Source organism: Alteromonas abrolhosensis (genome assembly GCF_001953635.1).
GTDB lineage: Bacteria > Pseudomonadota > Gammaproteobacteria > Enterobacterales > Alteromonadaceae > Alteromonas > Alteromonas abrolhosensis.
In genome coordinates, this window is sequence record NZ_MEJH01000011.1 from 1 (window position 1) to 115,343 (window position 115,343).

Genomic DNA, 115,343 nt, shown 5'->3' on the forward strand with positions numbered 1-115,343 from the left:
GCCAGCGTTCAATCTGAGCCATGATCAAACTCTTCAATTAAATATATCGAAATATGAATCGTCGTTGTGACACTCTTAACGAGTGCCCACACAGATTGTCTTGTCTAAATTTTTAAAGAACATTCACCAAAAGCCGTTGCTTCTTAGTGACTCACCCTGTTCGAGTGAGGTGCGCATTATACGCTGGAAGTTTTCGTTGTCAACACTTTTTGAAAATTTATTTTCTGAAGCGTTTCTTCTAAACTCCCGTCTTTACTGGCCTATAAAGGTAGTAGAGACTTACTTCAGGAGGCTTGCTGTTTTGCTTTTCCCCCGAAGCGGATGCGCATTTTAGGGAAATGAGCGCTCACGTCAACACTTATTTTGAAAAAGTTGAAAAAACTGAACTAACCGTCCATTTTTCGTTCAAATGTGATAATTAGTAGACAATATGGACTAATTACTAATAGGATAGGAATTCAGATCCTATAAAGTAGTAGTTCTTAAAGTAGTATTTGATCCTGCCGTTATTATATTAATGCTTAATATCAGATATAGATATTCAAGCTTGCGTAAGGGAATGCGTATAAGAATGTATATAAGCGTAATCAATTCACGCTTTGCGTTCTTTGTAAGTGCATTAATACTGGTAGTGTCAGAAATTGACTACGCAATAATTATAAAGGTGGGTTTATGTTTAAAACTCTTACACTGTTGTCAGTGGCATTACTAACTACCCAGGTTAGTTATTCAGCATTGGCACAAGACGCTTCTTCAGATGAAGCCATTCAGCCCCCTGTTTCAACGAGTGTTGAAGTCGTTGACGATTCAAACCATTTCCAAACTGCTTTTTTACGACGCCAGGTCGATCAGACAATGTCTGTTGGCAGAGCAATCAGTTCAATTGCTGGTCATTATCCGCAAGAGATAGTGTCTATTGTAGATATTGCGTTAGATACTTACCCTGACAAATACAGGGAAATTATTTTTGCTGCTATTTCTGCGCAACCCGCTTCTACTGAAGAGATTGTACAGCTAGCTATTAAGAAAGAAGTAAGTAGCTGCCCTAACATTGTTCAGTTAGCGATAAAAGCAGAGCCTACTTATGTCGACTTTGTTGTACACGCTGCTGCGGTATCAACACCAGAAGAGCTAGACGAGATTGTACGCGTTGCTGTCCTTACTCAACCGGACGCGGCAGACAGTATCGTTCAGACATTGTCGCAAGAACATCCAAACAAGATTGTCGATATCATGACAAGTGCATTGAACGCTGTACCTTTTGTTGGTGAGTATGTGGTGGATGCGCTTTTGGCCGTGTTTCCTAACGAAGCGGAAACGGTAGTTGAAACAGCAGTAAGAGAGTCGGCGCAGCAGCGTGAACAAGTCATGCGTATTTTAAATACTGCGCAACACGCGGGTGTGTCTCAGGACAAGTTAAAAGAATACGCGATGTCAGCTGGACTAAGCGAAGAAGACTTTAATAGCGCATTGGGCAATTAATTACTTTTAGACTGATTTATAAAACGGCGTATTGATTTGTTCAATACGCCGTTTTTTTATTGCTTTATGATTTTCTACAAAGGTTATCAGCTTTCTAACGACTGACTCCAAGCAAGTGATCAGACGCACACCACACCTAGACTGATATGTTCAATGAAAGTTAATTGTTGAATGAGTACAACATGGCGGCTTCTTTATAAAGGGTTAGCTCTGCCTTCAATAAATCTACTCTCGCCTTTATTTCTTTTATCTGTGCCTTAATTTCATTTTGAGCACGTGCGTTCAATACAAACATGTCACTGTCACCCGCATCGAAGCGTGTTTTCTCGACCTTAGAAAGAGTTTTCGCTAACGCCGCATTTTCACTTTGCAGTTCAACAATGTCTTTCGCCTGCTCCCAGTAAACTAGAGCTTGTTCAAAGCGCTGAGCTATGGCCTGCTCAGTTGAGCTTAACTTGTGTTCCAGCTCTCTTTGTTTTGATTGCAGTTGGGCTTGTTCAGCTTTTGCCTTTCTGTTTCCTAACGGGTAAGAAAATGACAAACCCACTTTTGTTTCTGTTCCCTCTAAATTCGACGGACCAGAACCTATATCTCTTGCAACCGAGGCATTTAAATCTAATTTGGGCAATAACGCGTTACTTGCTAATGCAGCCTTATTCTTTACCACCTGCTGCTCTAATTTCATAACATCAAGCTCAGGGTGACTGCGAAGAGCATTTCGAAGGGTCATTAATTGACCGTTTCCAACCCAGAAAGGCCAATTAATATCGTTAGGTGGGTTTACCTGATCTAAAGCCAGCATATCGCCTTGGGGTGAGCGCCAGTAAAAAGAAAGCATCTGGGCATGGGCGTCTCGTTTTTGTTTGAGTTCTGCGAGTAAAAGGCGCTGCTGCAAAATGTTGGCTTTAAATTCGGTTAATACCACATTCGCAAGGTCGCCTTTCTCTACACGCGTTACCAACGCTTTTTCACGTTCCGCGGCTGTATTTAGCAGTTCTGTGACAGCTTTAACCTGTAATGCACTTTCGTACCACGCGATATATTCGCTAACGCCTTTATAAACAAAGTCATTGATTAAGCTGGTTGCTAACGCCTGCCATTGTGAAGTGGCTAACCCAGCATTAGCCAATTCTGTTCTGCGCTTATCCAACTCTCTGTTTTTAAGCAGCGAAATAGCGATGCCGACACTCGCCTCGCCACCAGACAATGTTTCGTAGTCGGCTTCGTACACAGGAAAATCACCGTCTGATATACGATACTCGGTGTAAACCGAGCCGTTAAAGTCTTCGAACGGATTGGAAAAGCGCTGCGTTAAATTAGTACCATCGTAATATCCACTGACGCGGCTACTAGTTTTCTGCTCTATGAACGGATCAAAGCTACTTCTTGCTATTTCAAGTTCGGCTGCAGCTTGATAATTTCCCTCATTGATTGCCAATACGTAAGGGTGATAATTCACCATACTTTGTATTAGAGCATCGATTGATGGTGCTTGCCTGGATGCTTCACCTTGCGTAGCCGCGACTGACACGTTAACGCTAGCAAACACAGCCGTTGCTATTAGCGATTTTATCATCGTTCGCACTACCATATTGACGCTCCAGAACCTTTGGCTCCGCCAGTAGTAGGCTCTTGCGTGGGTAGCGGCGGGAAGTTATTTAACTGTCGCCACATTTCATAACCTAAACGTACCTCTTCCAATAACACCCATGCTTTTACTCGGCTTCCTAATCGCGCAGAGCTCTCCGCCGGCCACGGAATATCTGACTCGTCTGGTTTTATCCAAACGTTAAAGTCGCCTGTAGCATTCGCCACAGGTTCTACGTAAACCACTTCACCACCGAAGGTACCTATTGCACTGCCAGGCCACCCGCTAAATTGGAAAACCGGCCAACCATCAAACTGCAAGCGCGCTTTTGCGCCTGGCTTAACCAGCGGAGCATCTAACCCTCTTACGGTAACACGTACACTACGCTTCGCATCTGCTGGAATAAACTGCCCAAGAATATCTCCCGATTTTACGAAGGTAGAAACACCTCCAGAGAGCAATCGAACAACGGTTCCATCAACGGGAGCGTACTTAGTTTGCGTAGACTGACGAGATAAGATCATGCTTACTTCATTAATTTCTGATACTGAGGCTGCAGCTTTTGCTCTTAGCTCCTGTACTTTAATTTCAGCTTGCTCAACTTCCTTTCGGGAAACCAACCCCTGTTCTTGTAGCGACTTTTGGCGCGCCAAATTGTTTTCGGCATTTCTTACTGCTGTTTCGTTCGCTTGATTTTTCAAGTTGGCTGCTGAGAGTTGAGAACGCAACTTCTCAAGGCGCTGCGCATCAATATCAATTAGGGTAACAATAGGCTCTCCCGCTTTTACTTGCTGCCCTTCCCTTACATGCCATTGCTTAACCTGTCCATCAACCAATGCGTTAATTGGCTGAGTTCTATCTTTAGGGTCAAGAGAGTCAACCATGCCTGTTCCGTAGGCAGTTTGGATCCAAGGGGTAAAATACAAAATTAGCCCAGCAGCTAACACTAAGAAAATAATAATGCCAGTAATAACACGATGAAGTTTGGGCACGTTCAAAGAAGGCAATGAAGTTATGTTGTCTAAAAAGCGACGTTCTGCGTTATTCACTTACTCACCCTCCTTATTATTTGTTGAAGCCGTACTGCTAGCACCTTCTTTGCAAGAAGATATTGGTGACTCACCGTTTGAATATTCATTTAGCATAGCCGTTGCGTTGTCATGGAGATGTAAGACACCTTCAAAACAATCTGGTAAGGGCATATTGGTAAAATACATTACGGTAAAATCATGCTTGCTTAAGCGCCTTAATAGCCGAGCTCGTAGCTCTACTGGGATAGCGTCGAAATGCTGATTTAATATTAATAGTTTAGGTTTACCGATGATTGCAGCGGCAAGTTTAAGCAATAAGAACTCTAACGGCTGCAACGGCGCGCCCAACACCGACACTTTTGTCTGTAACCCTTCTGGTAAGCTATCAATGACTTTCGTCATTTCAACTTCCTCAAGGGCCGCGCGGATATCAGCAATGGTCGCCTGTGGGTGCGCTAACTTTAAATAGCGCTCTACAGATACTTCAATAATGAGTGAGCGGTCGAGAATGGTAACGGCTTGTCTTAGTTCGTGTGTGTCATAATCGTTAAGACTGAGCTCGCCCAACAAAATGTCGCCAGTTTTTACGCGATCGTATTGCTTTAACAACCCTAAAAGTTGCTTCTGTACCCAACTTTTATCCGTTGTAACAAAGTACTTGGTACCTGGCTCGAAGATCACGTTGAGGTTGCATGTATCATTACCATGTTTCAGCTCTACGTCGTTAAACACCAACTTTGACGACGCAGGAATTTGCTCTGAGCTATTAAGCTCTTCTTGCGGCATAGCTAGCGCACCGCCCAGCTTTTCAGCAGCACCATAAAGTTCATAGTAAAGTTTAAGGTATTGGGTAAAACGGGAAAGCCCAAAGAAAACGGCAGACATAACAAGCTCAGCAGCCACCAGTTGACCAATCGAAAGCTCGCCTTGTACAACCAGAACACCACCAATGCCAAGGAGCGACGCGCTCGCTACGGCATACATCAATAAGAACATTACCACCTGCGAAAACGTGTAATGGAAATGGCTTTTGTGCTTTTGCACATAGTTGCTGATATACCCTTCGGTGCTACGACCCGCGTATTCAACGTGGTCGGCCGACTTAAAGAACTCGTGGGCAATTGCAATATCGTGTAACCATTTTGCCGACTCATATTTCGCGTTAGACAGTTCTATGGCCGTGCGCTTGGCACCACGCCCCCAAATTTTCCATACTGCATACATGGTAAGTAAAAGCACCATGTTAAAAGCGAAAAGCGCTGGGTGATAAAATGACACCAAAGTGAAACCCACCAGCATCTGTAATACCAATGCGAAGCCATCTATCATCAAGGAAGGCATGTTCTTTTGAAAAGTCATAATGTCGAAATAACGCTGAGTAATACTAACGTTTTGGCGACCTTCAAAGAAACTATGGGGCGCAAGAATGGTTTTTAGCCCTAAGTCAGCAGTAAGCCTGGCATACACTTTACGCTCGTAGAACTCCATTACTCGCATACGCAGTGCGCTGAATACACCCGATATAAATAATGTAAGAAACAGAATAACGGCAAGAATGATAACCGCGCGGGTAGAGCCGATATTAGCGATACTATTAATTAACGTTTGTACCGCAATAGGCACCGCAAGTGTCATTAAACTAATTGCTACGCCATAGGCGATAGCAACCCAAAAAAAGCCAGCCTCGGGTTTTAGTAACGAAAATAAGGTTTTTCGCGTTTTACGTAAATCAATTGGTTTAGCCATAGTTATGTCTTCAATATACCGCTAGCTTATAAATCAGTGACGCGCTGCTTTATAACAATAAAAGCAACGCCAAATAGTGTATTGCAATAGTTAGTCAGAATAAATCTGTTATATTCTTAATAGTTCATCGAAAAAAATGGGGTCAGAGTACATTTTCTGTCTTCTCATATCTTGACCAATCAAAATCTAGTAACAGTATGCATCATCTAAACTACCATCATTTATACTATTTTTATCTTGTTGCTCGTGAAGGTAGCATCGCTAAAGCTGCTAAGTTACTTCACGTTACCCCTCAAACCGTGAGCGGGCAACTAAGCACCTTTGAAACTCAACTGGGCTACTCCCTCTTCGACAGAATAAACAAACGCTTATACTTAAACGCGAGGGGTAAAGTAAGTTACCAGTATGCCAGCGAAATATTTCACAAAGGTAATCAACTAGCTGAAATACTTAACAATAGCGATGAAGTGAATACGAAAGAATTCGTGATAGGTATTACAAATGGCATTCCAAAGGTCTTATTTTATGACTTTGTTCACTCCACAATGCGCAAATTTTCACAGGTAAGATACGTTATTAAAGAAGACAGCTTTGACGGCTTATTAAAAGAACTCGCCATTAACGCAATCGACTTTATCGTGGCAGACAGGGGGATAGCTCCTGGTACACAAATTAGTGCCAATAGCTTTTTCTTGGGTGAAAGTTCACTCAGCTTCTTTGCCAAAGCACCGCTTAATGAAAGTCAAACCTTCCCTGAGTGTTTAAATCAAATGCCCTTACTTATTCAGGGTAATACTTCAGGAATACGGCAAGCACTTACAAGCTGGCTTGAAACCGAACAGCTTTATCCAAAAATCGTGGCCGAATTCGATGATACAGCTTTACTGAAACTATTTGGCAGCGAAGACTTCGGCGTTTTCTGCGCACCATCCGCAATTTCAAAGCACGTGGAAGAGCAATACGGTGTGTACTGTATTGGTAACGCAAGTACTTTAAATGAGAGATACTATGCCATTACTGGCAAGAGTAGAGCTGACTACACCATCAGTGAAGCAATTGTAGAAGCCGCTCGTGAAATTTTAGCGTAGTGCACTAAATGGCGGGGTCAGAGTACATTTTCTGCCCCCACTTAGTTTAAGCAGCAACACCATCATCTACATCTTGTGCATAAAAACTTAGCGTAAGAATTTTCTCTAACACAAAGCGCAAGGCGTCGTTAATCGGCATAAGCTTTTCGCCCAGTTCATAGTCTAACTGAGCAAGTTTTTGTCTGCCTTCTGCAATCATAGGCGGCTTTGTCGAGGTAATTTCAATCTCACTGTTTGCAGCAATATCATCAATCACTGGCTGTTCAGAGACATCAAAGCGCTGTGGCTGTATAGCAATTAGCGCTGCCGCGTACTTTTCTGGTGCAGCTTGCTTAATTGGTTTGCACACCGAAAGTGTGGCTTCGCCAGATTTTGTTTTATAACCTGCGGCGCCAAACATGCGGCAAATACCAGGCCGGTACTCGTAAATTCCGCAGTAGCCCTCTGTACCGTCCAAACTTATGCGTTCGTATTGCTTGCAAGCGAAGCCGCTGTAGTTGTCTAGTTCATCGAACGCCTGTTCAGCTTGCCCGGTATCAAAAAGGTGCAGCGCAAAAGGCAGCATTTCTAATGGCGACACTTCGATGTCAGGTTTATTGCAACATGCACCACATTTCTCAACACAGTTTAATGATTGACTGGATTGGTATGCGCTGAATTCTTGGGAAAGAGATTGGTAAACATCCATCACTTGGCTGGACAGCTCACGCAGCCTATTCATAACGACTCCGCTAATAAAAGCAAACTAAAACAAATACATGTTCATGCTGGCGTAATGTAATAGGTAGCATGAACTCAACATTCTGCTTACTGGGTTTAAGAACCAGTTGGACAGATCGCATTGGGAGCGGAAATGTACTCTGACCCCAATATTTTAAAGCATGCTTCTTCCCCGCCGGGTGTGAATAAGCGTGAGGCTTAATGGCAGGGGTTGAATTGTTGCGGATTTTATTTTGAAATTAGGGGATTGGGAAGTTTTTTGTACTGAAATTCACTAACTTATTTGATATTAAAATCAGGATGAATATAGAAATATAAGAGCGTAGCGAGCCATTTCAATCTGGCTCGCTACCTTTACACATTAAAGAGTAAGTGATTGAGAAGAGTAACTAATCGACACTGGTGTACTTTCGTTATTTCCCATACCACCTGATGCTGAAAATCTACCCCACTGCTCAGGATACAGTGTTTCTAAATCAAGCTTCTTGTAGAAATTTAATCGTGGCAATATGAAGTCGGCATATGGGTTTTGCTCATCCCAATACAAAATGAAATTTTCGATAACCATCATACGCCCGTCTTCGGTTTCCCCCAATACGTGCCACTGACGTTTTCTTCTAAGCATCCAGTCATCACCACCAATCTGCCCTTCGATGATTACAACATTATCTACAACCGCCCATTGCCAATTGTATGTGTCATAGTCAGTCGTGAACGATGCTTCTTCTTCGTCACTGTTAGGATAGATTCTTCCTGCTGTACCATCTTGTAAGAAATAATAGCCGAAAACATCGTTGTAAAGTGGTAACCCGTCTGGTCCGTCATGATCGAAAATGTGAGACAGCCACGCAACAGGGAGCTCACTAACTAGCTGTGTTGTATCTACAGTGCCTCGAACCTTATGCATATCTACTGAGTACTTTACAGTATTACCTTCATCAGCAAATTCCAGTAACGCCAAAAGATAATCATTGTGCTCTTTGAAAGGACTAAGTTTGAAAGTGGTGTCTCCATATTGAAACTGCAGTGCACCTTCGTCAACGGTCCACATTCCAGTCTCACCTGTTACCAACGTTTCGTAGGTACCGTTTGCATTGAAGGTAAAACTATCAGCAATCATGCCATGACCAGTAATCGTACCGCTCTCATCAAACGGATGGTCTACAGTCAAAACATCTTGAATATTTAGAACCCAAGGACTATTTGTTACGTCCTCGTTGGTCAGTTGAATGTAGCTGCCGTTGTGATAAGACATCTCACCTGTTTCGGTTAAAGACGCTTCAAAAGTCTGCGTGTAGCCTCCTGAAGCAGCAGTCAGAGATAGATTATAAGTATTCACCTCTGATGCAAAAGCGTTACTGTCGTTGACTGCAACAAGACTAACTTCTGAACTAACTATTCGTCGGGTTAGCTGCCACTGATCAACAAAACCTATACTCTCGAGTTCAAGTAACTCTGCTTGTGTGTCCTCGTCAAAATGTGCGAGAAGCTCATCTGAAAGGAAAGGATATGTCACAGTTCCAGTAGCATCAGGAAAAGTCAGTTTAATTTTGCCGTTTTCAATTTCCCAACTGAAGGCATCTACAATATTGTTTGCAGATCTATTTGATGACGTTAAAACGCCATTGCCTTCAGGGTTGAACGTTAATACTTTTTCCCCTTTGACCGCCTGAAAATTTCCTCCGTCATAAATAACAAACTCGCTGCCTGCGACGTCCGCGTTGGTATAGGAAATTTTTAATGTCTCATCTTCTAGGGTTTCTGCTCGAGCGGTATTAACTGCCTCTATGTAAGACTCAGAGAAGGAACCGTCCTCTTCTATTAAGCCCAAACCATCTAAATATTCCCTGATACTACCAAGTACATCGTCTTCACTTTGCGTAAAGAAAGTTAGAGTATTAACACCATCATCAAGTGGGAAATCTTCATTATCAGCCAAAAGTTTTATGAAACTTGCCAAACCAATCACTTCGTCAAAATCGACTTGAGTCGCGAATACGTTGAAGTTCTCGTCTCCTCCTTCTGCGAGGTATTGATCATAAAGCACAGCTTTGGCGGTACTGATGTGGGTAATTTTACTGTCAGGTAAAAGTTCATCGGTCAACTCTGAAGTTTGATTCTCAGACGCAACAGACAATAAATCAGTGAAATCTCCTACGCGAGACATCAAACTAACATGGCTTTGAGCCTCTACCCCCATGGCGTTCAGTACAAGATTACCCGGATCAGCACTAACTTTTATTGGTAGAGAGTACTCTCCCGACGCGTCTGCAGTTACAGTTGCTAAAACTTCACCATCGTTATTCGTAGCTGTTACTGTACTATTAGACAAAGGCGCATCTGTTGCTATTCCCGCAATAGTAATTTGCTGTTCATTTGTAATAGTTACGGACGAACTAACCGTTCTTTCTCCGTCTGTTACGTCGTAAGAAAAGGTAATTTCTCCCATAGCTTGAGCTGTCGGCGAATAAACTAATGCATTATCAACAATTGTGACGTCACCAGTGCTTGGCGTACCTACAGCTGAAATAGTTAACGTGTCACCGTCTGGATCAGAATCATTCGCTAAAACATCAATTGTGATGCTTTCACCATTAAGGGTTGAAGCTGTGTCAGCTGTGAGAACGGGAGATTCATTAAGATCGGGAGTTTCATTTTTGTTGTCAGAACCGCCACACGCGGCAAGGAAGGTTGCACTTACTATAAGCGCAATTAGGCTTTTTTTCATTTTTAATGTCCCTATTTTTTATTGAATTTTTTGCGACTTTATTAAAGATTTTTTTCTACCTTAAATCAATGCTCCGCTCATTTGTAGTTAGACTTTTGGATAAACCGCCCAACTAAAGGTTTAATGTCTTAGACTTGTTCATCTAGCGATACCGACCTCTAGCACCAATACTAGAACTATGAGAATCAACTTTTTCTTCTGCATTTTCGAAAGAGAAGACAACGTTGATAAGTACTTCAGTTGCCCAGCTAAAATAGCGCCACTAAAGCATTCGCACGTTTAAATATCTAAATAACTTAGTATACTGAGCCGAGAAAAAGCATACCAAAATCAAGGAACGCTAATGAAGCCAGTTATTCTTGCAGGCGGTACTGGAAGCCGCTTATGGCCAAAGTCTCGCGCCGCTTTACCAAAACAGTTTCTATCTCTTACTTCTAATAAGACGATGATTCAAGATACTGTGCTAAGACTTAATGGCATAGAGTCTCTGCCCCCATCTATTATCTGCAATGAGGAACACCGCTTTCTAGTTGCAGAGCAAATGCGCCAAATAAATGTGGTCAATAGCGATATTCTTTTAGAGCCTGTTGGGCGTAATACTGCTCCGGCCATTGCGCTTGCGGCATTCCAAGCGTGCGAAGATGGAGATGACCCAGTTCTTCTAGTGTTAGCTGCAGACCATTTGATAAAAGATAGCAATACATTCCGTACAAAAATAAAAGAAGCACAGGCTTTAGCTGAGCAGGGCAAGCTTGTCACATTCGGCATTGTTCCCACGCAGCCTCATACTGGCTATGGCTATATAAAAGCTGGAAGTAAGCTAAATATTGGCTTTGATGTAAGTGAGTTTGTTGAGAAACCAGACATGCCAACCGCAGCCAAATACGTTAGTTCTGGCGAGTATTTTTGGAACAGCGGCATGTTTATGTTTAAAGCCAGTGTATTTCTTAGAGCGCTAGAGACACACGCGCCAGATATATATTCAGTATGTGAAAAGGCGATTGAAAAGACGGAAAAGGATCTCGACTTTGTTCGAATAGACAAGGACATCTTTTCTTCCTGCCCCAGTGATTCCATCGACTATGCAGTAATGGAGAAAACTTCCGAAGCCGCAATGGTAACGCTAGACGCTGGTTGGTCAGATGTAGGAAGCTGGTCATCTCTTTGGGAAACGGGAGAGAAAGACGCAAATGGCAATGTGTCTGTCGGAGATACATTATTAGAGGGTACTACTAACAGCTATGTGAACGCCGAACACAGCCTAGTCGCCGTTATTGGTTTAGAAGATGTTGTTGTAGTTGAAACCAAAGATGCCGTTATGGTGGCGAATAAAAAGGATGCTGAACACATTAAGACGGTGGTGAACCGACTAAAAGCAGAAAAGCGCCCTGAATTTGAGTTCCACCGCGAAGTTTTCAGGCCTTGGGGCAGTTACGACTCAATAGACAACGGTGAACGTTTCAAAGTTAAGCGTATTACCGTAAAGCCCGGTGAAAAATTATCGGTTCAAATGCACCATCACAGAGCTGAGCATTGGGTAGTAGTATCTGGAACCGCTAACGTCACAATAGGTGAAGAAACGCAGATGCTCACAGAAAACGAGTCAGTTTATATTCCTATTGGTGCGGTACATGCCTTAGAGAACCCTGGGAAAATTCCACTAGAGCTAATTGAAGTGCAATCAGGCGCCTACCTAGGAGAGGATGACATTGTTCGCTTTTCTGACAGGTATGGACGGTCTGATAAATAATATCAATCACTAAAAACGAACAAAGGCCAGATTATAAATCTGGCCTTTTGTATTTTATGGGGGAGAAAAGTACTCTGACCCCATAGTTGAATTTAGTCTGCGTTGAAAAGATCGCGGCTATAGACCTTATCTAACACATCTTCGATATCATTTGTTACGCGGTTAGCTACGATGACATCGGAAATTTTCTTGAACTCTTCTAAATCATTTACGACGCGAGAACGGAAAAACTCTTCTTCTTTAAGTACCGGCTCGTAAACTACCACTTCGATACCTTTTGCTTTGATACGCTTCATAATGCCCTGAATAGCACTTGCGCGGAAGTTGTCTGAACCTGACTTCATTATGAGGCGATAGATACCCACAATTTTAGGCTGGCGGCTAACAATTGAATCAGCAATGAAGTCTTTACGCGTACGGTTCGCATCAACAATTGCCTGAATCATGTTATTAGGCACTTCACTGTAGTTAGCAAGTAATTGCTTAGTATCTTTAGGTAAGCAATAACCACCATAACCAAAGCTTGGGTTGTTGTAATGATTACCAATACGTGGGTCTAGACCGACACCTTCGATGATTTGTTTAGTATCTAAGCCATTACGTTCTGCATAACTATCAAGCTCGTTAAAGTAAGCAACGCGCATTGCTAAGTATGTGTTAGCAAATAGCTTAATGGCTTCTGCTTCAGTACTGTCGGTAAATAAGATATCAATATTTTCCTTTATTGCACCTTGCTGTAAAAGCTTCGCGAAAACTTCTGCGCGCTCACTACGCTCCCCGACAATGATACGGCTTGGATGTAGGTTGTCATACAGTGCTTTACCTTCTCGCAAGAACTCCGGAGAAAAGATAATATTGTCAGAACCGAAGCGTGCTTTTGCGTCCTTTGTGAAACCTACAGGCACAGTAGACTTAATAATCATCACTGCATCAGGGTTTATTTCCATGACTGTTTTGATAACCGATTCTACACTACCCGTATTGAAGTAATTTGTTTGCGGGTCGTAGTCAGTTGGTGTAGCAATTACTACGTAGTCAGCATCTTTGTATGCTAGTTGCGCATCCAATGTAGCTTCAAGGTTCAATTCTTTTGTCGAAAGATATTCCGATATCTCTTTGTCTTCAATTGGAGACTTTTTGTTATTCAGCATCTCGACTTTTTCGGGAACCAAGTCGACAGCTTTCACTTCATTGTGCTGCGCAAGTAGCACCGCATTAGAAAGCCCTACATAGCCTGTTCCGGCAACCGCTATTTTAAGCTTCTGCATCGTACTATCCATTTAACTTTTCTCCAATTTTATACGATTTAATTTCTGCAACTAACTAATTAATTTTTGCATAACAATTTTAAACAAAAATGAAATACATTATTTTACGTAATTTTCGATTATCAACTAACTAGTATCGCTTCAAATCCACTATGCATAATATGCGCCGCTTATGAGTTACTAAGCTCATCGTTACTTTTTATTGAGAAGTTCTCTTTTTTAAGGGTCAAGTGTGGGCTATAAAAGGGGTCATTATTTATTACTCGAGACCATTTGGTTTGTAAATAGGTTAACTCTTTATTAAATCTAGCCGCCTTCTCTGGAGAAATATCTAACCCTCTGCTCACCGACTCGTGATGATATAGCTCTGCTTCTGCACAATAGATATTGTTAACACCTAGCTCCTTCACTCTTAAACAAAAGTCCACATCATTAAACGCAACAGACAAATCATTCTCGTTTAGCCCTGCCACAGCCTCAAAGTGCTCACGTTTTACCAACAAACAAGCTGCTGTAACAGCACTGAAATTATTGGTAGCCGCTATTCTCTTTAGATAGCCTGAATAGTGCCTAGGAAAATTTTTATGCGCGTGCCCAGCACCACCACCATACCCTAAAACTACTCCAGCATGTTGAATACGCGTATCAGAATAAAGCAGCTTTGCACCAACGCAGCCAACACTTTCACGCTGAACGTGCCCAACCATATAGGTTAACCATTCTGGTGTTATTACTTCAATGTCATTATTGATAAGGCCAATAACACTTCCTTTAGCGTGCTTTACGCCAAAATTATTTATTGCTGAATAGTTGAAAGGTTGTGGATATTTGAGCACAGAAACTTTCTCTAAACTATTCAGATACTCGAAGTAGGTTACACTCTCCTCTTCATCAGAGCCGTTATCTATAAGTAAGATTTCAAAGTTTTGGTAAGTTGTTTTCTCTAGAATAGATTCCACACAAGCTTGAACCAGGGCTCGTCCGTTCTTGGTAGGAATAATTAAACTAATAAACGGGTTTGTATTTTTCCAAAGCAAACGGTTTAACATATGCTGTTCGTCGAAAAAAACAGAAACATCGTAGTGCTTCTCTAGTTCTCTCCTAACAGTTTTCACGGCTCTTTCGTTATTTCCACATGGATGATTAACGTGCAGCAGGATGTTCGGAATGTGGCCTATGCTCAGGTTTGGGATTAAAAGAGTCGCTCGGGTGATAACTTCTGCTATGCTTGACTCAGCTGTTACTTCTACGGATTTAAGCAATGCTGTTTCGATCATCACACCACTATCAATGTAGGCTGTAGAAAAATGCAGCTCTGGGCTCCATTCAGGTAAAAACCGTGGATTTGACCTTTCCCCAAGCTCATTAACCAGATCGGTATCACAATACACCATATTGTGACCCTTTAATGCTTCTAACAACTCAATAATGGCAGTGGGCGATAAGGTATCACCATTGTTAAGTAGTAAGGTAGGCAGTGTATTGTCTAACTCGCCAAGAATCTCTGTACTAGTTGAGCCAACTTCTGAACCTAGCATCAATACTTTGTGTGCTCCAAGTGAAGTTAAGTTTGCTAACGTTTTATCACTGCACTCCCCACCAAAAATAACTGCTTGCCAGTCCAACTTTTTTGTAGATTTTTGTTTTGATGCCTTCACATCCCGCTTTAACCACTGGTTATATAATTGTTGAGTTTGCTTTGGCGTGGGGGCGTCGAAAAACAACCCTGACCGACGAACTGAGCTAATGTAGAAGCTAGTTAAGCGTTCATTTTGTTTAAGCTTATCTTTCAGAGTTTTAGGAATTAATTGAAGAGCGGCGCGAACAGACCGCATTGCTATTTTTTTCATGTAGACGATTTAGGCCTTAAAAATAAAGAAAGCCGCTTTATATAAAGCGGCTTTTTAGTTTAACACTTGTAAACTTGTAACGGTATTAGCTACCAGTCCCTAAGCGTTCACCTTGATAGCTTCCATCTAATACCGCTTTCCACCAGCCTTCGTTCGCCAAATACCATTCAACAGTTTTACGAATACCGCTTTCGAAAGTTTCTTGAGGTTTCCACCCTAATTCACGCTCAATTTTACTAGCATCAATGGCATAGCGCATATCGTGGCCAGGGCGGTCTTGCACATAAGTAATTTGATCTGCGTATTTAGTCTCTTTTGGCTTAACTTCATCCAAGATTGAGCAAATAGTTTGCACCACTTCAATGTTCTGCTTTTCGTTGTGGCCACCAATATTATAGGTTTCACCAATCTCACCATTAAGCGCGACCACCACCAATGCACGTGCGTGGTCTTCAACATACAACCAATCGCGAATTTGATTACCTTTACCATATACAGGAAGTGGCTTTCCAGCTAGCGCATTTAGAATAACCAACGGAATAAGCTTCTCTGGGAAGTGATACGGCCCGTAGTTATTCGAGCAGTTAGTAACTAGTGTGGGTAACTTATATGTACGAAGCCACGAACGCACTAGCTGATCTGAGCTCGCTTTACTTGCTGAATACGGGGAGCTAGGTGCATAAGGGGTAGTTTCTGTAAAGAGTGGAAGCTCTGTTCCTGGTGCAACCTCATCTGGGTGAGGAAGGTCACCATATACTTCATCGGTAGAGATATGATGGAACTTAAAGCCTGCTTTCTTATCGCCTTCTAGTGCAGACCAATACGCTCTTGCTTGTTCAAGTAAGGTGTACGTGCCAACTACATTAGTCTGAATAAATTCGCCTGGGCCGTCGATAGAACGGTCTACATGTGACTCGGCCGCTAAGTGCATAATAATATCGGGCTTGTGCGTGTTGAACACGCGCTTTACTTCTTCAGCATCACAAATATCAACATGCTCAAAGCTATAGCGGTCGCTATTTGAAACTGATGTTAATGACTCTAAATTGCCCGCATAGGTCAATTTATCCAAATTGACTACAGTATGGTCTGTATCGTTTATAAGATGGCGTACTACTGCAGAGCCAATGAATCCTGCACCACCTGTTACTAAAATTGTTTTACTCATTTTTTATTAACCAAAATAATATAATTGTGTTCGTGCCATCTAGGCCTTCAATTCATCGAGCATAATGGACAACTGCTTTCGCCAGTGAGTGGGCTTGCACGAAGCAAATGCTTCGCGTGCAGTTTGTTTATCCAACACGCTATAGTGCGGGCGCTTCGCTGGGGTTGGGTACTGGCTAGAAGGAATTGGTAATACTGTAATAGCACTACTGAGTAACCCTTTTGCAATTCCAAGCTCTTGAATAGCCATAGCAAAATCGTACCAGCTTGCTACGCCCTCGTCGGTCCAATGATAGACACCCACTGCTTTATTTTCAGCAGCCGATACACACACTTCGGCCAACCCTTTAGCCCAGGTAGGTGTACCAATTTGATCGTCTATAACAGAAAGCTGTGGTTTATCTGCCATTAGGCGCAGCATGGTTTTCACAAAGTTATTGCCATGAGATGAATAAACCCAAGCGGTTCGAATTAAGCAGCTAGCCTCTGGTAAAATTTCAAGCAGGGCTTTTTCACCTTCTGCTTTTGATTTGCCATATGCACCTTGAGGTTCAATAGGGTCGTCTGTTAAATAAGGCGAACCTTTGTGACCGTTAAACACATAGTCGGTCGACACATGCACCATAAAAACGCCACGTGCTTTACAGAAAGTTGCCAAATTCTTAACGGCAATGGCATTAATGGCATTACACGCTTCAGTGTCTTCTTCAGCTTTATCAACAGCGGTGTACGCTGACGCGTTAATCAAAACATCTGGTGATAGAGGGGCTAAAGAAGCTTCAATGATATCGCTATTTGTAATATCAATATCATCGCGCCCCAGCAGTGTAACTTGATGATCGCTATTTTTTAGTTCACGAGAAAGCTCAAATGCTAGCTGACCAGACTTGCCTATAATTATAATATTCATTAATTGCTATTACCCAAAAAAAGCCCCAATAACAATTAGAATGTGGGAGCGTCTACAAATGCTAAACCCGCTTCGTCCTTACCAGACAGCGAAGGTTTCTCACCGTTTACCAACGGCCAAGCGATATTTAATGTAGGATCGTCATACTTAACCGACACCTCAGACTCTGGGTGGTAGTAATCAGTACACTTGTACACGAACTCTGCTGATTCACTGGTGACATAAAAGCCATGCGCAAATCCGGCAGGCACCCAAAGCTGGCGCTTGTTTTCGGCAGAAAGTATTACCCCAACCCATTTGCCATAAGTTGGTGAGTCTTTGCGCATATCTACGGCTACATCGTACACTTCGCCGCTAACCACTCGTACTAACTTACCTTGGGTTTGCTCCATTTGGTAATGAAGGCCACGAAGAATACCTTGGCGTGATTTAGAATGGTTATCTTGAACAAAATCTACATCTGCGCATTCTTTTTTAAACCAATCGGCACGAAAGGTTTCTAGAAAGAAGCCGCGCTCATCGCCAAACACTTTCGGCTCAATAATTTTAACGTCGGGGATATCTGTACTAATTGCTTGCATATAAAAACTTATCCATTTCTTACCAATTATTTTACGCGGTCGTGAATAACTTTAAGCAAGTAATCGCCATAACCACTCTTCTTAAGTGGTGCTGCTAGCTTTTCAAGTTGTTCAGCGTTGATATAGCCCATTCTGAAAGCGACTTCCTCAGGGCAACATACTTTTAAGCCTTGGCGTTTTTCGATAGCCGCCACAAAGTTCGCAGCATCGAGCAAAGAATCAAGCGTACCTGTATCCAACCATGCTGAACCACGCCCCATCAATTCGACTTTAAGAGAGCCGTCTTGAAGGTATAAGTTATTTAGGTCCGTAATTTCAAGCTCGCCACGGTGTGACGGCTTTACTTCTCTCGCGAAGTCCACTACTCGATTATCATAATAATACAAGCCAGTAACCGCATAGTTCGACTTAGGAGCAACTGGTTTTTCTTCAATGGAAAGTGCATTCCAGTTTTCATCGAAATCTACTACGCCGTAACGTTCTGGATCGTGAACATGATAACCGAACACTGTAGCTCCATGCTCTTGTTTAAACGCATTTTGCAATGACAGTTTTAAGTCGTGACCATAATATATGTTATCACCAAGCACTAATGAACAACTGTCGTTTCCAATGAAGTCTTCGCCAATTAAAAATGCTTGAGCCAAACCATCTGGTGATGGTTGCACTGCATATTGAATATTCATTCCCAACGAGGAACCATCACCAATGAGGTCGATAAATCGCTGCTGTTCTTCAGGAGTAGTTATGATAAGAACATCTCGAATACCCGACATCATTAATGTTGTTAGTGGATAATAAATCATTGGCTTGTCGTAGATTGGCATGAGCTGTTTGCTTACAACTTTAGTCAAGGGATGCAAACGTGTGCCTGAACCACCAGCCAGAATAATTCCTTTTCTCATTATAAATTACCTATTTTTGTATCTTAAAGATATGGGGCGCCTATCGCCCTAGATCGAATTATTTTACAAGGCGCCCCGAATGCAACTACTTCCTGGGGTATAGATTCGTTTACTAAGGAGGCACTTCCAATCACAGTGTGCTCACCTATGGAAATACTATGGCGCAAGACCGCACCAATTCCAATAGCAGAGTAGCTACCAATTTTTACGTGGCCCCCTGTGACCGCTGATGGTGCTAAAGAGCTAAAGTCTCCCATCAGACTGTCATGGTCCAGTGAACTTCCTGAGTTTAATATCACAAAGTCCCCTAAGTGAGAGTTAGCTCCTAAGTTTGCCCCCGCCAGGATTACTGTACCTTCACCGTACGTCGAACACAGTCCAGTATAAGCAGTTTTATGAACAACTGGCGGAAATCTAAAGCTTCCTGTTTTCTTAAGCCTATTAACCACTTTTTTTCGTTGAGCATTATCGCCGATTGCAATTGCTATATTAGAATTCTCTAAAGAAACTTTTTCAATGCTATTTACAACTGGAAAGTTCAAGAATGTTGTCTTACTATCAGTCTCATCTATAAAAGCTTTGATTTTCCAACCGTTAGAAATTATTGCATCAGCTATGCTAGCAGCATGCCCCCCCGCTCCAAAAATATAAAATTCGCTCATGATTTATAGTGCTGCTCTTACAATTTTTGCAATCATTGTAGCCTGTTCGATTTCTAACCCTGGATAAATCGGAAGGCATAATATACGACTTGCAAGACTCTCCGAAGCAGGACACTTCTGCTCGACCTGTGTATATCCACATGTATTAAGGCTAGGGTAAAAATATCGTCTAGGGATAACTCCACCTTCATGGAGTGACTTTTCAACGTGTAAGAGCTGTTCTTCCGACTCAAGGATAATGGGTGCGTATGAATGACGGTTCTCGCTGTAGCTAGCCCACGACTGAAATTCTACTGCTCCTGAAAGATAATTTTGATACACATTCCAAATGTCAGCTCGCGCTTTATAAATAACGTCAATATCGTCCAATACGCAAAGGCCCATTGCCGCTTCAAATTCGTTCATTTTAGCGTTGGTCCCTTGCCCTTCTATAGTCGTTGGACCAGTAATTCCGAAATTTATTAGTTTCCTACATTTTTCTGCCAGTTCATCGTTATCGGTTATTATCGCCCCCCCTTCAATTGTATGGAACAACTTAGTGGAGTGAAAGCTAACCGTACTTAAATCACCATACGAAAATAAACTCTTATCTTTAAAGTCGACGCCGAAAGCATGCGCTGCATCGTAGACAACTTTTAAATCAAAGTCCTTGGCTTTCTGCTCTATTAATTCGACATCGCACGGGTTACCAAAAACGTGAACAGGAACGACTGCTGAAGCTTCTTTAAGCTGCTGCTCACTAGCTTTTTTGATACACATGTTAAAGCTCTTAGGACATATATCAACGAAATCCGGAGTTAGCCCTTCCCAATTTAAAGTACTCGCTGTAGCAGCAAAGCTAAAAGGAGTTGTAAGGACTCGTCCCTTTAAGTTCAGAGCTTTATAACAAACTTGTAATGCAAGCGAGCCGTTAGCTACGGCGATAACATTTTTTACTCCCAAATGCTGCGCAAGACGCTTTTCCAATTCTTGCACTAATTCACCTTTGTTTGTTAGCCATCTGCTCTCAAACAATTTATCAATGTAAGCATCAAACTTTTCGCGTTGGGGGAGATACGAACGAGTAACGTTAATCATTTATATTTAAAACCTCAAAACAACAGCCGTTCGTTTTAAATTGCTTAAAGAATCCTGTTGGTTCCACTGATCTGTTAGGCAACGGGCTACCGGTATGTGATAACGTGTGCTGTGTAACTTCTATATCTAACAACCTTCCAAAATCAAAGAACAAGATATCTAGATTTACAAAAGCGTGCTCTATAAGGGAGGCTAACATCGGCCCGAGTACTACTCCTTGGAAAAGAATTGTCACGCTTTGGTGCTTTTCAACTAATTCGTCAAGTGCCAACTTCATATTATTTAATTGAAGTTCCCACTTTTGCATAGCCTGTGTTGGAGAAACAGCCAAGTAATATTGTTTTATATCACTGTGTGGAAGGTACTCAGGCCTTATGCCTATTCCGGACAAGTGAGGAGGGGCTACAAGTAAAATTGCTGATTGCTTCGGTAATTGCCGAAGTACATTATCAAGCTCTTTTTGTTGATAAGCATAATTAAGAGGGTAAGAGTCTATGAACGAGTCTCGCTCAGCATTCGATAAATCCGACTGAAGCAAATTTCCGGTAAATACTCCCCTGCGAATCGGATCCAGCCCATTTTTTAAACAACCTACAATAAGATCTTCTGATTTTCCAATGCCGGAGGTCAAGCTCTGCATAAATAGAGTATTTGGGCTATTCATACACCGTTTGATAGAAGCGATCAAAAAGGGTAGTAGATTGCTGGACTCCAACTGCTCCCTAAGTACGTTTATATTTCTGGGACGATAAAGAGAAGCATTATCTGATAATACGAAGGCAAACATCTCCCAAAAACCGTGATTAACCTTAACGAATGAATGTGCTTTACTTGAATCTCGCTCTCTTGAAAGCGGTGAGTTCGGTAGCTTGACATCAAATGCTCTTTGGAAACACCCCAGCAGTTCTTCGTCGCTTAACGCTTCGATTGCTGATAACTTTTTTTCTCTAGCTTTCTTAAAAGTCGCGAATTCGCCTTCTATTCCTTCCTTGTTTGCAATATCTCTAAAAAGGTTCAGTATATAATCCGACGCGATCTCAATAGAGTCTATATTATCTACTGGAGTACTGCGTAATATCTCTAATTTCATTTAATTCCCTAGTGAAACTGCATTCGAGTCAAAAATCTGATAATAAAGAATGCTCTCAAGGTTCAACATAATTTAACCAATACTCTCGATAGCCTTATCAAGTGAGCATGAGCCTTTTTAAAAAGACGTCTGTTCTGCTAAAAATGTTAGCATTTTTAGGTAAAGGAGTACACTTAAGACGCTAAGTCCTGAGGAAAGCTTTTTCAAAGCTTCAGCTCTTTGCTACCCTTATGAGCTTATTTAACACCACTTGAGTAACGAATCGATTTGTGGATAGCCTGATTACACATTTGAAGAAGTTTTTTCGTCTTTTATTATCTAAGAGATATAGACGTGAATGCCACTATTCAAACTTACTACAACACTCATTGTATTTTGACGCTAAATGGTACTTGAGCGAATACCCAGATATCGCGAGAGCGGGAGTAAAAGCTGAAGAACATTACATAAGAAGCGGTTACAGAGAAGGTCGACTTCCAGGACCTTTATTCGACGAAGAGTTTTACCTGAGTCAAATACCTACTCCCATTAAGCGCGATATACCACCGGTTATCCATTATGAATTACACGGTCGACACTACGGTATTGAGCCAGAGCGGAAGTTAAATGCCAACATCTGGTGGAAAAGCCTAAAAGAACCGAGTGTGCCCGAAAAAGAGGAGCAAATAATCGACAGGTTAAGCTCAAGGGGCGTAACCATCGTTATTCCTATTTTTAATGGTGCTCAATTTGTCAAAAAATGCCTTGATAGTGTGTGTCAACTCAAAGGCGCTTTTGAGGTAATCATAATTGATGACTGTAGCGATGAAATTGAGATATCTGACTTGCTGCGCGGGTATTCTAATTTTAATAATATTTCAGTTTTAAGAAACTCTGAAAACCTAGGTTTTACTAAGACCGTTAACAGAGGAGTTAAAGAGGCCTCTGGCAATGACATTATAATTCTCAACTCCGATACAATAGTACCTAAAGCTCTAATTATAAATTTGAAATATGCTGCGTACAGTGATGAACGAATTGGCACTGTTACCCCGCTATCGAATTCCGCTGGGCCATTCTCGATCCCAACAGAATATGTAAGCGCCAACCCGAACAAATTAACACGCCTTTTGTCACAAGGTATACACCTTGATCCTATAGATGTTCCTACTGGACACGGCTTTTGCATGTATATTAAGTCCAGCGTATTTGTGTCAGCTGGTTATTTTGATGAAGAAGCGTTCCCTAGAGGATATGGTGAAGAAAATGACTTATGCTTTAAAGCTAGATTGATAGGCTGGAGGAATGTAGTCGACCCGTGCACATTCGTTTATCATGAAGGTGCAAAATCATTTAAGAAGGAAAAACTGAGCCTAGTTGAAACTGGTATAACAAAATTAAATGAGCGCTACGAGGGTTACAACTCCCATATTCAAAACGGCTTCTCGTCAAAATCATATCTATTTATGAAGAAGCGCGTTTCGACTCTGATCGATAACTTTGAGAGCCTTGAATCTCAAAGCAGACCTAGAATATTGTATATTATTGCGACAGAAGATGGGGGAACTGCAAAGACCAATAACGACCTTATGAAATCTATCCAGGATAGGTACGAAACCTTCCTTCTTAAGAGTAACTCAAGGAGGATTAGTCTATACGTGGTCACGGGAAAGGAAGAGGTTCATCTACAAACTTTTTACCTTAAATCGCCAATAACACCGTTTCCTCATAATAGTTGTGAATACGATAACCTTCTTCTTCATATGCTTCATTTATGGTCAATAGAATTAATTCACATTAGACAAATTGCATGGCACAGCCTAAGTATTGTTAAGAAAGCGCTACAGCTAGGTATACCTACTATTTATTCAATTCACGACTTTTACCCCATTTGCCCTTCAGTTAAGTTGCTAGACAATCATGATAACTATTGCGGTGGTATGTGTACGGCGGGCTTAGGCATGTGCAATATTGAACTGTGGCCCAAAGAACATTTCACGAACTTAAAGCACTGCGAAATTAAGAAATGGCGTCAAATGTTTAATACGATGCTAACGCATGTACACTCAATAATTACTACATCCGAATTTGCTAAATACGTCACAATAAAAAATTTGCCAGTTGCATTAGATAAACCTTTCCATGTCATACCTCATGGTCGTGACTTTACTTACTTTGCATCTTCTTCACAGAGACCAAGAGAAGGAGAAAATATAAGGTTACTAATGTTAGGCACTATAGTTAGAAGTAAAGGTAGTAACTTTATTCTGCCAATCTTAGAGAAATTCCCTAACTTTGAAATTCACCTGCTAGGCAAACTAGAGGGATGTGACATCACGCACCCAAGATATTATGAATACGGCAATTATAAAAGAGACGAGCTTTCGCTTGAAATTGCGAAAATCAAACCTAGCTGGGGCTTACTTTTGTCTATCTGGCCCGAAACATGGTGTCACACATTAACGGAAATGTGGGCAAGTGGCATTCCAGTAGTAGCTTTCGACAATGGAGCGGTTAAAGAGAGGATTTGTGCTAACAAATGTGGTGTACTTGTTAAAAGTTCCGACTTAGATGACCTATTTAAAGTGTTGGGCGAGGTAACAAAAGTAACATTTTGGCAAGAATACGCTAACAATGTAATGCAATGGCAGAACCATGAAGGAGCCAAGCAAAATTTAAAAGAAATGTCCTACCAATACACTGAAGTTTATGACCAAATAATGCGTTAAGAGGTAGTAGAAGCTAGTCAATGGAAATCTTTATTCATGTAGGTCCTCCTAAGACCGGGACTTCGTTTATACAGCAATGGTGCTCACGCCACAGAGAATGGCTTTTAATAAAAGGGGTGTACTACCCAGAACATCATTTAGATAAAAATCTCATAAGCAGTGGCAATCTTTTAAGTCTATTCGAACTTAAAAATGATGATGATTTAACTTTTTCAATTAAGAAGCTAGAAGTCTTAAAAAAGGAAGCTACAGAATTAAAGGCTAAGAAACTTCTTTTTTCATCAGAGTACTTCTTTGAACATATAGACAAGCTAATAGAAAAAATACCCGAAGCCAAAATAGTTCTATACCTTCGGAATGAGCTAGAAGTAGTCGAATCGTCGCACAACCAAAGTGTGAAGCGTCATTTTAAAACTTCACTTTTTCAGGATATCAATCAACCAATTTCGACAAGTTTAAGAAAAATACTTAGGCACTTTCAATCGCATAGGTCTGATAAATTTTTGTTGCGCTTTTATGCAAAAGAAATGTTTGTAGGGGGTAATATACTATCAGACCTCCTCGACACAATCGGGTTAGATACATCGTGGTTAACTATTCGAAGTAAAACAGTTAATTCTTCATATAGTCACAAAGCCTTAGAGTTTAAACGAGCTGTGAATTTTTATAGGAAACGTGAGTTTCACAATGCTTTAGACGAATACTTACAATGGATTTCCGAAAATACTCCTAAGTACTCATTACTATCTAAGGCAGGCTATAATCACGCTAAAAATGGATACTTAGAGCAAATTAAAGAGTTTTTAAATGCGTTTCCACAAGAAGGCGGAGAAGATTTCATTGAAATCTGTAAAAATACCGTACAAGCGGACAGAGTTCCGCAGTTTATTCATTCACGCGATGTGAAGAATATAGTAAAAGGATGGTTAAGTTTTCATCCGAATAGCTATAACGAACTTAAAGAGCTTTGCAAATTTGCAAAGGAGACTAACCTCGAGCGCTACCAAGAAAATGTCATTCAGACAATTGAAAGTGCTATCCAAAATGAGCGGCATATGTCTTTCACGAACATTATTCATAAAGCTTTTAGCTTGGGACGCCTGAATCGTTCTACCGAAATTGACCAAATAAATTTAGAGCTTCCAACAAAGCATCAACAGTTAACAGTTGAGTCAATTTCATCTACACATGAGAATATTAAACTGATCTCTCACCATATACCTAAAACGGCTGGTAGCTCGTTTGGTAAAGCACTCACCCAAGCATATGGTAGAGAATGTATATTTGGTGTTTATAAAGATACTGGGGCAAGTTTATTAACGAACGGACAAGATATAAGTTTGCCAAAAGATGTTTGTGTTTTACACGGTCATTTTGCTAGCCATGTAAATCATAAGACAATGTTTCCTAATGCTAAAAGGATTTGCTGGATAAGAGACCCTGCAGAAAGACTATGGTCACTAACCAAACATATTTTAAGAAACAAACAGCCTATTACGCATTACCAAAGCCTATTAAATTATGCCAAAAATGAGGATGAGTTATCAGTTGAAAAAGCCTTTACTCTCGTTTTGCTGAAACCGGAGTTTGAAGTCATTCGGAATGACTATCAAAGATATTTTCACCATATTTCTCTACAAGAATTTGATTTTGTCGGTTCTATACATAGGTACGAAGACGGCTTATCCGAACTGGAAAACTTGATAAATCTACCGCTTGAAAGCCTCAGAGAAAATACAGCTCCTGACTCAGAAAGCTTAGTAATGAAATACCCAGAAACTTACTTAAAAGCTAAAAGCTTATTAAAAGCTGAATTTAATTTAGTACAAAAATTTTGTTAAATTAAGCCTATAAAACGCATAGTTCATTTTTGATATCGCAGCTTTCTAATAAATCTCTCCTTGCAGTAAATAGAGGTGGAGCTGGCGCTGAACCTGAGTTGTCAATCGACTCGATTACTAACTCAGAACTTTTTCAACAGCGTCAAATTCTTATCTAATAAGCGCAGCAAGGAGACCAGAGGCGAACTCTTTGAGTTATCTGAAGTTGCCCCTCAGTGTTAGAAATTACTTTTGGGTAAGTCTTTTTCAGGTTTCGTTGACCCTTTCTAAAAAGTGGTCAAGCAAATTGAATCGGCTTTCCCAACAGTTTTCGTCGATAAACTTTTGATAGATATCAATATCAAATTGATGTGCGATAGCATACCTCACATTTTTGACAAACTCTTCTGAATCATTCGAAACTAAGACAGCATCGCAAGTAGGCAGATTGTCAATGTTAGTTGTAACCACAGGACGTTGATTGCTTAAATAAACAAAGACCTTAAGAGGGTTCATATTGGTCGTTAATGCTGTTTTTTTGTGAGGAACAATACATACATCAAACTCCCTAATAACTGTATTAACATAGCGGTTTTCGACTACCCCAGGCATGAGAATGTTTGAAATTTCACTTAGTCGCTTAATATCAGGGTTCGCATGTGTTGAGCCGACAAGAACGATTAATGCCTCAGGCATTTCATTCGCTAACTTCTCTATCAATTTGTCATCTATTTTTGATTCAAGGTTACCAACAAAACCAATTACCGGCCCTGCATGAGCACGAATACTTTTAATGAATTCAGTTTGAAAATTGACTTGGTTTGGGCTCCTCTCGCAGCCGTTGGGTACTAACTTCAGAAAAGGGGTATAGCCTGCCATTGAGTCATATACTGATTTACAATTAGCAAAAGCCAAGTCAGCTTTGTTTAATATACCCTCATAATGCTTAGTGAGTCGGGTAATTTCATTACTGCTCACATTTGGCCATGTTCTGTGATCATCGACAACATCCACAACTACAGACTTCGGCTCGAATATTTCGATCAAGTCTTCCGCTAAATAGTTTTTAGGATAAAACCAGAAGACAGAGTCTTTCGGAACAATTCCCTCTCGTTCGAATACTTTAGTCAAGAATTCACTGTAGTCCTCTAACAGTGAAACTCGTCCCGGTATTGGAGTATCAGAGTAATAAATACCTGGCTGATGAATGAAAACATCATAAGAGAGCTTTTCAGTGTCATGCTGACCAAGCTTTTTTTCATATGTCTTAATGTAGACAGCGCGCTCTTGAGTTAGCGTTGCTTGCTCACTGATTTTCTTGTTTAAATCAAATGTTGATATGGGTGCATCGATGACTAGAACTTTTCTGACATCATCACGCTCTGATAGCAATTTAGCGACCATATCGTGCCGACGTCCATACAGCCCTGAATCATTCTGTTTCCAGAATAACACCACATCTATTCCACTTAGGCTATTAGAGCGAACTTTGGGAACAAACGCATTTCGTAAACTCTCCCAAAATATCTCCTGTTCAGTAATGTCGATATTACCCTTCTTATTTAAAACTGACCTAAATATTTCACGTAAGGTTGATTCTGCAGATTTGTAGCTATAGTTTGATAAAAATTTCTCTTTACGTTTCTTAAGTTTTTCGGCGCTCGGTTTCCGATTTGCAACTGAATAAATTTGGGAAGCCAAGTCATGCTCATCTATGAGTTCTGCAACACCATCATCAACTAGCTGTTTCAGTGGAACTGTATTGGATACAAGCAAGGGCTTGCACATAGCTATTGCATCCATCGCTTTAGCTGGTAATTGGTATTTCGATGTTTCGTGTGTAACATCTTGAGGCAAACAGACTAAGTCGGCCATCGATAGAATCTCTGGAATGGACGAAAAAGGCTGGTTTGGAATGTTGAGAAGCCTGCCGTTACTTAATCTCTCTAATTCACTAGTAACTCTTTTATCAGGTGAGGTTCCAACAACTATGAAAAGAAAGTTGTCATCATCAATTTGAGCAACAGCCTGTGCAACTTTACCTATTCCTTTATGAACTCGAGGAGTTCCAAAAAACATAACCACTCTGGCTTTCTCGGGAACTCCATATTGGCGTCGCACCTTAGCACTATCAAACCTAGATGGGTCAAACGTGGTTTCGTCCCTAACGTGTGGAATTTGGTGACCACCAAATTCTTTTTCCAATGCGACGTTTGAAACAATGACCTCGTCAGCAAAGTCGACTAAATTGTGGCTAAGTTGTGTCCATTCACTCTCGTAAGGCTCTGTGATGTTGCTGAATTTTTCGGGGAATTCATTCAACTCCGCTAAAGGTATATCTGACTTTCCTTTCGTAAAAGACAATTCGTGGTCGTCTACATCAATTACAAGCGGAATACCTTTGTGTGCTTTGAAAAGCATTCCTAAATTTACGGACGGTAACCTCGGTTTACACGCAATAACAACATCTGGGGTATAGCGTTTTACGATTTGTTCTGCCTCTTCCAATAACTCAGGGAGAAGTTTACCCTTCAAGGAAATTATCGGAATCTTCGACTCTCTAACTGGCTCCCATATATCTTTTCCGTACCGCTCGAACTGATAACCAGCAAGCAAAACATTACCTGCGACTCTTTGAACTGCCTCTGCAAGCATATAAGCCCTACCTAGAGGGTTGTGCCCAATATCCCAGCTAATGACAAGTACTGTAATAGGGAGTTTTTTCAAATCCTGAGATAAAGTTATGTCTCTTCTCTCAACTCTTTTACTTTTGTATTGTTCTATGGGTTGCTTAACTGGTTGCGCTATTTTATCAAGGATGTTTCCGCCTCTTGACTTTACATCTGTGTATTCAACAAGAAAGCTAAAAATAGGAGCCTGGTTGGGAAATTGATTCGACAATTCCTTAAGATATAAATTAGCTGATTCATAGTCATTGTGAATCAAGGCTTTACGAGCGAGTTCTAGCTTTTGTTGATATTTTTCAGTCATTGTTGCTTATCAGTAGGTGGGAGTTTGGTTGGTAGTTAAGATAAAAATACAAGGTTTGAGAATATCACACTGCGTCAGGCGCTTACAATCGAGCCTTCATATCAACTACTCTCAAGAAATTTTCTCATTTTCCCTTGAAGCAATGCCAGACTATGCTGATTTTTCAGGGGGCTATAAGCTTCTCGTTTACAATCTCTTATCTGATCCACTCTCCGCTCTCTAAAACGTTCAAGCTCATGGTTAAAACTATTTGCTTCCAACCAGCTGTTAAAGCTATTGTTTTTTTGAGAGAAGGCCCCATAGTTGACGAAACTTTCTTCAATGGGTAGCAAATACATAGAATGGCTCACGGACATTATGTTTGAAATTCGTTCTGTTGGTATCCGTACATGTTGCGGAGCAAACAAAATGGTCTTTCTGCTAGCAATCGTAAAAGCCTCACGTTGTTCATCTAAAAAGATTAAGCTCACATTTTCACCAATGCTTAACATTTTATGTGATTGCTTCATGTCTCCTAAAACTAACACATAAATACTTAGCTCTGCCCGGAAAAAACGCTGTACATAATTAACGAACCAAGCTAATTCAATAAAATTTTCTTCTTCATAGACAAAAATCATTGAATAAACGCTTTCGAAGTTGGAGCACAGACTGGTTCTGACATCAAGGTACTCACGTTCGAAGTCTTTTGTTACCACTAGTTCAGCTAGTTTAAGAGCCGTTAATTGATCGCTAGGGTTTCCGCACAAAGATGATAAAAGTCCTAGCGATGCTAATCGTTCAGCGTAAATCTTGCAGTTGTATAATGACTTATACACCGCAGCAAGAATTAAAGACTCGCGCGATAAATCAACAAGATGAATATTGTCTGCTCTGTGATTAAGTGCATATTGAATTAAAGAGCCAAGTCGCATTTCACCTGCATTTACGTATAAACAATCCGTTTGCCTCTGTTCTTGAGGCATGTTTTGGTAGGAACTTAACGCTATCCGCTCCCTTCTAGAAATTACTGTAATCCCAACGCTACTTTTTTGGCTTTTATAAAAATCGTAAAGACTGTCTGCTATGAAATGACTTTCTGTAAATGCGCCTTTGGCAATTATCATCGTACGTGTGACACGCTGCTCCATGCACAAACTTTCTCTTAATTTTTCGAATGTGAATTGGAAAGAGGAAGCTAGCGAAGGGTTTTCTTGTGTTAAAGACATTAACGATGACAATGCCTCATAAGCGCTGAATTGTTTTTGATATAACTGTCTTACTAAAGAATTCGTCTCAGTATTTACTTTCGCTTTAACTTCAAACGTAGAAGACTTTATCCAGAAAGGAATATTACTTTTATCGAGCTTTGCAGAACTAATTAAAACGCCATCGTCCTTATAGTGATTCGTGTCATCCGAGCTTATATACGATGCCCATCGTTTTACAAAAACGTGTCTGTTAGGTTTAACATTATCAAAACGACCTTCAGACTTTGATTCATGGTGAACCAGAACACTTGTAGTTACGACTTTAGCCATTAAAGAGGTATATCTTTTAAGCTTTAAACACAGATCGATGTCTTCTTGCCCATTAATGTAGATGGGAGAAAAGCCTTCAACCTCTGCAAAACTTGTTGCCTTCACACAAATGCAAGCAGCTGTAACGGCTGAAAAATCAGTATTTTTTATACGCTCTACAAAACTTTTCGGTTTGCCATTGTATATTCCATAGCCTATACAGCTGTTTTCGTTAAAAGTGATACCAACACTTTGTATCGTATTATCTGGGTACAGAAGCAAGGGTTGGGATGCAAAATATTTTTCACATTTCACTGGAGCGACTAAAGGGGAAAGCCAACCTTCAGATACTTCAATGTCGTTATTTAGGAAAACAATATAATCACCTTCACTCTTGCTAAATCCTACATTACATCCAAAAGAAAAATTCATATTTTTATTGAGTGATATAACCGAAAAGCTTTTAAAAAGGCTAGTAAGCTTCTTGAGAACTGTTTTAGTCTGGTTGTCAGAACCATTATCTACAGCGATAACCTCTAGGATTTGATCGTCATCATATTCAAAAATCGAGCGAACACACGCTTCTGTCAACTCAGCTTGGTTATAAACAGGAATGACAATAGAAACTTTTTCTTTTTTTCGTGTCTTTTCTTTTAGCGCCTTCCAATTAATTACAGCTCTTTGATGTTTCAGTATCCTAAATGACTCTATCTGCTTGGAATTTAATAAAAACTGCTCTAGGAAAAGATAATATGGTATGTAATCTACAGTGCCTACAAAGTCATGTTTGCCAAAGTCGCGTGGGGTGTGTTCGAGAAGCGCGGACAGATCCCTACTATCTTCAGCAATAAAATTAAGTGTATTACCAACCTCTCGTGTAGAAGCTTGGGATACGAATTCAGTAGGTCTACATATCTGTGAAAACACACTGCCTTCATAAGAAAAAATCAAAGCAATTTTATCTGTTCGATCACAAGCTAAAAGAAACACTCTTTCTAAAGCATTTGCCCAAGCCCCATCTTGGGAATAAGATTGAACAAATAAATGTTCATTTTTGATGGCCCATTCAGACAAAAAACTCAGAACAGCTGGCCTCAGACTAAAGTTAGTTCCAGCAAAAAAACCATATGAGTGCCAATCTTGGTCTAATTTCGGTGTACTTTCTAATAAGTTAGTGAAATTCGTTTCATTGCCTAACATTAGGTTCTTGCATGACAAATAAAAGGGTGCCATGCCAGCAAACGAGACCTCTTCTCTTTTTTCAAACACGTGTTCAATATGCTGTAAGACCCTTCTTGAAACTAATGCCTCACCAGCGTATTTATTCCAGGCAATGTCGACATCATCAATTTCTTTTTTAAGATGGAATTTTGTTACGATATCGTATGAAGCCTTAAGCTCAGGAAGAAGTTTAAGGAACGGTAAGATATCCATTCCCCTATTTTCGAAAACCCTCAATTGAACAGATAAGCCCTTTTTGTTTGCTGCTCTTATCACATTCCTTGAAAGCGTTTGATTACACGTTATAAAAATGTCGGCTAGGTCGGCGCTCTCTTCTAGGTATTCGAGCGCTTTTTCTACGTGGTTTTGATAATATATATGACAAACAACGGCATGTCTTAGCACTTTCCTTGGCTCCATGTCAGTCTAAAAAAAGCTACTCATTCGCAATAATAATACTGCACCAGAGCCGAAAACATCTTCTTCCACATTAGACAAATCTAAAGTGAACTTTGGATCTTTTCCGGTGCTCTTAATAGCTATCTGCTTCCCCCCTTGAAGACTTAAGAACTCCATTTCCCCAACCCCAGAATAGTTTGGTTCTTCAGTATTTAAGTCCCAAACAACGCTACCATCCTTTGCTTGAATTTTACATTCACCCAGAAGGAACATTCCTTCTTTATTTGAGATATCCAATCTTAGCGAATTAATTCGCTTGTTCGGAATTTGGATGTTAAATATTTGCTCAGAGGCAGAGGCTTGGAAGCTCTGTTTTACCGTCTTTTCTTCAGAGAAGGCATTTGGTTCTTCTGCCCAGTAAAGACACAATTCTGCTAACCTTGTCTGTTGCGCCTCTTTGGAACCTCTTACAGTAAAATGGGGCAGATTAATAAACTCTTCTAATGACGCATTCTCGTTAAGACTACCTGTATTAAATGAAGCGGAAAAATAGGAGTTAATTTCTCTGAACGCGCCCTGAAATTGATTGATATCGACAGATATGGAAAGCTCGCGTAGTAAATATTTGACTAGATTTATCCTAGAAACAAAAGATGCATCGTTGGGTTGGGCGACAGAGGTAATACCTCCTAAAGTTACAACTACACCCCTAAATGCTACTAAATCGAAATATACGTTACCTGGGTAATTCCACTCTAAATCAATAAACTCGATGTCATTGGTTGCACTCACTATCATATTTCGAGGTAGTGCATCTAAGTATTTCCCGGGAATTTGACATAGTTGGTTTCCTGTTGAGCCTTCGTCAATCTGAAACTTTCTAAGTTGACTCAACCATACTTTAAACCAAGGAACTAATTCCTCTACTTTCCAGTTATCTCTTTGAACAATTTTGTGCAAAGAAAATCGATAAATACTTCCTTCTACCCATTGCTCTTCGGTAACTATTGATGACCCACTTTCATCAAAATGAGTTCTACTAACCGTAGTCGTACCGTCACTATCTATAAACTCAATATATTGTCTTGTGGTTATATTTCTCTTTGGAGAAAAATAAGAAGCTATGACTTGAGGCTTGTATTCGAGAATAGGTGGCGCTTTATGGCATACATATAAGTGCGAGTTCGCCATATCAGGTAATAAACCATTTCTTTCTATTAACCTTAAAGTAGATTCTAGAGAAAAAGTAGGTTTGGCAATCGGTTGTCCGTCGTGGATAGCAGTGCCAGCTACAATATCTGATAAATCGAACTTATTAGGGGAGCGTGTGTATCGAGGGTGAACAATCAATGAGGGTAACTTATAATCGGGAAACGCTAGATAAGTATCTACCTTTTTAAAACCTTCGCTTATGAACTTATTTTCAAGCTCTTTTTTACCAAATGTTATAGGATCTTTATTCGTATAAATGTCATTAATACCAGCCATTATTCCAACACCATGGTCTTCTGGCGCGCCAGCAAAGTACTTCAATCCTAACTGGTTCTCAATAGCCACAATTAAGATACCGTTAGGCTTCAGATATTGTTTAGCTTTCTGAATAACATGGCCTATTGGATCGTCGCTATCAACGTAAATCTGTGAGTATTCCAAAACCCCGATTAAAGTTACAACATCAAATTGCTCTTCAAACTCAAGGTCTTGAATTAAGTCGATAACAATATTTACATTAGGTAAGTCTCTGCATCGCTCTGCTGCAACTTTTCCTCTATTGACGCTTCCTTCGACAGCCACTACTTGATTGGATATTTCCCCCAAATAACGAGTAATTGCACCACAACCGCACCCGAGTTCAAGTGTCTTTTTATTCTTGAGCAAGCCTTCTAGAGGTTTCAACAAGTTGTGTCTATCGGGTAAGAAGTGATAAACCTTTGCCCAACTATCTGCTGCTGATATTAGTTCAGCTGAATAGAGTGAAGTATCACTCGCAGCTTTAACGATAGCAAAAATTTCCTCTTCGATTAGACTACCATCAGAGTATGTATGCTGTTTAATTTCATGCTTTTGCCATATTCGTAAATATTCATTGAATACGTAAAGTTCTTCAAGACCGAGGGGCATTTTTACTATATTTTTTTCGCTAAGAACTCGCTTGACCAAGTTTAGATATTTAGACTGATTTGAAAATTGCGACGATACACTGTTCTGAGCACCTATAAGCATTCCAAGTTCTGCCGTGTCGGAATCTAGTATATACAATAGCAGTTGAAGTAAAGTATTTTCAGATAGAGAAAAGTCAGAGTTTCCGTGGATATCTTCAAGTGCCTGCGCCAACATTTGGTCATTTTTGGAAGCCCAGTCTTGAACTTTTTGAGTGGCTTTATTTATCCAATACTCTTTTTTCAGTTGACGCTCTACACTCATTTAAGATCTCTTTTTTCATACTCAATTTAATAAACGCAACGATATATTGGGCTTTTGGCATCACCTATCTATGAACTGAATTGACTCATAAAATCACTAAATTTAAAAGTCTGCTACTACAGTCCCAAGTTTCTATCAAGCTAAGAAAGGTTTTTAATGAGATCATAAAGATTCTGGCAAGTATTTTTAATCTCACTGATTTTCTCTTTCTCTAGATTTGACAAAACTGTTTTAAGATCCGTTGTAGAAATATTATCAGTACGTGATAAATAAATAACATCTACAATTTCTGATAAATAATCAAAATGACCGGACCAGTCATCTCCCATCGCGAATATATCCGCTTTTTCCCTTATGATATCTTCTCTTTTCTGCTCCCAGCTATTTTCGGCAAAAACATCATCGACATATCTACACGCCAATAGAACTTCTTTCCTTTGTTCGTATGGAATAACAACCTGTTTACCTTTTATCTGGTTAAAATCATCTGAAGAGAGGCCAATAACTAAACGGTCTCCGAGTTGAGATAAGCGTTTTAAAAGCTTCACATGACCGACATGGAACAGATCAAATGTACCGTAAGTTATAATTGTCTTCATAAGCGAATACTCAACAAATAGTCTTTGAAAATAATGTTTGATTTATCCCAATTAAATCTCCACAAAGGATCTGGCTTAATCCACTGGTTGCCGTAGTTTAGAGATAAACACATATCAATATTGTTTGGAAAACAAAGCTTCTGAGAATAAAAAGATTTTTGTGCGACGGGGAAGACATTATCATATTCTAATTCACCACCACACCAAGGGTAAATCCAAACTTTACCCCCTATACTCCATGAAAGAAATACATCGACAGCTCCCACATTCCCTTTCATTTTGAATTGCAGGGCATTCATACCTTGTTCTAGAAAAGAACAATTGGCATTATAAAAATCTTGAACGACCCCCTCTAACTCAGCAATATCATTCACTTCACCTAGATAAGCGACAAAGTCTAGGTCATCATCGAAGCCAATTAGTTCACCTTCACGCGCTAGACCCAGCAAAGTTCCTGAAGTACAAAACCAGGGACGGCCAAGAGAGTTTAAATAAGAAGTAATTTGTTCTAAACGAGAAATCAATAAGTCATTGTCTAAACTTTTCAATGGAATCGTAATTCCATGAGAACCGATACAATACGGACTCATTACATCTGCTACAGAATTAAACAACTCGATACTTTTTATCTCTTGATTTGTCCAATCGGTTTTGAAAAGGCCACTATCTATGATTAAGCGTAAGTTTTCCGCTTCTTGCTCATTCAGATTATTCCTTAAGACGTGACTATCAATATTTCTTTTTAAATTCAGCACAAAATCAGAACAAACAATATGCTCCACCAATTCGTTTTTTCTCAATAAACATATCTCTGGATAATAAGCTTGCCAAGCATGCCACCTCAGAACTTTACTCTTTATTAATAGCTTATGAACTGCTACATCTTTTGAAGATGCATAAGTGTAGTCATTTTCTGCACTTGAGTTAAGTTTGAATTTATATAAGGTCTTATCTTCAGAAACACCTAATACTTCGAATAATTCTGGATTTAATGCTCCTTTATTGTTATCAAAATTAAGTTGGACTGTATCAACAAGCTTATTAGAATTTAATTCAAGTAAAAGATTCCCGCTTGTAAAATCGAACCTCCCAACATTGGTAGAAAACTCTTCTTTTATATTTTTTTGAATTTCATGATAGAAATCGCTCATTTTTTCTCACTATTTAATTATTTTTTCAAAAAAGTAGTAACAACCAAAGCTCCGTATAAAGTCAAAAATGATAATTCGTTAATTATCTATCTGGTATTTTAGGCAAAAATCTTTCCACTGTTTGACATATAACAAAATCTGGAGACTCCATCGTAATATATTCATAGTCAATATCTGAACTCCAAATAAAGTGTACCTCTTCAAATATAGCAACGAAGAACGGTAACATTCCCCATGATGGATTCTTTTCAAAAAATGAGTTGCCAAAAATAATTATTTTTTTATTTATTATTGCATTTTTATTCTGGAAAGCTTGTTTTGTCCCGTTAAAGCCTTTAACCATCACTTGATTAAGGAGAACGATACTACTTTGATCTAAAAGCCCTTCCGTCCAGACAGGGATATGGAGCTGCTCTTCTATTCCCTTTAGCTTTGAGCCAAGATCTCCTGTATGTTTTGCCACTTTAGTCGTTATTTTTCGAACACCTGAAAAATTGAGAGATAGTTTTTTTAAAATCAGTTCGACTAAGAATGCGTTACCCGCTAAAGTAAGGTGTGAATCACTCTTTCTAAATATCGACTTTTTAAATGGTGCATTCCTCATATCATATAGAGGAATAAGTAAAGAGCTATCTTCTTTTAAAAGCAACTGCCGCATCAAACATGTCATGGTTTCTTTCAAGATTCCGTCTGGATAGCAACCAGGTAAAATGGAAGCCTTATTTGGAACTATTACTTGTAAAAACTTTATTCCTAAATCTTTAAGTCTCTTATCTCTAGTACTAAAAATTGAACTCCACGCTGAAGCAATTTGGAATGATTCTTTATCTACAGGCTTATACCATTCTGAGTAATTATTTCCTCCCTGGTATAGAAAAACTTGGTCTTTTCCTATAATTACAGTTTTACAAGCTGATATCTCTCCTACAATTAAATTTCCGCCCAATTCACTTTCATAATACTCATAATCCTCATTTAAAAACTTTGATTTTTTTTCTATTACAAACGACTCTCTCTTAAAATGTTTTGACAAATCTTCTCTAACAGAAATAATTTTCTCTTGAATATTTTTGTTTATATTATATTTCTCCAAAGAGATATCTTGTATAGATATAATTTCATTAAGATGGTCATGTTTTTTTGTAACACTAGTCACATGTCTTCTGTGTAAATTTAAAGAGTCTTTACAAAATCCAACCTTTCCTAATTGGGCTAATTTCAGATAGACTAACCAATCACCAGCTACTTTGTAGTTAAGTAATTCGTATTCCAAATTCTGAATTGTTTTCAAAAAGCTTTCCTTCCTAAATAAAGCACCACTCACATTCGGAATAGTATTTTTTATACATAAGGCTCTTTGAACTTCTTCTTTACCATCAACCACATAGTCTTCTTGCCAATAAATACCTACATCTTTTGTGTAATCTAAGTAATCATTTGCTAAGAGGTTCGAATCTTGGTCTATTTGTTTTGACTGACTGAATGCAAGTACCAATTCTGGATTCTTGAAAAATAGAACCAGTTTTTCAAGGAATTTAGGTTCTGCTAAATCATCGGCTTCTGCAATCCAAAGATAATCTCCATTGGCAATCTCCGCTCCTTTTTGCCATTGCTTAAAAACGGAGCCTGAATTTGTTTCGTTAACAATAAGTTTTGATGGGATATTTGTTCGTTTCAGAACTTCCTCGATTTTTTTGACGCTATTGTCAGTAGATTTGTCATCTAACACAATAATTTCAAAAATAGGGTATGTTTGAGAAAATACTGACGTTAACCTGCTTTCGATGTATTTTTCATAATTGTAGTTAGGGATTACTACAGATACTTTTGGGAGGAAAGCTCCACCAAACTGCATTAAATCAAACAAGTAATGATAAAAACTTAATTCTTCCTTTACTATTGCCTGACCTTGCTTTGCTAGAGATAGAGATAGCTCAACATCATCGATTATTTGTGCCAATGCATTTGAGTAGGCACTGACGTTTCCTTTTTCTACCAATAGTCCACAATCCCGTGACAAAAGATTTTCGAATCCGCCGCTGTTTTTAAATGCTACAACAGGGGTTAACGCATCTAAAGCCTCTAATACAACAGAGGGAAATGGATCTTCTCTTGATGTTAAAGCATAAACATCAGCTGCAACATAATATCGGCGAGGATCATCGACAATACCGGGTAAAATAAATCTATCTCTAAGCTTTTTGTCTGTAACGCTAGTTAAGATCTCAGTTACAAAAGGTTTGTCCCAATGCCCCAACCATAATGCGTAAACATTTTCGTTTCTTGACATTACAGCCATTGCAGATTCAACAAAAATGTCAAAGCCTTTCCTATGGTCTGCATATCCGGCACACATGATTATTTGTGAAGTTGATGGAATGTTAAGTTCTTTTCTAACCTCGCTCTTGACCCGCTCTTTATCTTGACCATCTCGCAAAATACTAGGCAAGTAAATTCCTTGGGGTCTAATCTGAGTATTGGCTAGCTTTTTCCCAATAAAGTGTTCAAATCCATCAAGTACTTGATGAGCAGGAAATATGATCTGATCAGCATTCTGTGCAATGAGTTCTGCATGCTTTTCTAGATGCATATCTTTTAGGACATTCGGAAGCTCATGAATCAAAGAAACGACATTAAACCCTTCTTTCTTTAGATAGGGGGTAATGGTGCCGGATACAGTAGTATTGACAATCGCTACGCCTAAAGAGCTATCCTTGATGCGTTTTAATCTCTCTGAAATATCACGCTCGCTCATGCTTTCTAGATTAAATTGATGAACTGCTGCATATTGTGCATACTTTTTAAGCATAACGCCTTCACCGAGCACTATGAGTTCTACATCAATACCTAGCTTCTGCTTAAACTCTTTTGCCATATTTAAGCAGAGAATCTGGGCTCCATGAGGATGAGCGTCATGACTAACTATTATTATCTTATTTTTTTTTTTATTTATAAGTTCATGGGCATTCTTAATTGCTTGAAGCCACGCATAACCATACCTTTGGTCAGGTTCTAGGTGGGCACCCTCCGCCCACTCATTCCATGCGTTTATGAAAACAATCTGCTCATCATTAGTTTTGGCCGTTCTTTTTGTTTCATTGAAGGCATCAACCGCATTTTGCTCAAAAAGCTTTGGGCAACTGTTTTGGAAAACAGTGCCTTTGTTCTTTTTACGCGCAGTATTGTCCCAAGACGGAGTGAGTCCTCTAAAGAGAGTATAATCAACATCCTTATAGCTTTTACTTCTTTCGACAAACACTCTCCAGTCATATACTGTTGACTGAAAGTCCTCAACTACAGGGGTTTGAAACTCTGTAATATTTGGAGGGTTGCTTTTATTTGGCGGAAACTCAACTGCCGCATCAAAGTCATATTCTTCCGGCGGAACTGACTCAAAAGACTGTGGGTAAGCCAAGTAAATTTCACCGACTCCATTTTCTCTACACCAGTTACGCCAACGTTTTGCAGTGGCTCTCATATCTGGGAATAGATTTGGTCGATAAATCATTAGAAGGGGCTTACCGTTTATTTTAATGTACCGCTCGTCTTTTAGATATTTCGCAGTGTTTTCTATAAACGCAATGTCATCTTCCGCAGAATAGTCTTGCACCATAAGAAGATCATTATCTAAACCATCCCAACGCCGACTCCAGTTCTCATTTGCCCAACACACACAAAACGGAAAGTCTAACGACTTATCTGCTAGCATGTTATCCAATGGTTGTTCCAAGAGTCTTTGGCCCGAAAACCAATAGAGATAATAACAAAAGCCTCCAATGCCATATTGCTTGGCAAGTTCAATTTGTTTTCGTTGAGTTTCTTTCTCTAATAAATTGTAGTATCCAAGAAAGTCATCTGGTACATGCGGTTGATAATGTCCTTCAAATTGAGGCTTAGCAGGCTTGACGTTGGTCCACTCTGTAAATCCCTTGCCCCACCATTCATCGTTTTCAGGGATTGCGTGAAACTGAGGTAAGTAAAAACAGATAGTTCTTACTGCTTGAGAAATACAAGACTCATCTAATGGTAAACGTTCAATATACTCAATTGGCGCCACTTCATAAGGTGAATCATATGGCTTAGGGATTGCCTCTCTTCCTTCAAATCTACCATTTCCTACGTAATGTAAAAATGGATTAACATCAGCTTGTGCAACATCTGGATTATGTTTTAAGTAGAATTCTGTATCAAACATACTTGAAGGGTTGCGCTTCTGTTCAATCCCTTCTTTGAGGAAATTATCAAGAAGATTATCAACACCAGTTAATTCATCGTAATATCGAGAAAGATAATATTCTGGGTCAAAGAGTTTTGATTCTACTATCTGATCGAAATAATAATCTTCCAAAGAGGCTGGCTTTACTAACGCTAAACGAGGATCTTTTTTATCTATGACGACTTTTTCTCTAATCGTATTACCAAATCGATCTTTATTTACTGCCTGTTTCAAAACTTTAACGGGCAAGCTTTTTGAGCTTAGGCGTTCTGTATATTCAATTACTAATTCTAAACTCTCGTAGAGGTCCGAATAAGTTTGCTGAGCTTGTTTGTAAAGTGCCACTGCTTCGTCGAAGTCACCCTTGTGAAAAAGAATGTTCGCTTCGCGTAATATATTTTTTTCCATTTTAGTAAACTACCTAAATCTTTTTACTAAGAGTCAAATGACATAAGCTTCTGAATTAGCTCTATTTGTGACTCGAGTCGAGTACTGGTTCGCTTGAGCAATTCGTACTTCTCTTGAAGTTCTTTATTTTTTTTATTTTCTTCTTTCAACTTATTTTCCAGCTCGCTTGACTTTTCACTTAACGCACTCAACTTGAAAAATAGTGGATTTGGAATAAAGTGCACCCAATTGTATCCACTAAAATTCTCCCCTCTTGTAAAAGAGACAAAACCGTTATTTTCTAAATAGAGCTTTATCGAGTCTTCCGTTTCTTGCCATTCAGAATCTTGAGGTACACTCCAGACTATTATTTCATCAATAACGTTTAAGGCGTTTTCACCGGAAAGAACGCTAAGCAGTTCAAATTGAGAATCAGGTATATCCAAAACAAGTGTTTTTTTATCAGCACCAGTAAAAAAGTCGTGAACAATATCAAACACATTTTTTGTGTGAACTTCTCGTTCATTTTCGACTTTCAAGCCAGGAAAATTTGACAGAAAGCAACCGATGCTATTAAGTGAAGATAATTCAGGGATGTTGGTTTCTTTAAAAGTAGATAGACTTTCTTCAGTCGAGACAACTAATTGTTTAAAAGAACCCTTAAAATTTTCTGGAATTGCTAACTCATCTAAATGCCTCGCATCGATGAGCAGCATTTCATCAAATTGGGAATGGAAATACTTTAAACCTTCGCAATCTCCGCAACCAAGCCATAAAAGCTTATTTACTGACATAATACTCCCCTCAGCCTTTTCTTTTGTCAGCTAGCATCTTTGGCGATGGCACACGACCTTCTCTCTTACCACACTTTATAAAGTGCAATAAGGGGTTTATTTCTGCCTCTGCGACGTCAGGATATCGCTCAAGATACCAGTTCCCGTCAAAATTGGGCCCAGGTAAGCGCCCTTCTTCTGCTCCAGCAATCAAATAATGTTGGGCTGGATCTACATTAGCTTCTTGCACATCACTATACGTTTCAAGGTACCAATCAAAATCGAAGTATTCGCTCGTTGCTATAAGTGCTATATCCGCCTTTACAGATTCTGATATTTTATTTTTATTGAGCTTTGACTTCAGATTTTTTAAGAGCCTACTGCCTTTCCAAAATGGGGAAGATTGAATTAATTCTAGCTCCCTATTGATACAAAACATTTTATACCGTAGCGAGCTATATTTGTGCGTTATCTCAGCATTTCGCGTTTTGAATCTTGTTAGCTCTCGCTCTAGAACTTTCTGCTTTGCTATAGCCTGCTTTCTGTCCTTTTCTGCTCGTTCGGTAGCTGAACTATATAAAAGAGACAAATTCATCTGTTCTTCATTTACATCTAAAATTTTTGTAGCTAATACTCTGTTTTCTTTTTCAAGCTCACTGTTCAATGTCGCTAATCTATTTGCATCTATCGACTTTACTTCGTAAAGCTCCTGCAAGTTTTGAATTTCTTTTATCGAATTATCCAACGACTCTTGAGCTGATATTTGTTCAGCTTCAGCTACCTTTAACGCAGCCAAGAGTTCGTCATTTTCTTTATTTAGTTCGGCTAGTTGCTTCGAATACTTATTTTCGAATTCCGATTCTTTTATTGAAATTTCCTGATGCTTCTCAACGAGCGACTCTTGAAGAACCTGTATTTGATGAATTGCACGCTCACGGTCTTTTTTAAGGCTTTCCTGTTCCGCTACATGTGCTTTCAACTCGGCAGTTACATTAAAATTTTCTGTTTTTAGCTCTTCATAATTCTTTTTCAATTGCGCTATATATTCTGATTTCTCGTGAAGAAGATCTATTGATGACGCTATATCGGAAGATTTGCCAAAGGATGTCTTGATAAAAAGGGAATCTTTAACAAATTCTAACTCTGATTGCATGTCGCTTTCTGATATGTGAATTTCCTCTACAAATTGTGAAATTGCAGAAAGACTCCCCACCTTTTTCTTCAGCTCTTTATTTTTATGAATAAAAAAGTCAGCTAACATGCCTTCCAAACTACTATTCTTATGAGAATATGTAACTTTATAAGCTATTCCATTTAACGCCGTATTAAATTCTTTATTTCCAACTATGGATATACCAACACAAGTAAGAGAATTTCTATTCTTCTTTTTTAGTTCAAATAGTTCGTTAGACATAGTTTCATAGTATGAAACAACCTTGGAACGCACATCTAAATTTAATAGGCACTGAGATAACAAAGAACTAAGAGTTGGATAAAAGAGATAGCAATTATCTTGGCTGGGCTCAATTGAGAGTCTTCTCAATAGCTCAACATTTGTTATGTTTTCGTCACTTGTTTTTATGGAAACACTAGCTGGACCTAATGAACTTTCTAGTTCGGCTGGATAGTAGAAGTAAAACACATTCGCTTCCTGTTTTGTGCTTGTATTTATTTTCATCTTTTGTCTGACGTATGCACTCTAGTTCGTATCGCTAGAGTTAACCGCGCAGTCGCCCAAGGATTTGACCAGAGTAATACTATCACCTAATAAGTTATACTTTTAGTCAAAACTTATTAAATTTTATATCTTACTCGAACGACACATGATTAGTTCCTACAACTATTAGCTTTAACTAAGCGTCTCCTTTAACAACCCCAATACCTGCTCATCACTAGACTTAGCTTGAGCTCGAACAGAAATACTTGCCTGTTCAACTATTTGTGCTTGCGTAAGTAATGCAGTTTCTGAAGCGAAGTCAGCGTCAGTTATTCGAGAGTGAGCGTTGCTTATATTCTCAAGGCCAATTGCGTTGTTTCTAATAGCGGATGACATCTGATTAATTTTAGCACCGTAGAAAGCTCTACTTTCTCCGACTATCTCAAGCGCACTATCTATCTGTGTAAGCGCGTTTTCAGCTTCACTTTCACTTTGCAAAGAAGTGCCGCCTAGCCCGAGGTCTGTTAATGTAGCGGGTGTTTTGGTAAGTTCAATGAAGTCAGTACCAACACCTAATTGATTGGTTGAAGTAATATCAACGGGCCCTAAGCTGAAATTTTGACTGTCTCCGTCCCCAAGCGATGTCCACGAGGCTGTTACACTAAAAGAGCCTGTGCCGATAACAGAAATAATGAGCGGTTGTGCATTGCTCGTAATTGTAAGGTTTTCATTTAGGTTACCGCTGGCGTTCTGATCCCCGGTGAATGAAATGGTATTGCCGTCTATAGTAGCGCTTCCGACGGTTAATAAATCACTATCGTCGTAGGATGCCGAAGGGCTATAGCCGTTTGTCGGTAGAAAGAATGTCCCCTCAATGGCTGATGAATTCACTACGCCGTAAGCCCCCCACGTAGCTGCCGAAAGCGGCGTACCTGCTAAATGTTTTCCGTCTACGGTAAATACCTGAATATCGTCGTTAGCGCCATTGTCATGTAAGTCTATTTGAATGTTTGAAGAGCCAGCCGGTATGTATGCAATAGAGCGCAGTCCACTTGTCATACTTTGAGCCACACCGTTAGTAAACGTGTCACTAATTGAGGGTACGTTCGCTGAAAGCAAATCAGTGTCACCTACCAGCGGCAAGTGGTTAAAAGCTTCCGTGTTGTAGGCAATGCCATTAAGTGCATTTTTAAGTTGTTGGAATTCTTTATCCAGAGTTGCACGGTCATTTACCGCATTTACGCCGTTTTGCGATTGTATTGCCAATTGCCGCATTCGTTGCAGTATAGCGGCAGACTCTTGCAGCCCACCCTCAGCAATTTGTGCGTAGCTGATACCGTCATTTAGGTTTCGATTGAGCTGGGTATACGCCTTTTTCTCGGAAGCAAGTCTATTGGATATCTGAAGGCCTGCACTGTCGTCAGCAGCACTGTTTATTCTTAACCCAGAGCTCAAGCGCTCTAGACGGGTGGATAGTGCCGTATTTTGTAAAGTTGAAAGACCTAGAGACTGGTAATTTCCTGAAACCGATAGCACGTTATTTCCTTTACGCTTTTATCTTAGTTAAATTAAATTGGCATAGTTTATATGTATGTTTCAGCAATAAGCACGCCAATAAACCCCTTACGCGCGCTAAGAACGGTAATCTAACTTTATTCCAAATAACTTCCGGCACTTACCTAAAACAGCACGTTCAACGCTAGACTTTAAATGTATGTTCGGTAATGTGATATAGCTGTACAAATTTAGTACAACCCAATAAATACTATGGAGTCACACCTTATGGTGAATAAGAAGGAAATTATTTTGGCCCTAGCTTTAACTGGATATTCGTTATGTGCTTTTGCGGATACTGCGGCATTAAACGATGCGGCCATAAAGTTATGTGATAAGAGTAAAATGTGTATTGGCAAGGAGATGAGTGCTAATGACGAATTTCCACCTGAGATGAAAGCCATGATGTCAAATATGATAGATGAGATATGTGGTCAGTATATGAGCATTGCTAATTTAGGTGATGAACATGAGCTTATTGAGCCCGCCACAGATTGTCTTAGTTCAATGGCCAATCAAAGTTGCGATGCGCTTCTCAACTCTGATGAAGAGACAGCTGCTTGTCAGCGGTATTCTGAACTTGCCGAGAACTATTAGAACAATGGAATAGTTAGACGTTCTTTTAGTCCCTCCTGTGTATGGGGAAGTGTATGGAACGTATCTCGCACTTTGAGTTGTACATACAAAAAAAGGGGCCTGAGTTTTCACTCAGGCCCCTTTTTCTAATCGAGTATTAATTACTCTTCAGTTGCTTCTACTGCTTCTTCTTCAGCTTCTACAACTGGACGGTCAACTAGCTCAACATATGCCATTGGGGCATTGTCGCCAGCACGGAAACCGCATTTAAGAATGCGAGTGTAACCGCCTGGACGAGCTTCGTAACGAGGACCAAGCTCGTTGAATAGTTTACCTACAACCTCTTTGTCACCAGTGCGGGCGAAAGCTAGACGGCGGTTTGCAACGCTGTCTTCTTTAGCCATAGTGATTAGAGGCTCGATTACGCGACGTAATTCTTTCGCTTTTGGTAACGTAGTTTTGATCACTTCGTGCTTGACCAAAGAACCGGCCATGTTTTTGAACATAGCTTGACGATGGCTGCTGTTGCGATTCAACTGACGACCACTCTTACGATGGCGCATAGTTTTATCCTTCTCTACAAATCAGTTTGATAAAAACCTGATTAATCTTTTTCAGCGATGCTCTCTGGCGGCCAGTTTTCTAGGCGCATACCTAGAGAAAGACCACGAGATGCTAGAACATCTTTGATTTCAGTTAGCGATTTCTTACCAAGGTTTGGCGTTTTAAGTAGCTCAACCTCAGTGCGCTGTACCAGGTCACCAATGTACTGGATAGCTTCTGCTTTCAAACAGTTTGCAGAACGTACTGTCAGCTCTAGGTCATCTACTGGACGAAGCAGAATCGGATCGAATTCTGGCTTCTCTTCTTTCGCTTCTGGCTCAGACACATCACGTAAGTCTACGAATGCATCTAGCTGTTCAGCTAGGATAGTAGCAGAACGGCGGATCGCTTCTTCAGGATCCAAAGTACCGTTCGTCTCCATGTCGATGATTAGTTTGTCTAGGTCTGTGCGTTGTTCAACACGAGCAGACTCTACACTGTAAGCAATACGTTCAACTGGGCTGTATGAAGCGTCTACTAACAAACGACCAATTGGACGATCATCTTCTTCAGAGGAGCGACGGGTAGAAGCTGGTACATAACCGCGACCCATTTCTACTTTAATGCGCATGCTGATTTCAGCTTCGCCAGTTAAAGTACAAATAACGTGGTCAGGGTTTGTAATTTCTACGTCGCCATCATGCTGAATATCACCAGCAACAACAGGGCCAGCGCCAGATTTCACTAGAGTTAGGGTTGCCTCAGTTTTACCTTCAAGGCGAACCGCTAAACCTTTAAGATTTAGCAAGATTTCAATTACGTCTTCCTGAACACCTTCTTTGGTGCTGTACTCGTGAAGAACGCCGTCAATTTCTACCTCGGTAACTGCACATCCTGGCATAGATGACAGTAAAATACGACGTAGGGCGTTACCTAGAGTATGGCCAAAGCCGCGCTCTAGTGGTTCCAAAGTTACTTTGGCACGAGTAGGAGAAACGTTTTCGATCTCAACTAATCTCGGTTTTAGGAATTCAGTCACAGAACCCACAATGCTTCCTCTTTAGTTAGCTTTACTTAGAGTAAAGTTCGACGATCAACTGTTCGTTAATTTCCGCAGACAGGTCAGTTCTTTCAGGAACGCGCTTGAAAGTGCCTTCCATTTTGCTGCTGTCTACTTCAATCCAGGTTGGCTTCTCACGTTGGTCAGCCAGTTCCAAAGCAGCAACGATACGCGCTTGCTTCTTAGCCTTTTCACGAACAGAAACCACGTCTTCGGCAGAAACGTTAAACGATGGGATGTTCACAACTTGACCATTTACCATGATCGCCTTGTGGCTAACTAGCTGACGTGCTTCTGCACGAGTGCTAGCGAAACCCATACGGTAAACTACGTTATCAAGACGCTGTTCTAAAAGCTGTAGCAAGTTTTCACCTGTGTTGCCTTTTAGACGTGCAGCTTCTTTATAGTAGTTGCGGAATTGCTTTTCCAGAACGCCGTACATACGACGAACTTTTTGTTTTTCACGCAGCTGAACACCGTAGTCAGACAGACGGCCACGACGGGCACCGTGCTGACCAGGCGCTGTATCGATTTTACATTTAGAATCGATTGCGCGAACGCCGCTTTTTAGGAACAGGTCTGTTCCTTCGCGACGGCTAAGTTTGAGTTTTGGACCCAAATATCTTGCCATGATCTTTCTCCAACTGTCCGTCGATTAAACGCGACGTTTTTTCGGTGGACGACAACCGTTGTGAGGAATAGGGGTCACATCGGTAATGTTTGTGATCTTATAACCTGTAGCGTTAAGAGCACGGATCGCAGACTCACGGCCTGGACCTGGACCTTTAACGAAAACTTCAAGGTTCTTAAGACCGTATTCTTGTGCAGCAACACCTGCACGCTCAGCAGCTACCTGTGCAGCAAATGGGGTAGATTTACGTGAACCACGGAAACCTGAACCACCAGATGTCGCCCATGCTAGTGCATTGCCTGAACGGTCTGTAATAGTCACAATTGTGTTGTTGAAAGACGCATGGATATGAGCCATACCGTCTGCAACCTGACGTTTAGCGCGCTTACGCGTGCTACGAGCTGGTGCTTTAGCCATAACTTACTCCCCGTTTACTTCTTAATTGGCTTACGAGGACCTTTACGGGTACGCGCATTAGTTTTAGTGCGCTGACCACGTAGAGGCAAGCTACGACGGTGGCGAATACCACGGAAGCAACCCAGGTCCATTAAACGTTTGATGCTCATAGAGACTTCACGGCGTAGGTCACCTTCAACGGTGAATTTAGCCACTTCGTCACGAAGCTTATCAATAGTAGCTTCGTCTAGCTCTTTGATTTTTGTATTTTCTGCAACACCAGCACCCGCACAAATGCTTTTCGCACGTGTGGGACCAACGCCATAGATCGCTTGGATAGCGATTACAGCATGCTTGTGCTCAGGAATGTTAATGCCAGCGATACGGGCCATTAACAGCACTCCTCTTGTTTATTTGTCGACGACCTAAAAAGCCCGATAGGATACTTACCCGTCGACTAAATTGCAAATTAAGGTTCAAAATACTTTTAAACAAAACTAGCAGAACCTGACAAGTATAATCCAGGTTCTGCTCACTTAGTCTTGCAAATATTCTGTTCCGCTTTGATTAGCCCTGACGCTGCTTATGCTTTGGGTCAGAACTGCAAATTACACGCACAACACCGTTGCGCTTGATAACTTTACAGTTACGGCAAATCTTTTTTACTGATGCACGAACTTTCATTACATCTTTCCCCTTTCTATCAATATTAAGGGGCTAACTTATCGGCCGTAGCCTTTAAGGTTAGCTTTCTTCAGCACAGACTCATATTGACTAGACATCAAATGCGTCTGTACTTGTGCCATAAAGTCCATGATAACTACTACGATAATGAGAAGCGACGTACCACCGAAGTAGAACGGCACATTCCAAGCAATTAGCATGAATTCAGGCACTAAACAAATAAAGGTTATGTACAGTGCGCCAGCCAGTGTAAGGCGAGTCATTACCTTGTCAATGTATCGTGACGTTTGCTCACCCGGGCGGATGCCTGGGATGAACGCGCCAGACTTCTTCAAGTTATCTGCTGTATCACGCGGGTTGAAAACCAACGCCGTGTAGAAGAAGCAGAAGAAGATAATCGCAGCTGCGTATAACATCACGTACAGCGGTTGACCAGGAGATAGCATAAGCGCTACATCTTGCAACCACGCTGTTGATTCATTCTGTCCGAACCATCCTGCGATGGTACCCGGGAACAGAATAATGCTAGAAGCAAAGATTGGTGGAATTACACCAGCAATGTTGACTTTCAGCGGTAAATGGGTGCTTTGCGCAGCAAAAACCTGACGGCCTTGCTGACGTTTTGCGTAGTTTACCACAATTCTGCGCTGTCCGCGCTCTACAAATACAACTAGGTATGTAAGAGCAATAACAATTGCGCCAATCAACAGTAGGAACAACAAGTTAATGTCGCCCTGCCTTGCTTGTTCCGCAGTCTGACCTATCGCTGTTGGCAGACCGGCAACAATACCAGCAAAAATCAATATAGAGATACCGTTACCAATACCTCGTTCGGTAATTTGCTCACCTAACCACATAAGGAACATAGTTCCTGTGACTAGGCTCACTACTGCCGTAAAGTAGAATCCGAAGCCAGGGTTTATCACCAATCCATTAATCAGGTTAGGCAAACCAGTCGAAATTCCAATTGATTGGAAGATAGCCAATACAAGCGTTAGGTAACGCGTGTACTGACTAATTTTACGACGGCCTGCTTCGCCTTCTTTTTTAAGCTCCACCATCGGTGGGTGAACCACCGAGAGCAACTGCATGATAATGGATGCAGTAATGTATGGCATAATGCCCAAAGCCAGAACGGATGCACGCTCAAGCGCACCACCAGAGAACATGTTAAACATTTCTACAATGGTGCCTTTTTGTTGCTCGAACAAGTCAGCAAGTACAGCTGGATCGATGCCAGGGATAGGAACGTAAGAACCTAGTCTGAATACAACAATCGCACCAAGTACGAACAACAATCTTGCCTTAAGCTCACTCAAGCCGCTTTTAGCGCCTGAATCCAATCCTGGTTTAGCCATCTAGCTTATTCCTCTACTTTACCGCCAGCAGCTTCAATCGCTTCTTTAGCGCCTTTAGTAACCTTTAACCCGCTTACTGTAACAGCGCGTGAAACTTCACCGCTCTTAACAACTTTAACGAACTGGATTTCTTTCTTAACGATACCAGCTGCTTTTAAAGTCTCAAGAGATGCAGTATCACCATCAACCTTCGCGATTTCAGCAAGAGTTACTTGATCAGTAACAAAGCTCTTGCGTGAAGTGAAACCGAACTTAGGAAGACGACGCTGGATAGGCATCTGACCACCTTCGAATCCTGGCTTAACGCGGCCACCTGAACGGCTTTTTTGACCTTTGTGACCGTGGCCACTCGTTTTACCAAGACCTGAGCCGATACCACGACCAGAACGCTTACCAGTAGGCTTTGAACCTTCGGCTGGAGAAATTGTGTTTAAACGCATGTCTTACTCCTCCACTATCTCAACCATGTAATATACACGGTTGATCATGCCACGAACGGCTGGGGTATCTTCCAGTTCACGAACATGGTTGATTTTACGAAGGCCTAAACCTTTAAGCGTAGCTTTGTGCTTTGGCAGACGGCCAATTGCACTTTTAGTTTGCTTTACTTTAATCGTTGCCATGTCTGATTACCCCAAAATTTCTTCTACAGACAATCCACGCTTCGCAGCAACTTTCGCCGGGCTGTTCATTTCTGTCAGCGCGTTGATTGTTGCACGTACAACGTTGATTGGGTTTGTAGAGCCGTAACATTTTGAAAGTACGTTTTGTACGCCAGCTACTTCAAGTACTGCACGCATCGCACCACCGGCAATAATACCGGTACCTTCAGATGCTGGCTGCATGTAAACTTTAGAGCCAGAGTGACGACCTTTAATCGGGTGCTGTAACGTGTGACCGTTAAGGTCTACGTCAACCATGTTGCGACGTGCCTTTTCCATTGCTTTTTGGATTGCAGCAGGTACTTCACGTGCCTTACCGTAACCAAAACCAACGCGACCGTTACCGTCACCCACTACTGTCAATGCAGTGAAACTAAAGATACGACCACCTTTAACCACTTTAGATACGCGGTTTACGGCGATCAATTTCTCTAGAAATTCACCATTTTGAACGTCTTGTTTAGCCATTATAAACTCCTAGAACTGAAGACCAGCTTCGCGAGCTGCATCAGCTAATGCTTTAACGCGACCGTGGTATTGGAAACCACTGCGATCGAAAGCCACTGTTTTAATGCCTTTCTCAAGAGCGCGCTCTGCGATTGCTTTACCGACTACCGTCGCTGCTTCAGCGTTACCTGTAGACTTAAGACCTTTTGCAAGATCTTTCTCAACAGTTGAAGCCGCTGCCAACACTTCAGAACCGCATGGAGCGATTAGCTGAGCGTAGATGTGGCGAGGTGTACGGTTAACTACCAAGCGATGCGCGGCCAGTTCACGAATTTTTGCTCGTGCGCGAGTTGCGCGACGAATGCGAGCTGTTTTCTTATCCATCGTATCACCCACCTACTTTTTCTTAGCTTCTTTACGACGTACGTGTTCGTCAGCGTAACGTACACCTTTACCTTTGTAAGGCTCTGGTGGACGGTAACCGCGAATGTTCGCCGCAACCTGACCAACCACCTGCTTATCGGCGCCTTTAACGACGATTTCAGTTTGGCTAGGAGTTTCAACCGTAATGCCTTCAGGCATTTCGTATGCTACAGGGTGAGAGAAACCTAGTGTAAGGTTTAGTTTGTTACCTTGTGCTTGTGCACGGTAACCAACACCTAACAACTGAAGTTTTTTCTCAAAACCTTCTGAAACACCTTGAACCATTGCGTTAAGGATAGAGCGCGCAGTACCAGCCTGTGCCCAACCGTCAACAAAGCCTTCACGTGGAAGTGCTTTAAGTTGGTTCTCTTCCTGTGCAACTTCTACAGCGTCGTTGAAAACGCGGGTCAAAGTGCCTTTACTACCTTTAACAGTAACTTCTTGACCAGAGATAGAAACTTCTACACCTGATACAACGTCTACTGGGGCTTTTGCTATACGTGACATTTCAACTCCTCCGTTATGCTACATAACCGATGATCTCACCGCCCATGCCAGCGTTACGCGCTGCACGGTCAGTCATCACACCTTTAGAAGTCGACACGATAGCTACGCCTAAACCACCCATAACCTTTGGAAGCTCATCTTTTTTCTTATAGATGCGCAGACCAGGACGGCTTACACGTTCGATAGTGTCAATTACTTGCTTGCCTTCGAAGTACTTAAGCGTAACTTCTAAAACAGGCTTAACGTCACCAGAAGCAGCGAAGTCAGTAATATAACCTTCAGCTTTCAATACTTCACAGATTGCAACGCGAAGTTTTGAAGAAGGCATAGTTACAGAAACTTTCTGTGCCATCTGGCCGTTACGGATGCGGGTAAACATATCCGCGATAGGATCTTGCATGCTCATTATCAGCTACTCCTTACCAGCTGGCTTTCTTAAGGCCAGGGACTTCACCGCGCATCGCTGCTTCGCGAAGCTTAATACGGCTAAGACCGAATTTGCGTAGGTAACCATGTGGACGACCAGTAACACGGCAACGGTTACGTTGACGAGACTTACTAGAGTCACGTGGCAGTTGTTGTAGCTTCAGAACAGCGTCCCAACGCTCATCTTCAGAAGCGTTAACATCGCTGATAATCGCTTTAAGTGCGGCGCGCTTTTCAGCATACTTAGCTACTAGCTTAGTACGCTTAGCTTCACGTGCCTTCATTGATTCTTTTGCCATAACCCTACACCCCTACTTTTTGAATGGGAAGTTAAACGCGTCCAGCAGAGCACGTGCTTCTTCATTTGTATTCGCACTGGTAGTGATAGTGATATCCATACCGCGAACCTTATCCACTTTATCGAAATCGATTTCAGGGAAAATGATTTGCTCACGCACGCCCATGCTGTAGTTACCACGTCCGTCGAATGATTTAGGATTCAAACCACGGAAGTCGCGAACACGTGGGATAGCGATTGAAATCAAACGCTCTAGGAATTCCCACATACGCTCGCCGCGTAGGGTTACTTTACAGCCAATCGGATAACCTTCACGGATTTTAAAACCCGCTACTGATTTTCTAGCAACTGTAACAACAGGCTTCTGACCGGCGATAGCCGTCATGTCAGCTTGAGCATTCTCAAGTACCTTTTTGTCAGCAACTGCTTCACCTAAACCCATGTTTAGAGTGATTTTTTCAATCCGAGGGACTTGCATGACGCTTTTGTATCCGAACTGCTTAGCAAGTTCAGCTACTACTGTTTCTTTATAGAAATCATGCAGTTTCGCCATCGTACTCTCCAATATAATTAAACAAGTTCGCCGTTAGACTTGAAGAAACGTACTTTCTTCTCATCTTCGAAACGGAAACCAACGCGATCTGCTTTGCCCGTTGCCGGGTTAACAATCGCAACATTAGAAACGTGAATAGAAGCTTCTTTCTCAACGATGCCACCAGCTACGCCCAATTGTGGGTTTGGCTTAGTGTGCTTCTTGACAAGATTTACACCTTCTACAATTACACGGTTATCAGCAATAAGCACTTTAAGGACTTTGCCTTGTTTGCCTTTGTCTTTACCCGCTAATACGACTACTTCATCATCACGACGAATTTTATTAGCCATTATCGTGACTCCTTATAGTACCTCTGGGGCCAATGAGATGATTTTCATGAAGTTTTCACTTCTCAACTCACGGGTAACCGGGCCAAAGATACGCGTACCAATTGGTTGCTTGTTTGCATTAAGCATAACAGCCGCGTTACCGTCAAAACGGATGGTAGAACCATCTGCACGACGAACGCCTTTTCTAGTACGCACCACCACTGCGTTCAGTACGTCACCTTTTTTAACTTTACCGCGAGGAATTGCTTCCTTAACAGTAACTTTGATGATGTCACCGATACCTGCATAACGGCGATGCGAGCCACCAAGAACCTTAATACACTGAACCCTGCGAGCGCCGCTGTTATCTGCAACGTCCAGGTTAGTTTGCATTTGGATCATGTTAGTGCTCCGCTCTTAAATTAAGACTCTCCCGAGTCGTTAGTGCTGCTAAAAAACAACTGGATATCGTTGCTTTTATGTACATACCCCCATAAAAAGGGCGCGAAATAATAACAGAAAACTTTTCGAAGTGATAGCGGTAAATTGAATTATTTTTAAACTATGTGGGCAATAAAAAAGCCCCGACTAAAAGCCGGGGCTGATAACCACGTCATAGGTTATCAAGCAGGATCTTTTAGGCGATTTTCATTGCTAACAAGCTGCTTACTCAAATGCTTATAAATACATTCTTTCAACCGACTTACACCAACAGGTTTTGATATGAAGTCGTCCATGCCCGATTTCAAGCATTTTTCTTTGTCACCAGTTAATGCGTTGGCGGTTAACGCTATAATGGGGACGTCGCGAGTCTCTTCTCCCATTGCTCTTATATGTCGCGTCGCCTCCAGCCCGTCCATAACAGGCATATGACAGTCCATTAAAATAATAGCGTAGGGCGAATTTTCTTTTAAAGAAGCTTTAACTTTATTTACCGCCTCTTCGCCGTTTTCGGCTAAGTCGGCAGATAGCCCCACCTCTTTTAGCTGCTCTTTAATTACCAGCTGGTTTATTTCATTGTCTTCTACGATTAGTGCTTTAAATGCACTCAACTCTTTTCTTGAAGGAATGTAGACAGGGTCAAAACCACAAGCTTTTTCAGCGACCGCCCCCGCATTTGCATTGTCTAGCATTAAACTAACAATGAATCGCGACCCCACACCAATTTCACTGCTAACTTCTATCTTGCCGTCATAGTGCTTAACAATCTGACTAACAATTGCTAAACCTAAGCCTGTGCCACCGTATCTACGCTGTATTGAGCTCTCCGCTTGAACAAACGGCGAAAAGATTAACTGTTGTTGTTGCTTGCTGATGCCAACACCTGTGTCAGTAACAATTAATTTAACTTTAAACCGCCCTTTACCATACGGTGTACATTGAGTATCTACCGTTACCTTACCTTCTTTCGTAAATTTAATCGCATTGTTCAATAAATTGATAAGAATTTGTCCAATTCTTAGTTTGTCCGCAATAAATGTCTTTCCTTCAATTCCCTTTGTGCTCACGAAAAGCTCGAGACCTTTTTCGTAAGCTAGTCTATTAAACATAGGCACTTGCTCTTCTATTGTGTCAGCAAGGTTGGTAGGTGATTCTTCAAACGACATGTTGCCAGAGTCGATTTTAGAGAAATCGAGGATATCGTTAACAATGTTGAGCAATGACTCAGCGCTTCGCATTGCAATACTCGCATGCTCGAACTGTTTGGAGTTAAGAGATGTACTCATCAGTGCCTCAAGCATGCCTTGCACGCCATGAATAGGCGTTCTAATCTCATGGCTCATATTCGCGAGAAATTCACTTCGTGCCTTCAAGGCACTTTCTGCCAAATCAGTTTTTTGTTGTAACACCGCTTTATCTAAGTACAGCTGCGTAATATCAACGGTGGCACCAATGACCTTAATGCAACGGTCATTTTCCATGACCGGATGAGCTCTACTTTGTAACCAACGGGTTTCTCCTGCATCGGTGCGAACTTCCAGTTCATAGGAAAAGTCTTCACCCGTTTTAATTATTTTATTAAATCGTTCTACATAGGCGGCGCGCTGTTCGTCATCTACGATGAATCTGATCACGTCTTCTGGCTTAACCACCTTTTCCCCGTGTATATGCAACATGCGCTTTAAGGCACCTGACCAAATTAATGCTCCGGTATCTAAGTTCAGCTCCCATGTACCCACTCCAGCTAGATTGGTTACCTGGTGCAGTAATGAATTTCTTTCTTCTAATATCGCTTTTTGCGCATTGAGATTATTTATCGCTTGTTGTCGCTCTAACTCGTTGCCGATCCAGGAAGCGACCAACAGTAGATAATCCATTTCTAAGGGCGTGAAAGGCGCCTCTCGTGGCTTGAGAGATGAGAAGTTGACTGTTCCGAAGAATTCACCATGCACTCTCACTGGGGAAGCGAGGTAGCTTTTCAACGTATATTTTTCAAAGCATGGATGGGACGCCCCCGGTGATGTGTTTATATTGTGATACGCCACCACAGCATCATTTTTAACGACATCTGCACAATAGGTATCAGGCAGTGCAAATGTGGCTTCTAGTGATATGTCATTGTCAGGTGTAACAACACTAAGAACACGGTAACTATCGCCCTGAACATTACTTACAATCCCTGTTTCCAACCCGAGTATCTCCGTGCCTATGCTTAGCAAGCTCTCGAGCTTTTTATCAAATGGAAGAGCTTTATCATTTGATATGGTTTGTAAATCTTTAATGATACTCATGAGGATTTTCGGCCTCCCAGACAGCAAGTAAAAAGGCCAACGTTATTAACGTTGACCTTTTAAACTTAAGTGAAATATTCGCAGATGGAAGTTTTCACTCTTATCAATTAGTCTAATAAATAGACTAAGCGATTAATAAAGCACATTAATTTCATAACCTGTTGGTGTATCTGCCGGTTCAACCGTAACTATGTAGTTTTCTTCCTCTGTAAAACCGAATAACGCCGTTCTATCAAGTAGCACTTGTTCTTCGTTGTCATCTTCGTATACGGCTATCACTTCATAGTAATCCGAAGGCAATACTTCACTGGTACTTTCAGCAAACTCTAGGTTCTGCACATCGTACTCTGCAGTATCGATAGTTTCGTCATTTCTAACTAAATAGAAGTCCACATCATCAAAATCACTAACCAGGTTAATGAAGTTAACCGTTTTATCGTAGGCCTGAGGCAAACCGCTTTCCACGAAGGTCGCTGCACCAAGTTTATTGTTGGTGTTGTATATGAGAATAGCTTTACTCTCGCCCTGATTAAGCGTAATTAGCTTGTTGCTTAGTGACGTAACTGTTCCTGATGGATCCGTTACCGTTACGCGATAATCGCCATAGCGGATAGTGCTGAATTGCGATAATTCACCGGCAGCGAGGGTAAAACTTACGTCTTCTTCGTTAGTATTTCCGCCAAAAGTAACCTGAAGTTCTGCGTCAAGATTGGTTGAGTTATAAATACGATATTGAGAATCTGCTTCCACATCGGTAAGCGCCGTTACTGAAGAGGAGTTTAAGATTGTGTCTACCACCAGCCCATCTTGGATTGCCCCACTTACGTCACGAAGTGTCATCAAGTATTCAGTTTCGTACACAAAATCGATAGTTTGTGACTCGAACACAACTTCGTCACTTCCAGGTTCGGTCAGGTAAATCGTGTACTCACCTTCATCGAAATAGTCGCTGTCGTCATCCGCGTCCCAGTAATCAAATTCAATCATGTCTCCCGTTGTAACCGTGCCGAGAAAATTAGCAGCTTCAAACGGGTCGCCAGACTCACTCATGTAGAAATCATAAGACGACTCATCTACCGCTACTGACAAAGCGAATAGCCGAAAGTGATCTTCCATGGTTTCGCGCTGATACGAATAGGTGGTAAATACAGGGTTACTAAAGTCCCCACTCATAACCACTATGGTTTTATAGCCATCTCGTAAATTAACGCTAATTTCGTCAATTAATACTTCTTGGTCGTCTGAATCAGTGCGTATGAACTCAAGCTCTAGATCACCATCCTCCATAGAGTACATTGATGTTGTGTCGCCAAATTGGGCAGAGCCAAAGCTATCGCCATCAACTTCGCGCATTTCTACGTTGGCCCCGTTAGGTGAAGCGTTGTAAAACTGTATGTAAGCATATGAATAGTCTGAGCTACTGCTGTCTGAGCCACCGCAAGCGGTGAGCCCAAGCAGTGCAATAAGCCCTATAACTATTGCTCGAAACCCTGTTCCGTTAAGCAAAGATTGAGAGGTCAATTGCATAAATTGAATGTCCTTTGACGTTGTTTTTAGTTGGATAAAGCCTGCACTTAAGCTATTAGGCACATGTACAGTGTGCTGTCTTGGCACGCACAATACAGCGATATGGCTACGTGAATAGCGCTTAGTTCAGGGCTTTACGCCATCTTTGCAAAGCTGACCTTTCTTTATAGAAAATTGACATTCAAGGGAAGAAACGAAGCGGGTATAAATTGCTGCTGTGCGGTTGGCATAATCACGTTGGAGTACGTTTACTTGTTGATTGCATTACACTCTCCAAAATGAGTTTGAAACGTGCAACGTTATTTAGGACGGGTCAAGGAAATAGAAAAAGCCTGCACAAGCAGGCTTTAACAATGTCTAAAGCCGGGACAACTTATTCGTACGAATAAGACAATGTCACACCGCTGTAGGTCGAATATGCACGAATACCAATGTGCCATGTACCTGCCGCTGGCGCGTCAAATGTACATACTTCGTTGTTGCCATTTTGATAAGGGCGACAGTCGTAGCTATTAGTCTGAGGTTGAGAGCCAAACTTCACATAAAGGTCTGCGTCGCCTGAACCACCCGCAGTACTGATGGTCATTTGCGTTACGCCCTCTGGGATAGTCCATGTGTAACGATCCCAGCTACCACGAGAACCTGAAAGACCAGTTAGCTGACCTGATACTGGCTCTACGCCTGGCTCAGAACCGCCACCGCCACCAGTGCCACCACCCGCACATCCGTTGGTGTTAAGGTAGTTGTAAGCATCAGCCAGCTGCATTAAACCGTAGCCATAGAAGTTATCGCGACCTGCGCTACCTTTATCTTTAGCCGTTGCGTTAAGTGCACTACGAATTTGGTTATTTGAACACTGCGGGAAGTAGCTCCATACCAGCGCTGCACCACCAGCAACGTGCGGAGTAGCCATTGAGGTACCGCTTAGCGATGCATAGGTGTTAGTCGGATAAGTAGACTGAACTGCACTACCTGGCGCCGCAATTTCAACTTGATCGTTGTACTGGCTGTAGCTTGCACGGTTTTCGCTTGAATCTACCGCTGCTACCGACATTACCGCATCGTATGAAGCTGGGTAGGATTTGGCGCTGTTACCGTCGTTACCAGCCGCCGCAACTAACAACATGCCTGCATCAGTGAAGCTTTGCATTGCATTACGCTCGGTGGCAGATGAACTGCCGCCACCTAAGCTCATGTTAACTACGTTTGAACCGGCGTCCTGACACTGCGTGATAGCATCGATAAGGTCAGACGCATAAGTCCACTGGCCGCTGTCGTTAAAGATTTTAACGATATGCATGTTCACACCAGGATATACACCAACAACCCCTTCGTTGTTATCGTATGCCGCAATAGTACCCGCTACGTGAGTACCGTGGCCGTTACCATCGTTATACCAGTTACCCACAGCGCTGTTGTTCGCTTGACCGGTAACGCCGTCGTTTGTGCCAGGCAGATCTGGGTGACCTAGGTTGTAACCAGTATCAATGATACATACTTTGCGAGCCGTGGTATCTGACTGTGCAAACTGATTCGCCTGAACCATGGTGTAGCCGTAAGGTGTAGTTTGCGCCATAGGCTTACGACGAACATCCACCTCGATGCTTTCTACGTTAGGGTTTTTGCGAAGTTTGTTTAGTGCAGACTTGCTCATGGTAGCCGCAACCATTTTGTGCTTTTTAAGCTCTTTCTTGATTGCACCGCCGGCTTTAATAACTTCAGATTTAGCAGATGCGATATCGAAAGGCTTTTTACCTTTTGAGTTAGCACTTGCAATTTGACCTTTCCCTTTCAATGCACTCACTTCAACCGTTTCAGTGGTCATCTCATCTTTAAATTTGATGATATAACGCTCTTGGTCAGCAGTAACAAGACGATCGACAGTCAATCGCTTACCTAGTGCTTGTTTAAGGGTTTGAGGTTTTTCTTCAATTTTAACCAGGCCTTCGCCCGCTGCCAATGCAGAATTACCCATTAAGCCAAGTGATACAGCTAGAGCAGCTGCTGTTAGACATGTGTGTTTCTTATTTAATTTTGAGTTCAAAATTTATTTCCTGTTTTATCTGTCTTATTAACTTCAACACTGTTTTATTCCGTGCTTTTGAAGCTATTTGTTATTAAGTGACATACAGGTATAACCATTACCTCATACGAAAAGCTCATCCATGACAACCGACGCAACTGCGTTGCAACGACCTACCCGTTTGTCAGGTATATAGACAAATGGTATTACCAAATTATCTACAAAGCTCATATTAGGCGGCGAATCAGGCAGTTGAGTATATTGCCCTAACCCTGGTGAGCATTTTTAATACCTTTAAAAATGCACAAAAAAGCAACACAACTTACGAAAGCCGCGCACAATGTATGCTATGAGCCAATTCATGGTAGGAATAAAAAACTATAATTAACATTAATTTTACAAATTCAAATGTAACAAAATATTAAGCGCTTTATAGCAATGCTTAAAAATAAAAAAGCGCGTACTAAATAGCACGCGCTTTGTTAAAAACTAACTAGGGTTTACACGCTTAGCGCATCAACCCGAACAATATGAAATTACAAACTTCTTTGTCTCACAATCTCGTACAAGCAAACACCCGTAGCTACCGACACGTTCAAACTTGTCACGCTGCCAGCCATAGGAAGCTTCACCAACTCATCACACGTTTCTTTAGTAAGCCTACGCATGCCTTTACCTTCAGCCCCCATAACTAATGCAGTTGGGCCTTTTAGATCTACATCGTAAAGGGTTTTGTCGGTTTCACCGGCGGTGCCTACAATCCATAGCCCTTTATCTTGAAGGTGCTTTAAGGTTCTGGCCAGGTTAGTGATTTGAATAAGTGGAACCACTTCAGCTGCGCCACAGGCCACCTTTCTAACTGTGCCGTTTAAGCTTGCTGATTTATCCTTCGGTACTACTACCGCGTGCACCCCTGCTCCATCGGCAGTACGCAAGCACGCACCTAGATTATGCGGGTCGGTTACACCGTCTAATACCAAAATTAAAGGCTGCGCTTCGCTTTCTAAAATTTTGTCCAAATCGGCTTCATCTAGCACGCGTGCGGGTTTTGCTCTTGCTACCACGCCTTGGTGTTGCTCACCGCTTACTTTGTCATCTAGCGCTTTGCGCTGACAAAACTGAACTGAAATACCGAAACGACGGGCTTGGTTAACAATGTTGGTTAAGCGCTCGTCATTGCGACCTTTTAACACTAACACTTCCATTACACGCTCGGGCTCTTTTTCAAGTACCGACTGCATGGCATGTAAACCGTATAACCATTCTTGCTGCGCCATTTAACGCTTACCTCTTTTATTCAATGACAGTGTTTTGCCGCTGCTACCGCCTTTTGCGCTGCCGCGACTTGACGATTTTCCACCGCTACGACTAGACGAGCTTGAGCCGCCTTTACCTTTGCTCCCTTTCTTGTCAGAACGCGAGCCTTTGCCTGTGCGTGATTTGTTATCAAAACGAGTAGGTTTATCTGAAGCCTTTTTAGCCGACCTCACCTTTACCTTCTTACCCTTAGTGCCGCGCAGCATAGACTTATCGAGTAATAAATCAATCTTTCTTTCATCCAGATTTACTGCCGCTACAGTCACTTCTACCGTATCGCCAAGCCTAAACTGGCGATGACCCGACTCACCGACCAACGCTTGTTTAACGTCGTCATAGTGATAATAGTCATCATCTAGGGATGTAATGTGTACCAAGCCGTCGATGTGGTATTCGGTAAGGCGTATAAATAAACCAAAGTTTGTCACCGAGCTGACCACACCTTCAAAAGTGTCGCCGACGTGGTCGAGCATAAACTCACACTTAAGCCAATCGGCCACGTCACGGGTTGCGTCGTCCGCGCGACGTTCTGTCATAGAACACTGTTCGCCTAACTGTTCAATTTCTTCAACGGTGTAATTTTTCGCGCCACTTACCGCTTTTTTACCTTGCTGTTTGGCAATAATGCCTTTCAATGCACGGTGCACCACTAAGTCTGGATAACGACGTATCGGTGACGTGAAGTGCGCATAGGCTTCTAGCGCCAAACCAAAGTGACCTACGTTGTCACCATCGTACACCGCTTGTTTCATGGAGCGCAGCAGCATGGTTTGAATAAGCTCTTCGTCTACTCGACCGCGAGTTTTAAGCACCACATCGGTAAATGCGGCTGGCTCAGCATCTTCAACAATGCGATGAGGAATGCCAATCTCACTTAAGTAGCTGGTAAATGCAGTAAGCCTGTCGGCGTCTGGTTTGTCGTGCACACGATATAGCGCTGGCGCTTCATGCTTTTCTAACATCAACGCCGCACTCACGTTTGCCATGATCATGCACTCTTCAATAAGCTTATGCGCATCGTTACGCACCAGCGGCACAATATTTTCAATCTTGCGCTGGGCGTTGAATACGAACTTCACTTCTTGGGTTTCAAACTCAATGGCTCCGCGCTTGGCACGGGCTTTTTTAAGCGCACGGTACAAGTCGTGAAGATTGCGTAGATGAGGTACATGAGGCTCGTAACGCTGATGAAGTTCTTTGTCGCCCTGCAGAATATTCCACACTTTGGTGTAGGTTAAACGGGCGTGCGAGTTCATTACCGCTTCGTAAAACTGGAATTCTTCTAGTTCACCATTTGCACTGATGGTCATTTCACACACCATACATAGGCGGTCGACTTCAGGGTTTAGTGAACACAAGCCGTTTGACAGTACTTCTGGCAACATAGGAATTACTTGGTCAGGGAAATAGACCGAGTTACCGCGCTGCTGTGCTTCATCATCAAGAGCGGAGCCTGTTCTTACATAGTGACTTACATCGGCAATGGCTACCCATAGCTGCCAGCCACCATCGTCGAGCGGTTCGCAATATACCGCGTCGTCGAAGTCGCGGGCGTCTTCACCGTCAATGGTAACAAGCGGAAGCTGGCGCAAGTCTATACGACCTTCTTTGGCTTCTTCGGGCACTTGGTCAGTTAGCTTTTCCACTTGCTTGGTTACGCCTTTAGGCCACTGATGTGGAATATCAAACGTACGAAGCGCCATTTCTATTTCCATACCTGGTGCCATGTGCTCGCCAAGTACTTCAACAATTTTACCCACCGGGCTCATTTTACGGCGCGGACGCTGGGTAAGCTCTACCACGACCACCTGCCCCATTCGGGCACCGTGCGTGCTTTCTGGTGGAATGACAATTTCGTGCTGCAAACGGCTGTCATCTGGCACGACCATGCCAAAACCTTGTTCAACAAAGTAGCGTCCAACAATAGGCTCGCTGCGAGGCTCAATGACTTGTGTTACAAATGCTTCTTTTCTTCCTCGGCGATCGGTACCACTGATACGCGCTTCTACCACATCGTCGTGAAGGAACAGATTCATTTGCCCTGCACTGATAAATAAGTCACCGCTTTTGTCTTCAGGACGCAAGAAGCCGTAACCGTCACGGTGACCAATAATTCGGCCTTTAATGAGCTCTTCACGGTTTTGAAGTATGTATTTTTTCTGTTTGGTGAATTGCACCTGCCCTTCGCGCTCCATAGCACGCAGTCGGCGCTGAATTCCAATTCGCGCTTCTTCGTCGAAGGCGTTCACCAAGTTGCAGATATCAAGAAACGACAACGGCTTGTCGTGCTCTTTTAATAAGCTCATCAAATATTCACGGCTGGCTACCGGATTTTCGTACTTCTCTTTCTCGCGCTGATAATGCGGATCATCACTCATGTATTTTAAATTTACCTTTCGTATTTTGTTCACAATGTTTTCGTTCGTGGCTTAGTTACTCAAAGCGCTATAGAAAACTTGGATATGATTTCTTAGACACACAAACCATATTTGGTTCATGTGGTTATTTGCTGCACAGTATAACAGTATTTGCGGTAAAACATTGACTGTTATTACGGAATCTCAACCTGACATCTGTATGTCACAAACACTCAGTATAAAAATGGGTTTTCGTTTTTGTTGCATGTGCGTTCAACAAAACAACCACATAACGAATCACCTTACGAACTTTATAAAGAGCAGGCATATGGATAGAAGATCGTTTATAAAGCTGTCGTCACTCGCAGGCGCGAGCGTGGCAGTGTCTACTGGGCTAGCGGGCTGCACTGTTAACTCTTCGGCAAATAACCAACCACAAACGGATGCCACTTTTACTCATGGTGTGGCCAGTGGCGACCCATTAAAAGACGCTGTTATTATCTGGACACGCGCCGTGCCAGACTCGGGTGCAGGCCCAGGCTCGGGTGCAGGCCCAGGCTCGGGCTCAAAGTCAGGTTTAGCCAAGGCCGATATTTTATGGGAAATGGCAAGCGATGCGGATTTTGCCAATGTGATAAGTAGCGGTATTGTTGAAGCGAAAGCAACTCATGATTTTACCGTAAAAGTGGATGTAGCAGGACTTAGTCCAGCTCGTCGTTACTTTTACCGTTTCAAAAGCGCTAATAACACAAGCCCTGTGGGTGAAACCCGTACGCTGCCTAAAGCCGATGTGTCTAACGTCACGTTCGGCATATTTTCTTGTTCCAACTACCCCGCTGGCTTTTTCACGCCTTACATGGAAGCAGCGAAAGACGACAACATCGATTATGTATTGCACCTTGGTGACTACATATATGAATACGATGGCGAAGGTTACGCAACTGAGCACGCCAAGGAAATTGGCAGGACCTATGCGCCTGATAACGACACCGAGCTTTACACTCTCACTGACTATCGCAACCGCTATGCTCTATACCGAACGGATGAAGGTTTACTTTCACTACACCAACGTAAGCCCTTTATCGTTGTGTGGGATGATCATGAGATTACCAATGACACCTATAAAGATGGCGCTGAGAATCACCAAACGGATGAAGGAGATTTTTATGCCCGTCGGGCTGCGGCAGTGCAAGCTTATTACGAGTGGTTACCCATTCGCCCACCCTTTGGCACCGAGCGCTTAGAAATTTATCGCCAGTTTACCTTTGGTAAGCTTCTTGATTTATACATGCTCGACACCCGCGTTCTTGCCCGCGACAAACAGCTTGAATACGCCAACTATCGCGATGCTGAAACTAAAGCGTTTGACCAAGCACGCTTTATGAAAGACATCGGCAACCCGAACCGCGGTTTACTCGGTGAAACCCAACGCAACTGGCTCCATTCGTCTATGCAGCAAAGCCAGGCTAAATGGCAGGTGTTAGGGCAACAGCTATTAATAGGCCGCATGCTTTTCCCTGTATCGATCTTTAACGGCGTTGAACGCAAAGCAATACCTGCCCACGTACACAAACTTGCGAATATTAAACGCAAACAAATGCAAGGTGGCGCACTTAGTGAACAAGAACTAGCGCTTATTAATACGGTAATGCCTTACAACTTAGACGCATGGGATGGCTACCCTATTGAACGGGAACAGGTGCTGATGCAGCTTAAGTCTATCGGCAAACCAGTTATTGCCCTTGCAGGCGATACACATAACGCATGGCACAATAAATTAACCCTTAACGATGGTTCAGAAGTAGGGGTTGAGCTTGCGACACCTGGGGTAACATCGCCGGGTATGGAACATTACTTAAGCATGGATGATGAAATGGCAGAAAACCTCGCCGATGACCTACCGCTTCTTATAGAAGACTTGCAGTACTGTAACCTTCACCAGAGGGGCTTTATGACATTGAGCGTTAGCGAAGACAGCGCAATAGCCACTTGGCACTATGTGGATGTAATTTTAACCAAAGCTGGAAAGGTGGTTAACACGCATAGCTTTGAGATTAAGGCATAGCTTTCTAAAATTTTATAAGCGTGTATAGGCTTGAGTCTATACACGTTATTTGTACGAGAAGAAACTATAAACGCTGTTTTACACCTCGCACAATGAGCTTAGTGCTTTCCACAAATAGTTTGTTTTTAATCTGCGCTCGGCCATTGCTGAGCATCATGAAGAACACGTAGTATTTCGATGCAATTTGTAATGATGTTTTCTCGATATATTACGATAAACGGCAGGCCATTAATCACAAGTTCCCGCGTATTCTTCAATCGGCCATGACGGCCTGCTCTAGGATGTTCTGATAAGACTAGGTGCGAACTATCAATAATGTTCATGACAACGTCAATAGCTACAGAGGGGCTATTTTCTTGAGCAATATGAGCTTCAATTTTCTCTAAATCGGTGCCTGCAAGATCAGTCCATTTGAGCTGCACGCTTAGCCTCCCACTTAGCTTTGACACCAGTATGGTCGGTCAAACGTCCCTCATCAGCGGCTTTCACTCCTTTTTCCACCTCTTGGATAAACCACTCTTCGCGAGCAACAAACTGCTTGATGGCTTCGGCCATCAGCCACGCCCTAGGTCTATCCATTGCTTTAGCCATTTCGCCTACACGTGCAAGTGTTTCATCATCTAATCTCACTGAGGTAGCTTTTAAAGGCATGCAGATTCTCCGAGGTTCTTAAAGAATCTTTATTGTAACTGCACTAGCATTAAATGTCTTCTTTTGCTTTTCATCTACAAAGACTGAGTGCAAGACATTTTAGTTAAATTGCACCAATTAAAAACAGAGCCTCTGATACTCCTTATTGTAATCCATATAATTTAAATTACGTCCTATTCCCATCAAAATAGGGGCATAATGACGGGAATAGGTACTCTCTATTCTTTACTTCTAGAACTCGTAATAAACACGCACACCAGCAATGCGTGGCATCCCGCGTACGAAAGTAGGAATACCCAATCCACCGCCTGTATTACCAGCATCAATCAAGAATTCTTTATCAAACAGGTTGTTCATGTAAAACTCATAGGCAAACTTGCTGTTGTCTTGAAGCAGCTTCACCGATACATCAGTCAGTGAGTAAGTATCCTGAGAAAGACCAGGGTAATTGCTGCTTTCAAAAAACACTTCTGACTGGAAGCTGGTAAGCCAGTTAACATCAATGTCAAAACTGTCCATATTGAATACTTTGTTGATGTTTATTGCGCCGCTAACTTCTGGCGCTAAGCGAAACTTATTGCCACCGTACTGGAACTCAGATCCATCAGCAGTATTGTCTGCAAATTCAGCATCAAGGAAACCAAGGCTTGCTGTTAGCGTCAGCGTCTCGCTATAGTTATAGGTCGCCATGCCTTCAATACCCGACATGGTCGAGTCGCCTACCGTTACAGTAATAGACTGTAAGGTTTCTGCGTCGGTAAAGCTTTGCTGATAATCGCTGTATTCGTAGGTGAAAATGGCACCTGAGAACAGGAAGTTCGCGCTTTGGTATTTAATACCTAAATCGTAACTGTCTACTATTTCAGGTTTAGTCACATTAACGCCACCTGCGTTAGCATCCACAACTGGTGAACGTCGTCCCCTAGCGTAATTCGCGTATACGTTCCAGTTGTTATTAACATCATAGCTTACGGCAAAGCGCGGCAGGGTATCGTCAAAGTCGCGCTCGGCATCGAACGTAAATGCACCGTCTGCAGTAGTATAAGTATTACGGGTATAACGTGTTTCGTCGATATAGCGCACGCCAGCAGTAATGTTGATGTCGTCGGTAACAAAATACGACACCTCAGCAACATAAGACGCAATATCAAGCTCAGCTTCAAATATAAACGGCCCTTGTATCATAATAGGCGGCAGTGCAGGGTTAGAAATAGGAGAGCCATCTTCATTAAACAGTTGCGACACTAACATCGCACGCAGTGCTTCTATTTCTTCTAACGATGCGCCGGTAGCGATATTCTGATTTAGCGGAATGTTTGAGGTGGCCTCAAGCTGTGCTTTTACCGCATCGAAGGTACCCCGTATAAATGGGTCGACCATTACATAATAGGGCAAAATAGAGTCGTCTTGAGTAATAGACGCACCTACAAACGCGGCCAATTTATCACCCGAGTCATACACTAAACGCATTGACGCACCTTTAAGCGTAGCATCGTTATCGAAATAGGCATCTTGAATTCTAAGTGCTGATCCATCAGCATCGAAACTTTCGCTTACTTCTACATCTTTATAGTATGCGTCGGCATGCAGACTGAGCATTTGGTTGAAATCGTAGTTTACGGTTAGGTCATAAGCTTGAAGCGTTCGTTCAATGCCTAGTTCACTGCCTAAGCTAAATTCGGCATCAGTAAAAGGGCTAATATCTCCGCCATTGGGGGCGATAGAGCCTGATTTGAAGGCAATGCCCGGCTGGTCGTTATACTCCATGGCTGCGCGCGCAATGATTTCAAGCTGATCGTAATTCGCTCGCCATGTTGCACGTAGTGCTTGTACTGAAACACCCTGAAGATCTTCGCTGTTGCACGGCACTTCTTCACCAAGATGGTTGTACATATTTGCATTACCGTAATAGGAGTCAGCGCTACAGGCATTGTTTTCTACAATGCCGTCCATTTCGCGATAAAGACCTGCTATACGAAAACTGTGGTTGTCGTTAATAGGTTGGTTATACATGAATTCAAGTTCTTGCCCTTGCTCTGAGTTATAGCCAACCTGTACCTTGCCTTCTTGTTCGAAGGTGGGAAGATTAGAATGAATACTCACCGCACCATTGGCTGCCGCCACACCAAACAAGGTTGGCTGGGGGCCTTTTAAAACCTCTACGCGCGCAATATCAAAAAGCGCGACGCTGGCTACCGTCTTTTTACTGATATCAAAGCCATCTTGATATACAGAGATGCGAGGCGTTGCCGATACCGAAGATACGTCGTCAGTCACGCCCCGAATATTAAAAGACGGTAGGCTTACGGCCTGCTCTTGAATTTGAACGTTAGGTAAAATTCGAGAAAGCTCATCAAGTTCCATGATATTGGTGCGCTCTAAGAACTCGCTACCTATTACATCCATAGTAACAGGCACATCCATAACGGACTGCTCACGCATTTGTGCGGTTACCGTAATCTCTTCTATGTAGTTATGTTCGTTTTCTGTGTCGGGCGCTAGTTCTTGTGCAATTGCGGCGCTTGATAGCGCAAATGCAATTGTTGTGGCAAGCAGAGAGCGTGGATAAACCGATCGTGGGTACAGAGGACGCATCAAATCATTCCTTTTGTGTGCTTATTGGGTGTTTTATGTATTTTTTAAACATTTCGCCGACAGATTGGCGACATTGCCTAGCGTTTAGAAATATCAAAGCACAAAAATGTAGAATGCTTTTGAGACGGTTCGATGAACTATCCGTGACATGTCAGAGGCAATTTTGTGACAAGTATTCTGTGCCCCGTTATAAAACCAAACAGAACTCAATTCTGTACAACAAAGTTGTGCAACCTCTATGCACAAAAGAACAATATTAGTACACTATTTAAGTAGGATAGAAAGAACTTTTAAATAAAAAGCGAAATGGAGACTGCAATGAAAAAACTAATGATGGCTACTGCTATTGGCGCTGCAACCTTATTGAGTGCTTGTAGCGCTGAGCACGGTACAACTCAATGTACCACTGCCCCGGAAGCTGAATGGCAAAACCAAGATGCATTTCAAGCTCAGCTGTTAGCGCAAGGCTACAAAATTAATGAGTTTAAAGTAACTGACGGCAACTGCTACGAAATTTACGGCTTCGATAAGGAAGAAAACAAAGTAGAAATTTACTTTAACCCTGTTGATGGCAGCATTGTTAAGAAAGAAATGCATTAAGCTCGTTTAGGCAATCGGTACATCGTACGCTTGCTTTAATACTTAATAAAAACGCTGCAAACTATTGCAGCGTTTTTGTTTAACCTTGAGAAAGTCACGTAATGTTTAAAGCTAAAGACACGCCATCAGATGTTTATATATGGGACTGGATTGTTCGCGTTTGCCACTGGGGAATTGTTGCTGCTTTCACTACCAACTACTTTATTGTAGAGCCGGGCCGCCTTTATCACGAAATAGCGGGCTATACCGCCACACTACTAATATCCATTCGCGTTGCTTGGGGCTTTTATTCAACCAAAAACACTACTCATAAACGGGCGAGTACTCAATACGCGAGCTTTTCCAACATTGCACTAAATAAGCAGGCATTTTCAGAACATATTCAACACTTAAAACATAGGCAAGTGCCAACTAGCCATGGCCACAACCCTTTCGGCTGGCTGATGGTAATGGCGGTAATTGCTCTTTTACTTGGGTTAGGTGTTACCGGTTTTATGATGGAAGAGATAGACGCAATGTTTGGTAACAGTACGCTGGAATGGACCCACAGTATTATGGCTGATGTGCTGTACGGCTGTGTAATAGTGCATATCGCTGCTGTGTTTATTGTGCAATATGTGAGTAATATTCAACTTGTTCGGCCCATGCTCACAGGCTGGCGAAAGCGTTAAGCCCCGTAAGGCCATAAATGCGCTAAAACCATAGCTGGGTTATTGCCTAAGCTGGCCTTTGATATTTCAGCCTTTCGTTACTGTAGCTTTTGTTCGCCTGCTGTCTTTCGTTACCAAGTAGCCGCGTGTGGCTTTTAACTATCTAGCGGACGTTTTGCCTCGCGCACGGCTTTTGGGTGCATCAGTTTCTCTAATCGAGCCAAATAAGACGAAATTTGCTGATGCTGTTTTTTATCGTTGGTTACCGAGTTATAAAGCCAGTGGTAAGCATCCTCGTAGTCGTATGGGCTTCCATAACCTTCCAAAAACAACTCAACCAAATGAATTTGCGCTTTCAGGTTTTTAAGCGCGGCGGCTTCTCGTAAGTAAACAACTGCACGAGATTTATCTTGCTGTACCAGTGTGCCTTTTGCGTAATAACGTCCAAGCTGCTCAAGTGCTGCAGGCAAACCTTGATTCGCAGCATCTTCCATATAGCCAATACCACGGGCAGGTTCAGCATCTACACAAACACCCCATGCCAGCATATCCCCCCATAAAAATTGGTAGGCCGGCACTTTAAGCACGTTCGCACGTGCTTCAATGTCTTGTACTAACTGGCATCGGTCAGCCACGACTTTATCTAAATGCGTATTAGCATTAATCATGTCGATTAAAGCGTCTTGGCTGTAAAGCTGAACTGCGCGAAGCTCTTCGATGGTTTCCCCTTCAAAAGCATGAACGGAAATGCCAGTGACAGAAGCGCACATAAGTAAGGCTGTGGTTAGAATACGTTTCATAGCAAAAGAGTATGTGTTGATTACAGTGTCTTAGTTAAGGTATCGACTAATTATAGATTATCTTAACTAAGACACGCCTATCTTTACGAAATGAAGCGCGAGCGTGCTAAGGAAATGGCAGTTTTTCAAAACCTTAACATCGTTACTAGCACGCCACTTTACTATTATACCTTGCGGTTAATGGCTACTTTTTCGTGGGCACATGGCCGATTGGATATGGCGGGCGTGGTCAGCAAGGTCAATACCTAGATCAGTAAGGTAACCGCCGTCAGGCAAAGTGATTAGGCCTTTAGAATACAGCCTGGATGCTGCGTTCACCATGCTTTGGCTTGCATCGTGATGAATTTTCAGACCTTGAAGTAGACTGTCTGTTGGAAACTTCAGTAACAAATTTAATTCGTCTAGCATGTCCTGATCGAATGAACTCATGTAACCACCTTAGGCAAAAGGGTTATTAGGGTTTTAGCACGGTGCCAGTTGAAAGCTCTGTCCCATCGAACTTTGGTAAAGAATTTTACACCCAAACACTTAATGTAAAAGTGCTTAAACTGAAAAGCTATACCAAAGCTCGTATATCGAAGTGCAAACACCAACGCGCTATTCGCCCTAGATTTATTAATATTGTTAACGCTTTCTTATATCACACCCAAATGGCACCTCTGTAAAGCGTAATTTATCTGTAAAACGTTTAATCGTGTAAACACGGCGCTTACTGATCGGACTTTGGCGCTAAATAGTATATTCTTGCCATAAATTGAGTTTGTGGATACACCTGCACTGATGAAGTACAAAGATTTACGCGACTTTATTCGCCAGCTAGAAGCTAAAGGTGAATTGGTACGCATTACCCAGCCCATTGATACCGACCTTGAAATGACAGAAATTGCCGACAGGACGTTGCGTGCTGGCGGCCCTGCGCTGTTATTTGAAAACCCTAAAAATCACGACATGCCCGTATTGGCTAATTTGTTTGGTACGCCAGAGCGCGTAGCTATGGGCATGGGTCAAGAGTCTGTTGAAGCACTTCGCGAAGTAGGTAAGCTACTGGCTTACTTAAAAGAGCCAGAGCCCCCAAAAGGGCTAAAAGATCTTTGGGAGAAACTTCCAGTATTTAAGCAAGTGCTTAATATGCCTGCCAAAGTACTTAAAAAAGCCCCTTGTCAGGAAGTGGTGCTTACCGGTGACGATGTAGACTTATCTAAAATTCCGGTACAGCGCTGTTGGCCGGGTGACGCTGCGCCTTTGGTAACGTGGGGTTTGAGTGTTACTAAAGGGCCGCATAAGAAGCGTCAGAATTTGGGCATTTACCGTCAGCAGGTTATCGGCAAAAACAAACTTATTATGCGCTGGCTGTCACACCGTGGTGGCGCACTTGATTTCCGTGAGTGGTGTCAAACCCATCCGGGCGAACCTTACCCTGTATCTGTGGCATTGGGCGCAGACCCCGCTACCATACTAGGTGCGGTTACTCCTGTTCCAGACACCCTTTCTGAATATGCTTTTGCGGGCTTACTTCGCGGCGATAAAACCGAAGTGGTTAAATCTATTAGTAACGACTTACAAGTACCTGCCAGTGCTGAGATTGTACTTGAGGGCTATATTGCTCAGGATGAAACTGCACCTGAAGGCCCTTATGGCGATCACACCGGTTACTACAATGAAGTCGATGACTTCCCTGTATTTACCGTTACGCATATAACCCATCGCAAAGATCCAATCTATCATTCGACCTACACGGGCCGTCCACCAGATGAGCCAGCTATTTTAGGTGTTGCGCTAAACGAAGTGTTTGTACCTATCTTGCAAAAACAGTTCCCTGAAATTGTCGACTTCTACTTACCGCCTGAAGGGTGCTCCTATCGTATGGCGGTAGTTACCATGAAGAAACAATACCCCGGTCACGCTAAGCGCGTAATGATGGGGGTATGGTCGTTCTTACGTCAGTTCATGTACACCAAATTTGTGATAGTGTGCGATGACGACGTTAATGCACGCGACTGGAACGATGTTATTTGGGCCATCACAACTCGCATGGACCCAGCCCGCGATACGGTAATGATAGAAAATACACCTATCGATTATCTGGATTTTGCGTCACCCGTTTCAGGGCTAGGGTCTAAAATGGGAATGGACGCCACCAACAAGATGCCTGGTGAAACCGACCGAGAATGGGGCGTACCTATTGTGATGGACGAAGACGTTAAAAAACGCGTTGATGATATTTGGGACAGTCTTGGTATTATGTAGCGACAAATACTAGCGCTATTTATTTTGTATTAAAGCATGTGCTTTTCTTTAAGCGCATGAAAAGGCGACACGCTAAGCAAGAAGGTTTAAAGAGAATACATGTCAGAAATTAAGTGTAAGGTTGCAAGCATCACGCCTTTAACCGAAGTGGTACAAAAAGTTGAATTAACGCCTGAAACCCCTGTTGAGTTTAAAGCGGGTCAGTACGCCATGGTAGTAATGGGCGAAAAAGATATGCGTCCATTTTCTATTGCCAATGCCGCGTTTGATAATGGCCGCATTGAATTACACATTGGCGCAGAGCCTGGCAACAGCTACGCCGGTGAAGTGCTAGAGCGAATGCGTGCGGATGGCGAAATTATCGTAATCGTAGGTAATGGCAATGCCTTTTTGCAAAGTAATGGCCTGCCTATGGTACTTATTGCAGGTGGTACAGGCTTCTCGTATACCTATTCAATTCTGCAAGAGCACCTTAATAGCGGCGACAAGACGCCAGTTACACTCTACTGGGGTGGTAAGCATGCGGCTGACTTGTATTTGGCCGACAAGCTAACTGAGCTCGCTGAAGCTAACGACCACTTCACTTTTGTGCCGGTTGTCGAGTTTGCTTGCGACGAGTGGAAAGGCAGAACTGGCTGGGTGCATCATGCAGTATTGGCAGATCATGCTGACTTTGCAAATATTCAGGTGTACGTAGCAGGTCGCTTTGAAATGGCCAAAGTCGTACGCGACGATTTTACTCAACGCGGATTGAAAGTTGAGAACCTGTTTGGCGACGCGTTTGCATTTATTTAACTGTGCAAGGTAAGTAGTAGCAAAGCATGCTCATGTCGTGAGCATTAAATCTACCTCTAGCCCGTCATGTTGACCATACAAAACTACATATGGTCAACATGGCATTTCATACACAAACCTCATCTTCTTACATAAATTAAATCTGATAAACACCGACTATTTTCACTTCTAAAAAGCTGCTAACATCAAAACTCAACTAACAAATCAAATAGTAAAACAAAAGGAATTGGAAGCATTGGTAGGGCAACCAGTTTGATTTCGGCACTCCGCGCTGTTTAGACATGCGTCAGCCTACTATTATGCCTTTCAGCAAAATATATGAAGTACAACAAACAACTGCTAATAACAGGCCTAGCGGCCGCTATTGCCGGATGTGGCGGTGGTAGCTCCTCTCAACCTCCTACTAACGACAACGGAAGTACACCGCCTACTTCAAACTATGAGCATGTGGTTACTGCAGATTACTTTAGTTCATGCGGTGAGATAACGCCTCAAACTGATGCTATGGTCGTTCGTCATGACAACAGCGGTGCAGTAGCTGCTGTCTATGAAGCTGATGATGACGGAAATATCGCTATCGATTATGCCGGTGTAGCAACGTACACAATGCTAAGTGTAGGTTATTGGGGAGAAACTCCCTATCCTCGCGTACATACCTACGTAGACATTACCGCCGATAAAATAAAAAACACACGCATTATCGCTGAAGGCTTCGCCAATGAAGACACGTGCGAATGTAACAACGTAACATTCGATATTAGTCAAGTTCCTGTTGCCTCGCCTATGGCCAGCGTCGTTTTCTCTACCACAACATCGTCTAATATTTTCGATGTCAATGACACAGACTGGTTGGCTGAAGCTAATGTTTGTCGGCCTATTGGCGGCGAGTGGCCAGACATTGCCCTCACGCTGACCAGTGCACAAGAATATCCTGTTGAAACTTATTACACTGCTGTTCTTAGTGACTACAGTTTTGATGAAACAAATGTAGTAAGTAATGCAGAGCTTGTAAGAAAAGTACCTTTTTCGGTGCTCAATAATAACGTTAACAGTAACTCAAGCCTGTATGTTTCACTGCGCGGCCTAAAAGATGGCTGGCTACATTATGCTGATAATGTACGAGTTTGGGAGACTGCGGAACTTTCACCTTCAGTTCCAATCTTTGACACACCTGAAACCTATATCGATGCTTACAATTTCGAGTTCGACAGCTTCAGCTCCGAAGGCACAGATGTACAAGTTTCCATTTATACGGGGGCTCAGGTAACACTACCATCAACCCACACTGAGTCATTGGACTTATCATTGATGTCTTACGACTTATTTTCTCAACAAGTTTTAACATTCTTTAATGATGATAGTTACGACCTGTCTGCAGTGGGAGCGGACTCTGTAACCGTTACTTTGTCTGGTAATGATTCTTTCGGTAATATTCTTTATTACTTCCAACTAACCACACCCAGTCAGGGTTCTCTTGCTATTTTAGATAACTTAGAAATTGAAGGTGTCGATTTTCCCCTGTCGGCAAACTTTAACTTCGATGAAGAGCCAGCGTCGGGTTATATAGGATTGGAAGCTTATGATGTGCAAAGCACGAATGATTATCTTGAGTCGCTTAAAAATGATGATGTTACCGCCTATGGTATTGTTTACTTCGACTTTTAAACAGGCTTAGGTCTTGTAAGTTGTAAATATATATCGGCATGTAGTGCTACGTGCCGATATATTGTATTCCTCTTAAATAAAGTTAATTACATCGATATTCATTGTCCATTTTCACCGTATTCAGTATGGTCTTTGCAGAACATGGAGAAAACAATGAATAAATTACAGCCCTGTTATCTTACAAACCTTATATTACGCAAAATTGCTCCCGCAATAGCGCTAACATTATCTAGTACAGCTTTTGCTGATACCGAGCAGCAGCAAGCACTTTACGATATTGCTAAAAATGTCTCCGCCGAAAATATTGAAAAAGACATTACTACGCTAGTGAACTTTGGTACACGCCATACCCTTTCTGAAACCGAGTCCGATACCCGCGGTATTGGTGCTGCGCGGCGCTGGATAAAATCTGAATTTGATAAAATTTCAGCCGAGTGCGGTGGCTGTTTAGAGGTGTATTATCAGTCAGAGGTAATTAGCGGTGAAAAACGTATTCCCGACCCAGTAGAAGTGGTTAGCGTTATCGCGATACAACGCGGTACTACCGATCCAGACCGTTACGTGATCATGTCGGGTGACATCGATTCACGGGTGTCTGATGTAATGGACTTCACCTCTGATTCACCGGGGGCAAACGACAACGCTTCTGGTGTTGCCGGTACCCTTGAAGCAGCACGAGTATTATCAAAATATAAATTTAACGGCAGTATTGTTTATGCCGCGCTATCTGGCGAAGAGCAGGGTCTTTTCGGCGGACGTATTATGGCAAACCAAGCCAAGAAGGATGGCTGGCGAATTAAAGCCGTGCTGAACAACGATATGATTGGCAATATCGAAGGGGTAAACGGTGTAATTAATAACACCACCGCCCGTTTGTTTGCAGAAGGAACTCGCGTAACAGAAACAGATGATGAAGCTCGTATGCGTCGTTTCACTGGTGGTGAGGTCGACTCACCAAGCCGTAACCTTGCTCGCTATATTGATAAAATTGCCGATCAGTATATTGAGAACTTAGACACTATGGTGATTTATCGCTTAGACCGCTTTGGTCGTGGCGGCCACCATCGTCCGTTCAATGACCTGGGCTACCCGGGTATTCGTATTATGGAAACCAACGAAAATTACACCCGTCAGCATCAGGATCTGCGCGTAGAAGATGGCATTGCATACGGAGACACGTTGGATGGCGTCGACTTTGATTATGCAGCAAAGCTTACTGGCCTGAATGCTGTCTCACTAGCCGCCATGGCGTGGGCGCCAAACCCACCCGCTAATGTAGAAATTGCTGGCGCTGTTCAACCTTCCACAACGTTAAAGTGGGATGCGCTGGATGCTGAACAAAACCCGCAGCTTAAAGGTTACAAAGTGTATTGGCGTCATACCGATGCACCGCAATGGGAATACAGTAAATATGTAGGAAATGTAACCGAAGCGACGCTTGAGAACGTGGTTATCGACAATTATTTCTTTGGCGTAGCTAGCGTGAACAACGATGGCGTGGAAAGCGTTGTAGTGTATCCGGGTCCAGCCGGAAGCTTTGGTAACTAACGTTCAAGCTAGCACTCAATATATTGATGTCGCTTACATTTTGGTAATTTAAGCCGTCACGTGATTATTGGAATTAAGACGCTAACTGCATTACAGTGTAGTAAATGCATGTCGGCAGTTCGGAGTTCACTTTTGGTAAGATTTAGCGCTTTCTCGCTTTCTTTTTTCACTCGGCGCCTTTGTTTATTAGGCATAAGCTTTGCCCTTCTTATTTTGGGTACTGTCAAAATACATGCCGCCCCTACACAGCTTGGCGCCGCTTCTTTTGAAACCTATATCAGTGATGATGGTGAGCCTGCTCGCATTAATGCGCTACTTGAAAAGGTGTTTCAAACGGCGGAGCTGGATATCCAACTGCAGGTTATGCGCCAAGCTTTTTTGGGCAGTTCTGTACTGACAGGTAAACTAGATGGTGAATTTGCCTATATCAACTTGGGTGAAGACAGCAGCAACTATGTGCTATCTGATATCTACTTACCCATTTATCTTTACGCAGTTAGTAAAGACGCCGAAGTGCAGGAAGTGAAACTATTTCCCCATTTAAAAGATAATCGCGTCGCCATTGAAAATCGCTTTGCGAATACGCCTTCATTCAGGCTACTCAAAAACATCAAATGGTCGCGTAACCCAACCACTTTTGATGCCTTTCGCCAACTTGCCGACGATAGAGCACCTTATTTAATAACCACACAGCTACTGGCGCGCGAGTTAAACATTCTATTGGCTAATGATAATGAAGAAACACTGCACTTTGCGGCAAAGCCGTTAGCAAAAACAGGGTTTCAAATAGCTATTAGTAAAAATGTGGCGAATGCAAAAAACATTATCGCGCAATTCAACCAAGCTGTATCTATTATGCAGAACACGGGCGAATTTAACCAACCACTCGCATTAGCTTGGTTAACCAAGGATGTAAATGGCGATGGGGTGGCTGACTTTGTTGGGCACAGCAGTATAACCAATGCATCTGACTTGCTAACCACAGCTTACTCTCTTGACGGTAAACCCACCTCTGAAAGCAGTGCTTTTTATATAGATGGGGAGCGCTATGACTCACTTGAGGATGCTCGCGCAGCGCTTCCGTCTAAAGACAGTACGCAGCCTCGCGAATCGCTTTTAGATAAGACCACCTACCAACAACTGCTTCGCCGCTGGTAGACTGGTTTTTGTAAGGCTAGAGGCTTAACTGGATACTCCTTCGCGTTCGCCTCTTAAACAGCCATTTGTTAATGCGCAGTTTCAGGAAGATACATTTCTAAAATAGTCAGTAGTTCTTCGCCATCTACTGGTTTTGACACATAGTTGTTAAAACCAGCTTTAAGCGCTTTAACACGGTCTGCCGTGTACGCATAGGCGGTCAGTGCAACAGCATTAAGTTTCGAAATTTCAGGGATTTCACTGCCTCGTATTTTCGTCACCAAACCTAACCCGTCCATTTCCGGCATTCCAATGTCAGAAAGCAGTAGGTCAAAGGCCTCAGGCATATCATTGATTTCTTTCCATGCCAGTAAACCATTTTTCACTACGTTAACTCGCGCACCGTTCGATTCTAAAAATAGCTTTATGAAATCACGGGCGTCAGGCTCGTCTTCTGCCACCAGTATCCGTAATCCATTTAAACGTAGCGATTCAGTTAGGTCGCTAATTTCAGAGCGCTTAGTTTCTATTATGTCATCGTGCAAATTCAACGGTGCAATTGGCAGCGTTACGTAAAACGTTGATCCCGAGTTAGGGCCGTCACTTTCTGCATAGATCTCGCCGCCGTGCATTTCGACCAAGCTTTTCACAATAGACAAGCCTAAACCTAACCCATGTTTATTATGCTCGCTTTTGCTTTGATAAAAGCGCTCGAAAACGTGAGCTAACTGCTCTTGTGTCATTCCTTTACCGTTATCTTTAACGCGTATCAGATAGTTAGAGTGCTCTCTTCGTCCTCTGATGTGCACTGTGCCCCCTTTAGAAGTGAACTTAAGCGCATTGCTCAACAAGTTGTTGATCACTTGTTTTATACGCAAGTTGTCACCAAGAATTTGGGTATGTTCATCCTCACAATTTATCGATAGCTGAATATTCTTACTCGCAAACCCCGCTTCAAATGACCTTGCCACCTCCGATATCGACCCGGCAATATTGAGCGAATGTGTGCTAAGTTTCATAGTGCCAGAAATGATGCGCGACAAATCGAGAATATCGTTTATTAAAGCTGCCTGAGTAGATGCTGCACGCTTTATCACGCCAAGCGCATCAGACATTCTGTCAACGTTGCGAATATCCATTAGGGCTAGATCGGTCCAGCCAACAATTGAGTTCAGTGGTGAACGCAATTCGTGAGAAATACTGGCAAGAAACTGATCTTTGGCCTTATCCAACTCTTCTAACTTACTAATTTGCTTATCGAGCGACGCTTTTAAGCTAAGTGCGTAGGGTATAAATAAGTGGTCGAAACCTTCGATAATCAGCTGGTCATCTTCGGTCCATTCCACCGACTCATCAGCTACACTTTGTAGGTACAAATCGAACGAGTTACGTGGTGTAAGCGACTTACCAATATCTTTTTTGGCTGCATCGCGACCGGCCCAGCGTATTGTTTTATCTTTTTGCTCTCTAAACCAAACCGTGTAGTAGCCTAATTTTGAGGACACGCAGGAAATATACATTCCTCGAATACCGTTTAGCTCACAACTATCAGACACTTCATTGGCTAGCCGATTAACAGCAATCGATTGCTCAGAATCGCTTATAGCAAATTTATCAAGTAGTGTTGCAAGGCTTTTCTCTGTTGGTGTGCTGCCTACCAAATAATTGCCTGAAGGGGTAACCACCGCCATGCCGCAAGCATCAGCAACATCGAGTAGCTCTCTTTCTTTTTGCTTAATAGCTTCGAGCGGGTTCGTGTATGAAGTAAGTTGGTGAACGATAATATTCAGCTTACGCTGACGTATTTGAAATTGTTCTTTCTTTTTGTGCAACGCTTTTGTGTGAAGTTGCCACGCATAAAGGTGACCTAACGATTCACAAACCAAACGTTTCTTCTGATCAATATAGGCAGGTTTACTATTGTGGCAAGCTAATAACCCCCACAGTCGTCCCTCGAAAACAAGCGACACCGAAAACGAAGAGCGGATGCCCATATTTTTAAGGTAAGCAATATGCATCTGTGATACCGAGCGCACCATCGACATTGACAAGTCCAACGGCGGGCGCTCGGCCTCTTTAACCGAAGGTTTAAGACCAATAACGGGTTCTTCGACATCAAATACGCAACGAACTCGGTTTTTAAGATAGAGCTCACGCGCTTGTTTTGGGATATCTGAGGCTGGAAATTTCAGCCCTTTAAACGAGCGTGAGTTCGGGTTGGTGGCTTCACCAATTACTTCACCACAGTAGGCCTTATCAAACTTATAAACCATTACAGAGTCAAAGCCGATGTATTGCTTAAATACCCGGGCGATGGCGTCAGCAACGTCACCGATAGTATCCCTGTCATCGACATTCGGCAACAATGCACGAATATCCACATCCATGGGCACCCACTGCTGCGCAGCTTCAAAACTCAATTGAGGCGTAGGCTCTAATTCGATAACCAACAAACCGTTGGAATCAAAAACGACCCCGCTTCCCTCTTTTTCCCAGTCTTTTACGCGTAAAGCGTTTTCTGTAAATTTCCACTGGTAAGCATGACGGATATCTCCGCCTTTCACTGCATCGTAAATAGTTTGAAAGGTGTGCGCTTCTGGAGAAGGAATTTCGATAAGTTCGGTGATGAGCGTCTCACCGGGGATAACTGCTACGCTGAACATATCGTTAATGTTCTCGCTCACTACCTGAATTTTTTTGGTGCTGGGGTTGATAGCTATTACATACCCGAAACTCTGTACGCTTTCGAGCAAGTGGATAGCTTCGTCTTCACAGTTTTGAAGCGTATTTGTCTTTGAATCCGTAACGTATTGCATTGCCTTGGCCGAGAAATAAAGAAAGCGAACTTTCATGAGGATCTTGTTAACTTTTTCACAATAACAACTTATCGCTTGGAAAGCATTTTTAATTGCACTGGGCCGCCTAATTAATTTTCATTAAATTATTAGTTAAAAGTCTCTACTACATCACTTTATTATTGCTTTTTTTGATCTACCACAATAAACTTTCAGTAATTTCTGAAACTTCTGGAATGTAAAAATGAAAATGACGCCTTTAATTACATCTGCGGTTATGCACTTTGGCGAAATGGGAAGTCGCTGGGGCTTCAATAGAACCGTTGGGCAAATTCTTGCACTCATCGTGTTAAATGAAGAGCCAATTTCAGCTCAGGAAATTGCTGATGCACTCAATATTTCCAGAGGCAATACCAGTATGGGCTTGAAGGAACTTCAGTCTTGGCGCTTAGTTAAGCAGCACCTTGTGCCTGGTGAAAGAAAAGAGTTTTTCATTCCTGCCGGCGATATTTGGACTCTGGCAAACAGAGTATTTGAAGAGCGTAGAAAGCGTGAAATAGACCCAACCATGAGCCTTCTACGGGATTTGCTTCTTGATGCACCAGCCAACGAAAAAGAAGCAAATGCACAACACAAACTGAACGAAATCCATGATTTACTCGAATCAATTACGGCATGGTCTGAAGAACTTCAGAATCTTGGGCCTGAAAAGTTAAATACGTTGATGAAGTTAGGTTCGGGTGTGGGTCGTATGCTTGAGCTTAAGGATAAGCTACTTCCGGGGAAAAATAGCGTTAACTAAGGGGGCCTTCTGTGGATGCATTCTTGCTGTCTCGTTTACAATTTGCGTTAAATATTAGTTTTCATATTCTGTTTCCAACCATCACCATGGCGATGGGGTGGTTTTTATTCTATTTTAAGCTGCGCTCTAACATTTCAGGGCATCCTGTTTGGATGCGTATGTATCGTTTTTGGGTGCGTGTTTTTGCGCTAAGCTTCGCGCTGGGTGTAGTAAGCGGCGTAACCATGTCGTTCCAATTTGGTACTAACTGGCCAGGCTTTATGGAAAAAGTGGGAAATGTGGCAGGGCCACTGCTAGGTTACGAGGTACTTACCGCCTTCTTCTTGGAAGCCACTTTCCTTGGCATTATGTTGTTTGGTATACGCCGAGTTCCAAATTGGCTGCATACCGCCTCTACGCTTATTGTAGCACTTGGCACTACTACTTCCGCCTTCTGGATTTTGGCGTTAAATAGCTGGATGCAAACACCTCAGGGTTTTGAAATGGTTGATGGTGTGGTATATGCCACCAATTGGAAAGAGATAATCTTCAACCCTTCTTTCCCCTATCGCTTTGTACACATGATGTTGGCTTCAGGACTGACCGCCAGTTTCCTCATTGCCGGGCTGTCAGCCTACCGCATGTTGAAAGGCGACGATAAGCTTGCTCCCAAACTAGCGCTAAAAACAGCCACCTATACGGCAGCTGTATTAATCCCCCTTCAAATTTTTGCAGGCGATATGCACGGTTTGAACACGCTTGAACATCAGCCTCAAAAAGTAGCGGCGATGGAAGGACTTTGGGAAACCACAGAAGGTGCGCCTTTGTTGCTGTTCGCCATTCCAGATGAAGAAACTAAAGAAAATCATTTTGAGATACCCATTCCTTATGGCGCAAGTTTAATTCTTACTCACGAGCTTAAAGGCGAGATAAAAGGGCTTAATGAGTTCGAGGGAGAACATCCGCCAGTTGCCCCTGTATTCTTTGGTTTTAGAGTTATGGTGGGAATGGGCATGTTAATGCTTGCAGTTTCATGGCTTGGCAGTCTTTACCTTGTGCGCAATAAAACGTTTCCTATATGGCTTAAGCGCACTTTCGCTGGCATGGCGTTCAGCGGTTGGATTGCGACTTTGGCAGGTTGGTACGTCACTGAAATAGGCCGTCAGCCCTATTTGGTAAGTGGCGTGTTAAGAACCGCAGACGCCGTTACCCAATTGCCACCGGCTAATATCGCTTTGTCATTCACGCTTTACCTTGTCATTTACACGGTGCTTCTAATCGCATACATGGGAACCCTGATGTTGATGTGCAGAAGAGCGGTGGAAATTGAAGAAATAACGACAGAAGAGCGAGAAATTGCTAAGGCAAAAATGCAACCTACCGACCCCGATCCAAGTACGGTTTAAGGAGAGCAAACATGTTTGAAAACGTATCAGCAGAAATGCTCGGAAATATTTATGTGGGTCTACTTGGTCTATCTGTATTACTGTATGCCATTTTAGACGGTTATGACTTAGGCGTAGGCGTACTTATACCACCAAGAACAGAGGGCTTCCGCGATGATATGATCGCCTCTATTGGCCCTTACTGGGATGCCAATGAGACTTGGCTTGTGCTTGCCATAGGCTTACTGCTTATCGCTTTTCCTGAAGCACATAGTGAGTTTTTGCAGACCCTGTATTTACCAGCCACTTTCATGTTGCTAGGGCTTATTCTTCGCGGCGTAGCATTTGATTTTCGAGCCAAGGTTGTACAGGTGAAGAAACGCAAATGGGATTTAGTGTTTAAGTACGGTTCTCTTTTGACCACTTTAGCTCAGGGATATATGTTGGGCATATATGTAACAGGGCTTCGTACCGACATATGGGCGCAGGGGTTCGCACTTCTTGCTGCATTTGGTGTGACTGCGGCTTATGCGTTTATTGGTGCTTGTTGGTTGATACTCAAAACTGAAGGCGAGCTTCAACAAAAAGCATATTATTGGGCACGCAGAGGATTAGGCGTATTAGCTGTAGGTATTGTCGCTGTAAGTATCGCTAATCTCACCTTGCACGATGATGTTAGAGATTTATGGCTCTCAGCACCTTGGGGCTACGTTCTATTTGCTATTCCTGTTGCGTGTTTTGCACTTTTAGGGTTGTGCGGCATATTGCTAAAGAAATTACCTGACGCACAGGGTAAAGGAGAATGGCTCCCCTTCTTCATCGCCTTACTCGTATTTTTGCTTTGCTTCAGCGCGTTTGGCATTAGCTACTACCCGTTTATCATTCCCGGGCAAATGACGGTTATGGACGCACTAAGTGATGCAAGCTCTTTGCGCTTTTTACTTGTGGGTGTGGTGATAGTAGTGCCTATTATTTTGGCTTACACGGCTATGGTATATAAAATTTTCTCTGGTAAGTCAGAAAAACTTTCTTACTACTAGGTTGAATTACGGGATCGCAACAGATCACAATTACTTCATACCCCAATTAACTAAGACAATAGTGAACATCATTGAAAATCAGTGGTGTTCACTTTCTGTTCGGCGCTATACTTCCCAACATCTGCACGGTTCCAGGCTTTTATCTCTTTGCAATTTCTTTTAAATTCCTTTTAAAAGAAAGGTAAGTTATTTGCATATAAAAATATGATCCTTTCCGGCGATCAATCTATACCAATAACTAGTAGTGTTTAAATTTGGCTAGTCTGCACTCAATCCACGAGCGAAATTTAATCACTATTTAGTACCAAATATTTTGTTGACATCAAACTGTAATATTACTATATTTTATTTGGGGCAATTTTTAATAGAAGGAGCCAATACTATGGAAAATGTTTTCCATTCGTTCTCACGGTTCTTCAAGCGCGCGCACCCCTATACAGTCGCTCACTACATCGGCCGTAAAAATGCGCAGCGTATCTTAGGATGTAAAATTAAAAAGAAATCCAAGATATTCGCCGACCAGCACGTTGAAGACCAAAATAATTAATTTATATGGGGCCCGTCAAACCGGCCCCATTTTTTTGCTCACTAACTCGGGCTGAAACTTCTGTCATTAAAGGTGAGTAAGAGGAACTGAAGTAGTGTACTTAATCTGTTCCATAGCAAAACTTGACGTTACGTCTGAAAACTCTATACCGTTAACCAGTCGTTTGTAAAAATGGTCAAAGCAATCCATATCGGTGACAAGCACTTTAAGTAAGTAGTCGTACTCTCCTGACATACGGTAACACTCTACTACCTCATCAAATGAAGACGCATGTTTGGCGAAACTAGCCAGCCACTTCCCATCGTGCCTGCCCGCTTTCACTTGCACAAAAACTGTCATTGCAAGCCCTAGCTGCTTGGCACTTAGCAGCGCGACCCGCTTAGAAATGATACCTTTTTCTTCAAGTTTTTGAATTCGCCGCCAACAGGGAGTAACCGTCAGCCCTATATGCTCAGCAATATCCGCAACAGGTGTGTCGGTATTACTCTGAAGCATGCTAAGTATTGCCTTGTCTATTACATCCATTGTGCTTGCAGTATCACCATGTATAGTTAGATACGACCTTTGAATATCAAAGTCTATTGTTAACCCATATTGAATTGCTTGATACACATTTCCATATTGTTTAAAGCCACCAAGGCTGCGTGAAATCGATGTTTTCCGGCGCAATTTCGTATTGAAATGGTGGTGCGAAGACATCCCAAAATGCATCACGTAATTCTTCGTCCAAAATTGTGAGCTTGCCTTCATCGCGGTAACGAGTTAACAAGGTATTGTAGGCATCAATTGGCATTTGCGGATTAGACTGTCGAAAAATAACGCGACCTCCAAACTCCTCAAACATCGCCTTTTCTGTTTGGTACTGCATAACCTGCTTGGCAGCAATCTCACCTATGGGCTTAGTGGCAGATTCACTCGTAACCTGATTTTCAAATTTTTCGGTAAACTTGCTCACCAGTGTCTGATTCAGAGAGATGCCTTTTTGCTTTGCGTAATCTTTTAATACAAGGTCATAAATTCTGTTAGACGCGTTTACACGAGCCACATAATCTACCATATCGGCATAACTATCTTTCGCCTGCTGTTTTATGTTTCTACGCTCATCTTCATTGGGCATCACATCGGCCATCGTAATATCGACGTTGAGAACCGTAGCCAATACATTCTGATCAGTAATTTGCTCATTTGCCTGGGCAGCATAGACAAGGTTTGAATATAGAAGAAACAGCGCAGTGGCCAATGAAGAAAGAATAGTTGATGTCATGCGCATATTGCACTCCCTGTAAATAGATTCACCAAGATGGGCGTTGTGATGAGTAAAGCATTAAACGCTATGACTACGCAATACCGAGGCAGGCTGATATTAAGAATAAGCTGCGAGTAACAAATGTATTGGGGTTATCAAATGGCGGTGCTGTAAAGGGGAGAAAAGATAGCTGTAGCTATGAGTTATGTGAATAATTCAATGAAAGTGGTGTTTAAAAGGCGCGCCAATGACTGGACGCTTATATGCTCATTTTGAGTAAGCGTGAGGAATGTAAATAACAGAAAGAAAAACGGCGGTCAAATGACCGCCGTTTTTGAATTCTTAGATAGCTTGCACGTTAGCAGCTTGAAGACCTTTTTGACCTTCTTCAACTTCAAATTCTACTCGCTGACCTTCTGGAAGCGTTTTGTAACCGTCAGAGATGATCGCACGGAAATGAACGAATACGTCCTTACCGCCGTTATCTTGAGTTAGAAAACCGTAACCTTTATCAGCGTTGAACCACTTAACTGTGCCTGTAACTTTAGACATGTCGTATAGACCTCAAATATCGTATTAAATTGCGCATAAGCGCGTGTAACTAAGTTCTTTAGAGTCTTTAAATTGGCGGAGTATTGGGTCTTACTTACGAATGGACAAACAACTTACAACAAATTACCGGGTAACTCGAGTGGTTTAACATATAGCAAATAATACAAAATCGCGTCTATTTAAAGACATTGGCCAAAAGCCACAACCACTATAACACTCTTCGGGACGATTAATATACAAATTAATTGATAAACTACGGATTTCATAAATAATTCACCGCAGCGTAACAATAATCAAAGCCCTTTTCGCCACGCCAAATACCAGCAAATTGCGCCAATTACGCCCGTACTTGCAGGGAAATACCAAGATAAATCGTACATCGGCAATATCGCCGACATTAACACGAAAGTGGCACCCACTACGCTTAAATGAGTGGTCTGAGTTGTTTTCTTTTGCTCTTGAAGCAGAGCCAAATGAGTTCTTTGTTGCTGTAACGGCAAACGTTTCATCTGCTGTAAACTGTCATACAACAGGTCCGGCATTTCAGGCAGTTTTTCCGACCAGAAAGGTAAGTTGTCTTTCACTTTCCCCATCATTGCCGTGAAGCCAACCTGCTCTTTCATCCAGTTTTCAAGGAAAGGCTTAGCGGTTTTCCATAAATCGAGTTGAGGATAAAGCTGACGGCCCAAGCCCTCTATGTACAGCAGTGTTTTTTGCAATAGCACAAGCTGAGGCTGAACCACCATATTGAAACGACGTGCCGTATTAAATAGCTGCAATAACACATTACCAAAAGATATTTCCGCTAGCGGCTTTTGGAAAATAGGTTCGCACACTGTGCGGATAGCCATCTCAAATTCGTCAATATTTGTGTCTTGCGGCACCCAACCAGAATCGGCGTGAAGCTGGGCAACCTTGCGATAATCGCGGTTGAAAAAAGCAATAAAGTTTTCCGCCAAATAACGTTTATCTTCACGATTGAGCGTACCTACTATGCCAAAATCTATGGCGATATATTTTGGGTTTTCAGGGTGTTCGGTAGATACAAAGATATTGCCAGGGTGCATGTCTGCATGGAAAAAACTGTCGCGAAATACTTGGGTAAAGAATACTTCAACCCCGCGCTCAGCCAATTTTTTCATGTTGGTATTTTGCGTTAGCAGTGCGTCGATATTGGAAATAGGCAGGCCATAAATACGCTCCATCACCAGTACATTGCTGCGACAGTAATCGCTGTAAATTTTGGGAACATAGAGTGCGTCGGAACCTTCAAAGTTACGCCCTAACTGAATACCGTTTGCCGATTCACGTAGCAGATTAAGTTCATCAACAATGGTTCTTCGATATTCCACTACCACTTCTACAGGGCGTAGACGTTTACCGTCAGGTAACCAGCGCTGAAGCACATTAGCCAGACTAAATAACAGCTCCATATCGGCTACGATGGTATCGCGTATATCGGGTCGCAGTACCTTCACTACAACATCTTCGTTGCTATGCTTTAGTTTTGCGGCATGAACTTGAGCAATAGACGCTGACGCTAGCGGCGCTTTTTCAAATTCGCTGAATAGTTCGCTTAAATCTGACAGCCCTAGCGCCTGTTTAATGATCTCTTGCGCAGCGTCTGATGAAAACGGCGGAACTTTGTCTTGTAATCGAGCCAGCTCGTTAGCGATAGCTGGGGGAAGTAAGTCTCTGCGGGTAGAGAGCATTTGCCCGAATTTAATAAAAACAGGCCCCAAGCTTTGAAGCGCAAGGGTAATACGCTCGCCGGCAGACTTGCCCTTGTGCTTATTTCGCACCCAGAAGATGGTATGACGCATAGCCCGCGCGTACCAGGGTAACCACTTTGCTGGAATAAGTTCATCTAAGCCGTGTTCCAACAATACCTTGTTAATTCGGTATAACCTAACAATACGCATTTATGAGCCTGTTTCTCTCAATATTACTTAATTTTTTCTTCTAGACGGCGCAGTCTCGCGTCGGCGCTTTCTGCTCTGTCGCGAAGTGCACTCACCTCATCGCTAAAGTGCATAACTGCCAGCTTATGCGCTGCAAGCTGCTTTTCTTCTACCACAGCGTTGCCTAATACTTTCGCCATCGACGCCAGTACTGCCATCGATTTTTCATGCACTGTCTTTACCGTTTTCACGGTTTGATGTGCGATAACATCGTTGGTCTTTTGCGCGAGCAACTCTTCAATGTCGATATCCAACTGCTGAAACAGCGCGCTCACTTGCTGAGCAACATTTAGCTCCCCTTCCAAAAACAATGCTTTTTGTTGAATGAGGCGGGTAAGTTGACTGGTTTCTTTTAGCTCTGGCAAAGTCTGTAGCGATGTTTTAATACAACAGTCTTTCGGTCCAAGGGATGCAACGACGTCGTCAAATGAACCTTGTTCGCTTAGTACGTCGACACGGTCGGAAAAAGACAGTGTAATACCGTAAGGAAGCGGCGAGACAAATGCAGTAAGCCTGGCGCCATTAAGCGCCTTTAGCCTTGTTTCGCTGTCTTCATCTAAAGACAGCAACTTATTTATAACCGATTCAACTGTTGCAGTAATCAGCGCAGAGGTAGGCATTAAAACTTGTAACCTCTATGCAGCGCAACAATACCGCCAGTTAGATTCTGGTAATCACATTGTTCAAAACCCGCTTGCTCAAACATGCCTTTTAATGTTTCTTGATCAGGGTGCATGCGAATACTTTCCGCAAGGTATTGGTAGCTTTCTGCATCGTTTGCCACCAGCTGCCCCATTTTCGGTAGGATATGGAACGAATACATGTCGTAAAGCTTACTTAGCTGCTCTGAGGTAGGTTTTGAGAACTCTAGAACAAGCAAGCGCCCGCCCGGCTTAAGTACGCGATAAATAGAATTAAGCGCGTTTTGCTTTTCCGTTACGTTTCTAAGACCGAATGCCATGGTCACCACATCAAAATGGTTGTCAGGGAACGGCAAGGCTTCTGCGTCCGCCTGTACATAGTCAATATTGCTAACCAAGCCACGGTCGCGAAGCTTATCACGGCCTACTTTCAGCATAGACAAATTGATATCGGCAAGTATTACGCGCCCTGTCGGGCCTACCAAGCGCGAGAACTTAGCGGTTAAATCGCCAGTACCACCGGCAATATCCAAGACTTTATTGCCCGCGCGCACACCGCTGCAGTCTATTGTGAAACGCTTCCATAAACGATGCACTCCCATCGACATAAGATCGTTCATTACGTCGTACTTCGCTGCGACAGAGTCAAAAACATTGGCAACTAAAGAGGCTTTTTGCCCTTTATCTACCTGTTTGAAACCGAAGTGTGTCGTATGCTCGGTAGCATTGTCGATTGCAGAGTCTGCTTGCGTAGCGGGAGTTTGATTGTCGCTCATGACAGTCCTGTAATTTGAATATTTTTATTAATGCCGAAGTGTATAGGATTGTGTGCTCAAGCAAAAGCTTTATGCCCGACAGTCTCCTGACGTAAATCAGCTTATTAGCCCGAACATAAACCACGCCGGCGAAGTGCAGGCTGGCATATTTCGTATACTAAACTACCTTGACCTACGCAGTTCTATTATTCGTGCCCCAGCTGAAGGCAACTATAGCGCTTATCTCTTGTAGCGAACGGCCACTTTCTTCATGCCATTGGGCAAATGCAGCGTTGGCCGCGGCCAGCGTTTTTTTCGAGGTTAAGCCACCGTCAATAATTTCATTCTTACGCAAGTAATCTTCTACGTCACGAGAGAACAAAAACGTGTCTATGCCAAGTGCTCGAAGCATGTAGGGACCAGTGTTACCACCTAATCGCGCTCCGCGCTTCTTTAAAAACTCCCAAAGTTCGGTAATGTTGTCTTTATTGAATCCTGCTACGAATTTGCCAAAGCTACCGTGCTCCAAAGACACGTCTTTAATCATCATGGCATTGTCGCGTACCGTCATGACTTTTTTATAGTTGCGAACAATGCGCTTGTCTGACGCTTTCTGCTCTAGCATTTCATCGGGCATCAACAACACTTTATCAACGTCGAAACCGAAAAATACGGTTTCAAAGTCGGGCCACTTTTGCTCAATAACTCGCCATACAAAGCCTGATTGAAACACTTTTTTGGTCATCGCCGCTAAAAAGCGGTCGTCACTTATGGCCTCAATTTGCGCTTTAGAAAGCGGTGCTTGGAGCATAGCTTCAAGCACCTTTTCGCCGCCTTTACGCTCACACGCTCGGCGATAGATAGACTGGAAAGACTCGAGCTTAGCTTCTGTCGCATGTCCTGCCATGGGCGCTTAGCCTTTTATGCCGCTATGACGGAGTAAAGCGTCCACTTTAGGCTCGCGCCCTCTAAAGGCAACAAACAAGTCCATAGGAGGCTTACTGCCGCCCATTTCTAGAATGTTTTCTAAGAACGCTTTGCCCGTGTCACGATTGAAGATTCCATCCTCTTCAAACTTACTGTACGCATCGGCTGAAAGCACTTCCGCCCATTTGTAGCTGTAATAACCTGCTGCATAGCCACCAGCAAAAATATGCCCAAAGCTATTTTGGAAGCGGTTAAACGATGGAGGAATGACCACAGCCACTTCTTCACGCACTTTATCCAAAGTGCCTTGTACATCGACATCGCTGCCCTTTTCACTATGAAGTAAGAAGTCAAAAAGACTGAATTCAAGCTGACGCACCATTTGCATCGCAGATTGATAATCCCGTGCTGCAAGCATGCGTTCTAGTAAATCAGCGGGCAGTGGTTCGCCGGTCTCATAATGACCAGAGATAAAGTTAAGTGCATCTTCTTCCCAGCACCAGTTCTCTAAAAACTGGCTTGGCAATTCAACGGCATCCCATGGCACACCATTAATACCAGACACACCAGCTACGCTCATTTTAGTAAGCATATGGTGAATACCATGGCCAAACTCATGGAACATGGTTACCACTTCATCGTGGGTAAATAGCGCTGGTTTATCGCCTACCGGTGCGTTGAAGTTACAAGTAAGGTAAGCCACAGGAAGCTGTAGTTCTCCATCCATTTTTTCACGACGTACTCGGCATTCATCCATCCACGCGCCGCCACGTTTTTTAGCTCGGGCGTATAGGTCTAAGTAAAAACTACCGCGCATAACATCGGCATCGTCAGTGATGGTAAAGTAACGTACATCCTTATGCCATGTGTCGATTCCAGGCTGCTCAATAATTTTTAAGCCGTACAGGCGATGTACTACTTCGAATAAACCAGACAATACCTTATCTTCAGGGAAGTATGGGCGCAGCATTTCATCAGAAATCGTGTACTTTTCCTGCTTCAATTTTTCGCTGTAATAAGGAAGGTCCCATGCTGCAAGCTCAGTAACACCGTGCTTGTCTTTAGCGTATGCTCTAACTTCTTCAAGCTCTTTTTCTGCTTGAGGTTTAGATTTCGCCGCTAAATCGCGTAAGAACCCAATAACCTGATCGGTAGAGTCAGCCATTTTAGTCGCAAGCGAACGCTCTGCGTAACTCGAAAAACCTAGTAATTCGGCCAATTCGGTACGAAGAACCAGGGTTTCTTTAATGATTTCAGTGTTATCCCATTTACCGGCATTTGGGCCCTGCTCTGACGCTTTCGTCGCGTAGGCACGATACATTTCTTCACGTAGTTCGCGATTATCGGCATACAGCATTACGGGTAAATAAGAAGGAATATCTAGAGTGAATAGCCACCCTTGTAAATCTTTCTGGTGGGCAGCCTGCGCCGCCGCTTCAAGGGCAGATTCCGGCATACCGGCGAGATCAGCTTCATCGGTAATGTGCTTGGTCCAGCCCATGGTGGCATCCATCACATTATTAGAAAAGGTTGACGATAATTCGCTGAGCTTTGCCTGAATCTCTGCAAAACGTTTCTTTTGCTCAGCGGGAAGCGCTACACCTGACAATGTGAAATCACGAACGGCGTTTTCAATAACTTTCTGTTGCTCTTCGCTTAGGGTTTCAAACTCGTCAGACGCTTTAAGAGAGGCATAAGCGTTGTAAAGACCTTCGTGCTGTCCTACCCAGGTGCCGTATTCAGATAATAATGGCAAACACGCATCGTGGGCTTCACGTAATTCATCGCTGCTCACTACGCTATTCATATGCGAGACCGGCGAAAACATTTTACTTAAACGGTCATCCACCTCTTCAAGGCGCAATACCAAATTCTTGTAAGAGTAATCTTTCGACGCCACGACCTCTTCTATTTCGCTTTTGCACGCTGCAATGGCTTTTTCAATTGCAGGCTTTATAGAAGCAGGTTCAATAGCAGAAAAAATTGGTAGGCCATCTACCATTTCAATTGCAGGGGTTGTCATAATCTTTTTCACTCTTAACTCAATGATAGAATAATGATGGGGCTTCGCTGATTAAAAGCAAGCTATTGTTTCAGCCGCAGTTGACCTATTTTGAACTTACTTCTAGATTAGGTGTACGGATCACGACAACGGTCCACCGATGTAGATGAGGCGTTTGTGTTTTACCTCGCCTATCTTATCAAAGCCTTGCAAATCCGCTGTACAGCAATAGCCATCAAGCCGCTGTCACAAATGTCACATTTCATCCTTTTGTCTACTTTGTCCCTTCCCTGTTCAGGGTCTATAATTTCGATTAATAATTCTACAAGGCATAGATATGAAAACGTTGACCTCGGGTGAAATAGCCTCGTATTGCGATGTAAATCTGCGCACCGTAATTCGATGGATTGAAAGCGGTAAGCTTAAAGGCTTCAAACTTCCTGGGCGCGGAAACAACAGAGTATTGGTAGAAGATTTCGTAGCCTTTTTAGAAAGGCACGACATGCCAATTCCCGATTCATTGAAAGGCATTGCCACGCCGTCGATATTAATTGTTGACGATGAAATGCCTGTCGCCAAATCTATTCAGCGTGTAGCCAGACGGGCGGGCTATGAGTCGTATATCGCTACCGGCGGCTTCCAGGCTGGGATTATGCTTAGCCAATACGAACCAAAAGTAATGACGCTCGATCTAAGCATGCCTGGGATGGATGGTTACAGTGTTATTGAGTTCACGCGTGACCAGAGCAAATACAAAGACCTTAAAATCGTGGTGATATCCGCCCTGGACGAGGTGAGCTTAGAGCGAGCGCTTGAGATTGGGGCTGACGCCACCTTGCAAAAACCTTTCTCAAATCATGATTTAACAATGGTCCTTGAGCAGTTTATGTCGATGTAAATCGATGTAAAAGGAGTGACATTATGGCTTGGTTATCGCGATTCGCTCTTTTAAGTTTATTCATTAGCACTGCTGCGATGTCAGCGAATGGCAAAACGTTCAATTTTGCTGTAGTGCCCCAGCAGTCAGCCAAGAAAATGGCTGAAAACTGGCAACCCTTAATCGACTACCTCAGTAATTACACCGGGTTCGAAGTCAATTTCAAAACAGCAAAAGATATTCCCACGTTCGAGGCTAATCTAGCCGACGGCAATTACGATATTGCCTATATGAACCCCTACCATTTCGTGGTTTTTAACGATTCTGTGGGTTATAAGGCATTAGCGCGCCAACGCGACAAGAAAATTCGTGGGTTGATTGTCGTGCACAAAGACAGCCCTATAAATACTCTTGAAGAGCTAAGTGGAACTGAAGTTGCGTTCCCAGCGCCAGCCGCGTTTGCCGCCACCATCATTACCAGCGCTCACCTACGCATGAACAATATTGCTTTTGTGCCGCGCTACGTCAATTCTCATGACTCGGTGTATCTCGCCGTTCAACGCGGCTTTTTCAATGCTGGGGGCGGCATTGTACGTACACTCAATAGCTCACCTGACGATGTAAAAGACGAATTGCGCGTTTTGTGGAAAAGCAAAGATTTTACGCCCCACGCCATTGCGACCCACCCAAATATGGCACACGCTGACAGACAAGCTATTCTTAATGCATTACTTGCTTTATCAAATGACTCAAGCAAGTCATGGATTTTAAACGGTATTGGGTTTAATGGCTTTATGGCGTCAAACGACAGCGATTGGGACGACGTGAGAGCATTGGGAATAGCGTCGCTTTCGAGGCCGCATTTATGAGTATAGTCGTATGAAACTGTCGTTACGTGTAAAGACAATAACAGGCATAGCATCAATAGCAGCGCTTTTGCTGCTAGTGCTCATTGTGACTGTTTTTCAGTTGCTTAACGACCTTGTCGACAGTAACGTGAAAAAATCAGCCGACACGACGGTTGCCCTTTTTGTGTCTACAACTAAAAATGCGTTTTTAAGCTACGATTTAGCAGCACTTGATGCTGATGTCTCTGAGATACTCACAAACCCCAATATTGCGTATGTCAAAGTTAAGGACAAGCTGGATAGAGTTTTCGTTGAAAAAGGCAGCGCCGAAGCCCTGAGCCGCCCCTTCGTTGCCGATACAAGTGTGTCAAAAGCCGATGACGGCATTTACGATACCCGTGCGCCTATCATGGTAAACAGCACCTTGTACGGTTATGTAGAGATTGGCCTTAACATTGCCTCGGTCACTGAATCAGTATCAAGGGTAAGAAGCTGGACCGTAACGCTGGCTTTATTAGAGTTTATTCTAGTTGGCTTGTGCTCTTATTTGCTTGGCTCTTACCTAATGTCGCAACTTCGTCAGTTACACGAAGGGGCGAAGCGGTTGGGTGATGCAGTTAAGCACAACAGCTATCAAGATGTCTTCATCCCCGTGCGCGGTACAGATGAGTTAAGCGAGCTGGCAGAAGCTTTTAACCAACTTGTTGAACGCCTGAAAGAGGAACATGCCCAACGCCAGAACGCCCAAGATGAGTTAAAAGAGCTTAATACGCTACTTGAAGAAAAGGTTCAGGACAGGACTGCGTTGCTGCATCAGAAAAACTATCAACTTCAAGAAGCTAATAAGGACTTAAAAGAAACGCAGGTTCAGCTACTACAAGCTGAAAAAATGGCGTCAGTGGGGCAACTGGCTGCAGGTGTCGCTCATGAGATTAATAATCCTGTGGGCTTTGTTAGTAGCAATATCTCGACACTCAGCGAATACGTCGCTACTTACCAAATGATTTTCTCCCAAATTAATGTGGTGCTTGATGCACAAGATGAGACTAAGCGCGCTTCTGCCTTAGCGGATTTGGAGAAAATGCTAGCCAATCAAGACATGGCATTTATTAACGAAGACATTACCGACCTTCTGAGTGATTCGAGAGACGGGTTGCATCGGGTTGCAGAAATTGTGAAGGGGTTGAAGCTGTTCTCTCGTGTGGATAGCGATCATATGCAACAACACAACATTAATGATTGCGTACGCACTACCCTTGCGATGGTGAACAACCAGTTAAAGTACATCTGCACCGTTGAAACTCATTTAGGTAGAGTTCCTGATGTTGCCATGAACGTAGGCAAGATTTCACAGGTTGTAACCAACTTGCTTATAAACGCGGGGCAAGCTATCGAAAGCACAGGTAAAAACGGCAAAGTAACCATTACGACCTGTACCGTAGGCAAGTTTGTCGAGCTTCGTATAGAAGATACGGGTTGTGGTATTCCATCGAGTCATTTAGACAAACTCTTCAACCCATTTTTTACAACTAAACCTGAAGGGCAAGGCACAGGCCTAGGTCTTTCAATTTCGTTTGGCATTGCTCAAGAGCATGGCGGCACGCTCTCAGCCACCAGCAAAGAGGGAGAAGGAAGCGTATTCACCTTAGCGCTCCCCATTGATTCAGACTCAGATAAAAAGTCAGAGAGCGAAGGATGAAGCAAGTATTAGTGTTATCAAGCAGCATTGCGTGTAATAGTTGTAACGTCGCGTATAAGGATAATAATTTATGACAGAGCCTACTACAGAACAAACCACGACCTATACGGTACTATTTGTTGACGACGAACCGAATATTCTTCGGGCTATTAAGCGTGCGCTGTTTACTATGGATATTACGTTACTGCTAGCTGATAGTGGCGCAAAGGCGTTGGAGTTAATGAGTAATAATGATGTTCATGTGGTGATTTCGGACATGAAAATGCCGCAGATGTCAGGAGCGGAATTACTCGAGCAGGTTGCTATCAATTATCCTGAAACCTTTAGAGTTGTACTAACGGGCTATGCCGACATTGAATCGACTATTAAGGCTGTAAACCAAGGCAAGATTCACCGCTACCTGCAAAAGCCATGGGACAATCAAGAGCTTATTGCTGTGGTTGAAGAAGGCCTTGAGCGAGTAAAGCTAAAGGCAGAAAACCTTCGCCTTCAAAAATTAACTCGGCTTCAAAATAGGAAGTTACGCGACGTAAATGCTTCACTAGAACAAGTTGTTCAAAAGCGTACTCGTCAAATAAAGGCTGCACTACATAAAATAGAAAAGCACAATATTGCCATGGAGCAAGTGCTCTTTAACGTGATAAGCATTAACCCTAATATCAATGGTAAATTCGCCATCGAAGTTAGCGAGTTGGCGTCGAAGCTTGCACGCATTGCCCGCCTAGAGAAAGAAGAGATTAAACAGGTTCGCTACGCCGGTCTTATTTGTGAACTAGGTCTGCTGGGGCTTGAAACCGAAGACTTCAACGCGCCGTTTTCCAAGCTCAAATACCAGCAGCAGCAAAATTATTTATCGCAAACCAAGCAAGCGGCGTTAATACTTGCACCGGCTCATGAGCTTCATCAAGTATCCGACATTATTGAATTTCAGTTCGAGCACTATAATGGCTCTGGCTTGTATAATAAGGTTGCAAAGGAAATTCCTGCAGGCGCGCGCATCTTGGCCATTGCCCGAGATTACTGGCGGTTAGTAACTGGGCGCATGAGCGGTATAGAGATGAGCCCTCGCGATGCCAAACTAGAAATGAAAAAGCACAGAAACACCCGCTACGACGGTGAGTTTTTGGATCTGTTACTTGAAGCAGAAGATGTAACCACGTCTAAGCTGCTTTCTACATCATTAAAAGCCACCCAGCTCAAAGCAGGCATGGTACTTGCCCAGAATTTGTACAACGACAGCCACATTCTGATCCTTCCAGAGGGTCATGTTTTTAGTGATGCCACCATTCAAAAATTAGTGCATTTTGAAGAGGAACGTGGAAAAGCGTTTAGTATTCAAATAGAACCAGAAGAGCTTTCTGCTACTATAAGTGAGTAAGTTCTGAAGGCTATGTGCTTAGAAAAAGGCGGGCGTTTCATTAATCATGTCTCGCTTTGTCTTGGTCTTTTATTTAGGCTGCACTATCCCCATTGATAAACTAAGTGAAATTCCCTGAAGCAAATCTCGGTCTTTTGAGTACTCTTTGAGTCAAAACCGGTACGGAATGATTTGCTGTGCGAACAGATTAAATGCGCTTTATGCTTATGGCGCGAGTTCGCCTAACCGACAAAGAAGGCTTTTTGTATGACACATTTTGATTATATTTGTATTGGCGGCGGTAGTGGCGGTATCGCATCGGCGAATCGAGCTGCTAAGCACGGAAAAAAGGCCGCGATTATTGAGGCGAAAGATATCGGCGGTACGTGCGTAAACGTGGGCTGTGTACCTAAAAAAGCCATGTGGTACGGAGCGCAGGTTGCTGAAGCCATCCACCGCTATGCGCCTGAATACGGGTTCGATTTGTCGGTGAATCACTTTAGTTGGGACAGTCTTATTGCCAGCCGCCAGGCTTATATTGAGCGAATTCATGCCTCGTACGACCGCGTTCTTACTGCAAACGACGTTACCTTAATTCGCGGTTTTGCGAAGTTTATTGATAACAACACGGTTGAAGTAAACGGCGAAAAGTACACGGCTGATCATATTACGATTGCTGTAGGCGGCCGCCCAATCATCCCAGATATCGAAGGTGCGCAGTACGGTATTGATTCTGATGGTTTCTTTGCCCTAAAAGAGCAGCCAAAGCGCGCTGTCGTGGTTGGCGCAGGCTATATTGGGGTTGAACTGGCAGGCGTACTTCACGCTCTTGGCACAGAATCGCACCTGGTAGTTCGCAAACACGCCCCGCTTAGAAATTTCGACCCTATTATTCATGAAACCCTGGTTGACATGATCCACGCTGAAGGCTGCAAATTGCACGACCATGCTAGCGTAGAGAAAGTGGAAAAAGCTGACGATGGCGAGCTATCAGTACACTTAACCAATGGCGAAGTGCTAAAAGCTGACTGCCTGATTTGGGCGATTGGCAGAAAACCCTCTACCGATAAAATTGATATTGAAAATACCGACGTTGAACTGAACGACAACGGCACGGTTAAGGTAGATAAATATCAAAACACTACGGCAAAGAACGTTTATGCGGTAGGCGATATTACCGGTGAAGCAGAGCTTACTCCGGTGGCAGTTAAAGCGGGTCGCTTGCTAAGCGAACGCTTATTCAACGGCCAAAAAGACGCTCACATGGATTATTCAATGATTCCAACCGTAGTGTTTAGCCACCCACCCATTGGCACTATTGGCTTAACCGAGCCAGAAGCCATTGAAGAATACGGTGAAGATAACATTAAAGTGTACACCTCTAGTTTTGCGTCTATGTACACCGCGGTAACCCGCCACCGTCAAATGACCAAGATGAAACTTGTATGCGCGGGTAAAGACGAAAAAGTGGTAGGCCTTCACGGTATTGGGCACGGCATGGACGAAATTCTGCAAGGCTTCGCCGTTGCCATAAAGATGGGCGCGACTAAAGCTGACTTTGATGCGTGTGTAGCTATTCACCCTACCAGTGCAGAAGAGTTTGTTACGATGACCTAGGAATATGCGCTTAATTGAGTGCTTTCTTTTAAAAACCGGCATTAGCTTACAGCTAAATGCCGGTTTTTTATGTTCTTAACTTACCTTTTCTAGCTCGACGGGCACACCATTTAGCACCGCATTTCCCGATAGCTCGTCTACCTGTAAATCGTCTGTAAGAATGTTAGTGTTTACCCCAGGGTGCTGACTTGCCACAGACAGCTTTATGCCTTTCTTGTTGTGTCCCCATCCATGTGGAATAGACACCACACCGGGCATTATTGCATCTGTGATTTCAGCCTCTATGGTTAGTTGGCCGACTCGCGATTTCACACTTACTTCATCGCCATCTGTAATGCCATATTTAGCCCCGTCATCAGGATGAAGCTGCAGCGTACAGCGGTTGTTGCCTTTCACCATACGAGGGCTGTTATGCAGCCACGAGTTATTGGTTTTAATATGCCGCCGCCCTATTAAAACAACGGACTGATTTTGCTGCGCAACATGGTTCGCTTTTCCAAAAAAATGAGTGTTAACCCTGTCTAAATCAGCCATGAAGTACTCAAAATCTAAGTGAATTTTCTTATCTTCATGGAACAAGGCGTGAGGCAAGGACGGTTGCAGCGGCCCCAAATCGATACCATGTGGGTGTGCTTTAAGCGTATCAATCGACAACCCGCCTTCCGGAATAGCGGTTGGAGTTTCGTTTAAGTTAGCGTCGGTGACTTCTTTTTTACTTGCTGCTCGACCATAAAGACCTGCTTGCAACAAATCGTCGACCACACCTTTAGGCTGCTTGTCCCAAAGCGCAGCATAGTGTGCGGTGCTTTTTCCGTTTAGCGCATCGAGCCTTTCGGCTAACGAAAGGTATATTTGCCAGTCGCTAAGCTGGTCTTCGTCAATGTCTACCACCGCTTCGGAGTACTTAGCAAAATTTCGCACGGCAAAGTTGTGAAAAACAATATCGTAATGGTCACGTTCTAGCGCGGTTACCGGAGGAAGAATCACATCAGCATGACGGGAGGTTTCGGTAACGTAAAAGTCTACCGCAACCATAAAGTCGAGTTCTTCAAATGCCTTATCAAGCTGCTCTGCATTTGGCGTAGTGACCACGGGATTACCTGCACCAATTACCATGGCCTTAATTTGTCCTTCTCCCGGGGTTAAAATTTCCTCGGCTAAACACGCTACCGGATACTCACCAGCAAACGCAGGGAGCCCTCTTACGCGAGAGGTAAATCCGCCCATGCTGCCCTTGCCTGATACAGGTAGTACGTCAGCGGCTGGCTGAGTGAACATCATGCCACCTCGCTTATCTAAGTTTCCGGTAAGCATGTTAAACAGCATGATGAGATACTGAGTGAGCGTACCAAACGATTGTACACTAGCCCCCATCCTTCCATAACAAACTGCAGACTCAGCATTGCAGAAGTCCAAAACAAGCTGAGTGATTTGTGAAGCCGAAATACCGGTAAACTCGCTCACCTTTTGTGGTGAATAGTCGCGAACGTATTTTTCGACCGCTTTTATGTCCTCGGCATAAGGTAAAATTTCATCCGCCTTGCATAACTGCTTTTCGAACAATACATGCAGCATAGCTAGCAGTAACAGCGCGTCACTGCCTGGACGAATAAAGTGATGTTCACAGCTGATATCGGCGGTTTCACTGCGTTTAGGGTCGATAACGACGACTTTCCCACCGCGTTTTTGAATACCCTTTAAACGCTTTTTCACATTTGGCACGGTCATAATACTGCCATTAGAGGCCAGTGGATTTCCGCCGATGATCATAAAGTGCTGCGTGTGATCAATGTCAGGAATGGGAATTTGGGAGATATGACCAAACAGTCGTCGACTAACAATGTGATGTGGCAACTGGTCAACGGAGGTAGCGGAATAGCGGTTGTGCGACTTGAGAGCACGATAGAAATACGGCCCGAATAATATTGAGCCCATATTGTGCGCATTGGGATTACCTAAATACACACCAACCGCATTATTGCCGTGTGCCTGCTGGATGTGGTGTAACTTGCTTGCGACCAAATCAAAGGCTTCATCCCACCCGATCTCTTCCCAGGCGCTGTCTTCGCCGTCAATTCGTACCCTTTTTACAGGGCGCTTCAAGCGGTCAGGATCATCGTACAAGTCTTTTAACGCACTCGCTTTCGGGCAAATATGTCCTTGGCTAAAGGGGTTATCTTTATCTCCTTTAATTGACAGTATTTGACGGCCTTCCGTCGCTACCTCAATACCACACATTGCTTCACAAAGCGTACAAGTAGAATAATGCAATTGTTGTTCAGCGTTGCTCACGGTAATTCCTACACAATTCACTGTTAATGACTTGTTACGAAATTAGCGATTATTGCTGTAATAGACAAGCATCACTGAAAGTAATGGGGAAGGAAAAGACACCTCGCCCGTATTAGGCGAGGTGGTATTAGTTAGAATGAGTAAGTCACACCAAGGGTTGCCGTGGTGCCTAACCCTTTAATATTGTAGCCACCGTAAGTATACGACTGAGCGCGCGCAGGATAGTAGTCGCTGTTAAACAGGTTCTCGACACCCATAAACGCATTCCAGTTTTCAGCGAACTGGTATTGTCCACTTAGGTTAACAATATTGTAGCTCGATATAGGTCCTTGATCGCCCACATAGTCGCCGTCAGCATTTGGCGAGAAGCGTTTACGATCACCCACATACAGATAGCTAACTGTTAGTGATAAAGTGTCTGATGGCTTCCAATTTACGTTTGCTGTTGCTTTGGGTGGGCTAATTTGGCGAGAGCCAAGGTACACGTCAGCTTCGGTATTTTTCCCTTCAACGTAACTATATGTGGCTACCACGTTGAGCGTTTCAGAGATTCGATAGTCTACTAAGCCTTCGTAACCCCAAATTTCCTGTGGTGCGCGTACAGGCTCATATACACCTGTCACCTCGTTGAAACTATTGGTCGTACCGAGTTCAGATGTACTTCTGTAAGCCGCAACTTCAAGGCGTATCTGGTCGAAAAGAGAAGTGAAACCCACTTCGTAGTTATCGATGATAGAAGCTTCCGTTTGAATAAGACCAATATCATCTACCGTTGCAGCGCGCAGTAGGCGGCCAATGTCAGCGATGTCTGAACCTTGCGAGTAATTGAAGAACGGGCTAAAGCTGTCGCTCCAGTTGTACTTTATCGCAATATTATAAGTAGTGGCGTCGTAATCTATGGTGTCACCCGTAACCTGAAGAGGAACAGAACATTGGGTTTCTGAGCGACACAGCTTCAGTGTTTCGTAGTCATCAACCGATAAGTCGATGCTTTCCCTTCTCACACCAGCCTTTACGATAACGTCGTCGCTAATTACCCATTTCGTTTGTAAAAAGCCAGCTAAGCTGTCCATTTCCATCTCAGGTACCCACACTCGCCCATCAACCAGCGGCTGTGAGGTGGTGTCTTTCAGTGCGTCGATACCATAAATGAACGTAGCTTCAACACCATCAAAATCAACCGCAGTATTAAACGTCGCGCGAGCGCCGCGCTTTTCAGAGCGAATAATAGACTGACCACCGTCGTAGCCTTCATCAGGATTAGCTAAGTTAGGTGAAAAGAAAAATACGTTCTCAATATCCTGTGTGTACACATCAAGCGTCATTTCGCTGTTTGCAAAGATATTGCTGTCTGTGTATTTCAGAGTGATGTTCTCATTACCGTCAGGTCCCTGAGGTTTACCGCGTTTTTGCAGAGCTTCAGGTACGTGAATAGCGTAGGTTTTAACACCTTCGTTGATGTCTCCGGGAACATCCGCCAAGTCAGTTTTTTGTTGAGAGCTAAAGTAGTTGTAGCTGAACTGAAGACGTTTTTCTTGGTCGAAGTCGTAACCTAATTTGGTAAAGTAATTCTGTGTTTCAGCATCTGACAAACCGTACTGCAAACCTAGAATATCGCCTTCAGCATCGCGCTGAACGCCGTTTTCTTCGTAGCTGGCGGTAACAAGGTAATCAAAATTCTCCACCTTGCCGTTAATCGCAGCTGAAATACGTGCACCGGCTGACTCTTCAAGCTTCACTGCGCTAAAACGTGAGGACAAACTCACTTGCCCCTCATGCGTGTCTTGCGCCGTTGCTTGTTTGGTAATGTAGTTGATAATTCCGCCCGACGCCCCGTTACCATAAACAGACGTGGCGCCCTTAATTACCTCAATTCTAGCAAGCGCGCTAGGATCAATCGTTTTCACACCTAACGAGCCATTTCTAAGCGGCGTAGACTGAGGCACGCCGTCAATCATCACAAGCGGAGCTCGTCCGCGCAACGACTGGCCAGTATTGCTCGAACTACCCGTATCAGGAGCTAAGCCCGGTACCATCTGCGCTAACAAGCTTTGTAGTTCAGGGTTCACCTTCAGGTGATCCTCAATCTGTTTTCTGGAAATAACGGTGATCGATGCGGGTACTTCATCAATACTTTCGATAACACGACTTCCAGAAACAATAATGCGTTCCATATCGTTTGGAGCATCATTCGCGAGAGAAGGTGCACTAACAGCTAGGGCAATAAGCGTAAGCGATGGTTTAAACATGAAAACTCTTTTTAGAAAATAGGTTTAGGAAAGGCGCGTTATACTAAAGGTGTAGATGCACAATGTAAAGCTAATGAAAATTATTCTCATTATCTTGAACGGTTTTAATAATGAGCGTTAGATAATGAAAATAAGATGAGATGAATTTGAAGCCCTTCGCTCAGCTATAAAAGCGCGTCATTTGTAATGGCGTTTATACCAAAAATAAAACCCTGTAATTGTAAAAAACGCTGGAAGTAATGCGATAAATAACCAGATGAATTCGAGCAATGGGCCTGCGAAATCGCCTATGTGAAATTTGTATTTGAAGTTCCACACCTGCGTCGCCACGTTCGCTTTTGACGCATCGTAATAGCCCGTTACTTTCCCATTCAAAGGGTTTGCCCATACCCAACTATAGGCGTGGCTTTCACCTGGGTTTTGCATTCTAAACCCTAGGTGTTCACTCGGCTTTTTAGGGAAATAAATGCGAAATAATGACGCATTGGGAAAAACTTCCATGGCATTTTGGTAGGCGTCATCAATCGCCACTAGAGTGATATTCGTGTCGTAAGTTAACGGCTCTGGAACTGGCCTAGTCTCGACCTCTGAAAAAGTAACAGCTTCCACCACCTGCTGCGTAGCGCCTTTCCAATTAAACGCCATACCGCTAAACGCGATAAGTATGAGCGGTATAGCTAAATAAACGCCCAGCACTGTATGAAGTTGATACATGAGAATTCGAAACTTGGCGCGGCGTTTAATCGCAAGGCGTTTTATTCTATTTTTTGGCTTGACCCAAAGGTAAAAACCCACAATTACTTCAAGAAGTAGAACTAAGGCACTAACAGACACCCAATTTCGAAGTGGCCTTTCGTTGTCACCATCTTGATACAACAGCCATCGATGGATAGCCATGGTGAACCCATAAAACGTGCTGTAATAATCGTATCTATGAAGTATTTCGGCAGAGTTAGGGTTAACGCTCATGTATTCGCTGTTGTTGAGCTTCGCTTGCCAAGCAAGTTCAGGGTCTGACTCGGGCATTAAGAGCTCAATTTTCTTACCCGTCTGGTTTTCTAACGAGTTCACAATACTGGAAAGCGGTAGCGGCGAGCCTTGAGGTTTTATGGTCCACTTTTCTGGCTGGACCAAGGTTTGGATATCTTTTGCATAGATGAGCAGCGCACCGGTGATACTAAGGCAAATAATAAATAACCCACACGCCAGCGCTAAAATAAGATGCAGTCGTCGTACCCAAAGTTTCAAAACAGCGCTCACATATTGCGAAATAAATGCGAATAGTAACGATTATCGAGAATAGTTCAATGAAAGTTAAACGCTAAAATCAGACTTACAATCGCATTAGGTAAATGAATCTCTCCCACTTTGAAGTAAGATTAACCTTAGCTTTACAATTCAAGAGTGCGTCATTTAAGGCTAACTCATGTACTCTGATGTAGACAGAAAATAAATAACAAGCGGTTGGAAACACAATTATGATAAAGACAAAGAAAAGTTTACTGGCCATCACGCTAGTAAGTGCTTTGGGCTTAGGTGCAGTACCTACCACATTCGCCCAGAACGACAGTGAAGAAAAAACAGAATCTGACATTGAAAAGTGGGACGTGAATAACCCACCTTACGCCCTTAATGAAGTTACAATTAAAACCAGTGAAACGACGTGGTCTAGCTTAGATATTGCTCCAAACGGCGAGTTCATGGTTTTTGACATGTTGGGCGACTTGTACAAAGTTAGCATGAGTGGCGGCGATGCGACGCCGCTTACGCAAGACTTCGCATGGAATATTCACCCTTCAATTTCTCCAGACGGCAAGCAAATCGCATTTATCTCGGATAAAGATGGATTAAGCAACGTATGGGTTATGGACATTGACGGCAGTAATCTACGTCAGGTAACCAAAGAGAAAAACAATCTTATCCACTCTCCTAAGTGGAGCCCAGACGGCGAATACCTAGTGGTTACCAAGGGCATTATGTCTAGCCGTAGTATTCCGGCTGGCGAGATTTGGATGTACCACAAATCAGGTGGTGACGGCCTACAAATTAAAGCCCGCAATAGCGGAAAGCGCGACCAACAAAACATTGCCGACCCTGTATTCTCTCATGACGGCAAGTACATTTACTTTACCGAAAATACCGTTCCGGGTGCCCGCTTTGAATATAACCGCGACCCGTTAGAAGGCATTTTTGCTATCACTCGCTACGACCGCGAAACCGGTGAAGAAAGTCGCTATATTAGCGGTACGGGCGGCGCTGTAGTCCCTACACCTTCACCTGACGGTAAATACATCGCTTTTGTGCGTCGTGTTAAAGATAGAACCGCGCTTTTCATTAAAGACATTAAGACAGGCGTAGAAACACCACTGACGTTGGAACTAGAGCGAGATATGCAAGAAGGCTTTGGCTCGGAAGGTTACTTTGCCTACTTCGACTGGATGCCGGACAGCAGCAAAATCGTATATTGGACAGGTGGTAAGTTCCACACCATCGACGTGAAAGATAAAACCACAAGCACAATGAACGTAACCGTTGAAGGCACGGTGAAATTCGCAGATGCGCTTCGCTTTGACGTTGATGTAGCGCCAGATGAATTTGACGTTCGTATGATTCGCTGGTCTCAAATGTCGCCCGACGGAAAAACCGTTCTCTTCCAAGCGCTAGGTAAACTTTATGTGCGCGATGTGAAGTCAGGCAAAATTAAACGATTAACTAAACAAAACGATCACGACGAATACTATCCGCGTTTTTCTAACGACGGAAAGTCGATTGTTTATACGACTTGGAATGACCAAGACCTAGGTACCGTTCGCGTGGTTTCTGCTCGCGGTGGTAAAGGAAAGGTTATTACCCAGCAGCCAGGTCACTACATTGAACCGTCGTTCTCTGCCGATGGCGAGAAAGTGGTTTTCCGCAAATTTACAGGCGGCTACTTACTAGACCCCAAATACTCGGTTGAGCCAGGTATTTATGTAGCGGACCTTGAAGACGACACGGTAGAAAAAGTCTCTGAAGGCGGCTATAACGCGCATTTCGCGGGTAACGATGATCGAGTGTATTTCACCGAATCAGCAGGCGGCGAAGCTTACTACGAGACCCAGCTTTCAAGCGTCAACCTTAAAGGTAACGACAAGCGAACTCACCTTTACGGTGCAGATAAGGTAAGTGAGTACAAACTTTCACATGATAAGAAATGGGTTGCGTTTGTTTACCAGTTCAAAACGTACGTTGCGCCGTTTGTTGAAAATGGCAAGCGCATTACCATAGGCCCGAACATGACCTCACTGCCGGTAACGCAGCTTTCAAGCCGCGCGGGTGAATATTTAACGTGGTCGCCTGACAATAAAACCCTAAGCTGGTTTAACGGCCCTACGCTATTTAGCCGTTCACTTGATGAAGCTTTTGCCTTTGTTGATGGCGCTGCGGAAACGCTGCCTGAGCCGGTAGCTGAAGGTATGGATTTGTCGTTCACCACTAAAGCTGATAAGCCATCTGGTTACAAAGCCTTGGTTGGCGGTAAAGTGGTAACCATGCGCGATGCCGACAATACCCAAGAGGTGATTGAAGATGGCGTTGTGCTGATTAAAGACAACCGCATTGAAGCAGTGGGTAAACGTGGCGATGTGACCATTCCTGATGATGCCATGCAAATAGACACCACAGGTAAAACCATTATCCCAGGGCTTGTTGATGCGCACGCTCACGGCTCACAGGGTCGTAATGAGATTATTCCTCAGCAAAACTGGAGTCAGTACTCTAATGTGTCGTTTGGTGTAACGACCATTCATGACCCTTCAAACGACACGACAGAAATTTTTGCTGCGGCTGAATTACAGCGTAGAGGCGATATTGTTGCGCCGCGTATCTACTCTACCGGCACTATTTTATATGGTGCAGAAGGACTAGGTTATAAAGCGATTATCAACAATTATGAAGATGCCTATTTCCACGTAGAGCGCTTGAAAGAAGCCGGTGCTATTTCAGTGAAAAGCTACAATCAGCCGCGTCGTGACCAGCGTCAGCAAGTGCTGTGGGCAGCAAAAAATCAAGAGATGATGGTAGTGCCTGAAGGAGGCGGTAAGCTTCAGCAGAACCTGACTATGTTGGTAGATGGCCATACGGGTCTTGAGCACAGCATTCCTGTTGAAAAAGGCTACAGTGATGTTACTCAACTATGGAAAGCCACAGAGTTTGGCTATACGCCGACCTTTGTTGTGTCGTACGGCGGCATGATGGGTGAAGAGTACTGGTACGACAAAACTGAAGTGTGGAAGAACCCGCGTCTTCTTCGCTACACCCCGTCGACTATTCTAGATAGCCGTGCGATCCGCAGACCTACTGCGCCAGAAAATCAGTACAACCACCAAAACGTAGCAAGCTACGCCAAAGAGCTTCGAGATAATGGGGTCAGTGTACATATTGGCGCTCACGGACAGCGTGAAGGCTTAGCGGCGCACTGGGAACTGTGGATCATGGAACAAGGCGGCTTTACGCCTTGGGAAGCGCTACGCGGTGGTACTATTGATGGCGCGAAACACCTAGGTATGGGCAAAGATCTTGGCAGTATCGAAAAAGGTAAACTTGCTGACCTTGTAGTGATTGATGGCGACGTATTAAGCGACATTAGAAAGAGTGAATTCGTAGAATACACTGTACTAAATGGACGCGTATACGAGTCGGCCACCATGAACGAAGTAGGCAGTAAGAAAAAACGCAAGCCGTTCTTCTTTGAACAAGACAATGCTACCTTTATGCCGCAACAAACGGCAGATGATGTGGAAGCGAAAGCGCACCACTATCATTGGGAACATTAATCAAGAAAGCGCTAAACAAAACGGGGCTTCACATTATGTGAAGCCCCTTTTACTTTCAGTCAGTAAATCTGGTCTTTCTATCGGTTTCGGCCATACTGTTCGTGCGACGAGACCCAGTCTGAAGAACTAATGGCTGACGCTAGCGATATCTCACCGGCCAATACAACCGACGCCACGATTTCTGCAAATTTATACACCCGGTCTCGCCCATAGCAGTCGAGCAATTCTAAGCACTCTCGCTGTGTGCCAATGCCGGTACCGCCGCCATAAGTAGCCACAATAAGCGATGGTATGGTGATAGACACGTATAAGTCGCCGTCGTCAGTTAGTTCCGAATACATCATTGCCGCCGACGATTCAGATACGTTTGCAACATCTTGTCCTGTGGCGATAAACATGGCAGTGATACCATTTGGTGAATGCAGACCCGTGTTATTCACACCAGACAAGAAAGAGCCTACACCAGCCACACGGCCGTGGTAGTCAATTTGTTTAGGGTCAACGCGCATTACTTCTAACAAATGCTCTCGTTTAATAGTGGCTTCAGCTGTCACTCGTTTACCACGGGTACGCATAATGTTTATTTGAGAGGCTTTCTTGTCGGTGGCAAAGTTAGATTCTAGATAGAAGTTTTCTATCCCCTCGTAGTGATCGAGTATCCACCCGCATGCCGCGAACGTAGCGCGGCCCACCATGTTCTGACCTGCGGCATCGCCGGTCCTAAAGTTAAATCGTAAGAACGCAAATTTATTCGATAGAAAGTGGTCGATATAAGTCAACTTGGCAACGCTTGAAGTCGCTTCTGCTTCTTCTTTAATCTTCTCAAAATTCTCTTTTATCCACTTCACGAAGTCCCTGGCACCCCGGGCATTTTCGAAGATAAAAACCGGTGCGCGCTGCATGGCATCATCGACGACCGTTGCCGTTACGCCACCACTCATGTTGAGCAATTTCATACCCCGATTATACGAAGCCACCAAAGTACCCTCGGTCGTCGCGAGTGGAACCACAAACTCACCTTGTGCGTGCTCTCCGTTTATCTTCAAAGGCCCTGCAATTCCAATAGGAACCTGCGCTACACCAATAAAATGCTCAATGTTACCTTTAAGCTGCTGTGGATCGATAGAGTACTTACCCACGTGATTAATTTTCTTTCCCGTGGCGCTTTCGAAATATTCTTGGCGTGTTTTTATAATGCTTTCGCCGTAGTCATCCATGTCGTCACGAGGAATAAATGCACTGCGTTGCCCCGGCGCCGTAATATTATCTTCCACTTCGAATTTGAGTTTTCCAAACGGTGAGGCAGAGAAACAAATCCCCAGTTTTCTTTTTTCAGGGCAAGGCGCTTCGTCGATATCCAAATGCACAGTAATGGTTTGACGTAAACCGAAGGGTTCCCCATCTGACTTGTTTAGTGCTTCTACAGAAATGCAGGAGTCGGCAGAGAGTTGAAGTGAAATCTTATGTTCTGGAATTTTTTCGCCATCTAGCGATATCCATTTTACTTCTTTAATGGTTGCGTCTTTCAATCTGTTTTTCAGAGAAAAAGATAAGCCTTTATCTGTCTTTGTAAGACTTGCGCGAGTATAGAGTTGCTTTAAAAGTATGCTAGGCACAAACATGAGGCTTCCTTCTGTGTGTTCTTACTGTGTTATTTTCATATTCCTTTGTTTTTTATAGCACATTCTTTATACAGTTCTATGACTTCTTTATATTTGCTTGCTAAATAATCGCGTCATTTTCATCTTCAATTTTGAGCCAACCACTTTCAAAAATGCGCCAACCCCAATGAAATTGTGTGCTACAGAAATATAGACCTTAGCAGTAATTCATCAAGTTCCCAACCTGCCTACAGTGAACACCGTCACCGCAGTTATGTTGACCACAAGGTATCTGGTAGTAACAAAAAGGAGGCGTCAGGGACTGTGATGCCAAGGAGAAAAAGCCTAAACGGAAGCGGCAGCCAGATACCTTTAACGTGGTTTAACCAAAAGCGAGACAAATACAAAAAAATCACTAACACAAGGAATGGAAATGAGAACAGGACTGTTTAGAAAGGAAGTCATTGATGAGCAATCAAATGCAGTTGAAGGACGTTTTTTGATGACACCGAAGCCTGTTTATTCTGCCATTGCTGGATTGCTTGTTGTTTGGATTGTGGCGCTGATAATTTATTTAAATACCGAGAGCTATTCACGCAAGACGTCAGTAAGCGGATGGCTAGAACCAAGCCATGGCGTGTTTAAGCTTTATGCGGATGCAAGACGTGGAAAAGTGCTGGAGGTGTTAGTCAGCGAAGGGCAGTTAGTTAATAAGGGAACACCGTTAATAAAGATTAACTACAGCAGCGATGATGCATTAGGTAACAGAGTTAGTACGCAACTGCTTATGGAACTTGAAGCGAAGCAAAGTCGAACGCATCAAAGTATTCAGCGCCTTCGCGCGTTACATCATGCACAGCAACAACGCTTAGAAGAGCAGCTAGTCCAAGCCAAGCAAACATTATCAGCTTTAGACGCGATCGTTAAACTGTCTCAAACTCAGTGGGCATTGGCTTTTAAGCAATGGGAAAAAGCACAAGCCTTATTAAGCCAAGGGCACATAAGCCAAGCAGACTTTGAAAACCGTACACTCCAGCGATTGACCGCTGAGCAACAACTCACGTTAGCCCAAAAAGATCAAAATGACGAACGGGCAAAGATAACAGCACTTAATCATGAGCTTGTCACCTTGCCTAAGCAGCAGGCCAACGAAATGGCGAACGTGGAGAACACGTATAGCGACCTTACTCAACAAATCGTAAGCCATAAAAGTAACGCAGAGGAAACAATTTATGCGCCTCATAGTGGCGTGATATCGGGTCTTCATGTAAAGACGGGATATACCATTGATAGTTCTCGCCCGCTTCTTACTTTGCTTCCTAAAAACGCCGACATTCAAGCGCGCATCGCCGTTCCCGTGCGTTCTTCAGGATTTTTACGCAAGGGACAGGCCTTACATATTCGATATGACGCTTTTCCCTATCAAAAGTTTGGTGTGCAGTCTGGCGAGATAGTAAAAATTTCTCCTTCGCTTGTGCTACCCGGCGAGCTTACGGATGTGCCCATTTCAATAAGCGAACCTGCCTATCTTGTTACTGCAACGCTCACCACCAATGAAATTATGGCATATGGAAATAGTATTTCATTGAAAGCTGGAATGACATTTTCTGCAGACGTGGATTTAAGCCAACGTACGTTGATGGAGTGGCTAATGGAGCCACTGTATAGCATAACTGGGAAGCTGTGATCATGATGAGTATTACACACCCACTTCCAACGCAAAGCCTTTATACAAAGAAGCGCGTACCCGTTGTACTTCAAAGCGAAGCAGCTGAATGTGGCCTCGCGTGTATGACCATGATTGCGCAGTACTATTCTGATAAACGGGACCTTAACGCTCTACGCCAGACCATGTCAGTCTCGCTACGAGGCACCACGTTGAAAGATGTAATGCGTATTGCCAGTGATTTAGGCTTTCAAACCCGCGCCATCAAGATAGAAATGGAGCATCTAGCACAACTATCCTGCCCTGCAATTCTGCATTGGAATATGAATCACTTCGTTGTGTTAACCAAGGTGAAGGGCAAAACTCTCACTATTCACGACCCCGCGCTTGGAGAAAGAAAGCTTACCTTTGCTGAGGCGTCAAAGTGCATCACGGGTATTGCGCTTGAAGTTACACCCAGTGATACCTTCAGCCCAAAGAAATCCTCGCCACGCTTTGGCCTTAGTCAATTTTTCACTCGCACCACAGGATTTAAACGTAATCTACTGACCCTTTTCTCATTATCAATTGTTTTACAGCTGTTTGCCCTCGCTTCGCCGTATTACATGCAAACAGTGGTAGACGACGTATTAATCTACAGCAACGATGCTCTGCTTAAAGCGCTAGCCATAGGTTTTGCCCTGCTATTGGTAATAGAGACTTTTACCAGTGGGATAAGAAAGTTCGTTGTTTTATCTGTATCGTCCCGCCTTCAGCTTCAAATGTCAGCATCGGTATTTAAGCACTTACTTTCGCTCCCTCTGGATTATTTTGATAAACGGCATATTGGCGATGTGGTGTCCCGTTTTGGTTCGCTGGCGAGTATTCGAGAGTTTTTAACTACCGGTGTGGTGACTGCGTTACTAGACGGGCTGATGGCTATCATCACCCTTGCTGTAATGATTCTATATTCACCTAAGCTTACCCTTGTTGTAGTGGCAATCATGCTCGCTTACCTTGCCATTCGTTTTGGGCTGCTGCCGGTTACTAAACGACTAACAACTGAACGAATCTCACTTGCCGCGTCTGAACAAAGCCATTTCATGGAAAGTGTGCGCGCTATCCTACCCATTCGCGTATATGGCCAGGAAGTACAGCGTCACGGTCAATGGCAAAACAAGCTGGTCGCCACACTAAATAAAGATATCACTCTTGGCAAAATTAACATTGGCAGTGCGCTGGCCAATCAGTTTTTATTTGGCGCCGAAAACTTGGTGGTGGTTTACATAGGTGCAAGCCTGGTTATGGAAGGTGCGCTTTCCATCGGTATGTTACTCGCATTTATGGCGTACAAAACGCGCTTTGTTAATGCGTTAGACGGCGTGGTGAATAAAGTGATAGAGCTCAAAATGCTGGGCGTTCACTTCAATCGTTTGAGCGATATTTTGCTTACCCCAGCGCAGCAACAGCCCCGGTTGGGAAATAGCAGTGAGGGTTCTTTTGGTGCACAAGGTACTCTCTTCGCTAAATTAGACTTACCTAACTCGTTCACAACCAACTCACTTTCACCCAAGGTTTCAGCGCCTGATAACGCAAGTACGGTCTCATGCACCGGTACCCAAGAAGACGCTATTGCAATTAAAGCTACAGCACTTAGCTATCGCTACAGTGAAACGAATGCGTGGGTGTTTAAGAACCTAACCCTCAGCGTGAATAACGGTGAGATCGTAGCGATTATAGGTGACAGCGGTTGTGGAAAAAGCACTTTACTAAAATGCCTGATGGGACTTTATCCCATTTCAGAGGGTGTCATTGAGCATCCTGGTATTAAAAAGCCGGTCATCGCATCAGTGCTTCAGGAGGATGCCTGTTTAAGCGGCACTATCGCCCAAAATATCTGCTGTTTCGAAGAAGCACCGAACCTTAAGAAAATGGTTTACGTCGCTCAACTTGCCTGTATTCATCAAGACATCATGCACATGCCCATGCAATACCACTCCTTGGTCGGTGATATGGGTAGCAGCTTAAGTGGCGGGCAAAAACAGCGTCTGCTGCTTGCAAGAGCGCTTTACCAAGAACCAGACATTTTATTTCTAGACGAAGCAAGTAGCCATCTAGATATGGAGAACGAGGCTCAGATAAATCACCACCTTAAGTCTCTTAATATGACCCGCATTATTGTGGCACATCGACCCCAATCTATTGCCATGGCAGACAAGGTTTATCGTCTGGCAAACGGCGCATTACATCTATGCCCTCCCACTGAAATAACAGGAAGCGCAACATCAGGTAAACACGGAGAAACACTATGAAAACACATGAAATAAGAGAACCCGCAGTATTGATGACAGCAGCTGAACGCATGCAAATAGATGCAAATGGCATTACCGCTCGTGACAGCGTTATCCCCATTGACTGTTTATCAAAACGCGAACTACAGGTAGCACACAAAATAATGGAAGGACGCTCGAATAAGGTTATTGCTTCAGAGCTGTTCATCAGTGAAAGAACTGTCAAATTTCACTGCGCCAATATTTATAAAAAGCTCAACATTAGTAACCGTTCAGTGCTTATCGCCTGCTGTTTCAGAACCCTTTACCAAGAAGTGGCTTCGCTTTAAGCGCATCCACTTCATTACTCAACACGCCACTACAAGGAGCGTACATTATGAAAAACCATCCATTAACTCAAAACCAACCGGCAAATACTCAGCTTACTACCGTTGCTGAATCTCAGCTATTTGAAGTATCAGGTGGCCTGCGGGCTCGCCTAAGTGGGGGTGTGCCGGTAGTCGGCCCAACTCCTAAAGAGCCGGTTTACATAACCATGGCTATTGGTGAAGGCGGCGGCAAACTACCAGATATTTTATCGTAACTTTCACTTACCCGAACAAAGTCAACACAGGGATAGGGCCTACGCAATATCCCTGTGTTGCTTCAAAAACTATCAACTTCTATCAATACGCAAAAATGCTAGCAAGGAACGCAAATGCACGTAGCTCTACTAGGCAGTGAACAAGACCCACAAATTCAACATATAGCCATGGCACTTCGCCAAAGTAACACGCCCTTTTACTTCGCCAATAC

92 protein-coding genes (1 of these 92 running past the window's edge) are annotated in these 115,343 nt (G+C 43.0%); 29 read left to right on the forward strand and 63 right to left on the reverse strand.

Annotated features, from left to right (window positions below):
• The first annotated feature begins 672 nt into the window (after positions 1-672).
• The gene (locus BGK61_RS15175) at positions 673-1,482 is read left to right on the forward strand and encodes a hypothetical protein (RefSeq protein ID WP_076011362.1); all 810 of its coding nucleotides are present in this window, start codon (positions 673-675) and stop codon (positions 1,480-1,482) included.
• Positions 1,483-1,642: 160 nt separating this feature from the next.
• Here BGK61_RS15175 and BGK61_RS15180 read toward each other — a convergent pair whose 3' ends face one another.
• Genes BGK61_RS15180 through BGK61_RS15190 form a run of 3 tightly spaced genes read right to left on the reverse strand, consistent with a single transcriptional unit; the run spans position 1,643 to position 5,847 of the window.
• Positions 1,643-3,073 (reverse strand): TolC family protein, encoded by a 1,431-nt coding sequence (locus tag BGK61_RS15180; protein WP_014999680.1) that lies wholly within the window; start codon positions 3,071-3,073, stop codon positions 1,643-1,645.
• Positions 3,067-4,119: an HlyD family secretion protein gene (locus BGK61_RS15185; protein WP_076011361.1), complete on the reverse strand. Its 1,053-nt coding sequence runs from the start codon at positions 4,117-4,119 to the stop codon at positions 3,067-3,069. The genes BGK61_RS15180 and BGK61_RS15185 overlap by 7 nt, the downstream gene beginning before the upstream one ends.
• Positions 4,120-5,847, reverse strand: a complete 1,728-nt coding sequence (locus BGK61_RS15190) for an ABC transporter transmembrane domain-containing protein (protein ID WP_076011360.1) — start codon at positions 5,845-5,847, stop codon at positions 4,120-4,122.
• A 197-nt stretch (positions 5,848-6,044) separates the two neighbouring features.
• Here BGK61_RS15190 and BGK61_RS15195 point away from each other — a divergent pair, with 197 nt between their 5' ends.
• The gene (locus BGK61_RS15195) at positions 6,045-6,935 is read left to right on the forward strand and encodes a LysR family transcriptional regulator (protein ID WP_076011359.1); all 891 of its coding nucleotides are present in this window, start codon (positions 6,045-6,047) and stop codon (positions 6,933-6,935) included.
• 46 nt (positions 6,936-6,981) lie between these two features.
• On the opposite strand, the gene BGK61_RS15200 is transcribed toward BGK61_RS15195, so the two are convergent.
• Both BGK61_RS15200 and BGK61_RS15205 read right to left on the reverse strand, forming a co-directional pair.
• Entirely contained in the window at positions 6,982-7,656 is a 675-nt protein-coding gene (locus BGK61_RS15200; protein ID WP_076011358.1) for a YkgJ family cysteine cluster protein, read from the reverse strand.
• Positions 7,657-8,016: 360 nt separating this feature from the next.
• Positions 8,017-10,383 carry an Ig-like domain-containing protein gene (locus BGK61_RS15205; RefSeq protein ID WP_076011357.1) on the reverse strand — a complete coding sequence of 789 codons (2,367 nt, stop codon included), beginning with the start codon at positions 10,381-10,383 and terminating at the stop codon, positions 8,017-8,019.
• Positions 10,384-10,726: 343 nt separating this feature from the next.
• Between BGK61_RS15205 and BGK61_RS15210 the strand changes: the two genes are divergently transcribed.
• Positions 10,727-12,133, forward strand: coding sequence for a mannose-1-phosphate guanylyltransferase/mannose-6-phosphate isomerase (locus tag BGK61_RS15210; protein WP_076011356.1), 1,407 nt, complete (start codon positions 10,727-10,729; stop codon positions 12,131-12,133).
• A gap of 92 nt (positions 12,134-12,225) precedes the next feature.
• Here BGK61_RS15210 and BGK61_RS15215 read toward each other — a convergent pair whose 3' ends face one another.
• The 9 genes from BGK61_RS15215 to BGK61_RS15255 all read right to left on the reverse strand — a co-directional run bounded on the left by BGK61_RS15215 (position 12,226) and on the right by BGK61_RS15255 (position 21,643).
• Positions 12,226-13,413 (reverse strand): nucleotide sugar dehydrogenase, encoded by a 1,188-nt coding sequence (locus BGK61_RS15215; protein ID WP_076011355.1) that lies wholly within the window; start codon positions 13,411-13,413, stop codon positions 12,226-12,228.
• Between the two features lie 158 nt (positions 13,414-13,571).
• Positions 13,572-15,251 (reverse strand): glycosyltransferase family 2 protein, encoded by a 1,680-nt coding sequence (locus BGK61_RS15220; protein WP_076011354.1) that lies wholly within the window; start codon positions 15,249-15,251, stop codon positions 13,572-13,574.
• Between the two features lie 85 nt (positions 15,252-15,336).
• Positions 15,337-16,419 (reverse strand): dTDP-glucose 4,6-dehydratase, encoded by a 1,083-nt coding sequence (gene rfbB / locus BGK61_RS15225; RefSeq protein WP_076011353.1) that lies wholly within the window; start codon positions 16,417-16,419, stop codon positions 15,337-15,339.
• A 39-nt stretch (positions 16,420-16,458) separates the two neighbouring features.
• A complete protein-coding gene (rfbD, locus tag BGK61_RS15230; RefSeq protein ID WP_076011352.1) occupies positions 16,459-17,328 on the reverse strand; it encodes a dTDP-4-dehydrorhamnose reductase in 870 nt (289 codons plus the stop codon).
• A gap of 35 nt (positions 17,329-17,363) precedes the next feature.
• Positions 17,364-17,909 (reverse strand): dTDP-4-dehydrorhamnose 3,5-epimerase, encoded by a 546-nt coding sequence (gene rfbC, locus BGK61_RS15235; RefSeq protein WP_076011351.1) that lies wholly within the window; start codon positions 17,907-17,909, stop codon positions 17,364-17,366.
• 26 nt (positions 17,910-17,935) lie between these two features.
• On the reverse strand, positions 17,936-18,814 hold the full coding sequence (gene rfbA / locus BGK61_RS15240; RefSeq protein ID WP_076011350.1) for a glucose-1-phosphate thymidylyltransferase RfbA: 879 nt from the start codon (positions 18,812-18,814) through the stop codon (positions 17,936-17,938).
• Positions 18,815-18,837: 23 nt separating this feature from the next.
• Positions 18,838-19,476, reverse strand: a complete 639-nt coding sequence (locus BGK61_RS15245) for a NeuD/PglB/VioB family sugar acetyltransferase (protein WP_076011349.1) — start codon at positions 19,474-19,476, stop codon at positions 18,838-18,840.
• Between the two features lie 3 nt (positions 19,477-19,479).
• Positions 19,480-20,553, reverse strand: a complete 1,074-nt coding sequence (locus BGK61_RS15250) for a DegT/DnrJ/EryC1/StrS family aminotransferase (RefSeq protein WP_076011348.1) — start codon at positions 20,551-20,553, stop codon at positions 19,480-19,482.
• Positions 20,546-21,643, reverse strand: coding sequence for a hypothetical protein (locus BGK61_RS15255; protein ID WP_076011347.1), 1,098 nt, complete (start codon positions 21,641-21,643; stop codon positions 20,546-20,548). Before BGK61_RS15255 ends, BGK61_RS15250 begins: the two co-directional genes overlap by 8 nt.
• Positions 21,644-21,912: 269 nt before the next feature.
• On the opposite strand from BGK61_RS15255, the gene BGK61_RS15260 reads away from it, so the two are divergent.
• Together BGK61_RS15260 and BGK61_RS15265 are read left to right on the forward strand one after the other, a co-directional pair.
• On the forward strand, positions 21,913-24,351 hold the full coding sequence (locus BGK61_RS15260; RefSeq protein WP_076011346.1) for a glycosyltransferase: 2,439 nt from the start codon (positions 21,913-21,915) through the stop codon (positions 24,349-24,351).
• A 20-nt stretch (positions 24,352-24,371) separates the two neighbouring features.
• Positions 24,372-26,192 carry a sulfotransferase family 2 domain-containing protein gene (locus tag BGK61_RS15265; protein ID WP_076011345.1) on the forward strand — a complete coding sequence of 607 codons (1,821 nt, stop codon included), beginning with the start codon at positions 24,372-24,374 and terminating at the stop codon, positions 26,190-26,192.
• Positions 26,193-26,438: 246 nt separating this feature from the next.
• Here BGK61_RS15265 and BGK61_RS15270 read toward each other — a convergent pair whose 3' ends face one another.
• From BGK61_RS15270 to BGK61_RS15310, 9 genes are all read right to left on the reverse strand, one after another.
• Positions 26,439-29,162: a glycosyltransferase family 4 protein gene (locus BGK61_RS15270; RefSeq protein WP_076011344.1), complete on the reverse strand. Its 2,724-nt coding sequence runs from the start codon at positions 29,160-29,162 to the stop codon at positions 26,439-26,441.
• A gap of 101 nt (positions 29,163-29,263) precedes the next feature.
• A complete protein-coding gene (locus tag BGK61_RS15275) occupies positions 29,264-32,287 on the reverse strand; it encodes a glycosyltransferase family 2 protein (RefSeq protein ID WP_076011343.1) in 3,024 nt (1,007 codons plus the stop codon).
• A 21-nt stretch (positions 32,288-32,308) separates the two neighbouring features.
• A complete protein-coding gene (locus BGK61_RS15280; protein WP_076011342.1) occupies positions 32,309-34,705 on the reverse strand; it encodes a class I SAM-dependent methyltransferase in 2,397 nt (798 codons plus the stop codon).
• Positions 34,706-34,845: 140 nt separating this feature from the next.
• Positions 34,846-35,304, reverse strand: a complete 459-nt coding sequence (locus BGK61_RS15285; RefSeq protein WP_076011341.1) for an FAD synthase family protein — start codon at positions 35,302-35,304, stop codon at positions 34,846-34,848.
• Positions 35,301-36,455 (reverse strand): hypothetical protein, encoded by a 1,155-nt coding sequence (locus BGK61_RS15290; RefSeq protein ID WP_076011340.1) that lies wholly within the window; start codon positions 36,453-36,455, stop codon positions 35,301-35,303. Before BGK61_RS15290 ends, BGK61_RS15285 begins: the two co-directional genes overlap by 4 nt.
• An 82-nt stretch (positions 36,456-36,537) precedes the next feature.
• Entirely contained in the window at positions 36,538-41,079 is a 4,542-nt protein-coding gene (locus BGK61_RS15295) for a glycoside hydrolase family 99-like domain-containing protein (protein ID WP_076011339.1), read from the reverse strand.
• A 26-nt stretch (positions 41,080-41,105) separates the two neighbouring features.
• On the reverse strand, positions 41,106-41,852 hold the full coding sequence (locus BGK61_RS15300; protein WP_076011338.1) for a hypothetical protein: 747 nt from the start codon (positions 41,850-41,852) through the stop codon (positions 41,106-41,108).
• 10 nt (positions 41,853-41,862) lie between these two features.
• Positions 41,863-43,509, reverse strand: a complete 1,647-nt coding sequence (locus BGK61_RS15305; RefSeq protein WP_157888801.1) for a hypothetical protein — start codon at positions 43,507-43,509, stop codon at positions 41,863-41,865.
• Positions 43,510-43,680: 171 nt separating this feature from the next.
• Complete coding sequence (locus BGK61_RS15310; RefSeq protein WP_076011336.1) at positions 43,681-45,024, reverse strand: flagellin N-terminal helical domain-containing protein; 1,344 nt, start codon at positions 45,022-45,024, stop codon at positions 43,681-43,683.
• A gap of 246 nt (positions 45,025-45,270) precedes the next feature.
• Here BGK61_RS15310 and BGK61_RS15315 point away from each other — a divergent pair, with 246 nt between their 5' ends.
• Complete coding sequence (locus BGK61_RS15315) at positions 45,271-45,639, forward strand: hypothetical protein (protein ID WP_076011335.1); 369 nt, start codon at positions 45,271-45,273, stop codon at positions 45,637-45,639.
• A gap of 140 nt (positions 45,640-45,779) precedes the next feature.
• On the opposite strand, the gene rplQ is transcribed toward BGK61_RS15315, so the two are convergent.
• The 22 genes from rplQ to rnr all read right to left on the reverse strand — a co-directional run bounded on the left by rplQ (position 45,780) and on the right by rnr (position 63,894).
• Positions 45,780-46,181 carry a 50S ribosomal protein L17 gene (gene rplQ, locus BGK61_RS15320; RefSeq protein ID WP_012519212.1) on the reverse strand — a complete coding sequence of 134 codons (402 nt, stop codon included), beginning with the start codon at positions 46,179-46,181 and terminating at the stop codon, positions 45,780-45,782.
• A 41-nt stretch (positions 46,182-46,222) separates the two neighbouring features.
• Entirely contained in the window at positions 46,223-47,212 is a 990-nt protein-coding gene (locus BGK61_RS15325) for a DNA-directed RNA polymerase subunit alpha (protein ID WP_039226687.1), read from the reverse strand.
• 19 nt (positions 47,213-47,231) lie between these two features.
• Positions 47,232-47,852, reverse strand: a complete 621-nt coding sequence (rpsD, locus tag BGK61_RS15330; RefSeq protein WP_012519214.1) for a 30S ribosomal protein S4 — start codon at positions 47,850-47,852, stop codon at positions 47,232-47,234.
• Between the two features lie 24 nt (positions 47,853-47,876).
• Positions 47,877-48,269: a 30S ribosomal protein S11 gene (gene rpsK, locus BGK61_RS15335; protein ID WP_012519215.1), complete on the reverse strand. Its 393-nt coding sequence runs from the start codon at positions 48,267-48,269 to the stop codon at positions 47,877-47,879.
• Positions 48,270-48,283: 14 nt separating this feature from the next.
• Positions 48,284-48,640: a 30S ribosomal protein S13 gene (rpsM, locus tag BGK61_RS15340; RefSeq protein WP_012519216.1), complete on the reverse strand. Its 357-nt coding sequence runs from the start codon at positions 48,638-48,640 to the stop codon at positions 48,284-48,286.
• Between the two features lie 175 nt (positions 48,641-48,815).
• Positions 48,816-48,932 carry a 50S ribosomal protein L36 gene (gene rpmJ / locus BGK61_RS15345; RefSeq protein ID WP_012519217.1) on the reverse strand — a complete coding sequence of 39 codons (117 nt, stop codon included), beginning with the start codon at positions 48,930-48,932 and terminating at the stop codon, positions 48,816-48,818.
• A gap of 38 nt (positions 48,933-48,970) precedes the next feature.
• Positions 48,971-50,290 (reverse strand): preprotein translocase subunit SecY, encoded by a 1,320-nt coding sequence (secY, locus tag BGK61_RS15350; protein WP_012519218.1) that lies wholly within the window; start codon positions 50,288-50,290, stop codon positions 48,971-48,973.
• 5 nt (positions 50,291-50,295) lie between these two features.
• Positions 50,296-50,730, reverse strand: a complete 435-nt coding sequence (rplO, locus tag BGK61_RS15355) for a 50S ribosomal protein L15 (protein WP_014950906.1) — start codon at positions 50,728-50,730, stop codon at positions 50,296-50,298.
• A gap of 3 nt (positions 50,731-50,733) precedes the next feature.
• Positions 50,734-50,913 carry a 50S ribosomal protein L30 gene (gene rpmD, locus BGK61_RS15360; protein WP_014950907.1) on the reverse strand — a complete coding sequence of 60 codons (180 nt, stop codon included), beginning with the start codon at positions 50,911-50,913 and terminating at the stop codon, positions 50,734-50,736.
• Between the two features lie 6 nt (positions 50,914-50,919).
• Positions 50,920-51,420: a 30S ribosomal protein S5 gene (gene rpsE / locus BGK61_RS15365; protein ID WP_012519221.1), complete on the reverse strand. Its 501-nt coding sequence runs from the start codon at positions 51,418-51,420 to the stop codon at positions 50,920-50,922.
• A gap of 9 nt (positions 51,421-51,429) precedes the next feature.
• Complete coding sequence (rplR, locus tag BGK61_RS15370; protein WP_014999707.1) at positions 51,430-51,783, reverse strand: 50S ribosomal protein L18; 354 nt, start codon at positions 51,781-51,783, stop codon at positions 51,430-51,432.
• 12 nt (positions 51,784-51,795) lie between these two features.
• Positions 51,796-52,329 carry a 50S ribosomal protein L6 gene (rplF, locus tag BGK61_RS15375; RefSeq protein WP_014950909.1) on the reverse strand — a complete coding sequence of 178 codons (534 nt, stop codon included), beginning with the start codon at positions 52,327-52,329 and terminating at the stop codon, positions 51,796-51,798.
• 13 nt (positions 52,330-52,342) lie between these two features.
• Entirely contained in the window at positions 52,343-52,735 is a 393-nt protein-coding gene (rpsH, locus tag BGK61_RS15380) for a 30S ribosomal protein S8 (protein WP_012519224.1), read from the reverse strand.
• A gap of 13 nt (positions 52,736-52,748) precedes the next feature.
• Positions 52,749-53,054 (reverse strand): 30S ribosomal protein S14, encoded by a 306-nt coding sequence (gene rpsN / locus BGK61_RS15385; RefSeq protein ID WP_014950910.1) that lies wholly within the window; start codon positions 53,052-53,054, stop codon positions 52,749-52,751.
• Between the two features lie 12 nt (positions 53,055-53,066).
• Positions 53,067-53,606: a 50S ribosomal protein L5 gene (gene rplE / locus BGK61_RS15390; RefSeq protein WP_014950911.1), complete on the reverse strand. Its 540-nt coding sequence runs from the start codon at positions 53,604-53,606 to the stop codon at positions 53,067-53,069.
• A 17-nt stretch (positions 53,607-53,623) separates the two neighbouring features.
• Entirely contained in the window at positions 53,624-53,938 is a 315-nt protein-coding gene (gene rplX, locus BGK61_RS15395) for a 50S ribosomal protein L24 (protein WP_014950912.1), read from the reverse strand.
• Positions 53,939-53,950: 12 nt separating this feature from the next.
• Positions 53,951-54,319, reverse strand: coding sequence for a 50S ribosomal protein L14 (rplN, locus tag BGK61_RS15400; protein ID WP_012519228.1), 369 nt, complete (start codon positions 54,317-54,319; stop codon positions 53,951-53,953).
• A 221-nt stretch (positions 54,320-54,540) separates the two neighbouring features.
• A complete protein-coding gene (locus tag BGK61_RS15405) occupies positions 54,541-56,649 on the reverse strand; it encodes a GAF domain-containing hybrid sensor histidine kinase/response regulator (protein WP_076012719.1) in 2,109 nt (702 codons plus the stop codon).
• Between the two features lie 132 nt (positions 56,650-56,781).
• Entirely contained in the window at positions 56,782-58,176 is a 1,395-nt protein-coding gene (locus BGK61_RS15410; RefSeq protein WP_076012722.1) for a DUF4397 domain-containing protein, read from the reverse strand.
• 373 nt (positions 58,177-58,549) lie between these two features.
• Positions 58,550-60,220, reverse strand: coding sequence for a S8 family serine peptidase (locus BGK61_RS15415; protein WP_076012720.1), 1,671 nt, complete (start codon positions 60,218-60,220; stop codon positions 58,550-58,552).
• Positions 60,221-60,735: 515 nt separating this feature from the next.
• Positions 60,736-61,476, reverse strand: a complete 741-nt coding sequence (rlmB, locus tag BGK61_RS15420; RefSeq protein ID WP_014950916.1) for a 23S rRNA (guanosine(2251)-2'-O)-methyltransferase RlmB — start codon at positions 61,474-61,476, stop codon at positions 60,736-60,738.
• Positions 61,477-63,894, reverse strand: coding sequence for a ribonuclease R (gene rnr / locus BGK61_RS15425; RefSeq protein WP_076026107.1), 2,418 nt, complete (start codon positions 63,892-63,894; stop codon positions 61,477-61,479).
• A 307-nt stretch (positions 63,895-64,201) separates the two neighbouring features.
• Between rnr and BGK61_RS15430 the strand changes: the two genes are divergently transcribed.
• Positions 64,202-65,938, forward strand: a complete 1,737-nt coding sequence (locus BGK61_RS15430) for an alkaline phosphatase D family protein (RefSeq protein ID WP_076011160.1) — start codon at positions 64,202-64,204, stop codon at positions 65,936-65,938.
• A 125-nt stretch (positions 65,939-66,063) separates the two neighbouring features.
• On the opposite strand, the gene BGK61_RS15435 is transcribed toward BGK61_RS15430, so the two are convergent.
• The 3 genes from BGK61_RS15435 to BGK61_RS15445 form a co-directional block, all read right to left on the reverse strand.
• Complete coding sequence (locus BGK61_RS15435; RefSeq protein ID WP_076011161.1) at positions 66,064-66,360, reverse strand: type II toxin-antitoxin system RelE/ParE family toxin; 297 nt, start codon at positions 66,358-66,360, stop codon at positions 66,064-66,066.
• Positions 66,341-66,589, reverse strand: coding sequence for a CopG family ribbon-helix-helix protein (locus BGK61_RS15440; protein ID WP_014999714.1), 249 nt, complete (start codon positions 66,587-66,589; stop codon positions 66,341-66,343). The genes BGK61_RS15435 and BGK61_RS15440 overlap by 20 nt, the downstream gene beginning before the upstream one ends.
• 231 nt (positions 66,590-66,820) lie before the next feature.
• Positions 66,821-69,184, reverse strand: coding sequence for a TonB-dependent receptor (locus tag BGK61_RS15445; protein ID WP_076011162.1), 2,364 nt, complete (start codon positions 69,182-69,184; stop codon positions 66,821-66,823).
• A gap of 318 nt (positions 69,185-69,502) precedes the next feature.
• Here BGK61_RS15445 and BGK61_RS15450 point away from each other — a divergent pair, with 318 nt between their 5' ends.
• Both BGK61_RS15450 and BGK61_RS15455 read left to right on the forward strand, forming a co-directional pair.
• Positions 69,503-69,784 (forward strand): PepSY domain-containing protein, encoded by a 282-nt coding sequence (locus BGK61_RS15450; protein ID WP_083648659.1) that lies wholly within the window; start codon positions 69,503-69,505, stop codon positions 69,782-69,784.
• Positions 69,785-69,885: 101 nt separating this feature from the next.
• Positions 69,886-70,455 (forward strand): cytochrome b/b6 domain-containing protein, encoded by a 570-nt coding sequence (locus BGK61_RS15455; protein WP_076011164.1) that lies wholly within the window; start codon positions 69,886-69,888, stop codon positions 70,453-70,455.
• Positions 70,456-70,589: 134 nt separating this feature from the next.
• Here BGK61_RS15455 and BGK61_RS15460 read toward each other — a convergent pair whose 3' ends face one another.
• Both BGK61_RS15460 and BGK61_RS15465 read right to left on the reverse strand, forming a co-directional pair.
• Positions 70,590-71,234 (reverse strand): tetratricopeptide repeat protein, encoded by a 645-nt coding sequence (locus BGK61_RS15460; protein ID WP_076011165.1) that lies wholly within the window; start codon positions 71,232-71,234, stop codon positions 70,590-70,592.
• 177 nt (positions 71,235-71,411) lie between these two features.
• Entirely contained in the window at positions 71,412-71,663 is a 252-nt protein-coding gene (locus BGK61_RS15465; RefSeq protein ID WP_014999717.1) for a TIGR02647 family protein, read from the reverse strand.
• A gap of 351 nt (positions 71,664-72,014) precedes the next feature.
• Here BGK61_RS15465 and ubiD point away from each other — a divergent pair, with 351 nt between their 5' ends.
• The 5 genes from ubiD (at position 72,015) to BGK61_RS15495 (ending at position 78,647) form a co-directional block, all read left to right on the forward strand.
• The gene (gene ubiD, locus BGK61_RS15475) at positions 72,015-73,481 is read left to right on the forward strand and encodes a 4-hydroxy-3-polyprenylbenzoate decarboxylase (RefSeq protein ID WP_014950926.1); all 1,467 of its coding nucleotides are present in this window, start codon (positions 72,015-72,017) and stop codon (positions 73,479-73,481) included.
• Between the two features lie 99 nt (positions 73,482-73,580).
• Complete coding sequence (gene fre / locus BGK61_RS15480; RefSeq protein WP_076011166.1) at positions 73,581-74,276, forward strand: NAD(P)H-flavin reductase; 696 nt, start codon at positions 73,581-73,583, stop codon at positions 74,274-74,276.
• A 318-nt stretch (positions 74,277-74,594) separates the two neighbouring features.
• Entirely contained in the window at positions 74,595-75,941 is a 1,347-nt protein-coding gene (locus BGK61_RS15485; RefSeq protein ID WP_076011167.1) for a hypothetical protein, read from the forward strand.
• Positions 75,942-76,094: 153 nt separating this feature from the next.
• Positions 76,095-77,489, forward strand: a complete 1,395-nt coding sequence (locus BGK61_RS15490; protein WP_076011168.1) for a M28 family metallopeptidase — start codon at positions 76,095-76,097, stop codon at positions 77,487-77,489.
• A 132-nt stretch (positions 77,490-77,621) separates the two neighbouring features.
• Entirely contained in the window at positions 77,622-78,647 is a 1,026-nt protein-coding gene (locus tag BGK61_RS15495; RefSeq protein WP_076011169.1) for a substrate-binding periplasmic protein, read from the forward strand.
• A gap of 68 nt (positions 78,648-78,715) precedes the next feature.
• On the opposite strand, the gene BGK61_RS15500 is transcribed toward BGK61_RS15495, so the two are convergent.
• Complete coding sequence (locus tag BGK61_RS15500; protein WP_234349447.1) at positions 78,716-81,478, reverse strand: ATP-binding protein; 2,763 nt, start codon at positions 81,476-81,478, stop codon at positions 78,716-78,718.
• A gap of 187 nt (positions 81,479-81,665) precedes the next feature.
• On the opposite strand from BGK61_RS15500, the gene BGK61_RS15505 reads away from it, so the two are divergent.
• The 4 genes from BGK61_RS15505 (at position 81,666) to BGK61_RS19635 (ending at position 85,174) form a co-directional block, all read left to right on the forward strand.
• The gene (locus BGK61_RS15505) at positions 81,666-82,223 is read left to right on the forward strand and encodes a GbsR/MarR family transcriptional regulator (RefSeq protein WP_014999724.1); all 558 of its coding nucleotides are present in this window, start codon (positions 81,666-81,668) and stop codon (positions 82,221-82,223) included.
• An 11-nt stretch (positions 82,224-82,234) separates the two neighbouring features.
• The gene (locus BGK61_RS15510) at positions 82,235-83,608 is read left to right on the forward strand and encodes a cytochrome ubiquinol oxidase subunit I (RefSeq protein WP_014999725.1); all 1,374 of its coding nucleotides are present in this window, start codon (positions 82,235-82,237) and stop codon (positions 83,606-83,608) included.
• Between the two features lie 11 nt (positions 83,609-83,619).
• On the forward strand, positions 83,620-84,627 hold the full coding sequence (locus tag BGK61_RS15515) for a cytochrome d ubiquinol oxidase subunit II (RefSeq protein WP_014999726.1): 1,008 nt from the start codon (positions 83,620-83,622) through the stop codon (positions 84,625-84,627).
• Positions 84,628-85,009: 382 nt separating this feature from the next.
• Positions 85,010-85,174 carry a hypothetical protein gene (locus BGK61_RS19635; protein ID WP_014999727.1) on the forward strand — a complete coding sequence of 55 codons (165 nt, stop codon included), beginning with the start codon at positions 85,010-85,012 and terminating at the stop codon, positions 85,172-85,174.
• A 66-nt stretch (positions 85,175-85,240) separates the two neighbouring features.
• On the opposite strand, the gene BGK61_RS15520 is transcribed toward BGK61_RS19635, so the two are convergent.
• From BGK61_RS15520 to prlC, 8 genes are all read right to left on the reverse strand, one after another.
• Positions 85,241-85,699 (reverse strand): Lrp/AsnC family transcriptional regulator, encoded by a 459-nt coding sequence (locus tag BGK61_RS15520; protein WP_076011170.1) that lies wholly within the window; start codon positions 85,697-85,699, stop codon positions 85,241-85,243.
• A gap of 100 nt (positions 85,700-85,799) precedes the next feature.
• Positions 85,800-86,444, reverse strand: coding sequence for a hypothetical protein (locus BGK61_RS15525; protein WP_076011171.1), 645 nt, complete (start codon positions 86,442-86,444; stop codon positions 85,800-85,802).
• Positions 86,445-86,762: 318 nt separating this feature from the next.
• On the reverse strand, positions 86,763-86,972 hold the full coding sequence (gene cspE / locus BGK61_RS15530) for a transcription antiterminator/RNA stability regulator CspE (protein ID WP_012519905.1): 210 nt from the start codon (positions 86,970-86,972) through the stop codon (positions 86,763-86,765).
• Positions 86,973-87,265: 293 nt separating this feature from the next.
• Positions 87,266-88,894: a ubiquinone biosynthesis regulatory protein kinase UbiB gene (gene ubiB, locus BGK61_RS15535; protein ID WP_014999730.1), complete on the reverse strand. Its 1,629-nt coding sequence runs from the start codon at positions 88,892-88,894 to the stop codon at positions 87,266-87,268.
• Positions 88,895-88,917: 23 nt separating this feature from the next.
• On the reverse strand, positions 88,918-89,553 hold the full coding sequence (locus BGK61_RS15540; protein ID WP_076011172.1) for a ubiquinone biosynthesis accessory factor UbiJ: 636 nt from the start codon (positions 89,551-89,553) through the stop codon (positions 88,918-88,920).
• Positions 89,553-90,350 carry a bifunctional demethylmenaquinone methyltransferase/2-methoxy-6-polyprenyl-1,4-benzoquinol methylase UbiE gene (gene ubiE / locus BGK61_RS15545; RefSeq protein ID WP_076011173.1) on the reverse strand — a complete coding sequence of 266 codons (798 nt, stop codon included), beginning with the start codon at positions 90,348-90,350 and terminating at the stop codon, positions 89,553-89,555. Before ubiE ends, BGK61_RS15540 begins: the two co-directional genes overlap by 1 nt.
• 172 nt (positions 90,351-90,522) lie before the next feature.
• Complete coding sequence (locus tag BGK61_RS15550) at positions 90,523-91,236, reverse strand: DNA-3-methyladenine glycosylase I (RefSeq protein WP_076011174.1); 714 nt, start codon at positions 91,234-91,236, stop codon at positions 90,523-90,525.
• A 6-nt stretch (positions 91,237-91,242) separates the two neighbouring features.
• On the reverse strand, positions 91,243-93,279 hold the full coding sequence (gene prlC / locus BGK61_RS15555) for an oligopeptidase A (RefSeq protein ID WP_014999734.1): 2,037 nt from the start codon (positions 93,277-93,279) through the stop codon (positions 91,243-91,245).
• A gap of 316 nt (positions 93,280-93,595) precedes the next feature.
• On the opposite strand from prlC, the gene BGK61_RS15560 reads away from it, so the two are divergent.
• The 5 genes from BGK61_RS15560 (at position 93,596) to gorA (ending at position 99,656) form a co-directional block, all read left to right on the forward strand.
• On the forward strand, positions 93,596-94,156 hold the full coding sequence (locus tag BGK61_RS15560; protein WP_014999735.1) for a response regulator: 561 nt from the start codon (positions 93,596-93,598) through the stop codon (positions 94,154-94,156).
• 23 nt (positions 94,157-94,179) lie between these two features.
• Positions 94,180-95,004 carry a phosphate/phosphite/phosphonate ABC transporter substrate-binding protein gene (locus tag BGK61_RS15565; RefSeq protein WP_076011175.1) on the forward strand — a complete coding sequence of 275 codons (825 nt, stop codon included), beginning with the start codon at positions 94,180-94,182 and terminating at the stop codon, positions 95,002-95,004.
• A 10-nt stretch (positions 95,005-95,014) separates the two neighbouring features.
• On the forward strand, positions 95,015-96,682 hold the full coding sequence (locus tag BGK61_RS15570; protein WP_076011176.1) for a HAMP domain-containing sensor histidine kinase: 1,668 nt from the start codon (positions 95,015-95,017) through the stop codon (positions 96,680-96,682).
• Positions 96,683-96,752: 70 nt separating this feature from the next.
• A complete protein-coding gene (nosR, locus tag BGK61_RS15575; RefSeq protein ID WP_076011177.1) occupies positions 96,753-98,060 on the forward strand; it encodes a response regulator c-di-GMP phosphodiesterase, NosR family in 1,308 nt (435 codons plus the stop codon).
• Positions 98,061-98,306: 246 nt separating this feature from the next.
• A complete protein-coding gene (gorA, locus tag BGK61_RS15580) occupies positions 98,307-99,656 on the forward strand; it encodes a glutathione-disulfide reductase (RefSeq protein WP_076011178.1) in 1,350 nt (449 codons plus the stop codon).
• A gap of 75 nt (positions 99,657-99,731) precedes the next feature.
• Here gorA and BGK61_RS15585 read toward each other — a convergent pair whose 3' ends face one another.
• From BGK61_RS15585 to BGK61_RS15595, 3 genes are all read right to left on the reverse strand, one after another.
• Positions 99,732-101,948, reverse strand: coding sequence for a molybdopterin oxidoreductase family protein (locus BGK61_RS15585; RefSeq protein ID WP_076011179.1), 2,217 nt, complete (start codon positions 101,946-101,948; stop codon positions 99,732-99,734).
• Between the two features lie 131 nt (positions 101,949-102,079).
• Positions 102,080-104,197, reverse strand: coding sequence for a TonB-dependent receptor (locus BGK61_RS15590; RefSeq protein ID WP_076011180.1), 2,118 nt, complete (start codon positions 104,195-104,197; stop codon positions 102,080-102,082).
• Between the two features lie 177 nt (positions 104,198-104,374).
• Positions 104,375-105,445, reverse strand: coding sequence for a PepSY-associated TM helix domain-containing protein (locus BGK61_RS15595; protein ID WP_076011188.1), 1,071 nt, complete (start codon positions 105,443-105,445; stop codon positions 104,375-104,377).
• Positions 105,446-105,675: 230 nt separating this feature from the next.
• Between BGK61_RS15595 and BGK61_RS15600 the strand changes: the two genes are divergently transcribed.
• Positions 105,676-109,011 carry an amidohydrolase family protein gene (locus BGK61_RS15600; RefSeq protein WP_076011181.1) on the forward strand — a complete coding sequence of 1,112 codons (3,336 nt, stop codon included), beginning with the start codon at positions 105,676-105,678 and terminating at the stop codon, positions 109,009-109,011.
• A 77-nt stretch (positions 109,012-109,088) separates the two neighbouring features.
• Here BGK61_RS15600 and BGK61_RS15605 read toward each other — a convergent pair whose 3' ends face one another.
• Entirely contained in the window at positions 109,089-110,633 is a 1,545-nt protein-coding gene (locus BGK61_RS15605) for a hydroxymethylglutaryl-CoA reductase (RefSeq protein WP_014999744.1), read from the reverse strand.
• Between the two features lie 412 nt (positions 110,634-111,045).
• Here BGK61_RS15605 and BGK61_RS15610 point away from each other — a divergent pair, with 412 nt between their 5' ends.
• From BGK61_RS15610 to BGK61_RS15630, 5 genes are all read left to right on the forward strand, one after another.
• Positions 111,046-112,299, forward strand: coding sequence for an HlyD family secretion protein (locus BGK61_RS15610; protein WP_076011182.1), 1,254 nt, complete (start codon positions 111,046-111,048; stop codon positions 112,297-112,299).
• Positions 112,300-112,301: 2 nt separating this feature from the next.
• Entirely contained in the window at positions 112,302-114,569 is a 2,268-nt protein-coding gene (locus BGK61_RS15615; RefSeq protein WP_076011183.1) for a peptidase domain-containing ABC transporter, read from the forward strand.
• Positions 114,566-114,877, forward strand: a complete 312-nt coding sequence (locus BGK61_RS15620) for a helix-turn-helix domain-containing protein (RefSeq protein WP_014999747.1) — start codon at positions 114,566-114,568, stop codon at positions 114,875-114,877. The genes BGK61_RS15615 and BGK61_RS15620 overlap by 4 nt, the downstream gene beginning before the upstream one ends.
• A 47-nt stretch (positions 114,878-114,924) precedes the next feature.
• Positions 114,925-115,131 (forward strand): hypothetical protein, encoded by a 207-nt coding sequence (locus tag BGK61_RS15625; RefSeq protein ID WP_014999748.1) that lies wholly within the window; start codon positions 114,925-114,927, stop codon positions 115,129-115,131.
• A gap of 114 nt (positions 115,132-115,245) precedes the next feature.
• Positions 115,246-115,343 carry the beginning of an ATP-grasp domain-containing protein gene (locus BGK61_RS15630; protein WP_014999749.1) on the forward strand. It continues 901 nt past the right edge of the window, so the window shows 98 of its 999 coding nt (coding positions 1-98); the start codon lies at positions 115,246-115,248; its stop codon lies beyond the right edge, outside the window.

Coding starts and splice junctions, on each gene's coding strand:
- BGK61_RS15175 (WP_076011362.1), top strand. CDS start 673: ATGTTTAAAACTCTTACACTGTTGTCAGTGGCATTACTAACTACCCAG.
- BGK61_RS15180 (WP_014999680.1), bottom strand. CDS start 3,073: ATGGTAGTGCGAACGATGATAAAATCGCTAATAGCAACGGCTGTGTTT.
- BGK61_RS15190 (WP_076011360.1), bottom strand. CDS start 5,847: ATGGCTAAACCAATTGATTTACGTAAAACGCGAAAAACCTTATTTTCG.
- BGK61_RS15195 (WP_076011359.1), top strand. CDS start 6,045: ATGCATCATCTAAACTACCATCATTTATACTATTTTTATCTTGTTGCT.
- BGK61_RS15200 (WP_076011358.1), bottom strand. CDS start 7,656: ATGAATAGGCTGCGTGAGCTGTCCAGCCAAGTGATGGATGTTTACCAA.
- BGK61_RS15205 (WP_076011357.1), bottom strand. CDS start 10,383: ATGAAAAAAAGCCTAATTGCGCTTATAGTAAGTGCAACCTTCCTTGCC.
- BGK61_RS15210 (WP_076011356.1), top strand. CDS start 10,727: ATGAAGCCAGTTATTCTTGCAGGCGGTACTGGAAGCCGCTTATGGCCA.
- BGK61_RS15215 (WP_076011355.1), bottom strand. CDS start 13,413: ATGGATAGTACGATGCAGAAGCTTAAAATAGCGGTTGCCGGAACAGGC.
- BGK61_RS15220 (WP_076011354.1), bottom strand. CDS start 15,251: ATGAAAAAAATAGCAATGCGGTCTGTTCGCGCCGCTCTTCAATTAATT.
- rfbB (WP_076011353.1), bottom strand. CDS start 16,419: ATGAGTAAAACAATTTTAGTAACAGGTGGTGCAGGATTCATTGGCTCT.
- rfbD (WP_076011352.1), bottom strand. CDS start 17,328: ATGAATATTATAATTATAGGCAAGTCTGGTCAGCTAGCATTTGAGCTT.
- rfbC (WP_076011351.1), bottom strand. CDS start 17,909: ATGCAAGCAATTAGTACAGATATCCCCGACGTTAAAATTATTGAGCCG.
- rfbA (WP_076011350.1), bottom strand. CDS start 18,814: ATGAGAAAAGGAATTATTCTGGCTGGTGGTTCAGGCACACGTTTGCAT.
- BGK61_RS15245 (WP_076011349.1), bottom strand. CDS start 19,476: ATGAGCGAATTTTATATTTTTGGAGCGGGGGGGCATGCTGCTAGCATA.
- BGK61_RS15250 (WP_076011348.1), bottom strand. CDS start 20,553: ATGATTAACGTTACTCGTTCGTATCTCCCCCAACGCGAAAAGTTTGAT.
- BGK61_RS15255 (WP_076011347.1), bottom strand. CDS start 21,643: ATGAAATTAGAGATATTACGCAGTACTCCAGTAGATAATATAGACTCT.
- BGK61_RS15265 (WP_076011345.1), top strand. CDS start 24,372: ATGGAAATCTTTATTCATGTAGGTCCTCCTAAGACCGGGACTTCGTTT.
- BGK61_RS15270 (WP_076011344.1), bottom strand. CDS start 29,162: ATGACTGAAAAATATCAACAAAAGCTAGAACTCGCTCGTAAAGCCTTG.
- BGK61_RS15280 (WP_076011342.1), bottom strand. CDS start 34,705: ATGAGTGTAGAGCGTCAACTGAAAAAAGAGTATTGGATAAATAAAGCC.
- BGK61_RS15285 (WP_076011341.1), bottom strand. CDS start 35,304: ATGAAGACAATTATAACTTACGGTACATTTGATCTGTTCCATGTCGGT.
- BGK61_RS15290 (WP_076011340.1), bottom strand. CDS start 36,455: ATGAGCGATTTCTATCATGAAATTCAAAAAAATATAAAAGAAGAGTTT.
- BGK61_RS15295 (WP_076011339.1), bottom strand. CDS start 41,079: ATGGAAAAAAATATATTACGCGAAGCGAACATTCTTTTTCACAAGGGT.
- BGK61_RS15300 (WP_076011338.1), bottom strand. CDS start 41,852: ATGTCAGTAAATAAGCTTTTATGGCTTGGTTGCGGAGATTGCGAAGGT.
- BGK61_RS15305 (WP_157888801.1), bottom strand. CDS start 43,509: ATGAAAATAAATACAAGCACAAAACAGGAAGCGAATGTGTTTTACTTC.
- BGK61_RS15315 (WP_076011335.1), top strand. CDS start 45,271: ATGGTGAATAAGAAGGAAATTATTTTGGCCCTAGCTTTAACTGGATAT.
- rplQ (WP_012519212.1), bottom strand. CDS start 46,181: ATGCGCCATCGTAAGAGTGGTCGTCAGTTGAATCGCAACAGCAGCCAT.
- rpsD (WP_012519214.1), bottom strand. CDS start 47,852: ATGGCAAGATATTTGGGTCCAAAACTCAAACTTAGCCGTCGCGAAGGA.
- rpsK (WP_012519215.1), bottom strand. CDS start 48,269: ATGGCTAAAGCACCAGCTCGTAGCACGCGTAAGCGCGCTAAACGTCAG.
- rpsM (WP_012519216.1), bottom strand. CDS start 48,640: ATGGCCCGTATCGCTGGCATTAACATTCCTGAGCACAAGCATGCTGTA.
- rpmJ (WP_012519217.1), bottom strand. CDS start 48,932: ATGAAAGTTCGTGCATCAGTAAAAAAGATTTGCCGTAACTGTAAAGTT.
- secY (WP_012519218.1), bottom strand. CDS start 50,290: ATGGCTAAACCAGGATTGGATTCAGGCGCTAAAAGCGGCTTGAGTGAG.
- rplO (WP_014950906.1), bottom strand. CDS start 50,730: ATGCGTTTAAACACAATTTCTCCAGCCGAAGGTTCAAAGCCTACTGGT.
- rpmD (WP_014950907.1), bottom strand. CDS start 50,913: ATGGCAACGATTAAAGTAAAGCAAACTAAAAGTGCAATTGGCCGTCTG.
- rpsE (WP_012519221.1), bottom strand. CDS start 51,420: ATGGCTAAACAAGACGTTCAAAATGGTGAATTTCTAGAGAAATTGATC.
- rplR (WP_014999707.1), bottom strand. CDS start 51,783: ATGGATAAGAAAACAGCTCGCATTCGTCGCGCAACTCGCGCACGAGCA.
- rplF (WP_014950909.1), bottom strand. CDS start 52,329: ATGTCACGTATAGCAAAAGCCCCAGTAGACGTTGTATCAGGTGTAGAA.
- rpsH (WP_012519224.1), bottom strand. CDS start 52,735: ATGAGCATGCAAGATCCTATCGCGGATATGTTTACCCGCATCCGTAAC.
- rpsN (WP_014950910.1), bottom strand. CDS start 53,054: ATGGCAAAAGAATCAATGAAGGCACGTGAAGCTAAGCGTACTAAGCTA.
- rplE (WP_014950911.1), bottom strand. CDS start 53,606: ATGGCGAAACTGCATGATTTCTATAAAGAAACAGTAGTAGCTGAACTT.
- rplX (WP_014950912.1), bottom strand. CDS start 53,938: ATGGCTAATAAAATTCGTCGTGATGATGAAGTAGTCGTATTAGCGGGT.
- rplN (WP_012519228.1), bottom strand. CDS start 54,319: ATGATCCAAATGCAAACTAACCTGGACGTTGCAGATAACAGCGGCGCT.
- BGK61_RS15405 (WP_076012719.1), bottom strand. CDS start 56,649: ATGAGTATCATTAAAGATTTACAAACCATATCAAATGATAAAGCTCTT.
- BGK61_RS15410 (WP_076012722.1), bottom strand. CDS start 58,176: ATGCAATTGACCTCTCAATCTTTGCTTAACGGAACAGGGTTTCGAGCA.
- rlmB (WP_014950916.1), bottom strand. CDS start 61,476: ATGGCGCAGCAAGAATGGTTATACGGTTTACATGCCATGCAGTCGGTA.
- rnr (WP_076026107.1), bottom strand. CDS start 63,894: ATGAGTGATGATCCGCATTATCAGCGCGAGAAAGAGAAGTACGAAAAT.
- BGK61_RS15430 (WP_076011160.1), top strand. CDS start 64,202: ATGGATAGAAGATCGTTTATAAAGCTGTCGTCACTCGCAGGCGCGAGC.
- BGK61_RS15440 (WP_014999714.1), bottom strand. CDS start 66,589: ATGCCTTTAAAAGCTACCTCAGTGAGATTAGATGATGAAACACTTGCA.
- BGK61_RS15445 (WP_076011162.1), bottom strand. CDS start 69,184: ATGCGTCCTCTGTACCCACGATCGGTTTATCCACGCTCTCTGCTTGCC.
- BGK61_RS15450 (WP_083648659.1), top strand. CDS start 69,503: ATGAAAAAACTAATGATGGCTACTGCTATTGGCGCTGCAACCTTATTG.
- BGK61_RS15455 (WP_076011164.1), top strand. CDS start 69,886: ATGTTTAAAGCTAAAGACACGCCATCAGATGTTTATATATGGGACTGG.
- BGK61_RS15460 (WP_076011165.1), bottom strand. CDS start 71,234: ATGAAACGTATTCTAACCACAGCCTTACTTATGTGCGCTTCTGTCACT.
- BGK61_RS15465 (WP_014999717.1), bottom strand. CDS start 71,663: ATGAGTTCATTCGATCAGGACATGCTAGACGAATTAAATTTGTTACTG.
- ubiD (WP_014950926.1), top strand. CDS start 72,015: ATGAAGTACAAAGATTTACGCGACTTTATTCGCCAGCTAGAAGCTAAA.
- fre (WP_076011166.1), top strand. CDS start 73,581: ATGTCAGAAATTAAGTGTAAGGTTGCAAGCATCACGCCTTTAACCGAA.
- BGK61_RS15485 (WP_076011167.1), top strand. CDS start 74,595: ATGAAGTACAACAAACAACTGCTAATAACAGGCCTAGCGGCCGCTATT.
- BGK61_RS15490 (WP_076011168.1), top strand. CDS start 76,095: ATGAATAAATTACAGCCCTGTTATCTTACAAACCTTATATTACGCAAA.
- BGK61_RS15500 (WP_234349447.1), bottom strand. CDS start 81,478: ATGAAAGTTCGCTTTCTTTATTTCTCGGCCAAGGCAATGCAATACGTT.
- BGK61_RS15505 (WP_014999724.1), top strand. CDS start 81,666: ATGAAAATGACGCCTTTAATTACATCTGCGGTTATGCACTTTGGCGAA.
- BGK61_RS15515 (WP_014999726.1), top strand. CDS start 83,620: ATGTTTGAAAACGTATCAGCAGAAATGCTCGGAAATATTTATGTGGGT.
- BGK61_RS19635 (WP_014999727.1), top strand. CDS start 85,010: ATGGAAAATGTTTTCCATTCGTTCTCACGGTTCTTCAAGCGCGCGCAC.
- BGK61_RS15520 (WP_076011170.1), bottom strand. CDS start 85,699: ATGGATGTAATAGACAAGGCAATACTTAGCATGCTTCAGAGTAATACC.
- BGK61_RS15525 (WP_076011171.1), bottom strand. CDS start 86,444: ATGCGCATGACATCAACTATTCTTTCTTCATTGGCCACTGCGCTGTTT.
- cspE (WP_012519905.1), bottom strand. CDS start 86,972: ATGTCTAAAGTTACAGGCACAGTTAAGTGGTTCAACGCTGATAAAGGT.
- ubiB (WP_014999730.1), bottom strand. CDS start 88,894: ATGCGTATTGTTAGGTTATACCGAATTAACAAGGTATTGTTGGAACAC.
- BGK61_RS15540 (WP_076011172.1), bottom strand. CDS start 89,553: ATGCCTACCTCTGCGCTGATTACTGCAACAGTTGAATCGGTTATAAAT.
- ubiE (WP_076011173.1), bottom strand. CDS start 90,350: ATGAGCGACAATCAAACTCCCGCTACGCAAGCAGACTCTGCAATCGAC.
- BGK61_RS15550 (WP_076011174.1), bottom strand. CDS start 91,236: ATGGCAGGACATGCGACAGAAGCTAAGCTCGAGTCTTTCCAGTCTATC.
- prlC (WP_014999734.1), bottom strand. CDS start 93,279: ATGACAACCCCTGCAATTGAAATGGTAGATGGCCTACCAATTTTTTCT.
- BGK61_RS15560 (WP_014999735.1), top strand. CDS start 93,596: ATGAAAACGTTGACCTCGGGTGAAATAGCCTCGTATTGCGATGTAAAT.
- BGK61_RS15565 (WP_076011175.1), top strand. CDS start 94,180: ATGGCTTGGTTATCGCGATTCGCTCTTTTAAGTTTATTCATTAGCACT.
- BGK61_RS15570 (WP_076011176.1), top strand. CDS start 95,015: ATGAAACTGTCGTTACGTGTAAAGACAATAACAGGCATAGCATCAATA.
- nosR (WP_076011177.1), top strand. CDS start 96,753: ATGACAGAGCCTACTACAGAACAAACCACGACCTATACGGTACTATTT.
- gorA (WP_076011178.1), top strand. CDS start 98,307: ATGACACATTTTGATTATATTTGTATTGGCGGCGGTAGTGGCGGTATC.
- BGK61_RS15590 (WP_076011180.1), bottom strand. CDS start 104,197: ATGTTTAAACCATCGCTTACGCTTATTGCCCTAGCTGTTAGTGCACCT.
- BGK61_RS15600 (WP_076011181.1), top strand. CDS start 105,676: ATGATAAAGACAAAGAAAAGTTTACTGGCCATCACGCTAGTAAGTGCT.
- BGK61_RS15605 (WP_014999744.1), bottom strand. CDS start 110,633: ATGTTTGTGCCTAGCATACTTTTAAAGCAACTCTATACTCGCGCAAGT.
- BGK61_RS15610 (WP_076011182.1), top strand. CDS start 111,046: ATGAGAACAGGACTGTTTAGAAAGGAAGTCATTGATGAGCAATCAAAT.
- BGK61_RS15615 (WP_076011183.1), top strand. CDS start 112,302: ATGATGAGTATTACACACCCACTTCCAACGCAAAGCCTTTATACAAAG.
- BGK61_RS15620 (WP_014999747.1), top strand. CDS start 114,566: ATGAAAACACATGAAATAAGAGAACCCGCAGTATTGATGACAGCAGCT.
- BGK61_RS15625 (WP_014999748.1), top strand. CDS start 114,925: ATGAAAAACCATCCATTAACTCAAAACCAACCGGCAAATACTCAGCTT.